This is a genomic window from Methylobacterium brachiatum (assembly GCF_020523825.1).
GTDB lineage: Bacteria > Pseudomonadota > Alphaproteobacteria > Rhizobiales > Beijerinckiaceae > Methylobacterium > Methylobacterium brachiatum.
On record NZ_JAJALK010000009.1, the window covers coordinates 57,672 to 170,742 of the forward strand.

General features: G+C 66.4%; 100 protein-coding genes, 1 other RNA gene and 10 pseudogenes (2 of these 111 only partly in view). 44 read left to right on the forward strand and 67 right to left on the reverse strand.

The features are described 5' to 3' along the window. The 7 genes from LGR69_RS19565 to LGR69_RS19595 form a co-directional block, all read left to right on the forward strand. On the forward strand, positions 1–1,853 hold the 3' portion of the coding sequence (locus LGR69_RS19565; protein WP_230367057.1) for a glycosyltransferase. Its footprint begins 2,074 nt before the window's first position; 1,853 of the gene's 3,927 nt are visible here — the last part of the coding sequence; its start codon lies off the left edge, out of view; the stop codon is at positions 1,851–1,853. Between the two features lie 104 nt (positions 1,854–1,957). Continuing rightward, positions 1,958–2,677 carry a CatB-related O-acetyltransferase gene (locus tag LGR69_RS32075; RefSeq protein WP_007559416.1) on the forward strand — a complete coding sequence of 240 codons (720 nt, stop codon included), beginning with the start codon at positions 1,958–1,960 and terminating at the stop codon, positions 2,675–2,677. Between the two features lie 570 nt (positions 2,678–3,247). Beyond that, positions 3,248–3,637, forward strand: a complete 390-nt coding sequence (locus LGR69_RS19575) for a hypothetical protein (RefSeq protein ID WP_128754930.1) — start codon at positions 3,248–3,250, stop codon at positions 3,635–3,637. 605 nt (positions 3,638–4,242) lie between these two features. Then, complete coding sequence (locus LGR69_RS19580; RefSeq protein WP_230367058.1) at positions 4,243–4,599, forward strand: hypothetical protein; 357 nt, start codon at positions 4,243–4,245, stop codon at positions 4,597–4,599. 153 nt (positions 4,600–4,752) lie between these two features. Next, positions 4,753–5,193, forward strand: coding sequence for a hypothetical protein (locus LGR69_RS19585; protein WP_230367059.1), 441 nt, complete (start codon positions 4,753–4,755; stop codon positions 5,191–5,193). A 613-nt stretch (positions 5,194–5,806) separates the two neighbouring features. After that, entirely contained in the window at positions 5,807–5,962 is a 156-nt protein-coding gene (locus LGR69_RS19590; RefSeq protein ID WP_230367060.1) for a hypothetical protein, read from the forward strand. 1,121 nt (positions 5,963–7,083) lie between these two features. Continuing rightward, the gene (locus LGR69_RS19595) at positions 7,084–8,586 is read left to right on the forward strand and encodes a radical SAM protein (protein WP_230367061.1); all 1,503 of its coding nucleotides are present in this window, start codon (positions 7,084–7,086) and stop codon (positions 8,584–8,586) included. 112 nt (positions 8,587–8,698) lie between these two features. On the opposite strand, the gene LGR69_RS19600 is transcribed toward LGR69_RS19595, so the two are convergent. Further along, positions 8,699–9,757, reverse strand: a complete 1,059-nt coding sequence (locus LGR69_RS19600) for a phytanoyl-CoA dioxygenase family protein (RefSeq protein ID WP_230367062.1) — start codon at positions 9,755–9,757, stop codon at positions 8,699–8,701. Positions 9,758–10,102: 345 nt separating this feature from the next. After that, complete coding sequence (locus LGR69_RS19605; protein ID WP_230367063.1) at positions 10,103–10,327, reverse strand: hypothetical protein; 225 nt, start codon at positions 10,325–10,327, stop codon at positions 10,103–10,105. 59 nt (positions 10,328–10,386) lie between these two features. Between LGR69_RS19605 and LGR69_RS19610 the strand changes: the two genes are divergently transcribed. Beyond that, on the forward strand, positions 10,387–10,782 hold the full coding sequence (locus LGR69_RS19610) for a hypothetical protein (protein ID WP_230367064.1): 396 nt from the start codon (positions 10,387–10,389) through the stop codon (positions 10,780–10,782). A gap of 238 nt (positions 10,783–11,020) precedes the next feature. On the opposite strand, the gene LGR69_RS19615 is transcribed toward LGR69_RS19610, so the two are convergent. The 3 genes from LGR69_RS19615 to LGR69_RS19625 are packed head-to-tail and all read right to left on the reverse strand — an operon-like array spanning position 11,021 to position 11,713. Next, entirely contained in the window at positions 11,021–11,200 is a 180-nt protein-coding gene (locus tag LGR69_RS19615) for a hypothetical protein (RefSeq protein ID WP_230367065.1), read from the reverse strand. Beyond that, positions 11,193–11,450, reverse strand: a complete 258-nt coding sequence (locus tag LGR69_RS19620; RefSeq protein WP_230367066.1) for a helix-turn-helix domain-containing protein — start codon at positions 11,448–11,450, stop codon at positions 11,193–11,195. Before LGR69_RS19620 ends, LGR69_RS19615 begins: the two co-directional genes overlap by 8 nt. Further along, on the reverse strand, positions 11,450–11,713 hold the full coding sequence (locus tag LGR69_RS19625; RefSeq protein ID WP_230367067.1) for a hypothetical protein: 264 nt from the start codon (positions 11,711–11,713) through the stop codon (positions 11,450–11,452). The genes LGR69_RS19620 and LGR69_RS19625 overlap by 1 nt, the downstream gene beginning before the upstream one ends. Before the next feature lie 485 nt (positions 11,714–12,198). On the opposite strand from LGR69_RS19625, the gene LGR69_RS19630 reads away from it, so the two are divergent. Continuing rightward, entirely contained in the window at positions 12,199–12,450 is a 252-nt protein-coding gene (locus LGR69_RS19630; protein WP_230367068.1) for a hypothetical protein, read from the forward strand. A 10-nt stretch (positions 12,451–12,460) separates the two neighbouring features. Then, positions 12,461–12,730, forward strand: a complete 270-nt coding sequence (locus LGR69_RS19635; RefSeq protein ID WP_230367069.1) for a hypothetical protein — start codon at positions 12,461–12,463, stop codon at positions 12,728–12,730. 380 nt (positions 12,731–13,110) lie between these two features. On the opposite strand, the gene LGR69_RS19640 is transcribed toward LGR69_RS19635, so the two are convergent. Continuing rightward, positions 13,111–14,562: a discoidin domain-containing protein gene (locus LGR69_RS19640; protein WP_230367070.1), complete on the reverse strand. Its 1,452-nt coding sequence runs from the start codon at positions 14,560–14,562 to the stop codon at positions 13,111–13,113. Between the two features lie 155 nt (positions 14,563–14,717). On the opposite strand from LGR69_RS19640, the gene LGR69_RS19645 reads away from it, so the two are divergent. Then, the gene (locus tag LGR69_RS19645) at positions 14,718–16,124 is read left to right on the forward strand and encodes a discoidin domain-containing protein (protein WP_230367071.1); all 1,407 of its coding nucleotides are present in this window, start codon (positions 14,718–14,720) and stop codon (positions 16,122–16,124) included. 129 nt (positions 16,125–16,253) lie between these two features. Here the strand turns inward: LGR69_RS19645 and LGR69_RS19650 are convergent, their stop codons facing one another. Both LGR69_RS19650 and LGR69_RS19655 read right to left on the reverse strand, forming a co-directional pair. Beyond that, the gene (locus tag LGR69_RS19650; protein WP_230367072.1) at positions 16,254–16,538 is read right to left on the reverse strand and encodes a Dabb family protein; all 285 of its coding nucleotides are present in this window, start codon (positions 16,536–16,538) and stop codon (positions 16,254–16,256) included. A gap of 299 nt (positions 16,539–16,837) precedes the next feature. Next, on the reverse strand, positions 16,838–17,431 hold the full coding sequence (locus tag LGR69_RS19655) for an acyltransferase (protein WP_007558918.1): 594 nt from the start codon (positions 17,429–17,431) through the stop codon (positions 16,838–16,840). A gap of 841 nt (positions 17,432–18,272) precedes the next feature. Between LGR69_RS19655 and LGR69_RS19660 the strand changes: the two genes are divergently transcribed. The 6 genes from LGR69_RS19660 to LGR69_RS19685 all read left to right on the forward strand — a co-directional run bounded on the left by LGR69_RS19660 (position 18,273) and on the right by LGR69_RS19685 (position 24,106). Then, the gene (locus LGR69_RS19660; RefSeq protein ID WP_230367073.1) at positions 18,273–19,058 is read left to right on the forward strand and encodes a hypothetical protein; all 786 of its coding nucleotides are present in this window, start codon (positions 18,273–18,275) and stop codon (positions 19,056–19,058) included. Positions 19,059–19,472: 414 nt separating this feature from the next. Further along, a complete protein-coding gene (gene rfbF / locus LGR69_RS19665) occupies positions 19,473–20,240 on the forward strand; it encodes a glucose-1-phosphate cytidylyltransferase (RefSeq protein ID WP_230367074.1) in 768 nt (255 codons plus the stop codon). A gap of 13 nt (positions 20,241–20,253) precedes the next feature. Continuing rightward, positions 20,254–21,393, forward strand: coding sequence for a CDP-glucose 4,6-dehydratase (gene rfbG, locus LGR69_RS19670; RefSeq protein WP_230367075.1), 1,140 nt, complete (start codon positions 20,254–20,256; stop codon positions 21,391–21,393). After that, positions 21,390–22,652 (forward strand): class I SAM-dependent methyltransferase, encoded by a 1,263-nt coding sequence (locus LGR69_RS19675; protein WP_007558910.1) that lies wholly within the window; start codon positions 21,390–21,392, stop codon positions 22,650–22,652. Before rfbG ends, LGR69_RS19675 begins: the two co-directional genes overlap by 4 nt. A gap of 6 nt (positions 22,653–22,658) precedes the next feature. Further along, entirely contained in the window at positions 22,659–23,204 is a 546-nt protein-coding gene (locus LGR69_RS19680) for a dTDP-4-dehydrorhamnose 3,5-epimerase family protein (RefSeq protein ID WP_230367076.1), read from the forward strand. Next, a complete protein-coding gene (locus LGR69_RS19685) occupies positions 23,201–24,106 on the forward strand; it encodes an NAD-dependent epimerase/dehydratase family protein (RefSeq protein WP_230367077.1) in 906 nt (301 codons plus the stop codon). The genes LGR69_RS19680 and LGR69_RS19685 overlap by 4 nt, the downstream gene beginning before the upstream one ends. A 121-nt stretch (positions 24,107–24,227) precedes the next feature. Here the strand turns inward: LGR69_RS19685 and LGR69_RS19690 are convergent, their stop codons facing one another. The 16 genes and pseudogenes from LGR69_RS19690 to LGR69_RS19760 form a co-directional block, all read right to left on the reverse strand. Further along, positions 24,228–24,815, reverse strand: coding sequence for a metallophosphoesterase family protein (locus tag LGR69_RS19690; protein WP_230367078.1), 588 nt, complete (start codon positions 24,813–24,815; stop codon positions 24,228–24,230). A 121-nt stretch (positions 24,816–24,936) separates the two neighbouring features. Then, positions 24,937–25,740 carry a 3'-5' exonuclease gene (locus LGR69_RS19695; protein ID WP_230367079.1) on the reverse strand — a complete coding sequence of 268 codons (804 nt, stop codon included), beginning with the start codon at positions 25,738–25,740 and terminating at the stop codon, positions 24,937–24,939. Between the two features lie 108 nt (positions 25,741–25,848). Further along, positions 25,849–26,178 (reverse strand): DUF6634 family protein, encoded by a 330-nt coding sequence (locus LGR69_RS19700; RefSeq protein WP_230367080.1) that lies wholly within the window; start codon positions 26,176–26,178, stop codon positions 25,849–25,851. 66 nt (positions 26,179–26,244) lie between these two features. After that, positions 26,245–28,497 carry an AAA family ATPase gene (locus LGR69_RS32080; protein WP_230367081.1) on the reverse strand — a complete coding sequence of 751 codons (2,253 nt, stop codon included), beginning with the start codon at positions 28,495–28,497 and terminating at the stop codon, positions 26,245–26,247. Further along, positions 28,494–29,366, reverse strand: coding sequence for a metallophosphoesterase (locus tag LGR69_RS19710; RefSeq protein ID WP_230367082.1), 873 nt, complete (start codon positions 29,364–29,366; stop codon positions 28,494–28,496). Before LGR69_RS19710 ends, LGR69_RS32080 begins: the two co-directional genes overlap by 4 nt. 154 nt (positions 29,367–29,520) lie before the next feature. Continuing rightward, a complete protein-coding gene (locus LGR69_RS19715) occupies positions 29,521–30,519 on the reverse strand; it encodes a hypothetical protein (RefSeq protein ID WP_230367083.1) in 999 nt (332 codons plus the stop codon). 91 nt (positions 30,520–30,610) lie between these two features. Then, positions 30,611–30,739, reverse strand: coding sequence for a hypothetical protein (locus tag LGR69_RS31885; RefSeq protein ID WP_268868681.1), 129 nt, complete (start codon positions 30,737–30,739; stop codon positions 30,611–30,613). A 399-nt stretch (positions 30,740–31,138) separates the two neighbouring features. Then, positions 31,139–33,241, reverse strand: a complete 2,103-nt coding sequence (locus LGR69_RS19720) for a rhamnan synthesis F family protein (RefSeq protein WP_230367084.1) — start codon at positions 33,239–33,241, stop codon at positions 31,139–31,141. 665 nt (positions 33,242–33,906) lie between these two features. Further along, positions 33,907–34,884, reverse strand: coding sequence for a class I SAM-dependent methyltransferase (locus LGR69_RS19725; protein WP_230367085.1), 978 nt, complete (start codon positions 34,882–34,884; stop codon positions 33,907–33,909). A gap of 908 nt (positions 34,885–35,792) precedes the next feature. Further along, entirely contained in the window at positions 35,793–36,731 is a 939-nt protein-coding gene (locus LGR69_RS19730; protein ID WP_230367086.1) for a methyltransferase domain-containing protein, read from the reverse strand. 49 nt (positions 36,732–36,780) lie between these two features. After that, positions 36,781–37,824: a glycosyltransferase gene (locus LGR69_RS19735; RefSeq protein WP_230367087.1), complete on the reverse strand. Its 1,044-nt coding sequence runs from the start codon at positions 37,822–37,824 to the stop codon at positions 36,781–36,783. Further along, a complete protein-coding gene (locus tag LGR69_RS19740; protein ID WP_230367088.1) occupies positions 37,814–40,516 on the reverse strand; it encodes a glycosyltransferase in 2,703 nt (900 codons plus the stop codon). The genes LGR69_RS19735 and LGR69_RS19740 overlap by 11 nt, the downstream gene beginning before the upstream one ends. 562 nt (positions 40,517–41,078) lie before the next feature. Next, positions 41,079–42,581, reverse strand: a complete 1,503-nt coding sequence (gene tnpC, locus LGR69_RS19745; protein WP_230367183.1) for an IS66 family transposase — start codon at positions 42,579–42,581, stop codon at positions 41,079–41,081. Positions 42,582–42,683: 102 nt separating this feature from the next. Beyond that, positions 42,684–43,031: an IS66 family insertion sequence element accessory protein TnpB gene (tnpB, locus tag LGR69_RS19750; protein WP_230367089.1), complete on the reverse strand. Its 348-nt coding sequence runs from the start codon at positions 43,029–43,031 to the stop codon at positions 42,684–42,686. Next, positions 43,028–43,423, reverse strand: coding sequence for an IS66-like element accessory protein TnpA (gene tnpA / locus LGR69_RS19755; RefSeq protein ID WP_230367090.1), 396 nt, complete (start codon positions 43,421–43,423; stop codon positions 43,028–43,030). The genes tnpB and tnpA overlap by 4 nt, the downstream gene beginning before the upstream one ends. A 238-nt stretch (positions 43,424–43,661) precedes the next feature. Then, positions 43,662–43,974 (reverse strand): annotated as a pseudogene (locus LGR69_RS19760) (transposase family protein); the annotation flags it as partial. A 268-nt stretch (positions 43,975–44,242) separates the two neighbouring features. Between LGR69_RS19760 and LGR69_RS19765 the strand changes: the two are divergent. The 7 genes and pseudogenes from LGR69_RS19765 to LGR69_RS19795 all read left to right on the forward strand — a co-directional run. Continuing rightward, a pseudogene (locus tag LGR69_RS19765) lies at positions 44,243–45,193 on the forward strand (IS1380 family transposase); the annotation flags it as partial. 57 nt (positions 45,194–45,250) lie between these two features. Then, positions 45,251–45,586 carry an IS3 family transposase gene (locus LGR69_RS19770; protein ID WP_056384685.1) on the forward strand — a complete coding sequence of 112 codons (336 nt, stop codon included), beginning with the start codon at positions 45,251–45,253 and terminating at the stop codon, positions 45,584–45,586. After that, positions 45,583–46,239 (forward strand): IS3 family transposase, encoded by a 657-nt coding sequence (locus LGR69_RS19775; protein WP_230367091.1) that lies wholly within the window; start codon positions 45,583–45,585, stop codon positions 46,237–46,239. Before LGR69_RS19770 ends, LGR69_RS19775 begins: the two co-directional genes overlap by 4 nt. Further along, positions 46,239–47,639 carry an IS30 family transposase gene (locus tag LGR69_RS19780; protein ID WP_230367092.1) on the forward strand — a complete coding sequence of 467 codons (1,401 nt, stop codon included), beginning with the start codon at positions 46,239–46,241 and terminating at the stop codon, positions 47,637–47,639. Before LGR69_RS19775 ends, LGR69_RS19780 begins: the two co-directional genes overlap by 1 nt. Positions 47,640–47,646: 7 nt before the next feature. Continuing rightward, positions 47,647–47,955 (forward strand): annotated as a pseudogene (locus tag LGR69_RS19785) (transposase); the annotation flags it as partial. Continuing rightward, positions 47,864–48,379, forward strand: a pseudogene (locus LGR69_RS19790) (transposase); the annotation flags it as partial. The pseudogenes LGR69_RS19785 and LGR69_RS19790, both read left to right, overlap by 92 nt. Before the next feature lie 193 nt (positions 48,380–48,572). After that, positions 48,573–49,601, forward strand: coding sequence for an IS110 family RNA-guided transposase (locus LGR69_RS19795; protein ID WP_230367093.1), 1,029 nt, complete (start codon positions 48,573–48,575; stop codon positions 49,599–49,601). Positions 49,602–49,855: 254 nt separating this feature from the next. Here LGR69_RS19795 and LGR69_RS19800 read toward each other — a convergent pair. Then, positions 49,856–50,178, reverse strand: a pseudogene (locus LGR69_RS19800) (transposase); the annotation flags it as partial. A 41-nt stretch (positions 50,179–50,219) separates the two neighbouring features. Beyond that, positions 50,220–50,456, reverse strand: a pseudogene (locus tag LGR69_RS19805) (hypothetical protein); the annotation flags it as partial. Between the two features lie 218 nt (positions 50,457–50,674). Between LGR69_RS19805 and LGR69_RS19810 the strand changes: the two are divergent. After that, positions 50,675–51,598: a helix-turn-helix domain-containing protein gene (locus tag LGR69_RS19810; protein ID WP_230367094.1), complete on the forward strand. Its 924-nt coding sequence runs from the start codon at positions 50,675–50,677 to the stop codon at positions 51,596–51,598. 54 nt (positions 51,599–51,652) lie between these two features. On the opposite strand, the gene LGR69_RS19815 is transcribed toward LGR69_RS19810, so the two are convergent. Next, entirely contained in the window at positions 51,653–52,168 is a 516-nt protein-coding gene (locus LGR69_RS19815) for a hypothetical protein (protein WP_230367095.1), read from the reverse strand. A gap of 175 nt (positions 52,169–52,343) precedes the next feature. Here LGR69_RS19815 and LGR69_RS19820 point away from each other — a divergent pair, with 175 nt between their 5' ends. Beyond that, on the forward strand, positions 52,344–54,626 hold the full coding sequence (locus LGR69_RS19820; RefSeq protein ID WP_230367096.1) for a MobA/MobL family protein: 2,283 nt from the start codon (positions 52,344–52,346) through the stop codon (positions 54,624–54,626). Between the two features lie 261 nt (positions 54,627–54,887). On the opposite strand, the gene LGR69_RS19825 is transcribed toward LGR69_RS19820, so the two are convergent. The 5 genes from LGR69_RS19825 to LGR69_RS19845 form a co-directional block, all read right to left on the reverse strand. Further along, positions 54,888–56,951, reverse strand: a complete 2,064-nt coding sequence (locus LGR69_RS19825) for a GSCFA domain-containing protein (protein ID WP_230367097.1) — start codon at positions 56,949–56,951, stop codon at positions 54,888–54,890. A 401-nt stretch (positions 56,952–57,352) separates the two neighbouring features. After that, positions 57,353–58,414 carry an SGNH/GDSL hydrolase family protein gene (locus tag LGR69_RS19830; protein WP_230367098.1) on the reverse strand — a complete coding sequence of 354 codons (1,062 nt, stop codon included), beginning with the start codon at positions 58,412–58,414 and terminating at the stop codon, positions 57,353–57,355. A 43-nt stretch (positions 58,415–58,457) separates the two neighbouring features. Continuing rightward, positions 58,458–59,429: a GDP-L-fucose synthase gene (gene fcl / locus LGR69_RS19835; protein ID WP_230367099.1), complete on the reverse strand. Its 972-nt coding sequence runs from the start codon at positions 59,427–59,429 to the stop codon at positions 58,458–58,460. Between the two features lie 252 nt (positions 59,430–59,681). Next, positions 59,682–60,731: an FkbM family methyltransferase gene (locus tag LGR69_RS19840; RefSeq protein ID WP_230367100.1), complete on the reverse strand. Its 1,050-nt coding sequence runs from the start codon at positions 60,729–60,731 to the stop codon at positions 59,682–59,684. A gap of 630 nt (positions 60,732–61,361) precedes the next feature. Continuing rightward, the gene (locus tag LGR69_RS19845) at positions 61,362–61,961 is read right to left on the reverse strand and encodes an acyltransferase (RefSeq protein ID WP_230367101.1); all 600 of its coding nucleotides are present in this window, start codon (positions 61,959–61,961) and stop codon (positions 61,362–61,364) included. Positions 61,962–62,566: 605 nt separating this feature from the next. Between LGR69_RS19845 and LGR69_RS19850 the strand changes: the two genes are divergently transcribed. After that, positions 62,567–63,604, forward strand: coding sequence for a hypothetical protein (locus tag LGR69_RS19850; protein ID WP_230367102.1), 1,038 nt, complete (start codon positions 62,567–62,569; stop codon positions 63,602–63,604). Between the two features lie 774 nt (positions 63,605–64,378). On the opposite strand, the gene LGR69_RS19855 is transcribed toward LGR69_RS19850, so the two are convergent. The 3 genes from LGR69_RS19855 to LGR69_RS19865 form a co-directional block, all read right to left on the reverse strand. Further along, entirely contained in the window at positions 64,379–65,620 is a 1,242-nt protein-coding gene (locus LGR69_RS19855; RefSeq protein WP_230367103.1) for a capsule biosynthesis protein, read from the reverse strand. Positions 65,621–65,842: 222 nt separating this feature from the next. Then, on the reverse strand, positions 65,843–66,346 hold the full coding sequence (locus LGR69_RS19860) for a hypothetical protein (protein ID WP_230367104.1): 504 nt from the start codon (positions 66,344–66,346) through the stop codon (positions 65,843–65,845). A gap of 134 nt (positions 66,347–66,480) precedes the next feature. Further along, on the reverse strand, positions 66,481–66,864 hold the full coding sequence (locus LGR69_RS19865; protein ID WP_230367105.1) for a hypothetical protein: 384 nt from the start codon (positions 66,862–66,864) through the stop codon (positions 66,481–66,483). Positions 66,865–67,179: 315 nt separating this feature from the next. Between LGR69_RS19865 and LGR69_RS19870 the strand changes: the two genes are divergently transcribed. After that, a complete protein-coding gene (locus tag LGR69_RS19870; RefSeq protein WP_230367106.1) occupies positions 67,180–67,974 on the forward strand; it encodes an ABC transporter permease in 795 nt (264 codons plus the stop codon). A 9-nt stretch (positions 67,975–67,983) separates the two neighbouring features. Here LGR69_RS19870 and LGR69_RS19875 read toward each other — a convergent pair. Next, positions 67,984–68,337 (reverse strand): annotated as a pseudogene (locus LGR69_RS19875) (IS630 family transposase); the annotation flags it as partial. Positions 68,338–69,134: 797 nt separating this feature from the next. Beyond that, complete coding sequence (locus tag LGR69_RS19880; protein WP_230367184.1) at positions 69,135–70,124, reverse strand: hypothetical protein; 990 nt, start codon at positions 70,122–70,124, stop codon at positions 69,135–69,137. A gap of 1,747 nt (positions 70,125–71,871) precedes the next feature. On the opposite strand from LGR69_RS19880, the gene LGR69_RS19885 reads away from it, so the two are divergent. Both LGR69_RS19885 and LGR69_RS19890 read left to right on the forward strand, forming a co-directional pair. After that, positions 71,872–73,194 (forward strand): DegT/DnrJ/EryC1/StrS family aminotransferase, encoded by a 1,323-nt coding sequence (locus tag LGR69_RS19885; protein ID WP_230367107.1) that lies wholly within the window; start codon positions 71,872–71,874, stop codon positions 73,192–73,194. 219 nt (positions 73,195–73,413) lie between these two features. Beyond that, positions 73,414–75,555, forward strand: a complete 2,142-nt coding sequence (locus LGR69_RS19890; protein WP_230367108.1) for a tetratricopeptide repeat protein — start codon at positions 73,414–73,416, stop codon at positions 75,553–75,555. A gap of 317 nt (positions 75,556–75,872) precedes the next feature. On the opposite strand, the gene LGR69_RS19895 is transcribed toward LGR69_RS19890, so the two are convergent. From LGR69_RS19895 to LGR69_RS19915, 5 genes are all read right to left on the reverse strand, one after another. Next, the gene (locus tag LGR69_RS19895) at positions 75,873–76,523 is read right to left on the reverse strand and encodes an LbetaH domain-containing protein (RefSeq protein ID WP_230367109.1); all 651 of its coding nucleotides are present in this window, start codon (positions 76,521–76,523) and stop codon (positions 75,873–75,875) included. Positions 76,524–76,803: 280 nt separating this feature from the next. Next, positions 76,804–77,976: an aromatic ring-hydroxylating oxygenase subunit alpha gene (locus LGR69_RS19900; RefSeq protein WP_230367110.1), complete on the reverse strand. Its 1,173-nt coding sequence runs from the start codon at positions 77,974–77,976 to the stop codon at positions 76,804–76,806. Continuing rightward, entirely contained in the window at positions 77,973–78,734 is a 762-nt protein-coding gene (locus LGR69_RS19905; protein ID WP_230367111.1) for an SDR family NAD(P)-dependent oxidoreductase, read from the reverse strand. Before LGR69_RS19905 ends, LGR69_RS19900 begins: the two co-directional genes overlap by 4 nt. 94 nt (positions 78,735–78,828) lie before the next feature. Then, positions 78,829–79,932 (reverse strand): 3-oxoacyl-ACP synthase III family protein, encoded by a 1,104-nt coding sequence (locus LGR69_RS19910; RefSeq protein ID WP_230367112.1) that lies wholly within the window; start codon positions 79,930–79,932, stop codon positions 78,829–78,831. Position 79,933: 1 nt separating this feature from the next. Beyond that, the gene (locus LGR69_RS19915) at positions 79,934–80,167 is read right to left on the reverse strand and encodes an acyl carrier protein (protein ID WP_230367113.1); all 234 of its coding nucleotides are present in this window, start codon (positions 80,165–80,167) and stop codon (positions 79,934–79,936) included. Positions 80,168–80,669: 502 nt separating this feature from the next. Here LGR69_RS19915 and LGR69_RS19920 point away from each other — a divergent pair. Continuing rightward, positions 80,670–81,850, forward strand: a pseudogene (locus LGR69_RS19920) (IS3 family transposase). A 54-nt stretch (positions 81,851–81,904) separates the two neighbouring features. Next, a complete protein-coding gene (locus tag LGR69_RS19925) occupies positions 81,905–82,909 on the forward strand; it encodes an IS481 family transposase (RefSeq protein ID WP_230367114.1) in 1,005 nt (334 codons plus the stop codon). Positions 82,910–83,023: 114 nt separating this feature from the next. Here the strand turns inward: LGR69_RS19925 and LGR69_RS19930 are convergent, their stop codons facing one another. Continuing rightward, positions 83,024–84,208 (reverse strand): flagellin N-terminal helical domain-containing protein, encoded by a 1,185-nt coding sequence (locus tag LGR69_RS19930; protein WP_230367115.1) that lies wholly within the window; start codon positions 84,206–84,208, stop codon positions 83,024–83,026. A 165-nt stretch (positions 84,209–84,373) separates the two neighbouring features. Here LGR69_RS19930 and LGR69_RS19935 point away from each other — a divergent pair, with 165 nt between their 5' ends. Next, entirely contained in the window at positions 84,374–84,778 is a 405-nt protein-coding gene (locus LGR69_RS19935; protein ID WP_230367116.1) for a flagellar biosynthesis repressor FlbT, read from the forward strand. Positions 84,779–85,269: 491 nt separating this feature from the next. Here LGR69_RS19935 and LGR69_RS19940 read toward each other — a convergent pair. The 3 genes and pseudogenes from LGR69_RS19940 to ssrA all read right to left on the reverse strand — a co-directional run bounded on the left by LGR69_RS19940 (position 85,270) and on the right by ssrA (position 88,123). Beyond that, a pseudogene (locus tag LGR69_RS19940) lies at positions 85,270–86,433 on the reverse strand (IS3 family transposase). Between the two features lie 62 nt (positions 86,434–86,495). Further along, positions 86,496–87,307, reverse strand: a pseudogene (locus LGR69_RS19945) (IS3 family transposase); the annotation flags it as partial. Between the two features lie 646 nt (positions 87,308–87,953). Then, positions 87,954–88,123: a transfer-messenger RNA gene (ssrA, locus tag LGR69_RS32330) on the reverse strand. A gap of 349 nt (positions 88,124–88,472) precedes the next feature. Here ssrA and LGR69_RS19955 point away from each other — a divergent pair. After that, positions 88,473–90,092 carry a methyl-accepting chemotaxis protein gene (locus LGR69_RS19955; protein WP_230367117.1) on the forward strand — a complete coding sequence of 540 codons (1,620 nt, stop codon included), beginning with the start codon at positions 88,473–88,475 and terminating at the stop codon, positions 90,090–90,092. Positions 90,093–90,375: 283 nt separating this feature from the next. Here the strand turns inward: LGR69_RS19955 and LGR69_RS19960 are convergent, their stop codons facing one another. After that, the gene (locus tag LGR69_RS19960; RefSeq protein WP_147957816.1) at positions 90,376–91,209 is read right to left on the reverse strand and encodes an outer membrane protein; all 834 of its coding nucleotides are present in this window, start codon (positions 91,207–91,209) and stop codon (positions 90,376–90,378) included. Positions 91,210–91,631: 422 nt separating this feature from the next. On the opposite strand from LGR69_RS19960, the gene LGR69_RS19965 reads away from it, so the two are divergent. Further along, on the forward strand, positions 91,632–91,796 hold the full coding sequence (locus LGR69_RS19965) for a hypothetical protein (RefSeq protein ID WP_230367118.1): 165 nt from the start codon (positions 91,632–91,634) through the stop codon (positions 91,794–91,796). 399 nt (positions 91,797–92,195) lie between these two features. Further along, positions 92,196–92,483: a hypothetical protein gene (locus tag LGR69_RS19970; RefSeq protein WP_091865615.1), complete on the forward strand. Its 288-nt coding sequence runs from the start codon at positions 92,196–92,198 to the stop codon at positions 92,481–92,483. Between the two features lie 13 nt (positions 92,484–92,496). Here LGR69_RS19970 and LGR69_RS19975 read toward each other — a convergent pair whose 3' ends face one another. Beyond that, positions 92,497–92,940: a DMT family transporter gene (locus LGR69_RS19975; RefSeq protein WP_091865612.1), complete on the reverse strand. Its 444-nt coding sequence runs from the start codon at positions 92,938–92,940 to the stop codon at positions 92,497–92,499. Positions 92,941–93,068: 128 nt separating this feature from the next. Beyond that, complete coding sequence (locus tag LGR69_RS19980; RefSeq protein ID WP_230367119.1) at positions 93,069–93,290, reverse strand: DUF6894 family protein; 222 nt, start codon at positions 93,288–93,290, stop codon at positions 93,069–93,071. Between the two features lie 550 nt (positions 93,291–93,840). Here LGR69_RS19980 and LGR69_RS19985 point away from each other — a divergent pair. Next, positions 93,841–94,098, forward strand: coding sequence for a hypothetical protein (locus tag LGR69_RS19985; protein WP_007558185.1), 258 nt, complete (start codon positions 93,841–93,843; stop codon positions 94,096–94,098). Between the two features lie 36 nt (positions 94,099–94,134). On the opposite strand, the gene LGR69_RS19990 is transcribed toward LGR69_RS19985, so the two are convergent. The 7 genes from LGR69_RS19990 to LGR69_RS20020 all read right to left on the reverse strand — a co-directional run bounded on the left by LGR69_RS19990 (position 94,135) and on the right by LGR69_RS20020 (position 97,259). Then, complete coding sequence (locus tag LGR69_RS19990) at positions 94,135–94,437, reverse strand: hypothetical protein (RefSeq protein WP_230367120.1); 303 nt, start codon at positions 94,435–94,437, stop codon at positions 94,135–94,137. Between the two features lie 103 nt (positions 94,438–94,540). Beyond that, entirely contained in the window at positions 94,541–94,702 is a 162-nt protein-coding gene (locus tag LGR69_RS19995; protein ID WP_230367121.1) for a hypothetical protein, read from the reverse strand. A 20-nt stretch (positions 94,703–94,722) separates the two neighbouring features. Next, complete coding sequence (locus tag LGR69_RS20000; protein ID WP_007558189.1) at positions 94,723–95,166, reverse strand: DMT family transporter; 444 nt, start codon at positions 95,164–95,166, stop codon at positions 94,723–94,725. Positions 95,167–95,355: 189 nt separating this feature from the next. Then, positions 95,356–95,646, reverse strand: a complete 291-nt coding sequence (locus tag LGR69_RS20005; protein WP_230367122.1) for a hypothetical protein — start codon at positions 95,644–95,646, stop codon at positions 95,356–95,358. Positions 95,647–95,874: 228 nt separating this feature from the next. Then, entirely contained in the window at positions 95,875–96,297 is a 423-nt protein-coding gene (locus LGR69_RS20010; RefSeq protein WP_230367123.1) for a hypothetical protein, read from the reverse strand. Then, positions 96,294–96,689 carry a phage holin family protein gene (locus tag LGR69_RS20015; RefSeq protein WP_007558192.1) on the reverse strand — a complete coding sequence of 132 codons (396 nt, stop codon included), beginning with the start codon at positions 96,687–96,689 and terminating at the stop codon, positions 96,294–96,296. The genes LGR69_RS20010 and LGR69_RS20015 overlap by 4 nt, the downstream gene beginning before the upstream one ends. Positions 96,690–96,815: 126 nt before the next feature. Further along, positions 96,816–97,259, reverse strand: a complete 444-nt coding sequence (locus LGR69_RS20020) for a hypothetical protein (protein ID WP_091864396.1) — start codon at positions 97,257–97,259, stop codon at positions 96,816–96,818. A 255-nt stretch (positions 97,260–97,514) separates the two neighbouring features. Between LGR69_RS20020 and LGR69_RS20025 the strand changes: the two genes are divergently transcribed. After that, positions 97,515–98,024, forward strand: coding sequence for a hypothetical protein (locus LGR69_RS20025; RefSeq protein WP_091864395.1), 510 nt, complete (start codon positions 97,515–97,517; stop codon positions 98,022–98,024). Then, positions 98,021–98,461, forward strand: coding sequence for a hypothetical protein (locus LGR69_RS20030; RefSeq protein ID WP_230367124.1), 441 nt, complete (start codon positions 98,021–98,023; stop codon positions 98,459–98,461). The genes LGR69_RS20025 and LGR69_RS20030 overlap by 4 nt, the downstream gene beginning before the upstream one ends. A 13-nt stretch (positions 98,462–98,474) precedes the next feature. Here LGR69_RS20030 and LGR69_RS20035 read toward each other — a convergent pair whose 3' ends face one another. The 3 genes from LGR69_RS20035 to LGR69_RS20045 form a co-directional block, all read right to left on the reverse strand. After that, positions 98,475–98,729 (reverse strand): hypothetical protein, encoded by a 255-nt coding sequence (locus LGR69_RS20035; protein ID WP_230367125.1) that lies wholly within the window; start codon positions 98,727–98,729, stop codon positions 98,475–98,477. A 38-nt stretch (positions 98,730–98,767) separates the two neighbouring features. Beyond that, a complete protein-coding gene (locus LGR69_RS20040; RefSeq protein ID WP_230367126.1) occupies positions 98,768–99,082 on the reverse strand; it encodes a hypothetical protein in 315 nt (104 codons plus the stop codon). 275 nt (positions 99,083–99,357) lie between these two features. Next, positions 99,358–99,672, reverse strand: coding sequence for a GCG_CRPN prefix-to-repeats domain-containing protein (locus tag LGR69_RS20045; protein ID WP_200905711.1), 315 nt, complete (start codon positions 99,670–99,672; stop codon positions 99,358–99,360). Positions 99,673–100,026: 354 nt separating this feature from the next. Between LGR69_RS20045 and LGR69_RS20050 the strand changes: the two genes are divergently transcribed. Continuing rightward, on the forward strand, positions 100,027–100,209 hold the full coding sequence (locus LGR69_RS20050) for a hypothetical protein (RefSeq protein ID WP_122159933.1): 183 nt from the start codon (positions 100,027–100,029) through the stop codon (positions 100,207–100,209). A 14-nt stretch (positions 100,210–100,223) separates the two neighbouring features. Here the strand turns inward: LGR69_RS20050 and LGR69_RS20055 are convergent, their stop codons facing one another. Continuing rightward, the gene (locus LGR69_RS20055; RefSeq protein WP_230367127.1) at positions 100,224–100,889 is read right to left on the reverse strand and encodes a hypothetical protein; all 666 of its coding nucleotides are present in this window, start codon (positions 100,887–100,889) and stop codon (positions 100,224–100,226) included. Between the two features lie 168 nt (positions 100,890–101,057). Between LGR69_RS20055 and LGR69_RS20060 the strand changes: the two genes are divergently transcribed. Next, positions 101,058–101,837 (forward strand): SDR family oxidoreductase, encoded by a 780-nt coding sequence (locus LGR69_RS20060; RefSeq protein ID WP_230367128.1) that lies wholly within the window; start codon positions 101,058–101,060, stop codon positions 101,835–101,837. Between the two features lie 984 nt (positions 101,838–102,821). Beyond that, the gene (locus LGR69_RS20065) at positions 102,822–103,610 is read left to right on the forward strand and encodes a class II aldolase/adducin family protein (RefSeq protein ID WP_230367129.1); all 789 of its coding nucleotides are present in this window, start codon (positions 102,822–102,824) and stop codon (positions 103,608–103,610) included. Between the two features lie 283 nt (positions 103,611–103,893). Here the strand turns inward: LGR69_RS20065 and LGR69_RS20070 are convergent, their stop codons facing one another. Then, positions 103,894–104,793: a LysR family transcriptional regulator gene (locus LGR69_RS20070; RefSeq protein WP_230367130.1), complete on the reverse strand. Its 900-nt coding sequence runs from the start codon at positions 104,791–104,793 to the stop codon at positions 103,894–103,896. Between the two features lie 156 nt (positions 104,794–104,949). Here LGR69_RS20070 and LGR69_RS20075 point away from each other — a divergent pair, with 156 nt between their 5' ends. Then, positions 104,950–107,091, forward strand: a complete 2,142-nt coding sequence (locus LGR69_RS20075; protein WP_230367131.1) for a malate synthase G — start codon at positions 104,950–104,952, stop codon at positions 107,089–107,091. A 70-nt stretch (positions 107,092–107,161) separates the two neighbouring features. On the opposite strand, the gene flhB is transcribed toward LGR69_RS20075, so the two are convergent. The 6 genes from flhB to motA all read right to left on the reverse strand — a co-directional run bounded on the left by flhB (position 107,162) and on the right by motA (position 111,928). Then, on the reverse strand, positions 107,162–108,226 hold the full coding sequence (flhB, locus tag LGR69_RS20080; protein ID WP_230367132.1) for a flagellar biosynthesis protein FlhB: 1,065 nt from the start codon (positions 108,224–108,226) through the stop codon (positions 107,162–107,164). 14 nt (positions 108,227–108,240) lie between these two features. Continuing rightward, positions 108,241–109,266: a flagellar motor switch protein FliG gene (locus tag LGR69_RS20085; RefSeq protein WP_230367133.1), complete on the reverse strand. Its 1,026-nt coding sequence runs from the start codon at positions 109,264–109,266 to the stop codon at positions 108,241–108,243. A 14-nt stretch (positions 109,267–109,280) separates the two neighbouring features. Beyond that, positions 109,281–109,667, reverse strand: coding sequence for a flagellar motor switch protein FliN (gene fliN, locus LGR69_RS20090; protein WP_230367134.1), 387 nt, complete (start codon positions 109,665–109,667; stop codon positions 109,281–109,283). Positions 109,668–109,780: 113 nt separating this feature from the next. Next, complete coding sequence (locus LGR69_RS20095) at positions 109,781–110,116, reverse strand: hypothetical protein (RefSeq protein WP_122159940.1); 336 nt, start codon at positions 110,114–110,116, stop codon at positions 109,781–109,783. Continuing rightward, complete coding sequence (locus tag LGR69_RS20100) at positions 110,100–111,041, reverse strand: flagellar motor switch protein FliM (protein ID WP_122159941.1); 942 nt, start codon at positions 111,039–111,041, stop codon at positions 110,100–110,102. The genes LGR69_RS20095 and LGR69_RS20100 overlap by 17 nt, the downstream gene beginning before the upstream one ends. Further along, positions 111,041–111,928 (reverse strand): flagellar motor stator protein MotA, encoded by an 888-nt coding sequence (motA, locus tag LGR69_RS20105; RefSeq protein ID WP_230367135.1) that lies wholly within the window; start codon positions 111,926–111,928, stop codon positions 111,041–111,043. Before motA ends, LGR69_RS20100 begins: the two co-directional genes overlap by 1 nt. A 173-nt stretch (positions 111,929–112,101) precedes the next feature. On the opposite strand from motA, the gene LGR69_RS20110 reads away from it, so the two are divergent. Continuing rightward, on the forward strand, positions 112,102–113,071 hold the 5' portion of the coding sequence (locus tag LGR69_RS20110) for a DUF1217 domain-containing protein (RefSeq protein ID WP_230367136.1). Its footprint extends 437 nt past the window's final position; 970 of the gene's 1,407 nt are visible here — the first part of the coding sequence; it begins with the start codon at positions 112,102–112,104; its stop codon lies off the right edge, out of view.

A 113,071-nucleotide genomic window follows, 5' to 3' on the forward strand; every position in this document is an offset into this window, starting at 1 on the left:
CCGAGCTGGCCGGCCGCGGCCTGTTCCACCTCGTCGAGAACGAGCGCAATCTCGGCTTCGTCCGCTCGGTCAACCGCGGCCTGTCGATGCGCCAGGGCCGGGCCGTCGTCCTGCTCAACTCCGACGCCGAGGTCTTCGGCGACTGGCTCGACCGCTTGGTCGCCCATGCCGAGACGCGACCGCGGGTCGGAAGCATCACGCCTTTGTCCAGCAACGCCACCATCTGCAGCTACCCGAAGTTCAACGCCAACAACGCCATGGCGCTTGAGATCTCCCGTCCGGAGCTCGATCAGGCGGCGGCGCGGATCAATCGCGGCCACGCCGTGGAGGTCCCCACCGGCGTCGGCTTCTGCATGTACATGACCGCCGCCGCGCTGGACGCGGTCGGCCCCCTCGACGAGGTCGCCTTCGGCAAGGGCTACGGCGAGGAGAACGACTGGTGCATGCGCGCCCGCAAGGCCGGGTTCGCGAACCTGCTGGCCGAGGACGTGTACGCCTACCATGCCGGCCAGATCTCGTTCGGGCTCGACCTGGGCGGCGAGTATGACCAGGGCCAGGCGGCGCTGCTGGCCAAGCATCCGGACTACCCGGCCGTGGTCGGACAGTTCGTGGCCGCCGATCCCGGCCGCCCGGCCCGGGCGCGGCTCGACCTGTACCGGCTGGCGCGGCACTTCAGCGGTCGGGCCGTGCTGTTCGTGACCCACAGCTGGGGCGGGGGCATCCAGCGGCACATCGAGGACGTGATCGCCCGTCTCCAGGGCGAGGGCACCAGCGTGGTGCTGCTCTCGGTCGACCGGGACCGGAACCTGCGGATCAACGTCTCGTACCGGAGCGGCGAGTATCTGTACCTGCCGAACCTGGAGAGCCTGTACCTGCCCCGCGACGCGGCCGAGATCGCCGCCTTCATCGCGCAGCTGGCGCCGCGCCTGATCCACCTGCACTCGCTGGCGGGTCTGCGCTGGTCGGCGGCGCGGGCGATGATGGACCTCGTTACCGGATCGGGACGGCCGTATGCCTGGACGCTGCACGACTTCTCGCCGGTCTGCCACCGCAACCACCTGGTGATGCCGGACGGCAGCTATTGCGGGCTGGCGCCGGTGCCGGTGTGCCGGGACTGCCTGGCTTCGGACGCGGACGGTTACGAGGAGCCGGATCCGGGCGAGCGTCGAGGTGTGTTCGGACGGTTCCTGGCTGGCGCGGCGCGCGTGTTCGCGCCGTCGGCCGACACCGCCGGGCGATTGCGCGAAGTCTATCCCGACCTGGCGATCACGGTACGGCCACACTTCGAGGCCGACCGCCGGATCCGCCCGGCGACCCGCAAGCGCGGGGCGGGGCGGCGTCGGGTGGCTGTGCTCGGCGCCATCAACATGATGAAGGGCGCGCGCTTCCTCCAGGCGCTGGCCACGGACGCGCGCGACCGGGACCTACCGATCGACTTCACGATCATCGGCTTCTCGGACCCGGCGCTTCGGCCGGCCCTGGCAGCCGCCGGCGTCACCGAATCAGGTCGTTACATGAGCGACGACGAGGCCCTCGACCTCACCGCGCGGTCCTTCGCCGATCTCGTGCTGCTGCCGGCGATCTGGCCGGAAACCTACTCCTACGCCCTGACCCTCGCGCTCCGCACCGGCTTGCCGGTGGCGGCCTTCGATCTCGGCGCCCAGGGGGAACGGCTGCGCGCTTATCCGCAGGGGCACGTGCTACCCTACGCCCTCCTGAACGATCCGGCCGCCTTCAACGACCACCTGTTGTCGGTCGACGTCGCGCCGCGCGGCCGGAGCCGTGGACCGATCCAGGCGGCCGAGTACGACGATCTCATGCGCGACTATTACGGATTGGCGCCCGCCCCGTGAGCGGGCAGGGCGCATGACGCCCGCGCTCATCGCCCATCAAACCGGCAAGCCCGCTCCGGACAGGGCCGCGCCGATCCCGCTTTTGCCGCGCGCGAGGACGCCGCATGATCTCCGTCAACGAGGACATGAAGCAGGAGATGCTCCGGCGCGGCATCTCGGTGCTGCACCCGGCCCCGTTCGGCCTGCCGGAGGATTGCACCTTCGAGCCGCCCTGCAGCATCAAGTGGATGGGGATCGATTACTGCCTCACCATGGGGGCGTTCTCCTACGCGGTGAGCGGCTATTATTTCGGCGCCGACATCGCCCGCTACTGCTCGATCGGCGAAAGCGTCCAGGTCGGGCGCGGCAGCCACCCGGTCCATTGCGGCTCGACCTCGCCGCTGTTCTACACGCACCATTCCGCCGTGTTCGACCGCCTCGACCCGCGCGCCGAGGATTACGAGATCTGCGGCCCCTACCTGTGGCCCAAGCGGGTGCGCATCGGCAACGACGTCTATATCGGCCACGGCGCCTTCCTGATGCCCGACATCACCATCGGCGACGGGGCGATCATCGGCGCCATGGCGGTGGTGACCAAGGACGTGCCGCCCTACGCGATCGTGGCCGGCAGCCCGGCCCGGGTCGTGAAGATGCGCTTTCCCGACAAACTGATTGAGCGCTACCTGGCGGTGCGCTGGTGGCGCTACGCCTTCTGGGACCTGCGCCAGTGCTCGATCACCGACCCCGAGAAATTCCTCGACGCGGTGGAAGAGCGGATCGCCGGCGGGATGCAGGAATACCGCCCGGACCTGATCCCGATCCAGTCGCTGATACCGGGCGCCTGAGGATCGGACCGCGCGGGCTCTCACTATCCTGCCGCTCCCGGTCGCCGAACGGTCGGCTGCGCGATGGCGATCGAGCCCGCCCCCCGGCCCGTGAGTCCCAACCCGGTGACGTCGAGGTGATCAGACGGCACCGGCGGCGATGTCCGCGCGGTGCTGGTCCGCCAAGCGCTGGCCGGGCATCGCTGGCGGTATCCGTCGATCGCACGCCGCACCGCTGTCCCCGCCCGTCGCGGTGCCGGGAGGCGGCGAGCGCCGGCACGTCGCAGACCTCACCGCCATGGCGGTCGTCCGGACCGGCGCGCTGCGCCCGCCCGAGGCGTGCTCGCCCGTACCACCGCCGCCAGAGACGCCGGCCTCGGCCCGAGGTCGCCCCGCGCGAGTGCGCCCAAAGCCCACCGACGTCGCGAGGGGCGATCCGGCGCCCCGCGCGGTATCGTATCGCCAAGACCCGACCCACGATCCCCCGCGGTTCGGCCATCCGACACGCGGCGCGACACACGCTTGAGCGCTCCGCCCGCCTCGATCGCGCTGTTGCGGACGCCGATGGCGACGCGGGTTTCCGATTGTGCCATGGCGATCCCGACGGTCGGGCGATCGCAGCCGGCACGCACATGGGGGTCGCACCCCACCGGGGTCGAGGCCGCCGGCCTTGACCTCACCGCGCGAGGGACGGATGTTGAAGGGACGCCGGCGCCGTTACCGGCCGGCTTGGAAGCACGCCATGACCCGTATCGCGATCCCGCCGGTGCAGTCGGTGCAGCGTTGAAACTGGATGATCCGGAACGCGAGGCGGTCGCCGATCGCATCATGACGGAGTTGAGCGGCTTCGCCCGTGAACTCGGCCTCTATGAGGGCATCGCACGCGGCATCATCGAGACGGTGGTGGCCGACATGCCGAATGGCTCCGACGAGCAGATCCTGACCGCAGCCCGCATGCTGATGGTGATGACCTCGGCCTAGAGGCGTCACGGGGGGCGCCGACGTCTCCGTCCCGGCGTGGGGTCCGTCCGCCCAAAGACACATGCATCCGGATCCCGGCGGTTCTGTCGCCCGAACCGACGACGTGCATCCCGATCGTGGAGCGTGCCGGTTCCCGGGCAAGAACGACGTCGGGAGGCCGCTTCGTTTCCGGCAAGCGTCGAGGCGGGCGGATCAGCCGAGGGGGTGGCGTGCGTCGGCTTCGGTGGCGGGCGACCTGTCGCGAGCATCCATCGCCGCCGAGAGCCGACTTGACCGATCCCGGTCCCTCGGGTCGGTCAGCGACTGCGGGTCGTGAGAAAGCGCCACCGAGCCGCCGGTGGTGATCCCGGCCATCGCGCGATGGCGCAGTCGTTCGCTTGGCTCGCGCCGGGCCTCCGGCTCACCGGGCCACTCGCCCCCACATCGATCTGCTGACGGGGCGGCGGAGCGTCCGCTCTCACCGGCGTTTGAGCCCGTCCGCGACGAGGCTCCGGCGACTGGATGGAGCTGAGCGTTCTCCGGGCCGCCCCGCACCGGCGCACCGGGCGATCAGAATTCGTGGTCCGAACCGGGGGTCCGGAAACCGAGGCGATCCCATCGCGATCTTGGATGCCCGTCCCGCGCCATCGGCGGGCCAGGGGCTGCCCTTCCCGACGATGCGTGTCCCGTACTTGGGCCGCTATCGCTACGTCTACGATTTCGAGCGGCATGCGGCGTGTGCCGGCGAAGTCGTGACGGTGTTCGGGAGCGCCGCCTCGATCTCGCCGGCCGTGATCATCCTGCGTCGGTCCACTGTGCTCGACGAGATGCGCGCCTACCCGATCGTCGCGCCGGACAACCCGCTACCGGATCCCGTGCGGGTCGGGCGCTGGCACGTCTCCATCTCGATCGTGTCCCATTGCGCCAATCGCGAATGGGCGGCCCCGGTCGCTCACTTCGATATCGCGGTGGTGGGGTCATGACCGACTGGCTGGCCTGGATCCTGTGCGCGCTCGGCGTCGGCCACCACCGGCCCAGCGCCTACGCGCTGGCTTCCGACCCGATCATGATGTGCTGTTCGTATCCGTCTGGGCCACGACGTCGGTAGCCTGCATGTCGACCGGCGCCACCCTGATGTGGCGGCGCTGGAAGCACATCACGATGACTGCCAACGCCGCTCGGTTTATGGCGCCACGTTCCTGCTGATTGGTTTCGACCTCTCCATGAGCGCTGTGACCCTTGTTCGTCGCGGTCGATCGCCTGAAGGTTGTGATCCTGGGTCTTACGGCGGCTGTCACCGTCACCGTTACCGTGGTGGCCATCGCCCCTATCTCGCGGATCTTCCGGGCTGCCCGGGACGACAGGGGGATCCAGCGTGGATTGGGGAGCCGCTCGTCACGACAGTAGTTTCGGCGTTCACCGGCATCGTCGGGGCCTTCTTCACCGACTTGGCCACCCGACCGAACAACCGAGCCGACGCCCATGCGGTCGAGGCCCAAACGGAACTCACCGGCATCTCGGGCTTCCAGATCCTCGTGCGCGAGCTGCAGGCCGCCGTGTTCAGCTTGTACAGGTGATCGAGAAGCAGGGCGGTCAGATCGAGAAGCAGAGCGCCGAGATCGCAAAGCTCCGCGGCGTGGTTTCTAACTTGCGCGCCGCTCTGGAAGACGCCCTGTCCAAGTGGCGCGGTGGGGAGCCGGCCCCGCCTCCGAAGCAGAGGGGAAACCGCGCAGGGGCGTGCGGAGCAAAGCCGTCCGAGCCCTGACGCCGGCCGTTCCCGTCCTAGTAGCGGGGGGCCAGCCCAGCCACGGCGCGTCAGGAATCCGTTGAGCTGGCCCAGGTGCTCACCGAGTTCCGAGAGCAACGGGCGGAGGACATGGCTCGACTGGGTTCGGGTCAGCCACAGCGGCGCGCAACTCGCCGAGGCGGAGAAGGGACGCGATCGGTGGCAGGCCGACGCGGAGGAGCTCGAACGGCTCTGCATGCAGAACGGTAGCCCGATGCCGACCGCACCCGACGAGGGCGCCTGAAGCCTGGCACTTGATCCGCCGCTCGCGATGCTTCCCGCGCCCCCCTTCAACCCCGCCGGCAACCGCCGGGCGGGGCTTTTTTAGGCGCCAAGCGCTGCTGTCGGAACGACCGAAGGCCAGCCTGGATTGTCCAGCCACGCGCAATCCGAGGATCCATTCGATGCTGAAAGTCACCTACATCGATTTCCACGAGAAGGCTGGAAGCGCCGTTCACAGCGGCTGGTACATCACCGATGGGAACGGCGCGATCGTCGGCGAAGCGCATCGCTATGCCGATCAGGCCAGCGGTCTGCAGGCGCTCATGGCGTTGTGTTGATCTACCGCCCCTGTCGATCAGCAAGCCCGCCCGGCTCAGTGCCGCGGCGGGCTTGCTTTTGCCTATAATCCATCTCGCCGACCATGCGCTTCATAAGGTTGCGAGCGTCCGAGATAGCAGTTCATCGTGCTGCCTCAACGACAGGGAGGCATTAAAATAACCACTATCAAATAAAAATTCACTTCGAAGCGCGAAATCAACCCTAGCTTGAGATTGGAATAGTTTAATTAATTAGCGAGTTTTGTTCGGACGCATCTTACACAATACGACGATTAAATCCAAAATAAAACATCGATCCGTCAACAATATCATATGCTGCCATTTTAATAATCAGTTTATAATAATGGCTTTAGCAGAGAAATGTTTTTAATATCCGCTGGATATTTTCGCTGATCTGGTGGACCGGGCGGTAACTATTGTGCGGTGGGTAACGGCTACTGTGACCCTTCGTACTGTCGTGGCAACTCGTGCACATCCGCGGACGCTCGAAGGCAAACTCAGCTCGCCCGGTTCGCCGGCGCGGGCTTTTCCGTGACCGGCTGCCGGAACACCCCCTTCACCATCTCGGACAGAGGAATGAGCCGTATGAGTGGAGCGCCCGTTCAGGGCCCATGGGTACCCCCGCGCAGACGCCAGAGAACGGCCTAACCTCTAGCGTGGATGCATTGGCCGTACTGCCGGTTCTCGTGTTCGTCGAACGCTGGCGCCTCATCACCGGCGAGCCGCCTGCCATTCTGCTCAGCTCGCGCGCTGAAATGCTAACGTGGCTAGTCCAGAGTTCGCCTGTAGCGCCGCTTGAGCGACCGGTCCCCACCTGGAACTGTCAGCGCTGCCCCAGCAGCCCCGCGCCGTAACCGCTTGGGACCAACGCGCATCACGAATAGCGGTGCGGATGGGTTTAACCGCTCGTGAGATCGGACAATCCCCCAGGCCGTGAGCAGATCGGGGTGGGGCCGAGCCCGGGATCGAGCTGTTTACGCGTTGACAACCTTATGACCACATTTCAGCTTCTGGTTGATGGTCCAAGGTTGGCCGTGCCTTCGAAGTGTCGTCTGCCTGGGCAGGCACGACGATGCGACGAACCAACAAATGGCTCGCCGCCCGATACGAGACGCGCAGAGATGATGAGCACCGAGAGGCCCGCAGACGAGTTCGTGCCAGGCCTAACCCTGACCCAGTTTTTCCGCGCCGAGGCTGACGCTTTATCCACGGTGACGGTGATCTTGGCCACCTGGGGCCGCAAACCAGAGGGCGCGGTAACGCTACGTCTGCGCCGGGTGAAGCGCGACCTCAGGCCCCGCATGCGTTCATGGACTACCCTCTTCGGATCTCGCCGGCGCAGCTACTTCAACGCCCTCGGGGACGATGATGGAGAACTCCTCGTCGCGTTGACGCTGACCGAGGACGACATCGACGACAATATGTACGTCACGCTGCATCTTCCCAAGCCGGATGTCCGCGCGGGTGACCTGCTCGTCCTGACGATTGAAGCTATCGGCTCCCAGCCCGGCGCGGCCGCCACGGCATGGATGTCGAGTGGGACGGAACGCTTGCCTGGACACGTCGCGCTATACAGCCGGCAGTACCACCAACTGGAATATGGCCTACGCGCCCGGACCGCCTACGCCCCTCTGCTGGCCGATACGCCGGTCCCAACGCATCTTATGTGGAGCCCGGTAACGCAGTGCAATCTCAACTGCCCGCACTGCATCTCGCAGGAGACGCGCAAGTCGGTCAAACGCTTGCCCGAGACGATAAGAGATCAGATCCGTTCGTGGGTCGCCGCCGGGCACCTTAAGGAGATCGCCAGCGACTATAGCGGTGACATCCTCTGGGCAGACGCACGCTTCGGCGGCGAGCTCGACTTTCTGATTGATCTCGACGTGTCATTCGTCATCGATACCAACGGCTCGCACCTCACCCCGGAAGTCAGCGAGCGCTTGGCACGCTCAAAGCTGGATCACTTGAGCATCTCCCTGGATGCAGCAACAGAGGAGACGTTCCGGCGCGTTCGCAAGGGGGCCCCCCCGCTGGCCAAGGTGATCGAGAATATCCGCTCCGCCGTGCAGGCGCGAGGCCGTCTCGGCGGTACGCACCGCATCGCCATCAGTTTCACCCTGATGCGCAGCAACCTCGATGAGTTCCCCGACTTCCTGCGCCTCGCGCACTCGTTAGGATTGGAGATTGTCTACGCCCGCCATCTGATGCCATTCACACCAGAGATGGCGGAGGAATCGCTTTGGCACGAGCGCGAACGCTTCAACGCGGTCCGGCTAGAAAGCATCGCGCTGGCAAACGAGTTAGGCATTAGTCACTTGTTCATACCGGAGCCGTTCACGACAAAGAGGGTCGTCGGACGCCTCCCATGCTCCATACCATGGTATGGGGCAGGCGTGCTGGGCAACGGCGACGTGCTCGCCTGCTGCGTGCCCGGCCTGAAGATGGGAAATCTGCATGAGAACACGATGGAGGAGATCTGGAACGGCCCACGCTACCAGGAGCTGCGCTGGTCGGTGAACTCCGCGAATCCACCTGCACCCTGTAAGACGTGCCCGATCATCCGCGATATCAACGATCGCGATAGCTACCTAATTCACGAAGCGAAGGCTCGGCTGGTCGCCTAGCCCTCCCACGCATCAATCGGACATCGCCAGCGCCGATCAGCCTACGCTCACACATCATCGCGTATCCTCGGAGGCAGCAGGCGGTGGGACCAAGCCGGTGATGGGATCGGCGCTACCGCGCAATCTGATTGCGCACCTTGATGTCAGGGCTTGAGGCCCCGCAGGTCGGCAGGCTCTCGACCGGACCGTGCACGGCCGAGGTCGACGCCGACAAGTCGTGGTAGCAGACGCAGCCTTCAGCAAAGTAGTGATGCACCAGGGCCTTACGGGAGCGCTGCATGTCGGCCCGGGCCGATCCGCCGTGCAGCAGGTTCGCATGCCAGAACAGCACGTCGCCCTTGCGCGCCGTGAAATGCGCCGGCTTCGCTCCGTGCTCAGCGATCTCGCTTTTGATCGCAGGCTCATAGTGCTCCGAGTAGGCGCTGTAGCCACGCTCACGGAAGTCGTCCGTCGAGATGCCGACATCGTGGCTGAACAGGTACGGCAGGCGATGGGTACCGGGGTAATAGACCAGTGGTCCCGCATCGGCGTGGATGTCTTCCATGGCGATCCAGCAGGCGGCCAAATACCCGAGCGGGTAGGTGGTCATATGGATCGAGTCCGAATGCTCGGATTGCTGGCTGCCCTTGTGAGACGCGATGGTCTGAAACGGGATCGCCGGTCGACCCAACACCATACTGCTGAAGTTGACCAGCACCGGGTGTTTCAGGAGCTGATCGAGCTCTTCCACCTTCAGGTGCGGGTTCAGGTAGCGGCCCGGGTGAGGATCGTCCTCCGCGGCTTTCTCTGCCCCTAGGGTGACATCGCCGCGAACGATCGCGGCCTCGTAGGCGGCCCAAGCCTCGTCGATCGTGTCGGGATCGATCGCGCCACGCAGGACGTGGTAGCCGTTCGCTTCCCAGTACCGGCAGATTTCCGCCTGTCTGGGTGTGATCTCCCGGCGAGATAGGCGCCGCTCAATGATGTCGCGTGCGTCGGGCTGATCAAGCCACGGGCTCGGTCCGGACTCGGGGAAGCTTTCGGCGCGGAAGAGCTTGATGCAGCCAATGTCGACGGGGATGTCGGCATCGACCTTATGAGATGGGCCCCGGCTCAGCTCCGGCGTGACCGGAAGCGCATCGTCGCGTCCGAGCGCCAAGTTGAGCGCGGCCGTCTTCAGAGTGCGCGCCACGCCTACAGCTCGCGCAAGGCTCGGTGCCATTCCTTCTCTCCAACCCTACTCAGTTCCGTTCTTCGAGAGATCACGGAGGATAATCACGGCACCACGAAGGCAGGACGCCCTCGATCATGTGACGATCCGCCGGCCAAGTGAAGCCGATGTTAGGTGTGATATTCCGCCTTCAAATCGAAAGGGCCAAATCAGCCACGGCAAGCCGGAGGTTACACCTGCGATGAAGGGTGGCATGCCCCCCCGCCAGCCCGTGATCAGATCGGGCGGCGGAGCCAACGAGCCGGTCCAGCCCGCACCAGGCAACTCCAGTCGTAGCTCGGCCGGATGTCAGCGAGCCCCGCCGGATTAGGACTGAGCGATCCGCTTGATCGCAGCGGTGATCTCATCACGCAGCAGGCTCTCATCCAGTTCAGGATCGTCGAGGTCGACACCCTCCGCACGTGCGGCATCCTTCAGGCGTCCAATCTCCTTGGTTACCCATTCATCAAGCCCGCTGTCCCGCTGGGAAGGATCGTTGCGGATGTTCGCGGCGATCCAGTCCCGCATGAAGCTTGATGCCTGTTCGGCCACGGCGGCTCTCCTGTTCGGCGCCACGCATACGCCGACCGAGGGGACCCGCGAACCCATCGTTGAGGCCGCACTCCTACCGCCGGGCCATCTCAGATCTCCTGCCCGCCGTCGCCACCTGGCGCGACAAGCGCGAACGCATCTCCGAGCGCGCATCAACCTGCCGCGACCTCACGCCGATGCAATGGACGAAGCTGCGTGAGTCAGCCCTCGACTTCTGCGACCGGTTCGGCGCCGAAGCTGATCGGCACGGCTGGATCGCTCGGCAGCTGTTCGGCGTCCATCCTCAGCACGGCACGCTGCGCGTCGGCTATTGCGGAGCGCTGATGATCGCTGGCGACCGGGTTCATGGCGTCGGGGCCGACCGCATCGTGATCGAGCGAACTGCAGCACGCCGGGACAAGCAGGGCCAGGAGTGGGGCCCGCCGATTTGGGAGTTTGCGGTGAAGGGCGGTTAGGGTTCCTGCGGCTCGCCCATCCCGATCTGATCCAGCAGATCATTTCCGGCCTGCGTCAAAAACCACCGCGCCTCGCGATGCCCAATCCGCGTCCGCTCCTCGACGAGGCCGAGGTCAGCGAGCGCAAGCTCGACTTACGGTGGGCTGCTGCTCGCATCCCGTTCCCAGCGTGGTGACCGCAGGCGCGGAGGGCAGTGACGTGCTGTCGGTCGGGGCGTTCGGGCGGCATGGGGCCGAGCTACCGCGGGTCAGCCTCGACCAGACCCCGTTTCGCGGCCAGGCGCCACACATCGGCATCGCTCCGGATGAAATCACCGATCCGACGGTGCTTCGGCTCCTCGCCGGTCGGTGCGATCTTGACACCGGAGACCTTCAGGGCTGCAGCTGCCTCGTCAATCGGGGCCGAATCCTCAAACATGCGGCGAGCCAGACGCGACCGTCATCCGGCAGTCTTCGTCGTCCAAACGCTCGGGCATCAGCGCCTTCAGAATACGGCGGGCGTGCCGTCCACCTCCGAGTCCGCGCTCCAATTTGCTGATCGATCCCTGAGGAACGCCGAGCTGATGAGCAAGATCATCCTGAGACAGGCCAAGTTCGCGTCGCTTGTTACGGATAAGCAATCCGATCGGCGGAACGGACCCCTGAGCGATGTCGGTCTCGTCGGTCATCATACCATCACCGGGTGCGCCAGCAGGATTGCGGTGCGCGCCGCATGCTGCTTCTGCCGTCGAGTCGCATGGACGTCGGCGAGAATTAGGGTAGCGAAAGTGCTGGCCTGAATGGCTGCCTTGAGGTCGTGGACGCATCCGTCGGCCAGAGCACGGGGGGCATGCGATACGTTCGCAAGCACCGCGTCGACCGCCGCATTCACCTCCTCGTCGATGGCGTCCTTTGATTTGAAGAGGTCGGGGACATTGGGGTTCCAGGCCATGGCGAACCTCTACCGCGAGAGGGCAGGAGGCGTCGAATCGGTCGCGCACAGTTCAAGAAAGTGTTGAGGGCTGCGGGAATATGAAATCCACGAGCATGCTGATGGATGCAAGCGTGATGTCAGCCCCGAAGCCCACGACCGCACCAAACCCAAACCCAACTGATCTCCGAGAGATTTTGCTTCTCGCCGATCCAACGATCATGAGGGGCAAAATACCCACTGATTCCGTATGAGGTTTCCTGGTCCCACTTCGGCCTAAAGCTTTGATGCGTCAAGCTCGGCGCCCCCGGGATGCCGCCCGCTGTGATCGAGCCGTCCAAGGAGGCGAGCGCGGCCGCCCGACAAGGCGGAGCGGGTGTGGCCGTTGACCTCGGATCGAACATGCGAAGAGGGCGCTTCGTCCTGCGAGGGGTGCGTCCCCGCCTCGGACAAGGGAACCGAGAGGAGCGATAGACACCCCCATCCCGCTGCCTTAGCTCTGCACCATGACTAGGAACCCGACCGTTTTGGCGCCGCGGAACGCCTCTGACGTTACGGGCGGCGGGGTCACCGCGGTGGTCAATGCCGTGCTCACCGAGCTCGCCAAGGAAGCCTACCTGCTGGCGAATGGCTTGCCCCTCGACCGTGCGGCGGCAATGGCGAGCCACAAGGCGTTACAGGACGCCCCGCTCACCGATCGGGACCAGCGCCAGCGCGACATGGTGCGCGCACCGCGGTCTTGCTGTCACACCCGGTGAAGGGATGAGCATGGACGCACCTGAGATCCGAGCAGAGTGGAAACTCGATCTCATCGCTTTCCTGCTGCCCCAACTGAGGGGTAGCGATGCGGAGCGAACGAGCACGATCAACACCGTCATCGTGGCCTTGGACACAGCCCACAGCGAGGGACTGCGCCAAGCGGCTTCGTTCTGCCGGGAGATCGGTCGGGGTTCGAGGCGGGATGAAGAGATCGCGAGGGTGCTCGCCGTCGGCATCGAGAGAATGGCCCAGCAAAACGATACGGCGTCCAGGCGATAGGGGAGCCAGGGGCATTTTGCGCCACGACGCCTCGCGAAACCAAGCCGCCGCTCGACCGCGCAAGCCCCCCATGCGCGCACACGCCCAGCACTCAGGTCCGAACCCGCGACCGCCGTCCAAATCGTCGAGTACGCGCGCTGCGAGGCCGGGAGGCCACCCTGGTTCTGACCCACATCGAGCCACACGGCCCAGGGGGCAGCCAGCTGAACCCGTTGGTGGCGCGATGGCCGCTCGCCCACCGCGGGGGCCCGTGATCGGGGCGCCTTCGCTCACGCCCGATCGGGCACGGGGACGCCAAGTCGAACTCGGGCGCCGAGATCGGAGGCCGGACCGGGGCCCTGCGCATCGCCGCGGGCTCGAATGCGCGGCGCCGGATCGGATCAGATCGTCCCCTCGATACGCAGGCTCGATTCGGGATACTCGACCATCATCCGGCGCTGTTCGGGCGAGTTGTTCCAGCTGCCCGGGCGGATGTAGTCGCCCGCGTCGAACACCTCGACCACGTTCCCCACCGTCGGGATTTCCCGGAAGCCGTGATCGTGGCCGTTCGAGAAGGACACCACGGTCTCGACGGCGTCCGACAGGTAGCAGATCGCCGGGCCCAGCGTCCCGAAGCCGAAGACGAGGTGCCGCCCATTCACCAGGGCGGCGGTATCCTCGACGATGGTCCCGCTCTGCACCGAGAACGGGATTGCGCGCGCCGCGAGGTGAGCTTCCAGCGCGTCGATCACCGGATTCAAGCGGTTTTCATAGACCAACTTGACCCGTGTGATGCGGCCGGCCTGCAGGAAGCGGTCGATGACGAGGGTGTAAAAGGCCAGCGGCGGCTGAATGTAGGCCGCGTTGACCCAGGTGCTGAACACGTCGCCCGAGCGGATGTGGACGATCAATTCGTCCGCGGGCTTAGGCGCGAACACCGGCGGCAACAGATTGTAGAGCGGGTGGATGATCGTCCGCACCGTTTCGCGCCTCTGGCTCGGCGTGAGCAGATCCCGGGCGAAGCGCGCGTGGTGCTCCAATTCCCAGAAGTAGCCCTCTAGGAACCAGCCGCCCGCGGGGAGCGGATGGGTACTCGGCAAGAAGGACAGGCCGCCGAGGTCCACCGGCTCGGTGCGCGCGATGACGCCGCTGGTGTCCCGCGTGGCGAGCTTGAAGTATCGAAGGCGGAACTTGCGCGCGACGGCGATCGCCATCGTGTGCTGCATCAGGCCGTTGCCGAGCGCGCCGTTGAGTACGAGCGACACGCCGATCAACGGGGCGTCGCGGGTGCCCGGCGCGCCGACGAGGGCGTAGCTCATCTGCTCGACCGCTCCAGGCACCTCGGCCAGCAGCGGGACGTCGAGGCCGAGGTCCTCGCGCAGGCCGATCAGCTCGTAGGCCGACCTTTCGACGAAGACCTCGACTTGGCTCAGCACCAGGGGCTGGCGCTCGTCGAGGGACACCTTGACGAAGCGCGCCCAAACCAGGCCGGCGAGGGGGAGCTGCAGAGGGATCGCCTGTCCGCGCGCCCGAAAATGCGTCAACCCGGCATGGATCAGAGTCCAGTTCGACCCGTCTTCCGAGACCTCGACCCGGAGGGACCGGGCGGCCTCCCGGGCGTGCTCGCGCCGATTGTGGACGACGATCGCCGATAGGGGGAAGCGCCGTTCGAGATCGACCTGCCACCACGCCGGCTCGTCCGCGTCGGTGTGGGCATTGTATTCCGGGCCGAAATCGCCGTTTACGAGCCCGTCGGGCTCCAGTGAGCACCATCCAGGCCGTGAACTCTGCGTCGCCGGCTTGCCGAGGGCGACGTTGACGAAGAGATTTGGATCGTCGAAGGGCGCGGTCATCGCAGGCGTCTGAGCAGGTGGCGCGCGCGCGGTCAACCGCCCCGTGCTCCGGCAGTCAATACGGTCCTGCACCCGGGGGCGGCTTGCCTCACCGAGGCTTGGACCGTTAGGCGACCGAAGGCGCGCGTGGCGCGGGCTGGGGACGGGTGCAAGGTATGGCCGCGACAGCCGATCGAAGCGGGGACCTGATCGATCTCGCGATCACCGGGGTGGTCGCCCGCTCGTCAGGTGGGATTACCCCGGCTTTCCCCGAGGGGGAGGGGGAGGCACCGGCGGGCGCCGACCGAACGCTCACACTTCAGGTCGACCTCGGCGCGCGCTTCCCGATCCACGCGGTCTCGGTGAGCCCGGTCGGACCGGGGGAGGGCGATGCACTGCGGCTCGCGGTCTCCTCCGACGGGCGGACTTGGTCGGAGCCGGAGACCACGTCGCAGATCGCCGCGGACGGCGCGATCCGCGCGCGCGTCGGGGCCGGGCCGGCCGGCTGGGCCCGCCACGTCCGCGCCACGCTCCCCTCCGGGGTCGGGTCGAACGACGCGCGCCTGCAGGTCTGGTGCGAGGCGGCGGCGCTCGACCTGATCAGCCTCCGCGCCCGGCTCGGCGTCGCTTTCAACATCCTCCACGAACGTCCGGGCGCGGTGCTGCACACCTCCTACAGCCTCGTGAGCGCCGAGCGCCCGCGATCGAAGGCGCTCGTTGGCATCGCGCTCCTGGAGAACGGCGCCTTCGGTAATTGCCTCGTGCAGTACGCCATCGCCATCTCGGTCGCGCGCGCACTCGGGTTGAGGCTCATCAAGATCCCGAAGGTCGATCGGAGCCAGGCGATTTTCCTGCGCGAACCCCTGACCTGTCGAGAGATCACGTTCATCCCCGCCGACGGGCCGCTGCCGGACGACGGCTATTTCCTGTCGGGGATGTTCTTCGACACGCCGTTCCAGCCCCTCGTCGCGGCGCGCGACCCGCTACCGATGCGCGAGATCGTCCACAGCTACATCCGGCCGGTGTTCAACGGCCTGCCGGCGGTGTTCCCGGCCAAGCCTGAGGATCAGCTCATCATCCATATCCGTTCCGGCGACATCTTCAGCACTTGGATCGACCCGAACTACCCGCAGCCGCCGCTGGCGTTCTACCGGATGGTGATTGAGCGCCTGTGGCGAGAGGGCCGCATCCGATCGGTCAAGCTGGTGTTCGAGAACCGGGCGAACCCGGTGATCCCGGCACTGGAGGCCTATATCGCGGGCGCCGGGCTTGCGCTGACGACGCAGAGCGGCACGCTCGTGGACGACGTCGCGGCCATCGCCGACGGACGCTACCTGGTCTTCGGTTTCGGCTCGTTCGGCCCCGGCGTCTGCCACATATCGGCGCGCGTGGAGCAGGTATTCTACTTCTCGTGCAACTGGCCGCAGGGCTTTCAATCGATCGAGACGGTGGGCCAGGCCATCGAGGTCCGGGACGTCGGGGGCGGGTACATGAAGATCGGTGACTGGGCGAACTCCGAGGCTCAGCGCCGGCTGATGATCGAGTATCCGGCGGAGAATTTGGCCTTCGACGACCGGATCTGAGCGAACAGCTCACGGACCGAGCGAGGCGGCCTGCCCGGACCCGTCCCCGGCCGCCCCGCGAACGGCTGTGATCCCGTGACGCGACACCCCCGCGTTCCCGAACCGGCGCCCACTTCGGCCGCTAGCGCGCTAGTCGGCGACCTGCACGGCCTCCGCGACCTCCGATAGCCGCTCCAGCGCGGCCGTGTAACCCGCCAGGGCCTGGAACGCGTCGCGCGCCTCCTCGCTTCCGAAGACGACGACGAAGGCGTGCGTGAAGTCGTCCCGCGCCCGCGGATCCACATCCGGGCCGTAGGCCAAGGAGGCGACCTCGCCGACCCGGTCGCACAGCGCGATCAGCGACTGGAGCGCGGCATCGCGCTCCGGGGGGGCTGCCCCGGCGCCGAACCGCAGGAGCAAGGTATGGCGGATCATCGGAGGGCCGCGCCGCTGACGCCTGTGGCCGGAGCGGCCGCGGCGCCGGTCCAGACGCCCCCCTCCGATCGGATGATCCCCGTCCGATCCTGTTTGCCCCTCACGCGCCCTCCCTCGTCGCCACGGCCCACCGAAGCGGGCCGTGCCGATCCGCTCCACCAGCCCCCCCCGCGTGAGCGACGACGCGAAGGCCGGCGCGCGCCCGCTCGAATCCCCAGCCCTTAGCCCGGCGATACCCCGAGCGCTACCGGCCCGGCCGAGCATTCGGATCGCCCGGCCCACCCTCGCGGCGGCGCGCGTCAGTGCCGCCAACCGACGCCCGAGCGCAGGAGCCGGGCCGGGTTGCCCACGATCAGGCTGTTGGGCCCGAACCCGGCGGTGACGATCGAACCGGCGCCGACCACGGAATCGTGGCCGATGCTCGCGCCCTTCAGCACCATCGCCCGCGCCCCGACCCAGACGTGTTCGCCGAGGCGGATATCCGCGGCCTGGTTGATGCGCTCGCCCGTGGTGACGTCGAACACCGTGTGATAATCTGAGGTGCTGAACACCGTGTCGCCCGCGATCAGGCAGCGCGCGCCGATGCTGATCTGGCTGCCCTCGTGCGTGCTGAGGCTCACCGCGCCCGCGAAGCCGACCTCGCGCCCGACGTCGATGCGCGCGCCCGCGCCGAACGCGCTCAGGCTCAGCCGGCCGATCACGCAATCCGGGCCGATCGTGATCGAGGCGTGGGAGCCGACGGTGAGCGAGACGTCGCCGCTGGTCACGGGCCCGTCGATCTCGACGCGCGCGCCCTCTCCGGTGAACAGGATGCTGCCGGTGGAGTAGCGCCGGAACTTCTCGGACAACACGATGGTGTTGGCGCTGAGGTTGCCTTGGATCTCGACCGTCATGCCAGCCTGTTCCGGGCGCGCGAGATGCGCCGAGACCCGTTTAGTGCCCCGCCGGCCGACACCGCAATCGTCGGGCGCGGGAGCGGGTATCTCGCTCGCCCGGCTTGGCCGCCCGGGACCGTGCAACCGGCGCCGTCCCCGGGGGCCCTTGACCGGCATCCCGCATACCGGAATGCCCTCACGCCGCCCCGAGCCGCCGCGCAGTCGCGGACGTCTCACGACGGGCTGTGCGGTGATGCGATCCCGCCGATCCCGAGCCGCTGACGGATCGCGCGCCGCCCCCGGCGCTCATGGGCGGCGCGGCGAAGCGATGGGCGGACGGCAGGTGCGGACGGCATGCGCGCCGATGGGCACGCGTCCGCCCGGATCGCCGGATACCGGATGAGCGCCCCAGCCCCGCCGCAGCGGCGGAGCGATCCGGGCTGCTGGCTCCGGGTTCGGGCGGATGCCGTCGGCTGTCCCACCGCGGCCCCCGGGGTCGCAACCGCCCGTTCGCGGCGTCCTCTGCGCGGTCGAGCCGCGGTCGCACCTGTCCCGCCCGGCCTCGATCTCGGACGATGACGCCGCCGTCCGGGCGGTCGATGGCGAGGACAGCCGGGCCCGGTTCCTCGTCGCTCGCATCCGCGAAAGTCCCGGGCTTGCGCATGCATCAAACACGCGGCCCGCATAGACGCCCGTCATCGCTCGGACGGGGACCGGGCCCGGCGCGGCCGTCTGCGACGCGGCCTCACCGATTTGGCCGGCGCCCCCTCGTCATGCCGCTCGGCAAGCTTTATCAGCCTCGCAGTGGCCGCGACCGACGCTGCGCGGCCTCCCCCGTCGTCGGAGCCGCCCGCAGACCATGTCGATCCGGACCGCCGCCGTCATCTACCTCGCCCGCGGCTACGACGCCGACCACGCGGAACGGTTCCGGCGGTTCGTGGCGTCCTATCGGGCGCATCCGGCCGGCCACGCGCACCGGCTCTACGTGATCTTCAAGGGCTTCGCCGACGCGGCGCAGCGGGCGGCCGCGGAGGAGATCTTCGACGGCGTGCCCTTCACGGCGATCGACACCGACGACCTCAGTTTCGACCTCGGCGCCTACGCGGACGCCCTGCGCAGCGTCGGCGAGGATCACGTCTGCTTCCTCAACACCAACGCCGAACTCAACGCGCCGTCCTGGCTCGCCAAGCTGCTGCGCAATCTGGAGATGCCCGGCGTCGGCATGGTCGGCGCCACGGGCTCGTTCGAGAGCCTGCGCTACATCAACCGCCTGTTTCCGGCGTTTCCCAACCCCCATCTGCGCACGAACGCCTTCGCGATGCGGCGCGAGCACGCGGTGGCGCTGCTCGGCGCCTACGCCATCGCGACCAAGCTCGACGCCTTCTTCGCGGAGAGCGGCCCCGACGGCCTGACCCGGCGGGTCCTCGCCCTGGGTCTGACCTGCCTGATCGTCGGCGCCGACGGCCGCGGCTACGCGCCGCCGCTCTGGCCGATCAGCGAGACGTCCCGGCAGGGCGCGCAGGCCAACCTCCTCGTGCACGACAATTACACCCGCGGCTACGAGGCGCTGGGCTCCGGTGCCCGCGCGGAGGTCACCCTCGCATCCTGGGGCCGTGCGATCCCCGCCACGGTGATCGAGGCGTAGCTCCCCGCCGGGCTCGACGGGGTCGGGACCGGCGCGCTGGCGGATGGCGGCGGCGAGCCGGCAGATCTAGGGTGCGATCGACGCCCACGGGCCACCGCGCTCCGTCCGGCCGGGGATCCGCGGCCACCCAGATCGGGATCGCCCCGGGCGGACCGCGTGAGCGCGCCGATGGCGACGGCCGGCCGCGATCGGGCGGGCGCCGCGAGGCCGGCACAGCAGCCCCCGTGATCGGGCCAGGTCGCGGTCCCGATGGCGGGCTGCGCGGGCGGCGGCTTGAACAGCATCGGCCTTCGCGCGTAAGCCGCGCGGTGTCGGTGTGGGAGGTCGGTCGCCGCGTGGCGGTCGAGGCGCCCCCCTCGCTGCCGTCCGGGCTGCCGCCCCGAGGGAAGCGACGGGATGGCCGGGGAGGGATCGATGAAGGCGGTGATCTTGGCGGGCGGGCTCGGGACGCGCCTGTCGGAGGAGACCGGGACGCGCCCGAAACCGATGGTCGAGATCGGCGGCCAGCCGATCCTGTGGCACATCATGAAGGGCTTCGCCGCCCACGGCGTGCGCGAGTTCGTGATCTGCCTCGGCTACCGGGGGTACATGATCAAGGAATTCTTCCTCAACTACCGTCTCCACCTCTCGGATGTGACGGTGGCGACCGGCTCGGGTGACATCGAGTTCCACCGCTCCGGCGCCGAGGACTGGAGCGTGTCGCTGATCGAGACCGGGCCCGAGACCATGACCGGCGGCCGGCTGAAGCGCGTGCGTCCCTATCTCGGGGCCGAGCCGTTCTTCATGACCTACGGCGACGGCGTCTCCGACGTCGACCTCACCGCGCTCGCAGCCTTCCACGCCGCCCACGGACGGATGGCGACGCTGACCGCCGTAGCACCCCCCGGCCGGTTCGGCGCCCTGGAACTGGAGGGCGACGCGATCCGCAGCTTCCGCGAGAAACCCGCGGGCGACGGCGCCGTGATCAACGGCGGCTTCTTCGTGCTCGACCCGCAGGTGCTCGACTACGTGTCGGGCGACGCCACCGTCTGGGAGAACGAGCCGCTGGAGCGGCTGGCCCGCGAGGGACAGCTCCAGGCCTTCCGTCACGCCGGATTCTGGCAGGCGATGGATACCCTGCGCGACAAGAACCAGCTTGAGGCGCTCTGGGCCGCGAAGGCCGCCCCCTGGAAGATGTGGTGATGGGGGGCGTGCGATGACCCTGCGCAACCCGGATCCGGGCTTCTGGGCCGGCCGCCGCGTGTTGGTCACCGGCCATACCGGCTTCAAGGGCGCTTGGCTCAGCCTGTGGCTCGCCCGCCTCGGGGCCCGGGTCACCGGCTACGCGCTGGTGCCGGAGACCGAGCCGAGCCTGTGCGCGCTCGCCGACTTGCCCGCGCGGATCGACAGCCGGATCGGCGACGTGCGCGACCTCGCCGCGCTCACCGCCTGCGTTGCCGAGGCGCGGCCCGAGATCGTCCTGCATCTCGCCGCCCAGGCCCTGGTGCGGCCCTCCTACACCGATCCGGTGGGCACCTATGCCAGCAACGTCATGGGCACGGTCCACCTGCTGGAGGCGGTGCGCGCCTGCCCCACGGTCCAGGCGGTGGTGATCGTCACCAGCGACAAGGCCTACGAGAACCGCGAGTGGGTCTGGGCCTATCGCGAGGATGAGCCTATGGGCGGGCGCGATCCCTATTCCAACTCGAAGGGCTGCGCCGAACTGGTCACCAGCGCCTATCGCGCCTCGTTCTTCGGCGCGAGCGGCCATCCGGCGCGCGTCGCCAGCGCGCGGGCGGGCAACGTCATCGGCGGCGGCGACTGGTCGCTGGATCGCCTGGTCCCGGACGTGGTCCGCGCGTTTGGGCGCGGCGAGCCGGTGGAAATCCGCGCGCCGGGCGCCGTGCGGCCCTGGCAGCACGTGCTGGAGCCGCTCTCGGGCTATCTGCGCCTGGCCGAGGCCCTGTGCGGCGACGACGGGGCTCGCTACGCCGAGGGCTGGAACCTCGGCCCGGCCGACGCGGATTGCCAGCCGGTCTCCGCGGTGGTGGCCGGCCTCGCCCGGGGCTGGGGCGCGGGCGCACATTGGCGGCTCGCCGCCGGCACGCACCCGCACGAGGCCACCTTCCTCAAGGTCGACGCCTCGAAGGCGCGCGCGCATCTCGCCTGGGATCGGCGCCTGCGGCTCGCCGAGGCTCTGGACTGGACCGGGGCGTGGTACCGGGCGCAGGCGCAGGGCGCGGATGCCGCGGCGCTGACCCTCGAACAGATCGGGCGCTACGAGGCGCTGGCGGTGTCCGGGGACCGGGACTCGGCGGACAACGTGGCGGGACATTGGGTGGGAGACTCGGCATGAGCGCGGCGACGGACACCCTCACGGCCCCCGCGCCCCGCGCCTGCTGCCGGTCCTGCGGCGCGCCGCTCGCCCGCACCGTGGCCGATCTCGGCCTGTCGCCGCTCGCCAATTCCTACGTGCCGCCCGAGCGCGCGGGACAGGGCGAGATGGCCTATCCGCTCCACGCCTTCGTGTGCGAGCGCTGCTGGCTGGTGCAGCTCGAAGCGTTCGAGAGCCCGGAGCACATCTTCTCGGACTATGCCTACTTCTCCGGCTTCTCCGCCGGGTGGCTGCGCCACGCGGAGAGCTACGTCGCCGCCATGGCCGAGCGCTTCCGGCTCGGGCCGCACAGCCGGGTCGTGGAGGTGGCCAGCAACGACGGCTACCTGCTGCAGTACTTCGTCGCCCGCGGCGTGCCGGTGCTGGGGGTCGAGCCGGCCGCCAACGTCGCCGCCGTCGCGCGCGCGAAGGGCGTGCCGAGCGAGGTCGCGTTCTTCGGGCGCGCCACCGCGGAGCGGCTGAAGGCGGAGGGCCACGGCGCCGACCTGATGGCGGCCAACAACGTTCTGGCCCACGTGCCCGACATCCTCGACTTCGTCGCCGGCTTCCAGGTGCTGCTGAAGCCCGAGGGGGCCGGCACGTTCGAGTTCCCGCACCTGCTGCGGATGATCGAGCACAAGCAGTTCGACACGATCTATCACGAGCACTTCTCCTACCTGTCGCTCGGCGTGGTCTCCGGAATCCTAGAGCGCTCGGGCCTGCGGGTGTTCGACGTCGAGGAGTTGCCGACCCACGGCGGCTCGCTGCGGGTGTTCTTCTGCCACGCCGACGGCCCGCACGCGTCGACGCCCGCCGTGGCGGCGGTACTCGCCGACGAGCGGGCGGGTGGGCTTTTCTCGGCGGACGGCTACGCGCGGTTCGCCGACGCCGTGGTCGAGATCAAATGCGCCAGCCTGGAGTTCCTGATCGGCGAGCGCCGGGCGGGCCGGCGCGTCTGCGCCTACGGGGCGGCGGCCAAGGGCAACACCTTCCTGAACTATTGCGGCATCGGCCCGGAACTGGTCGCGGCGGTGGCCGACCGCTCGCCGCACAAGCAGGGCACGCTCCTGCCCGGCAGCCGGATCCCGGTGGTCTCGCCCGAGGCGCTGCTCGCCCTGCGCCCGGACACCGTGCTGATCCTGCCGTGGAACCTGAAGGCCGAGATCATGCAGGAGATGGAAGGCATCCGGGCATGGGGCGGGCGCTTCGTCACCTGCATCCCAAGCCTGACGGTGGAGTGAGCCCGCGTGATCTTCGAGGAACTGCCGCTGGCGGGCGCCTACCGGATCGGGCTCAGCCCGCACGCGGACGAGCGCGGCTTCTTCGCCCGGACCGTGTGCGAGGACACCCTCGTGGAACGTGGCCTGGTCGGTCGGTTCAAGCAATCCAGCGTATCGTTCAACCTGCGCCGCGGCACGGTTCGCGGGATGCACTACGCGGTGGCGCCGCACGCCGAGACCAAGCTCGTGCGCTGCACCCGGGGGGCGATCCACGACGTGATCGTCGACCTGCGCCGGGATTCGCCGACCTACCTGCGGGCGGCCGAAATCGCGCTCTCGGCCGAGAACCGGGCGACGCTGTACATCCCGGCTGGGTTCGCGCACGGCTTCCAGACGCTGCGCGACGACACGGAGGTGCTGTACATGATCGACAGGGCTTACGTGGCCGGGGCCGCCCGAGGCCTGCGCTGGGACGACCCCGCCCTCGGCATCGCCTGGCCGGAGCCGGTGAGCGTGATCGCCGAGCGCGACCGCGCCTTCCCGGCCTGGGACGGCGCGGATCCGGGCGCATGAGTTCGGGGGCGCGCCGCGTCCTCGTCACCGGCGCCACCGGCTTCGTCGGCACCCACGCGATCCCGGCGCTCCGGGCCCGCGGGTTCGAGATTCACGCGCTGGGCCGCGCGCGGCCAGAGGCGTCGACGGTCGCGTTCCACCCGGTGGACCTGCTCGACGCGGGGGCGGTCCGGGCGGCGGTTCAGGCAGTCCGGGCGAGCCATCTCTTGCACCTCGCCTGGTACGCCGAACCCGGCCTGTACTGGCGCGCGGCGGCCAACCTCGACTGGGTCGCGGCGAGCCTCGCGCTGGTCCGTGCCTTCCGGGAGGCCGGCGGCGGGCGGGCGGTGGTGGCGGGCACCTGCGCCGAGTACGCCTGGGGGCCCGAGCGCCTCAGCGAGGACGCGCCCTGCGTCCCCGCCACCCTGTACGGGGCGGCCAAGGACGGGACGCGGCGGATCCTCGCGGCCTACGCCGGCGAGACCGGGCTGTCCCTGGCCTGGGGGCGGCTGTTCTTCCTGTACGGGCCGGGGGAGCGGCCGGGCCGGCTGGTCGGCGACGCGATCCGGGCGCTGGCCTCGGGCGCGCGCTTCGCGACGAGCCCGGGCCACCAGCGCCGGGATTTCAGCCACGTGGCGGACGCGGCCGGGGCGTTCGCGGCCCTGGTCGAGTCCGACGTCGCGGGCCCGGTCAATGTCGGTTCGGGCGCGGCGGTGCCGGTCCGGGTGATCCTGGAGCGGATCGGCGCGCTCACCGGCCGCCCCGACCTCATCGACTTCGGCGCCCGCCCGCTCCCGGCGAGCGAACCGGCGGGCATCGAGGCGGCGGTGACGCGGCTGCGCGACGCGGTCGGCTTCCGCCCGCGCTACGATCTCGACGCCGGCCTGCGCCAGACCTTCGCGGCCCTCGGCCCGAAACCGTAGGGCGCCGCGGCGCGGGGCCGCCCGCGCCTGGACGCCCCGGTCACCGAGTTCCGCCCGATCTCCGGGTCGGGCGGGACGGGGGCCGCGAACTTCCAGCTTGAGCGGGGCGCCCGCTCACCGCTCACGATTGCCCATCCGCGTCGGCGTCCGCGCCCGGATGATCCCGGCCCGCGGCGGCGAGCCGGAGTTCGTCCTCCAGGAGCGCGTTCCCGGCCATGCGCGCGAGAGCCTCGGCCAGCGAGACCGGCGCGTAGCCCCAGGCGTCGACCCCGACATCCTCGGCGTGGCGCGTGCCCGGGATGGTCCCGTGCGTATGCCCGTAGAGGTGGACCGCGCCGGCGTGGATCCGGTGCCACGACCGCAGGGCGTAGTGGCACAGCACGACGCGACGCCCCGCCACCGAGATCGCGTGCAGCTGCCGCGGCGGCGACGACCACGGCAGGCGCAGAGTCGCCTTGTGGTCGTGGTTGCCCACGATCAGGTGCTTGCGCCCGTGCAGGCGGGCGAAGACGCGCGCGAGGGCGACCGGGTCGAGGCCGAGGGCGAAGTCGCCGAGATGCCAGACGTCGTCGCCGGGCGCCACCCGGGCGTTCCAGCCCCGGACCAGGGCGGCGTCGTGCTCGGCGATCCCGGGGAAGGGCCGGCCACAGAAGCTCAGGACGTTGGCGTGGCCGAAATGGGTGTCGGCGGTGAACCAGGTATGGGGCATGGGGCTCTCCCGGTCGGGCGCGGCGCGGGCAGGTCGGGGCGTCCGGGACCGCGGCGGGGTCTGGATGGTGGAAGCGGGCGGGGCCGGCCTGGGTCTGAGCGCAGCGGCTTCGCTCCGCGCGTCACCCGGCGCGGCCGGCGGCGGCGTCCGGGGGGCGCCACGCGTCGAGGAACGCGCCGAGATGGGGACGGCCGGCGCGCTCGCCGGCGAGGTAGGCGGACAGGCCTGCGAGGGCCTCGGCGTGGCCTGCCGGCGCCTGGCGCCCGGTGAGCAGGGCGTAGCGGCAGTACAGGCCGAACAGGTTGAGCACGTCGCCCTCGCAATAGGCCCGCACCCGCTCGACCTCGCCCGCCAGGATCATCGCCTCCACGTCGCCGCCGTGGCCGCCGATCTTGCCCGGCAGGTCGAGCGCCCGGGCGGCCTCGTCGAGGGAGAGGCGGGCGCAGGCGCCGTAGGTCGAGAGCGCGTCCATCAGGTCACAGTGCCAGCGCTCGCTGTACCGGTTGGTGTAGCCGTGGCGGCCGCCGTCCCCGTGCCAGCCGCGGGCGGTGAGCCCGTGGACCATCGTGCGCTGCATCAGCACCGGCAGGTCGAAGGCGCGCCCGTTCCAGGTCACGACGCGGCTCGGCTCCCGCGCGAAATATCCCCAGAAGCCGCGCAGGAGGCGCGCCTCGTCCCAGTCCGGCGCCCCGCCGGAGCGGCACCCGGTGACGGCGTAGCGCTCGAAGCCGTCCCCGTCCGCCTCGATCCGGGCCTCGACCACGGAGATCGCGACCACCCGGTGCCAGATCGGCTTGGGGAACTTCGCTCCCCACGCGGCCGGCATCCGGGCGCGGTCGGGGGCGGTCTCGACGTCGAGGCACAGGAGCCGGGTATGCGGGGCGGAGGCAGTGGGCGGGCGTGGGGTCTGGCGGGCGAGGTCCATGGCAGTGTCCTGTCCGATGCCGGAGCCGTGCGGGCTCCGGGCTGGCGCGCGCGGCGGGCGCGGGTTGAGCGTGGGGCGGGCCGGGTCCGCCGGCCCGCGGCGCGGCGGTCACACGAGGGAGCGGCCGAGGCGGTAGAAGCGCGAGACCGTGCGCGCCCAGCCGGCCTCGGCATCCAGCGCGAGCAGCGGCGAGGTGACGACGCTGCGCCGGCCCGGCAGGCGGGGGTGGCCCTCGGCCGTGCCGATCAGCACGCGCTCGACCGTGGGCACCAGGCAGTGGCGCCAGTCGACCAGGCGCGGCGCGCCCGCGAGGTCGCGGGCGGTGGGGGCCGCGCCGACCGTGACCGCGTCGAAGGCGGCCAGCGCCGCCTCCAGGGTCACGGCCTCGTCGACGGACATGTACAACTCAAGGCTGGGGAAGTCGGAAGCGGCGGGCATGGGGGTCGATCCTCTCGATCGCGTTCGCGGGGGAAGGGTGGCGCGGGCGCGCCGCCCCGGGGATTGTCAGGCGGTCGGGGGGAGCCCGGTCCCGGCGGGGCCGGGCGGGACGGGATGCCGCGCCGCCTCGGCCGGATCGGGGGCCGGGCCGGGCGGCCGGGGACGTCGTCCGGCCGGGACGCGGACCCGCGGCGGGTGGGCGGCGGCGATGGCGGCGACCTCGGCGCCGGTCTGCACGGGCTCGGCGAGCAGGGCCTCGGCGAGGGCGCGGATCGCCGCCCGGTCCGCCCAGACCCGCCGGGCGGCTTCCGCCTCCAACCGGCGCAGGTCCGCCTCCACGAGATCCGCGAGCGGGGGGTCCGCGCGCAGCAGCGCCAGCGCCCCGGCCTGCTCGACAAGGGCGCTGAGCCGCCCGCCGAGCCCGAAGCTCGCGTGCACCGCCGCCAGGAGCGCGGTCGCCGCGGACAGGTCGGCGCTCGCCCCGGCATGGGCGCCGGCGCCGAGCCGCACGTCGGCCGCCCGGCCGGCGAGCAGGCCGATCACCCACCGCTCCAGGGCGGCGCGGTCGGGCGTCGGGTCGCGGAACCGGATCACGGTCACCCCCTCGTGCCGCGGGCCGACCCGGAGCGTCACCTCGACCACGTCCTGGCCGAGGCGGTGGGCGACGACCGCGTGCCCGGCCTCGTGCAGGGCGACCGCCCGGCGCTGCTCCGGCGGACGCGGATCCACGGGGGTGAGCTCGGCGAGGAGATCGCCGAGCGCGAGCGCGCGGCCCTCACCTTGCGCCCGCCGCCGCGCGGCCCGGACGTAGCCGGCGAGCACCGCCCCAGTCGCCCCCTCGGACAGGCGAATCGCGGGGGCGAGGTCGGCGTCCCGGAGGTCGTCGCCGAGATGGACGCGCAGGATGGCCAGGCGCGCGTCAGCATCGGGCGGACCGATCTCGAACTGGCGATCGAACCGCCCGGGCCGGAGCAGGGCCGCGTCCACCCGGGACAGGTCGTTGGTCGCCGCGAGCAAAACCACGCCCGCGCGACGCACCTCCTCTACCCTGAGTAGTACAAATGTGATGACCGGCAACCACCAGTCAGCACCACGGTCGTTGAGCCGGCTACGATTCGGCAAGGCGTCGAGCTCGTCGAGAAACCCGACCGCGGTGCCGTTGGCCTTGGCCGCCACGCCCAGCGCGTCGAAGAAGGACGCGGCAGACTTCACCACCCCGTCGAGGTGTCCCGAGGAGCCGGTGAACCACTCCGCCACGCTGGTGGTCACGAACGGCACGCCCGCCTCCGCGGCGAGGGCGCGGGCGAACGTGGTCTTGCCCGTCCCGGGGATCCCGAAGAGCACGGCTCCCTCCAGCAGGCCGGCCCGCATCTCGCCCCGGCGCACCCGGGCGATGTCCGAGACCAGCGCCGTCGCCCAGCCGTGGGCCGGGCCGTAGCCCGCGAGCTCGGCGAGGGGCGGGGCGGCGCCACCCTGTATGGGCCCGAGTCGGGCAAGGCTCGCCCGCCTCAGGCGCGCGGCGCACGCCCCCGGGCTCGACCCGGGGCGCAGGGCCCCGGCGACGTCGAGGAGGTCGAGCCCGGCGAGATCCTCCGGGGCGATCGCCCGGCGCGGCCGGCACCCGCACCAGATCGCGATCGCCCGGGTGACCAGGCGGGCGTCGAGGGGCGGCACGGTGAGGGCGTGGTCGGCGGCCGCCGCGAGGGTCGGGGCGAGCCAGGCCGCGTCGGGGGCGATCGCCACCACCGGCCGCCCCTCGGCGAGGAGGTCGACCGCCTCGCGGTCCGGATCGCGGGCCGCCGACGCCCGGGGCCGGCTGGCCTGAGTGAGGCGCCGGGCTTGGCCGCCGCTCGCCGCGGCGATCACGCCATCGACCGGCGCGACCCAGGCCGGCCCCGGGACCGCGACCGCCACGACGATCGGCTCGCCCGCGCGCAGGGCCCGGCGCAGGCCCGGCGTCAGGAGCGGGTCGAGGGCGAGCTCGGCGAGCAAGCGCAGGGATGACACCAGCCCGTCGGCCCGGCGGATCCCGCGCCAGCCCCGGCGCGTCGCGGTCTCGGCCGCGGGATCCGACCACAGGTCGAGCCCGGTCTCGAAATCCGCATCTCCGGCGTCGATGGCATCGCCGTCGACACCCGGGACGGGCGGGGGATCCGGCAGCAGATCGGACTGGAGATCGGGAAGGTCGTCGGGGCCGGCCGGGGCGGGTCCACCCTCGGCCGCTGCGCGCGCCCGGACGATGCCCTCAGGGGGCGCCCCGTCGCCGCCGATCCCACGAGTCGCCGGATCGCTCCGGCCGCTGCGATCGCGGGGGCTCACGGGCGGTCCTCCCGGCGCGGGGCCAGCGGGACGTCGATGACCCGGGCGGGATCGAACGTCGCCCGGCACTCGTCGCGGTAGCCGTGCGGGTTGGCCACCAGCCGCGTACGACCGACCACCCGGTCCACGGGGTGGTGGGTGTGGCCGAACACCCAGAGGTCCGGCGCGCCGGCCGCGATCAGCTCGCTGAGGTCGCTGGCGAAGGCGGCCGAGAGCGGGTCGCGGCCGTAGCGCGGGGCGATCCCGGCCGGGTGCGGGGCGTGGTGTGAGACCACCACGGTCGGTCCGGGGAAGGGGCGGGCGAGCGCGGCCGCGAGGAAGGCGTGCGAGGCCGCGTGCAGTCCGGCCGCCTCCTCGGGACGGAAGCCCCGCCGGGCGTCGCCCCAGGCGATCGCCCGGTGGTCGCTGAGGCCGCGCCGGGCGACCGCCATCGCGACCGGGCGGTGCCGCTCGCCGAACAGGCGGTAATCGGTCCAGAGGGTGCAGCCTACGAAGCGCACGCCGCCGATCACCGCGGCCTCGTCCTCCAGGAAAGCGATGCCGAAATCCGCGGCGGCGGCGCGGGCGCGGGCGAGCTCGATCGAATGGGTCCCGCCGTAGAACTCGTGATTGCCGGCCACCGCGACGATCGGGGTGGACCCCGGGACGACGCGGCGCAGGTGGGCGAAGCCCTCCACCGTGCCGGCACAGGTGTCGCCGGCGACCACGAGGAGGTCGGCGCCGGGGGCGAGGCGGAGCCTGCCGGTATCGGCGACGTCGACGTGGAGATCGGAGACGACCTGCACGCGCAGGCGGGCGGACGGCTCCGGCGGCCGGGCCGGAGGAACCGGCGGAGGATCGTCGACGGGTCTGGGATCGTGAGCGGACATGGGGGTGCTCCGGCTGACGCGCGCGGGCGCGGCGTCGCGATCGGACGAGGGGCGAGGAGGCGGGAGGGGGGTGACGCGACCGGCAGCGGTCGCGCGGGGCGCGGATCCGGCTCCCGGTCTCGGCGGTCCGGTCGGTCCGGGCCGCCGCGGTGGTTCAGGCCTCGGCCCAGAGGCTGCCGGGCCGGTTCGTGCCGGTGACGACGCGGCAGGCGTTGGTCAGGGAGGGCAGGGCGACGTCGCGCTCGACCCGCAGCAACCCGCCGCGCCCGCTCGGGCGCAGCACGCCCGCCTCCGCCAGCGCCCGGCGCTTGCGCGACAGGCAGAGCTGGATGCCGGGATCGTCTGCGGGGGTCACCCGCGAGCCGGCGCGCAGCACCGTCCACGCGCCCGCTGCTACGGCCTCGGCGCGCACCCCCGCCCAGGCCAGCACGTAGTGCCGGGCGTCGGCGCGGGCGAGGAGCCCCGCGGGCAGGTCGAGGCTGTAGCCCTGGAGCACCGGCTCGGGCACGGGGCGGATCGCCGGATCCGGGGGGAGCACCACCGCCGGGCGCGGCGCCTCAAGGGAGTCGGGAAGCACGGCGACGGAGCGGGGGCGCAGCCGCGCCCCGGGCGGCTCCAACAGGCTGCAGCCGGCGGCGACCAGCATCGGGCGCACAGCCCGGAGCCAGCGCGCGAGCTGCTCGGGGTCGGCACTCTGCAGCCACGAGCGCTGCGGCGGCTTGCCGACGACCCGGCAACGGCCGGCCCTGTGGGCCTGCGCGGTCAGCCCGTGCTGGAGCGCCTGGATGGCGTCGCGGCCGAACGCGTCGTCGTGGCAGGCGATCAGCACGACTTCGTCCGCGGGCAGGCGCGGGTCGCGCCGGTGCTCGGCCGTGCGCACCTCGCCGTCGAGCGTCTCGCCGACGTAGAGCTCGATAGGCCGCTCCGGCGAGGCCGAGGCCATCAGCAAGTAGGCCAGCGGCCGCCGCCGGAACGGCGTCTGGCGCAGGAGATGGCCGACCCGCTCGATCGGCGCGGCGCCGACGACCAGGGCGGTGTCGGGTGAGGTCACGAGGCGCACCTCGGGCGGGCAGCCCTCGGGGCTTCGGACGTTGAGGCGCGGGTGGTCAAGCGGTGCGGCGAAGCCGCCCACGAGGTGGGGCATATCGGGCATGATTTTCCGTTCCGGCTGAACGCATCGACCGGCGCCGGGGGCGAGACCGGGCGGCGTGGTCGGCGGCGTGTGGGAGGGACTCGCGGCGGCGCTAGGCGGTGAGCCTGGCGAAGGCGTCGGCCGTGCGCGCGGGCACGACGGGCGGCGAGAACCGGAACGGGGGAAGGGGGGGCGGGGCTTCCGCGCGGGCGCGGGCCTCGCTATAGGCGAGTGTAGCCATGGTCCTGTACCTTACCTATGGGATCACGGTCAGGCCGGCGAGGGTATGTCCAGTACCCTTGTCGGCCGCCCCTCTCAGGGGAGGGCAGACCATGCGAGTCGAAATCGACTTCGCACATACTATCTAGGTCGGACGGCCGCCTCACGCAATCGCGGACTACAAGCGTAGTTAAAACTTAACCTTATCTTGATGGGTTGAGCGGGCACCGCTGGAGATAGCCGCTGGGCGGAGCCTGTTTCGAGGCTATCGGGCCGCCTCCGCCAGAACGGCCGGCCCGGCGACGCCCCAACGTGAACCTTTCAGGCGATGCGAACCCTGAGACAAGTTCGGGCTCGTTAAGGGCAGGAGCGCTCGCTTAATCGATCGTCGCTCTCCGCGTGTCCTTGTACAGCCCTACCCTCAGAGGATACTTGGATCGAGTGTTTCGTCGGCCCGCCTCGGTTCCAGAAAACCGATGAGCAGTTCCAGTGCCTCCGGCGCATGGGGCCGCCACATCGCGTAGGCCGTCCCGAGGCGATTACCGCGGTGGACGAGATCGAACGCTTGCCACGGCATGCCGGCGGAATTGGCCAACGGCTCGAAACTCAGTTCGCCGGCCGGCCACACACGCCCCAACACGGCGCGTAAGGCTCGCCCGTCCTCGTCCGTCTCTTCAGCGGGAGGTGGTGGGTCGCTTGGCCCAACGTCCGGCCGCTTGCCCAGCCGCAAGAGAATGACGACGTCCGCGCGGGCGCGGGCCAAGGCTTGGCGCGCCGCGCGAAGCGGTAGCAGGGGCGCAACGTTGGTGACGATGGTCGCGCCAGCCAAGCGCCCGAGGACGTGGTGCGTGTCGTCGATCGAGGCGTTGTCGACGATTACCGCGTCGATCGGCGCCTGCCGTTCGAGCACGAGAGCGCGCATCAAGTGCAGGAGCCGCGCCGGCCTTCCGTTGAGGACGGCGAGAACCGAGATTAGCGGGCACGCCCCCGGCGACAGATCGACAGTGTCCCCAGCGGCCAGAAACTCGTGCATCGAGACGAGCGCCGATCGCTCATCGTCGTGCATTGGATTGGAAGAGACGGATGCGTCTCCCGCGGCCTCCCTGGCGAGCCGTTCAAGCGTTAGATCCGCGGGCGCCGTGTCGTAGCCGCGCAACCCCATCTCCGCGCGCCAATCGGCGGTCTCGACGCCCTGGACAAGCGCCCGCGCCGTCCCGACTTTTAAGTAGGGAAAGCCAGCGCGCAGTAGCCTACGCCAATTGTGAAGCGTCGCGTCGAGCCAGTCCGGGGTCGGGAACAGGACCTCGACGCGAAACCCGCGGGCGACCGCATAGCGTGCGAACTGCGTCTCGTACTCGTTCACGACATCGTTCTTGTGGGCGTACGAAACAACGCCGTCGAAGAATGCGCGGCCCGCCTCGGAGCCGAGGAACGGTTGTCTCAAGGCAAGGAAGTAGCTCTGGATGTGCCAGCCGCGGTCGGCATTGTCGGTCAGGCCCACCAGGTCAGCCTCGCTCGCGCGAATCCGAGTGATCACCCGCTCAAGCGCCTCTGAATGGGTCGGCCCGAAGACGCTGTCGTTGACGAGGTACAAAATCTTGGCGTCGTAAAGTTCGGGGTGCAGGCGCAAAACATGGGCCCAGGCAGCGAAATCGAAGCCCGCATTGGCGCGACGGAATATGTGATCGGCCTGGCCAAGGACAACGCCCGTTACCGCGGCATCGACTTTATCGCAGACCACGATCAAGACACAGACGATGCCGCAGAGCCGTAGGCTGGCAATGTGGTGAGCCACATGCGGTTTGATCGCGCCATCGCGCGCGTGCGTCACAAACAGGGCAATTTCGTTAGCAAACACACCGCCCTTGAGGTAGTCAATTCGCGCCGACGTGACCGGCTCAGATTCGAGGACCGCGTGCGCATTTGGGCGGCGGCGATCGATCAGCCCTTCAATGATAAAGTGTTCAAGCGGATCGAGGCCACGCCGAGCGACGTCGGGATTACGCGCGACGTACCAGCCCGGATCAAAGATCGTGCGCCACGCTTCCCTATCCTCTTCGGCCGCGTTAGGTGCCCGACCCTCCAGAAGTCCGATACGGCGAAAATGCTCTAAAGGATCGTGCTGGTATGGGCCAAGATCCGCGTTTCGCGCTCGGTACCAGACCGGATCGAAGCGAGTATTCCACACCGACCGCGGCTCGCGGTCGACATTTGGATACCGGCCTTCGGCGCGTCCATAAAGAAGATAGTGGCGTTCCGGGTCAGCTCCCGTAGCGGCCACGTCAGGATAACGCGCCTGATACCAAACGCCATTAAAGGTCTCGCCAATCGACGCAGATTCGGCCGCTTGGTTGGGAAAGCGGTTTTCTGAGCGTCCGTAGTACCGGTAATGCTCGGACGGCTCTATACCCGCCTCCGCGACGTCCGGGTAGCGCTCCCTGTACCAGTCGGCGTCAAATGAGGAGTCACGTTCGCCTCGATCACCAACCTCCTCGCCGTGGCTGTCTACTTCGGTCGCCGCCATCACTACCAAATCGAAGCCCACCTAATTAAAAATCTAATCCATAAATAGATCCCACATTGCTCAGCAGTAATTACAAAACGAGCATGGTATACTCCCCTCAAATCGACCTGCAAAAAGCTCTTTAGCATCCGTAGAATTTTTTCTTGCAAAAAACTACTACCCCGAAGGCATCTCCAAGCCAATCAAACGGAGTTCGCAAAATGCGATGGTTCCTACGTATTTGTAGCATCCATCTAAGTCAAACACCGCGGGACATCCGAAGAGACGGGGGCACTTCGAATTTCCAACATCGGCAAGAAAGTCTATATAATAATATCACAATTGTCCCATTACCCAATCACCCTTCCTAGATCGATTTGGAAGATAAGAAACGGGCATGAAAGACCTTATGGAACTTCAAATTGAAATGCAGGTAAACCGCGCCGAATATCGACGAGCTTATTTTGAAAAAGCGTAGCGACAATCGTTAAGAACGCACCGTAAATAGCCGAATTATCGTTTATGACCGATTTAATTAATCGCGATCATTAAACCAAATGACTATCATGAAAAACAATTAGAATAAATTCTTGCTGGATAGAAGGCGTTAGACCACGATTTAGTTTTGAACCAATCGACCTCATCCCCTCAATTTTCCCGCTAAACGGTCCTATTTACAAATTTGTTTAACCCATAGACCGATAACGAGTTGCAATAGCAATCGCCGAAGGATCATCCGGAAGTATGTCCAAAAGCATTTGTGCAACTTTCTTCCCGACATCGTGCATCTGGTATCGTTCACACACGTGTAAAATGTAAGCCAACAAATCTTGCTGCCGGGGGTAAGCAGCGAGGGCATCGTTTGCCAATGACATAACGGCGCTAACATCACCTGCACAAACCTGCATCTCAATGCGGGTCATGTAATTCCCGTGCGAGGGTGCACGGACCGCTTCTTCATCGATTTCAGCTAGAACTCTTTGTACGTTCGGATGCGCCATATCAAACTGGTGATTCGAAGGATAATTATTGTCGCCTCGTTCAAAAATTATTATATTTCGATGTATTCTTATGGAGCTCGTTATAAAAGCGAACTTAGTCGAGCTGGGTGACTGTCCGGCTTGTCGCGCCTCTTCAAAGTGCATCGACGCCATTATCTCCCTAGCTATGTCGAAGATAGTTCCACTTCCATCCGGCGATCCGCCGGCATGTTTCCAAAAACATGTCTGGGTATCTTCTACAATATAAATACCTTCCTTTTTCATTAAAGGGAAAATGACGTCAAAAGAAGCAATCATATGGCTTGGATCATGGCTCCCATCGTCTATCACGATGTCAAATGGCCCATACGCGTTGCATATATTGGTAAGAAGTCCTACATCGTCCTGCGACCCCTGAATGACATTTATCCTTGGATGCGGAAAAATTCTTTTTTCTGAGAGGTCAAGCCCAACGATATCCCCAAAAGGAAAATATTCCGCCCACGCGTAAAGACTTGATCCTCCAGCAAGTGGATTGGAGTACCCGCCCACCCCAATCTCAAGGAGGCGAATGGGGCGACCTCGAAGATGTCGAAGAACTTGATCATAAATAGGCGTATATAAATGGGATCCGAATTTATCAGTCCCGTACCGAATTGCGGCTCGTGTGAGATCGTCCATCATCTTAGCTTCCGCTGCCGTTACAATGCCAGTAAAACTTTGTTACAAATCTGCTTCGGCGCAAAGATGCCCTCATAGCCGAAATCTGAATAAAAAAACGCGCTTGCGAATCGGCTGAGCATTTTGAAGAATGATAAATAAATTAATTTTATTTCGCAATCCATCATACAACCTGCTAGTATAATAACCGGAATATTTACACCTCGTGCCGGAATAGAGATGCAATGGCTCGATGTCTCTTACAGCAGGACAGCAGAACAGCATTTCATTCACCCCACTTTAAACTTCATTAGTCCGTCAATCTGTAATCAAGCTGCACGAAGTTTGAACGACACTAAATACTTCTTCATATAACCTGCCAAATCAGTCTAGCTTTACAGGCGTTCCCTTAAGCAAGCGCACGCAACGCAAGCATTAAGCCTAATTTCCGTCGGGTGAGCGGGCGTAGAGCGAGTTCGATCTGGGGGAGGATTAGCATATGTCGACCATCCTATTACCCAACGGTGATGAGCGGGGCCCTTCAGGCGAGCAAATTATTATTTTACCGTGTCAGCGCCATCGCTCTCAGATCAGACGGTAAACATTGAAACTATGGATCAAGCTAGTTTGTAGTGTTGGGGCACCGATTAGCAGCTAGGAAGAGGAATTCAGCATCAATCGACTCCAGCGCTCCACTTTGACAAAGTATTATTCTGCAGGCGTCAATGAGTAGCACCCTCTGAACTTATCTAAGTTATGATAAACGCGGACGAGCCATTGCAATTACTTAACCAATTTTATACCATACAAAATCATTTACCGCATGAGCCGCCAGAAGACATGATTGTAGATTAAAACGGCCTTTAAGTTGCAACAACTGGATTATAAATTAGTTTCAGAATTGAGTTTTATTCAGACAATTGTAATTAGATCTAAGACTCACCCAACCGATCCCGCAATGATTTGAGTTCATTCTCAAGCTCCAAATTTCGTTTGATTAGAAGCCTTTGAGCACTACCATCGATTTGCAAAGCCTGTTCTTCGAGCTCTAAAATAATATTTTCCAAGAGCTGGACCCGTCTTTGATTACTTTCCTCCGGTCCAAGCGAGACTTCACCGATCTCTAGCCATACTAAAAACTCAGTATGCGGCATAATTTCTACCCGTGTAACAACAAGCGAAAGAAAGTTTAATTCACACAACTCATGAATTAGAAGCTGAAAACTTGATGGGGTGAAAATCCATGAGTGAGCGTCAACATAATCTGCGCGCTCGCTCCTTTGAGCGGCAACAAGAGCCTCACTAAGCGCGCGGTCCAGTGACATCGGATGTACGCTCTGCCGAAACCAACCTGGGTGGCCAAGCTTATAGGTAGTATAGGCGTCAGAATCAAAAAAGGTTTTCCATGAATGCCGCGACCTTTTATCAAGATGAGCGCGAATCGCATCGCTAGCAGTGCTTGGATACCTATAAAAATCGAAACAAACTCGCTTATCTGGTATTGCGAGGATTACTCGCCCGTCGCGCTTTATCAATTTTTCGGCAGACTTGAGGAAACCAATAACATCTGTCGAATGTTCAATGACGTGACTGGCTAAAAAAACATCAAATGTTCCTTGATGTATGATTGGCACCGCCGACGTTAACCGCCCGCTTTTCCAAACGAAATCAACATCTTCTATTTTTGAAGTATCAACGTTATGCTGGGAATATTCCAAAACTAGATCTTCTTTTGTTGCATAGTCAACTGAAAAAGTATTCCAGCCCTCACTTTTCGGTGTAAGCGGATTGTAGCTTGGTCCAATTTCGATTATTTTATGCGAAGGGTCGATACCAGCGAGAATCACATCCTTCCTTTGAATGGCGGTCATGTATTACTCCTTAGTTCTTCAGTTAGTGGCTAACATGAGATCAAAAAGTCTAAGCCAGAACGGACCTAAGCATAGATCTAACTGTCTCAGCTGCACACACTGGCGAACGATGCTCGACCACATAATCCTTCGCTTTGACCCAAAAATCGTGACGCAAGTCTTTATTCAGCAAGAGTTTAACAATAGCATTTTCCCAGGCCTCAGTGTTGCTTTCACAGAGAAGAGCTAACTCACCGGAGGATATATGTTTATACGCCGGGTGTTCACTGCAGATGCAGGACGCTCCAAACGCTGTATACTCAAGAAACTTGATATCTGATTTACAGTCTTCGAAAGCGCCGCGACGGAGTGGACAAAGACCGATGTCCCAGAGACGCGATGATGCCATGTAACTAAAAAACTGATTATAATCAGCAACCACGCCGATTTTTTGGACTGGAGCAATCCCATCGAAAAGATGGAGGATCCTATCATCCTCGGATATACCGCAAAGTGAAACACGAGCATCAACATTAGCCTTCTTTACTGCACCGCGAATAGCCTCAACTACCATTAGAAAATCTCTGAGGTGCGTGAATGTGCCGAAATAGCCAATCGTCAAATGCCCCTCGTGTCGGGCCTCGGCGTTCAACGGCATTGAAATTGCGTTCGGGGAGACGGTAATTGGCTTATTGGAAAACCTTAGGCGATCCTTCATTTCCGTCGTAGAAACAACGACATGATCGCATTCATGAAGGAATGTGTTTATTGCAGGCCTAACTGACTCAAAATATGTTTCAATGCGTGGGTTCGGGTGCGTATCTAGAAAATTGTCGTCGACATCCCATACAATTTTGATATTTTTTTTACGCGCTCCATCAATAATCTTTTCAGCAGCTGCTCGATCAATCCCAGGTCTTAGTTGCCTCTGAATAACAATCACATCGACAGCTTCATCTAAGCAGATTTCATTAACAAGACTGATATCGAATTCTTCTTTCAGTGAGCTTTGTGAATATGGAGAAATCATACGCAGGTAGGCACAAGCATCCATATATTCACGCTGCGTTCCGCCATCAGGGTAAACGTGGATAACTGGTCGATCACGACGCATTGAACAACGCCTCCAGCATTCGGACCGCTGCTAACTCCGGAGCAAACTTATGCACATCGCTGACTGCTTGATTCATTAATTTTTTCCGGTGCCCTGGATCGAGAATGAGTTTGTCAATGGATTGCACACAGTCCATCTCCTTTGAGCTGTCGACAATAAGGCCGTTAAATTCGTGCTGCAGAAACTCGGATGCGCCGCCTGCGGACGGGCCAATTACTGCGCATCCGGAGGCCATTGCTTCAAGTAGCGTTAACCCCATCGCTTGATAAGTGGAAAAGTCGAGAAAAATATCCGCTTTACTTAACAGCGTCGCCAAATCCTGTCGGTTTAAGGAACCATGATTTTGCCAGTATGGTCGCTGAAGGCCATGCTGACTTAACTCGTTATCTGAGCTGCCAAATATTTCGATCGAAATTTGACCACCGTATCTTCGCTGAACTTGATCGAGGACCGAGACAGTCATTGCATGACCGCGCCGTGGGGTAGCTGGGCGAACCATTGCAACAATACAAATATTTCTATTTTTCCCCAAAGACTTATTTTCTGACGGCGCGAACATACTGAGATCAACACTAGGACCTATCACGGTCGCGTCCACCAAACCTTGTGAAATGAGCTTTTCACGATTCCAATTTGTTTTAGTAAAGAATGTAATATCCGGACGGATTTTATAAGATAGTTCAGCAAGGTGTTTCTCAGGATCGCCGGGAAGGAAAAAATCTGGCTCAAAATCCTGCACGTAGTAGCCATACTTGGGCCGGCCAGGGGATGAAATTGGCGGCAACCAATACACAGACCGGTATAGCGTTGAAATAATTGCATCATAGCAATGAGATCTAGCAAACAAATATGCTGTTAAGTGCTCGGGATCTTTTACAAATGTGAATCTTGCAGCTTCTTGTTCGGAAGTTTGGGCTAATTTCGACTTGTTTGATTCAAAATTAATCAAAGTCACATCGACGCCAAGTCTTCCGAGCGCTTTAGCTTCTTGCAACACAACGTTGGGTCCTCCCCCAAATTCACCGCAAGGAAGAATTATAGCAACGCGCTTACCTTCCCATTTGGACTTCTGATGATGCAAGATACTGCGGGTCTCTAAGGCTGACCTGATTTTTGCGCGCAGCGCGACAAGGCTTAATCCGTCTTGGCAATATCCAACAAACGGTAGAATATCTACGGCTGGATTATGCTTTTTTGCAAGAGCAATATCTGCGGCTTCAGCAAGTTTTTGACGACGAATGTTGGAATAGCTTTTCGATTGAGCGTGATAGATATATACGTTTGTAGCGACACGTAGATCCCACCCTGCTTTTCTCGTTCTAATTACAAAATCGTTTTCTTCTCCGTATCCTGCGCCAAATGTCGCTTCGTCGAACAACCCAATTTGATCAAGAACCTCTCTCCTGATTAGCATGCAAAAACCGTTAATAAACGGCAAATAAAGCGATCCGTTTGTAGTAGATCGGACCAAATCATCCATTTCCGTGATGGTCATCCAGTCCGGTATCTGGTTTGGGTCCCAGTCTCCATCCGTTATAATATTGGGAACGGACTGCCATGACGCAGTATTCGACACTGGGCCAATGATACCGATTTTAGGACATTCGTGGGCATGCTGCCAAAGACGATCTATCCACCCCTCGGACACTATAGTGTCGCTATTTAACAAAACTATGTAGTCCGCGAATGAGCGTCGAAGGCCTTGATTTGCTGCAAATGTATAACCTAACGCTATATCATTGCGCAGCAAATAGAACCCGTTTGCCCGCGCAACCTCATTCACATAATCGGCTGTTTGTGACTCCGATCCATCGTCAACAATAATTACGCGATATGGCGGAAGGGTGCTTTGCACCACAGACTCAAGGCAAGCTCTAACGTCTTCGTATGCGTTGTGTACACATATAACTATATCTACGGTTTCCCGTCGAGTTGCATCTGTCGGTTCTACTATAGCTTTTTGCCTCCAGCCGGCGCGTCCTTCGGAAAGGCCGTACTTAGCGAAGTGCACAAGCGGGTGAATGCCTGCTTCCTGAACGTCAGGATTGGTAGCGAGATACGCAGCTGGATCGAAATACCTACTTGGCGGCACCTGCTTCGAGTGGGTATTTTTGATATAGTCTACAATATTTCCTGGCTCACCCATAAGACCGCGCCGATTGAATTCTTTTTTGTAGTACAATGGATCAAAAAGTGGATGAGGCGACAAATCTAGTGAGGCACCGACGTGAAGATAGTGTAAGAGAGGAGATTGCTCTCCCAGAATTTGAATTTGGCCGCAGTACCAAATCGGATCAAACAATGGATGAGGGGAGAGCTTGCTTCCTTGTTCCAAATAGTGTTTTAAAGCATTGGCTTGATTTACTCCCGCTACTTGAAGTTGCTGGGTGTACCAATCGAGATCGATTAGGGGATGCGGCGAGCTACCATCATAAATGCCCCGGTCCAAAAAATGCAGTAGTGACAAGCTAGGGTTGTATAGCGGAATGCCATTCTTATGAGCATACCATATATGATCGAAGAGCGGGCCGGGCATTCTACCTTCCGATAACCCGTGATTGATAAAGTGCTCAAATGGCTCTAATTTAGTTTCCAGAACATCAGGGTATTCCCTTAAATACCAAGATGCATCAAATAGGCCGGAGCCTTTAACTAACTCACTTATGCTTGAGTTTATTTTCAATTGGTTCATTTCTCCTCTTTTACCTCTCTTGACTTTGTTTGAGCCGATATTAAATCAGCTACTACAGGATTGAAAGATTTAATGATTTCTATGATAAGAAGCCATCAGTACTAGATCATTCTATCGGGATATTAAATATATCGCGAATTATAAACATATTTGCAGTAAGTTGTCACAGTGCACACCAATATCTTACATGCATTACCACGTCAGGATTATAGATTATCAAAATTTTTGACATGGGCTTACAATCCATTCTTGCCTTTCGCGTAAAGTTATTGCATTTTATTCATTATCTAAGCCTCTTTTCTTCTATAAAATATCGGTCATATGTCCTTCTAATATTATTATTTTGACGTGGATGATAATTGGTACCCGCGTAGTAGGCTGACTCTGAAGGCCTAGCTGCACCATCTTATCCGCTCATAATATTGATTGGCGCGTATCGTCGTGGGACGCATCACGCATTGGATCTAAGTGATAGCGTCTGCTGGCTTCGGGCTCAACCCGCTTTACCATCGGTTTGAAGTACGCCTTCGGTGAAGGCCGCGTTCGTGGTCCCGGCGGGGTTTCAGGCGGCGATTTGCCGGGACTGAGGCTGGGTCCAGTTCCACGGCAGCAGATCGTCGATGCGCCGGGCGGGATGGTCGGGTAGCCGCGCGAGCACGTCGGCGAGCCACGCCTGTGGGTCGATGCCGTTGAGCTTGGCGGTCTCGATCAGCGTGTACAGGGCAGCGGTGCGATGCCCGCCCGCATCCGACCCGGAGAAGGTCCAGTTGCGGCGGCCCACCGCGATGGGCCGGATCGCGCGTTCGGCGGCGTTGTTCGAGAGGCAGATCCGTCCGTCATCGAGGAACCGGGTGAAGGCGGTCCAGCGCTTGAGCAGGTAATCGATCGCCGCTGCCGTGGGCGCCTTGGCCGAGAGTCTGGCGCGGTTCTCCCGCAGCCACGTCTCCAAATCGGCGACGAGAGTAGCCGAGCGGGCGCGGCGGTGCGCGCACCGTTCATCGGGGGCAAGACCATTGGCGGCGCGCTCGATGGCGAAGATCGCATCGATCCGCGTCACCGCCTCGATGGCGATCGGAGCCTTCTTCAGATCGGCCAGCTCGAAGAACTTGCGTCTTGCATGGGCCCAGCAGGCCGCCTCGTGGATCGGACCCGGCTTGCGGCCGGGTTCGTACAGGCGGCCGAACCCCGAGAAGGCATCCGCCTGCACGATGCCGTGGAAGTTGCCGAGCCAGGTCTCGGCATGCGCGCCGGAGCGGTCGGGAGAGTAGAAGTAGGCCGCCGCCGGCGGCTCGGGTCCACCGAAGGGGCGGTCGTCGCGCACCACCGTCCAGAGCCGGCCGGTGCGGGTCTTACCCTTGGCCAGGACCGGCACCGGCGTGTCGTCGAGATGGAGGCGCTCGGCTCCCCGAACATGGGCCTCGATCCGGGAGATCAGAGGCGACAGGGCGGTGGTGACGGCCCCGACCCAGCCGGCCAGAGTCGAGACGTCGATCGGCACGCCCTCATGGGCGAAGCGCTGGCTCTGGCAATGCAGCGGCAGGTGTAGGCCGAACTTGGCCATCATCACCTCGGCTAGGAGGTTTGGGCCGGCTCGGCCCCGCGGGATCGGGTGGAAGGGAGCCGGGGTCTGCGCGATGGTCTCGCAGTCGCGGCAGGAGAAGCGCTCGCGCACGTGCTGGATCACCACCCAGCGCGCCGGGATCCGCTCGAGGGTCTCGGTGACGTCCTCGCCGAGAGGGCGCAGGCGCGCGCCGCTACAGCAGGCGCAGGTCGTCGGGCCGGGATGGAGGATGCGCTCGCGCGGCAGATGCTCGGGCAAGGGCCTACGGGCGGGCTTGCGCCGGGAGGAGGTCGAGGTGGTATGCGGCTCGGGCTCAGCCGTTTGCGCCTCCGTCTCGGCGAGCGTTTCCTCCAGATCCTCCAGCGTCAGTTCGAGCTGGTCGATCCGGGCGCTGCGTTCCGAGGAGGCCCCGAAGCGTTCCCGCCGCAGCCGGGCGACCTCCAGCTTCAGCCGTTCGACTGCGATCTCGGACACGAGCCGCGCCGCCCGCTCGGCCAGGATCATGGCGTGGGCGGCGGCGAGATCGGTGGGAAGCGGCGGGGGCTCGGACGCGTTCGGCACGCCCGAGAGAAGAGCATATTGCTCAGCCTTTGTAACGCGTTATCCTCATCCGACCGCACTCGGACGCCAGCTCTCCTGTGGCATCCGCCAGTCGATGCCCGAGAGCAGGTAGCCGAGCTGCGCCGTCGAGATCGTCACAGCTCCGTCCGCCACGGACGGCCACAGGAAACGGCCCCGGTCGAGCCGCTTGGTGTACAGGCACGCGCCCTGGCCATCGTGCCAGATCACCTTGATCAGGTCGCCGCGCCGGCCGCGGAAGACGAACAGGTGCCCGGAGTGGGGATCGCCCTTCAGCGTCTCCTGGACGATCATCCCCAAGCTGGAAAAGCCCTTGCGCATGTCGGTGTGGCCGGTGGCCAGCCACACCCGCACGTTGGCCGGCAGCGGGATCATCGGCCCTCCAGGGCATCGAGCACCCGACGCAGTGCCGCGGCATCGATATCTCGGCCGACCGTGAGACGCCGACCGCCGCCGAGATCGATCTCGATGACCCCGCTGGGCCGACGGGTCCGGGGTCGCCTCGGTCTCGGTTCGACAGGCGTCGAGGATGGCGCGGAGACGATCGCAACGGGCACGAGCGACGGGACCGGAGCTGGCGGTACGACACGCTCGCAGAGCAGCTTGCGCCAGCGGAACAGCTGGCTGACGTGAAGACCCGCTTCGCGGGCGACCTCCGAGGCCGACACGTCCGGCTCGAACGAGGCGGCCACCAGCCGCTCCTTCTCCGACCGCGTCCAGCGCCGCCGCCGCTCGACTCTCACCAGTTCGATGCCCGTCCGCGTCATGCTCAAAGTCCTAGGATTACTCCTATGACCTCAGCCCGACCCGACCATCACACAATGCGGCCCTCACCGGACGCGTACGGTTTGAAGCGCGAGGATCGACGTGTATCGGGCTTCTCACTGAAACCGTTCCCGATCGCGTTGCAACAGGGAACGGTTCCAAGCCCTTGATGCAGCACGCTCGCTTTCGCCGAACTGTTATCCACTTCAGCGGCGAGCGCTCTAGGAGGCAGACTGACTGACGCTTGATTACGTTGCGCTCCCGGTCAAATACGGGCCAGAAGCACGGCTTCCAGCGCCGGTTGATCGTGGGCGGAGGGTGCGAGCGCGGCTCCGGACGCCTCGATCCGTGGGCGGAGGGCGTCGCAGTCCTTGTCTGTTAGCACGGCGCGGCAAGCGGTCAAACGTTCGAGCAGCAGAGCGCCGGCCTTGGAGTAGGCGACCCGCCCATCGGCCATAAGGAAGGCGAGCGGGCGGCAGGCGCGGTCGGGGAGGCCGTGGATCTTGTTCGTGCGCCCTTTGCGCGAGTAGCCCATGGCCTGTGCCTTCGCCCCCCTTTATGGATGGCCCGCCCCTCACCGGGCTTCACTGCTAGCCCGTCTTATTCATGAGGACGGTGGTTCGAAGTTGGCGAGCGTAGCGTAACGCATTGATCTAGTGCTCTGACGCCAACGAAACGTGCACGAAGCGGTGCGATTTTCGATGCGGTGGCAGCATGTTAGCGAATCGGAACTCCGTGCGTTCGTCGGCGTCAGTGCACTAGCTTAGGGATTGGGTGCTGACGCCAAGACCTCAGACCAGATCGAGCCCGCCACGCCCGCCATGTCCGATCCTACGGTGCTGCCGTTCGCGTTTCCATCTGTTCGGGGCAAGAAGCTCACAGCTGCCTTCGACGGCGGACGACTGACCTCGGATGGTGGCGTCCTGCTGCTCGCGCAGGCTGCTCGGCGGATGCGGATCGCCGAGAAACTCGCAGCTGTGATCCCCGATCGACGTGATCCGAGCCGGATCACGCATCCACTGTCCGAGATCCTGCTGGCGCGCATCCTGGCCATCGCTTGTGGATATGAAGATGCTGACGACCTCGACCACCTGCGCGCCGATCCCGCCTTCAAGCTCGCCTGCGGGCGGCTGCCCGAGACCGGCGCGGACCTGATGAGCCAGCCCACCATCTCGCGGCTGGAGAACACGCCGGGCCTGCGCCACCTGATCCGGCTCGGGCGGGTGCTGGTCGACCTGTACTGCGCCAGCTACGCCACGCCGCCCGATGCCGTTACCCTGGACATCGACGACACCTGCGATGTGGTCCACGGCCAACAGCAGTTGTCGCTGTTCAACGCCCACCACGACGAACGCTGCTTTCTGCCCATCCACGTCTACGACACCGCCACCTCGCGCCCGGTGGCGATGATTCTGCGGCCGGGCAAGACACCTTCGGGCCGCGAGATCCGGGGCCATCTGCGTCGTCTGGTCCGGGCGATCCGCCGGCATTGGCTCAAGACCGCGATCACCATCCGACGCGATGGCCATTACAGGCGACCCGAGGTCATGGACTGGTGTGAAGCCAACGGCGTCGCTTACGTCTTCGGCCTGACCGGCACCAAGGCGCTCGCGGCCAAGGTCGAGCCGACCGCCGATCACATCCGAGTCGTGCGGGCCCTCAGCGATAAGGATGGCGTTCGCGGCTTTGCCGAGACCAAGCATGCCGCCAAGTCCTGGCGCCAGCAACGCCGAGTCGCGGCTCGCATCGAGGCGACCCGGCTTGGCCTCGACTGGGATTGCCCCTGTTTGGTGGATACCGAGAACGCTTCCGCGTGAGGTGTTTGTCCAATGCCGAAGAGCCGTCCGCCTTACCCCATCGAGTTCCGCCGACAGATGGTCGAGTTGGCCCGCGCCGGGCGTGATCCGAACGATCTGGCTCGCGAGTTCGAGCCCTCCGCGCAGGCCATCCGCAATTGGGTTGCCGAAGCCGATCGCAGCGAAGGCCGACGTGAGGCGAAGCCGCCGCCTGCTGATCCGGGCCTGACGGCCGCCGAGCGCGACGAACTCGTCCGGCTTCGGCGTGAGAACCGACAACTCAAGCTGGAGCGCGATATCCTCTCTCGCGCGACGGCCTGGTTCGCTCGGGAGACCGGGGTTCTCCCCTCGGGGTCTTCCGGTTCATGAGCGCCAACCAGACCGATTTCCCCATCGCCGCCATGGCGCGCACGCTCGGCGTATCGAAGGCCGGGTACTATGCCTGGGTCGACCGGCAGCCATCGGCGCGACGGTTGGCAGACACAGCCTTGCTGAAGCGGATCCGCACCGTCCATCTCGGCTCGCACGAGACCTATGGTGCACCGCGCGTCCACGCCGATCTACGCGACCAGGGTGAACGGCATTCCCGCAAACACGGGTCCCATTGCACATGTGCAATGGGACCCGCCATCGCCCGGCTGATGCGCGAAGCCGGTCTCGTCGGAACCAGCCATCGGCGCAGCGGGCCTGTCACGACGCGGCGAGATCGAGAGGCGCGACCGGCCCCCGACCTCGTCGACCGCAACTTTGCGGCCACCGCCCCGAACCGGCTCTGGGTGGCCGACATCACCTACGTGCCCACGGCCGCCGGCTTCCTCTATCTCGCGGTGGTGCTCGACGCCTTCAGCCGCCGGATCGTCGGGTGGGCCATGGCGACTCACCTACGCTCGGAACTCGTCCTGGACGCTCTGGAGATGGCCGTCACCCAGCGCAGGCCCCGCGATGTCATCCACCACTCCGATCAGGGCTCGCAAGGTAGATTCAATCGATCGTCGCAACGGCTTGGCGGAGGGCGGTTGTGATGGCGGGTCGGCGACGTTCAGATCGGTCTCTTCGCGAGAAGCTTCGGTCACTGGGTCGTCCCGGGGTCGGTCTGCGCGAGACGCGGCGGGGGTTCTGGGCGTTCATCGCCCTGCGTCTCTCCAGCGAGGACGCAGCGATGAAGGTCGGGATCTCGCCACCGGTCGGCTCGCGGTGGTTCCGGATGGCAGGCGGGATGGCACCGTCCCACTTGTCATCATCATCCAAGTCGCCTTCTGCGCGCTACATGTCGTTCGCGGAGCGGGAGGAAATCGCGATACTCCAGGCGCAAGGTCACGGGGTCCGAGAAGTCGCTCGACGTCTGGGACGTGCGGCGTCGACCATCTCGCGAGAGTTGCGGCGCAATGCGGCGACCCGCAGTGGCGACCTGGATTATCGCGCCACGACCGCGCAGTGGCACGCTGAACGCGCGGCACGCCGGCCCAAGCCAGCAAAGCTGGCGGGGAACGTGGTGCTGCGGACGTACGTGCAGGACCGGCTCGCCGGTGCTGTCGCAACACCGGGCGGGAGCGCCTTGCCTGGACCGAGCGTTGCCTGGAAGGGACGGCGACACGGGCGACGCCAGAGCCGGCGATGGAGTCGATCCTGGAGCTCGCAACAGATCGCCGAGCGCCTGAGGCTCGACTTTCCGGGCGACACGACGACGCGAATCAGTCACGGGGCGATCTATCAGGCCCTCTACGTCCAGGGCCGGGGCGCGCTGAAGCGTGAGTTGACCGCGTGTCTTCGCACAGGATGGGTGTTGCGGGTGCCGCGGGCCCGCAACCTGGGCCGAGGCAAGTCGTTCGTCACCCCCGACGTGCTCATCAGCGAGCGTCCGCCCGAGGTCGAGGACCGCGCGGTGCCGGGCCACTGGGAAGGAGATCTGATCCTGGGACTGAAGAGTTCGGCGATCGGGACCCTGGTCGAGCGCACGACACGCTTCACGATGCTGTTGCATCTTCCGCCGATGGACGGCCATGGGGTGACACCGCGTGCCAAGAACGGCCCGGCGCTGGCGGGGCACGGGGCCGAGGCGGTCCGCGAGGCGATCACCGGCACGATCGCGGGCTTGCCAGAGCAACTGCGGCGCTCGTTGACCTGGGACCAGGGAGCGGAGATGGCCGAGCATGTGCGTTTACGGATTGACGCGGGTCTGCAGGTCTACTTCTGCGATCCGCGCTCACCCTGGCAGCGGGGGACGAACGAGAACACGAACGGATTACTGCGGCAGTACTTCCCGAAAGGAACGGATCTGAGCGCCCACAGCGCGAACGATCTTGCTGCTGTGGCCGCGGCCCTCAAAAGCCGACCGCACAAGACGCTGAACTGGAAGACGCCGGCAGAGGCGCTCGACGCTGTGCTGGCCGCCGTGCAAGATGGTGTTGCGACGACCGCTTGAACCCAAGCAATACACGTCGCTGGCCTTCGGCAATCGATGCCGGGAGGCTGGCGTACGCCCCTCGATGGGCTCGGTCGGCGATGCCTACGACAACGCCATGGCCGAAAGCTTCTTCTCGACCCTCGAATGTGAGCTGCTCGCCCGCCGCCGCTTCCGCTCGCAGGCCGAGGCTCGGATGGCTTGCTTCAGCTATATCGAGGGCTTCTACAATCCGCTGCGCCGGCACTCGGCGCTCGGCTACCGCTCGCCCGTTGTCTACGAGAATGAAACCCGCTCGGACCCGTTGCCCGAGACCCTGCTTAGCCAAGCCCCCTGAACCGTCCACAGAAACGGGGCAATCCCACGACATCCGCTACGTGGTCACGAACATTACCACCGGCACGCCCGAATGGCTCTACGCCGAGTTCTACTGCGCCCGCGGCCAAGCGGAGAACCTGATCAAGCTGCACAAGGGCCAGCTTGCCTCCGACCGAACTTCCTGCCGGCATCCGGCCGCCAACCAGATGCGCCTCGTGCTGCACACCGCCGCCTATTGGCTGATGCTCGCCGTTCGGGAGGCTATCCCGATCACCCATCGCTTAGCCAAGGCCGAGTTCGCCACGATCCGATTGCGCCTGCTCAAGCTCGGGGCCCGCGTCCGTGAGACCGCTGCCCGCGTCCGTCTCGCCTTCGCCGCCGCCTGTCCGGAGGCGGACCTGCTGCGCCACTTGGCGACCGCGCTTGCCCCGGCACCGGCGTGAGCGATGGGGCAGAGATGCCCCGACGAACCCACGCCCGTCCCTCAAACGCCGACAAAACGATCCGAACCCATACGCGTCAAAACAGACGGGCGATCCCGCTCGCCGTCAACCCAAAACACGTCGAAAGCCAAACCCCGGTGAATAAGACGGGCTAGGTTCGCAGTGTGGCTTACACTAGGGACGGAGCGGACCGATGGCCATTGCGATACTTGGGATCGATCTGGGCAAAAACAGCTGCAACCTTGTCGGGCAGGATGCGACCGGTCGGGTCGTCCTGCGACGCCGGATGCGGCGCGAGACGGTGATGACCTTTGGCGCGACGCTTCCGGCCTGCATCATCGCCATGGAGGCGTGCTGTGGCGCGCATCACATGGGCCGGGCGCTCGCCGCTCAAGGCCACACCATCCGGTTGATGTCGCCGGAATACGTGCGGCTCTACGTCAAGGCACAGAAGAACGACGACCGCGATGCCGAGGCGATCGCAGAGGCTGCGACCCGTCCGACCATGCGGTTCGTCGCGCTGAAGTCGGAAGCGCAGCTCGACATGCAGACCCTGCACCGGGTGCGCAACCAGCTCATCGGCGAGCGCACCGCCCTGATGAACCAGATCCGAGCCGTCCTTCTGGAGCGCGGTCACATCGTCCCACAGGGACGCGCCAAGCTCGCAGCCAGCTTGGAAAGTTTGCTCGATACCGAGGCGGTCTCAGACCTCACGCCACGGATGCGTAGCCTGGTGGCGGACGTGCGTGAACGCTGGCAGTCCCTTGACGTGCGCATCGCAGCACTCGACGCAGAGTTCACCGAACAGGCTCGGACCGACGAGAGCGCTCGCCGGCTCACCACCATCCCGGGCATCGGCGCACTCAACGCGACGGCGCTGGTCGCGGCTATCGGTGACGTGGCCACCTTCGCCCGCGGGCGTGATCTGGCGGCCTGGCTCGGCCTCGTGCCGCGGCAGGTCACGACCGGTGGACGGCCCAAACTCGTCGGCATCACCAAGCGCGGCAGCAAGTACCTGCGCAAGATGCTGATCCAGGGTGCACGGGCGGCGATGCCGACCCTTCGCAAAAGCGATGCGCGGATCGGCCAATGGCTCCGGGGCCTGCTCGCGCGGGCGCACGCCAACACCGCCGTCGTTGCGCTGGCAGCTAAAATGGCCCGGACCGTCTGGGCGCTGCTGCGCCACGAACGCGTCTATGAGCCGGCGGCGGTGGCTGCCTGAACCGAGCTTGGTCGGCGAAGCCTTCGTCGGCCTTCCGATGTCTGCCAGCGGCGAGAGGAAGATGGCCTGACAGTCGATCGGTGTTCTGTAAGCCTCCGGCGGAAAATGGCGCTCGACGCCGACCCCGTTATGAGGACCAGGACGCGCGGATCTCCATCTTGGCCAACGGCATCGCCGGAAGGCCGGATACGTTTATGCAGACTGCTCAGACCAGCGGATCATAAGCCCCTTGCGGACGGGGCGGGCCATACGTTACCTCCGGCGGCGCACCGGTGGGCTTTCACAGCGGTGGAGTTGTTTAGCATCTGGGATGATGGCCCCCCGACATGGGCGAGGGTCTCGAACAGCACAACCCGGACCCGCTGGCCGCCCAGCTTACGAAGCGGTTGTAGAGCGTTTTCTTCGGCCCATAGACGTCGCGCGGCGCGTCCGTCCGACGGACGCCGGATTTAAGCATTTGGACGATACCACTGATCACGCGCCGGTCGTCCACGCGCTCCTTACCCCGCGTGTCGAGGGGCAGGTGCGGTGCGATCCGCGTAAACTGCTCGCCCGTCAGCCAGAACTGATCCGTCAGCCCCTCCCGTGGCACCCGTGAATCACATCTACGCCGTCCGCGCCGTAGAGCAGCAGGGCCACTATCATGCCCGGATGGTAGGGTGGGTACCCACACTCCTCCGCGTAGGTGTCGAGAATGGCCGCGAGGTCGAGCGCCTCTCGTATCGTGTCGCGGACGAAGTGCGCCATGTGCCCGGGCGGCACGAACTCATGCAGCGAGGGCGGCAGCAGCCAGCCCTGATCCACATCCCAGGAGCGACCGTTGTCCGACGTCTCGTAGGCCGCGGAGCCGTCGATCGGCGGCACGCCTGCAGACCCACTCGAACCCGCAGTACATACACCTATCGAAGCCCGGGCCGTTTTTTAGACTAACCGAACCACCTCTTTCAACACCACGACCCGCCCCTGCAAGTCGCACATAAATTGTGAGACCAAGGTCGAACCGAATCGGTTGAACGCTCCGTTAGGGCAGGCGCACTAGATCCGTGTTTGAGGCCGTTTAACAATTTCGAGCTATGCCTGATCTCAATAACGCTTCGCTTAGTCCGCTGATCCGACGCATCATTGCGCTCTGTTCGGCGCGAGGGTGGTCACAATCCCAGCTCGCTCGCATATCAGGTCTTGATCGCCGCGTTATCTCGTCTCTGATGCGCGGGGATCAGGAAAGCGCCAGAGCTGCGACGCTGGATGCGCTGGCCTACGCGCTCAATACCACCGCGGCCTATCTCCGAGGCGAGACGACCGACCAGAGCATTCCTCGCACATCGAGCCTCATTCCAGCCAGGCCGGCAGTGCGGGTGCGAACGGGGATGCCGCTGGACGAAGTGCCCATTCATGTCACAGCAGTGTCTGTCGGCCATGCTCCGATCGAGGAGGATGCGGGGGCGGACGATGCCGAGGAGCGAGCACATTGGGCGGCCGCTCCGCTCGATCCCGTTATAGCATTCTGGCTCACGAGCCCGCACATGCCCACATCTCCGCAGGATCGGTACGGCAACGGTGGCTTCCGTGGCGCGCTGCCGCTTTTCACCTCACAGAACCACCGCTCGCTCGTGGTCACTGCAGGCAGTCAGGCCCCGGAGACGGTTCCGCGGCCGCCTCAATTGTGGGGGATCGCCGGCGCTTACGTCGTCGAAGCCCCAGGCGGTTTGGAGCCACGCTACAGGTCCGGTGAGCGGCTGTTCATCGCTCCGGGAATTCAACTCTCGCCTGGCGACGATGTACTGACGCTGACTCGAATCCGATCATCGAAGCCAAACGGATCGGATACACTTCTCGCCCGGTGTTGCCGCCTTAATACGTTCACAAACCGTGAGGTGAGCGTCTGCGATCTCAGGACCGGCGAAGCATCATCGTTGGACTTGAGCGAGGTCGAATTTCTCCATCGTGTGATCATGACTAGCGTCGCGCATCCTCCCCAACGATCCGACCCACAATAATTTTGGCGCGAAGCGTGTCAGAAGATCTCGAACTCAGTACAACTCTTATGACCGTCATGCCATACGTTCCTCCTCTCGTTTGCGCTTCTGGCGAGGTTTATCGATTTGGCGACAATCGCCGCCGTAGCGTAGAACAAGCTCCTCGACATCTTCCGGCCGTGCTTGCCCAGTGTACATGGCTGCGGGTCGCCAGCGCCCCTGAGCGAAGACCGGCTCCAGGCCCATCTGCTTGAGCTTCTCCACGTCCTCGGCGGAAGGATCGGTCCAGAGTAAGACCACTATATCGATCGGATCACCGGGTTCCGCTTTCTCCTTGAGGATCGAACGGCCGATCGCCTCGCGAAGGCGCACACCGCCCGCATTGGTGATCCTCGAGAGCAACCGGAGATCGCCGGCGGCGAGAGCACCCGAACGAATTTTCAACAGCGGGATCTGTTCGGTCAGATTGACCACCTCTCGGATCATCTGCGGCGTGAGTTCGGTGCGCAACTTCTCCACTTCGTCACGCATCGCATTGAATCTCGCGATCCGCTCGGCGAGCGAGCCACTGTCAGGAATGTCGCGATCCATAAGCCAATCCTTGTTTTAGCCTCGCTGTTTTAAAATCACACCGATCGTCCGAAGTCGTTCCGGATCGAGAACGGATTTACCAACCAAGAACGACGATATAGAATCATTTTGCACTCGACCATGAAACGATATACTTCGGGCGACACGAGCTCGTGTCGCCTATGGACCCCCCGAGATGCCCAGCGGCTTCGCAGCGGCTCGCCCGCTCCATCGTCTGTCGTCGCCCACCGCGCGCCGGGCCGCCTACGCGGCGCGCGAGACCTTAGCGGTCGGTCCCGACAGGATCCTCTACACGCCCGCGCGAAAGAGAGATTGGGTTGCTGGCGGTTTGCTCCTGCCGGAAGCGGCCCGGCCCAATTACTGGACCCGAGAATCACTCTGGAACGCCGTCGACGCGCGCGCGGGGGCGACGCGGGGACGCCCGATCGCAGAGCAACCCGATGCGCAATCCGGTATGGAACTCCTGCTGGTGTTACCCCGGCTCACCGAGCTGACGATCGAGCGGATGTCGGACTGCGTTACCGACTTCTGCGAACGCTTTACCCGCGAGGGACTGGCCGTCCAGTGGGACATCCATGTCCCGATCCGCGCCGACAGGCGCGACCCGGATTCGCCACCGCAGGTCTCGGTCCACGCGCACGTCATCGTCTCCGGTCGACCGATCGTCGGCGACAGCGTCGCGCGCGGCCGGATCAGGATATTCGATCCGGTTTGGCGCGTCGGGTGGCGTCGCTCGATCGGGTGGTCGCGCGAATGGCGCATGCATCAGGAACGCTTCTACGCGGAACACGCGCTGCCGCTCGCCGTCCCGGTCGGCGGCTCGAGCGAACGGCCGCTCGGTCGCGCCCGTTTCATCCCAGCAGTTCGGGACAAGTTGCTCCAATGGCGCAAAGACAGGCGCGACGCATTGCGTGATCCGCGAGCGATCCTCGAGCGCCTCACCGCCGTCAGGTGGCGCTTTGACGAAGCGGATCTCGATGCTCTGCTGACCAGCGTCTTTCCCGATGCGGATGAACGGGCGAGGTTGCGTGCACGGACGCTGGAGGCCGCGATCCTAGTTCCCGAGAGGCCGGGTCTGTTCACGGTCAGATCACGCCTGGGGCAATGTTCGGACGTGTTGGCAAAAACCCAGCGCCTCGCCGTAGCGCCAAGCCGGCCCGTCCCGGCGCAGTCGGACGACGATGATCTGAGCGAAGCCCTCGACGGGCGCCTCTGCGTCCTCGACGCGCGCGATCCCGATGCGGGCCTCGACGAGGCGATAGCGGCCGGCGCCCGCCTGCAAGCGCTTGGTGAAACCGTCGTGATCGTGGCGCCGACGGCCTTGAGCTACGCGCGGGCCCAACGCGCGACGCGAGGGCGTGTCGAGATCCGCGCGGTACAGGCGCTCGACGCGCGACACGCACGGCGCTGGTCGGCGTCCGCCACGGCCCTGATCGTCTCGGAAGCCGAGGCGCTCGCGGACGCCGACCTGGCACGTCTCGTCACCGTGACAGAGGCGGCCAAGGCACGCCTCGTCTTGATCGGACGATGCCGGGATGCCGACTGGACCGGACGCGTCCTGATCGATGACGTGTTGATGCGCTATAGCGCCTTCTCCTTCGTCCTATCCACGGCCGAGGCCGTGTTGCGCGCGGCGCGGAAGACCGGACGGCTCGTCGAAGCTCTCGACGAAGCGCAAATCGTCCGGGACGCCGTCGATGATGGCGGAATCTTGGTGCTCGGAGATCCGGATCGCGCGGGGCGCTTGGGCGAAGCGATGCGTGCGAAGCGGGAGAGGCGGCGCGGTACCGAGACACAGCCAACCGCCACGGTCGCCGGGTTCCGGCTGGCCTCGGGTGACCAATTGTATGTGACCACCGCGTTCGGACAGATCGGGTCTCCGAGCTCGCGTGGACCTTGGCCTGCGGGAACGCATCTCCGTGTGATCGCGGTCGATCCCGCGCTCGACCGCGCGATCGTCGAGGACGATGCGGGAATCCGCGCCGCTCTGGAGCCCCATTGCGCCGCCGGTACGCTGCGCCGGGCGGGCGTTCAGATGCATCACGAGGCGCTGGCGCGACAACCGCCTCGGATGACGCTCATCCTCGACGACAGTCGAACCTTCATTCGAACGGCGCGCTGGTGCGGTGAGCGTAAGATCGAACCGACTTATATCACGATGGAGGCGACGCGGACCTTCGAGCGCTTGATGCGCGCTATCCCGGACGATCGGCAGCCGGATCTGGAGCTTGGTCGCGAGGCGTTGGAGGAGGATCGGGGGATAGTCTGGGACCAAGATGGCGAGATCGACAGCTACGACGTCGAGCACGCGGCGGAGCGGGCGCTCGCCGATAGCGAGAGCCAGTACGCGACAGAAGTCGATCACCCGGACGAACACGACCCGCCGGATGCTCTAGACCAGCCCGAACCAGGCGATCCGGCGATCATCGACGAATCGGACGATTCCCATTCTTGGTGATCGAGGGCAGGGCCGTGCCGGAGGGCTGACCTCTGCGGCACGCGATCGCTCACTGCTGACCGTCCCTCGACCAGGACGGCGACGCTTCTACGCCGAGCCGCCGACATCGAGTGCGTCCGAGTCGCTGGCGAGGTCTGCGCGCGAGCGTTCCCGACGCGGCCTCGCGCGATCAAGTGGCAGCGCCATCTCTGGGACGCCGACAGCGACCGATCCCCGGTGGCCCGGGAGCCGGCGCCGAACGGAGGCCGCCCTGGCGACGGATCAACCCGTCGCGTCCAGCGCCTCTTCATCGCACAGGATCTTCGACGATTGGGCGAATTCCGCCCGCAGCGCGTCGTCCTGACGGGGGTTCGGCTGGGGCGAGGCCGCCATGTAGTGTCGGCCGAACACCCGCATCACGTGCGCCACCCCGCTCTCCGCCACTGAGCGATAATCGCCCTCGAAGTAGGTGCCGGCGCTGTGCCAGCTGGTGATGATCTCGTAGGAGGGGAAGTAGTCAACTCCGACGTGGTCCTGGCAGATCTCCCCCACCGCGGCCCGCAGAACCGACTTGCTGTAGGTCGTGGACACGAGCACATGCCGGCCCTCGTAGGTGGCGACCAAGGGCACGGGCGATACGGTGAGCAGGATCTTGAGATCGGGGTTGCGCTCGCGGATGAACGCGATGAACGCCGTCAGGTCGGCCCGCACCTCCGCCGCCGTCATGTTGGCGAACCGGTACTGCGATGGGTCCGGCGGCTGCGCGACGACCCCGGGGGCGACCGGGAACACCGCGCCGTCGGCCGTCGATTCCCAGATCTCGGTCAGACCGACGGTGAAGATGAACAGGTCGCTCTCCTCGAACATCCGCCGCACGGCGGCGAAGTGCTCCGGCAGCGCCTGCGCCACCTCTGGCTCCGAGCCGTATCCTTCGGGCGTGATCTGTGGCCGGAACGGGTCGACGTAGCGGCCGTCCGGTCGAATCCAGGCGATGTCGCGCGGCTGAAACTGGCCGTAGGCGCGGTGCGCCAACTGCAACAGCTGCCGGGCGCTGTAGATATTCCCGAACCGGGCGCTGAACAGCTCGGCTCCGCCCGGACCGGGCTCGGTGACGTGGTAGTTGAACCCCCGCGCGATCAGCGTCCGCGCGATGTGCTGGGCAAAGCAGCTGCCGGCGGTGGCGATCCGGTCGGAGGGGGTCAGCCGGAACTTCGGCTGGATCACCGGGTCGAGGTCTGCCGACGCCACGCCCGCCATGGCCCGGCTCCAGAACTGATGATCCGGCAGGTTCCGGTAAGGGTTGGAGCTGCGTCGCGCCGGTGAGGTTAAGTTTTCGAGATCGCGATACCGGTCCGCCTGAGCCGTGAGACGGTCGCACTGGATGTCCGACGGGGCTTGGCCCTCGTACGCGGCGAAGGAGCCGGCCACGAAGCCCTCAAGGTCGAGGATGCGAACCGGCGCCCCGCCGGCCTTGAACTCAAAGCTGCCCGCGAGGCCGAGCCGCTCGGCGATCGGCGGGTAGACGGGCCAGATCGGGCCGGCCAGGAGCGGGTCGGCGAGGAACCGCTCGACCCCGCGAACCGAGGGCGCGAGCCCGGCCGCGTCGAGTACACGCTCCGCGATGCGGGCGACCGCCGCGAGGGTGGGATGATTGACGGCGTGGCAGAAGGGAACCTGCCGCTTCAATGAGGCGAGCAGCGCCGCCCCATCGAGCCCGGCCAGATCGAAATCCTCGACGAGGCGCGCGTCCGAACTGGCGGCGTAGGTGAAGTACCCGAGCCGGTCGAACACCCGCTCGCAGTACAGACCGACCGTCTGCTTGACGCTCAGCCCACGCAGCCAGCCGTAGATCGTCAGGGCTGAATTGTAGTCGTGCAGGGGGCTCTTGAGCGCCGTGCCGCCCGCCTGGGCATAGACCAAGTCTGGGTGGAAGCCCGCGTGATAGAAGGTGGGCCAGAGCCTCGCCCGCGGGACCTGTCGATCGGGGATGATGGCGCTGTTGTCCTTGAGCGCGGCGAACTCGGTCTGCAGCAGGATGACGTCGCTCACCGCTACGGCCTCGGTGCTCGACACGCCGAGATGGATCCCGTGGATCTCGGCGTCGGGCAGCATCGTGCGCAGGCAGGCAGCGAGGACGGGGGCTTGGCAATTGCCCATCACGGCGATGCGCGTGACGGCCGCGTCCGGCGGCCCGATGACCTGCACTCGGCCTTCCCGTCGGCCGTGGAGATCGAAGTGCAAGCGCGCCGAGATCCCGGTCGCCTTCACATCGGGGTTTGCCGCGAGATAGCCGTCGGAATTAAAGTTCTCGTCGGTGGCGATCTCGACATTCACGGGTGCGCTCATAGCTGAAACTACCAATCCTTGGACGATGCGCCACCATCTTCCGATCATGAGGACGGAGGACAGCGGCCGGAAACGGGTACATCGACACGGATCCGATCGGGTTCGGCCTCAGGCTCGCAAAGTGTGAATTCTGTTCAAGACATCCCCGATCTTAGCCTGCAGAACGGAGCTGAGACTGGGATGAAGACACCTGCCGGCGCTGGAACCTCGACCGCACCAGCCATCCTATCACAGCGAGCGCATGATCGGTCGTGGGCCCGGGCGCGGAGCAGGCGGTCCGGTCCCGAGCGCGACGCGCCGAAGCCCACATGCCGTCGGCCGGCTCCCTCACGCGCACGGATCCACCGCGGACGCCGGCATCGCGGACGGCCGATCCGCTCCTCATCAACACAGCCGCTGTATCACCCATATGCCGCTGCCGGCGAACCGGTCTCAGCCTCCGCCCGGTCATCGAGCGCGCCTTGAACCTCCACCAGGAGCCGGTCAGCCATCATTTGCCGGCCCTCCGACGTGACGTGGACGATGTCGGTGAACAGGGGACGGCTCTCCGCCTCGAACATCCGGCTCAAGTCCCGAACCGCGAAGTGTGAGCCCGCACCGCCCTGCGGTTTCAGCCGTTCAAGGACGCCCGCGAAGCGCGTATATTGCCGATCGAGATAGGCCAGGAACTCCTCCGAGGCGGCCCGGGCCTCGTCGCCCACGCGTTCGGATTTCCGGACCACCGTGGGCTGGAGCAGGAAGCGGATCTGCGCACCGACACCGGGCGCGAGGCGGGCGAGGCGCTTCAGCGCGAGCTCGAACTGGCGCACCACCTCCCACTCCCAGGGATCCGACTGCCAGTTCGTCAGCGCCCGCAGGTTGTCGAGCCGGCCGAAGATCAGCGCCTGCAGGCTGTCGTAGGACAGATCCTCGGCCTCCGCATTCACCTTCGTCGTGTTGAAGAAGTAGTCGTACAGGGTTTCCTGGGCGAAGTGATTGTACGGATACCCGGCACGCGGATCGAAGCTCCACGGCTGGAAGATGTCCGTGGCGCCGCCCAGCACGAAGATCACGTCCGGCTGAAGGTCCATCAGCCGGGTGGTGATCAGCGCGATCATCTGGTTCAGACAGGCCGAGGTCGCGCCGAAATTGTAGACCCGGGCGCCCTCGCCGTGGAGGCGCTTCAGCCCGGTCTCCAGGCGGCCCGGGATGGTGTCGGCGAAGACCTGGCCGTCGACCAACGTGCTGTCGCCGACGACGAAGACGCGCAGCGTCTCGGAGGCGGGGCGCGCCTCGGGATGGCTGTCGTTCCGGTAGCCGAGCGCGTCGTAGCGCCAGCCCTGGCCCGCCGCCGACGCGAGCGGCTTGCCGGCGAACTGGGTGTAGGGCGCCGGGAAGCGGATGTTCGAATCGAACGTGTGGAAGTCGCGCAGGAACTTGCGCCGTCGCGCCTGCTCGGCTTCGTCAGGGGCCCGCGGGGCCATGCTGGTTCTCCTGCCCGATTGGGATGTCCTGCCGCGGACGTGATCAGCCGCGCAGCGTGGCGTGGTTCTCGAGGAACCAGCCATAGGTCTGGCGCAGCCCCTGCTCCAGGCCGATCTCCGGCTGCCAGCCCATGGCCCGCAGGCGCGACACGTCCATCAGCTTGCGCGGCGTGCCGTCGGGCTTGGTCGCGTCGAACTCGAGCCGGCCCTCGTAGCCGATCACCCGCGCCAGGGCTTCGGCCAGCTCGCGGATGGTGCAATCCGCGCCGGTGCCGACGTTGATGTGCGACAGGTCCGGCCGGGTGTTGGCCGCGTAGACCGCGTCGTCCAGCTCCATCACGAACACGCTGGCACGGGCCATGTCGTCGACATGCAGGAACTCGCGCATCGCCCGACCCGTGCCCCAGACCGTGACGGAGGCGCTTCCCGCCTGCCTCGCCTCGTGCAGGCGCCGCATCAGCGCCGGCAGGACGTGGGCGTTCTGCGGGTGGAAGTTGTCGTTGGGCCCGTACAGGTTGGTCGGCATCACGCTGCGGTAGCGCCGCCCGTATTGGCGGTTGTAGCTCTCGCACATCTTGATCCCGGCGATCTTGGCGATCGCGTAGGGCTCGTTGGTTGGTTCCAGCAGCCCGGTCAGAAGCGCGTCCTCGCGCATCGGCTGCTCCGCGTGCTTCGGGTAGATGCAGGAGGAGCCCAGGAACAGCAGCCGGTCGACGTCGCTCGTGTGTGCGGCGTGGATGAAATTCGACTGGATCAGCAGGTTCTCGTGGATGAACTCGGCCGGGTAGGTGTTGTTGGCGTGGATCCCGCCGACCTTGGCGGCGGCGAGGTAGACCTGGTCGATGCGGTGCGTGGCGAAGAAGGCCCGGACCGCGGCCTGATCGAGCAGGTCCAACGCCTGCCGATCCGCCGTGAGAATCCGCTCGTAGCCCAGCTCGCGCAGCCGGCGCACGATCGCCGACCCCACCATCCCGCGGTGCCCCGCAACGAAGATGGTCCTGTCCCGCCCGTCCATCACGCGTCCATTCCCCGCGGCAAGTCCAGTTGCCGCCATCCCCTCGTTCCAGCCGACCTCGCCGCACAACCGAGCGCTTTTGTGGCATTCGCGATCGGGGGCGGGTCGTCCCGGGACGACCCGTTCATCCCCGGGGCTGGCAAAGCACCCGGGGCGAACGCGCGGAGGATGACGGATAATCCGCCGTCCAGAGGGGATCGGCGCCAAGCCATGACGGAGCGAGATCGACGGCGCCGGTGGAGGTCGATCGGCTCAGAACACCCGCACCTTGTCGAGGTGCAGGAACGCGCGCTCGGCCAGTTGCAGGCGGACGTACCGGGCGCGCTCGCCCGCGAGCCGAACCTGCAGCGGTCGGCCATCGGCGCCGCCGAACGTGCGGCCGCCCTGATCGTGCACGCACCGCCAGGTCTCGCCGTCATCCGACAGGAGCACGCGCAGGGTCCGCGAGCGCTCCCGGGCGCAATCCATGCGGTTGAACACCCGCACCTCGTTGAGCGCGCGCACGGCCTCCAGATCCACCTGCCACCACGGCGCATCCTCGATGTCGGTGTGGAAGCCCGGCCGCCCGGTCAGCGGACCGTCGACGCCGCCCTGCGGGCCGTTGGCGGCGTCGAAGTACGACCATTCGCACAGGCTGCTCTGCGCCGCCGGCCGGCCCTCGCTCACAACCCCGTCGTACTCCGGCATGCTGACCGCGGGCTTCGGCCGACAGTAGAACGCCTCGCCGTGGCCGGCGGCGTCGAGGTTGAGCCAGCGCAGACGCAGGTCGAAGCCGCGCAGGAACCCCGTGACCTCGTCCAACGTGCAGCCACCTTCGTAGAGCGGCGACTCGCTCACCTCGATGTAAACCCCGTCCAGAGCCGGGAGGGTCTGCGTGGCCCCCTGCAGCACCCGCAGATCGGAGCCCTGCGCATCGATCACCAGGAGATTGGGCACCCGGCCCGGGCTGTGCTCGGCGACGATCCGGTCGACGGTGGTCGTCACCATCCGCTGCGCACCGGTATAGACGATGTCAGGATGGTGATCGGCATGTGCGCCCAGCGCGAGCAGGCTGGAGGACTGGCCGCCGTTGCTGGCGACGTTGAACATGACCTCCTCGCCCGTGCGCTCGGCACAGACCGCCCGGATCGCCCGGTGGAACGGCATCCCGGCGAGGTTGGCCTCCAGGATCGCGAACGCTCCGTCCACCGGCTCGACGTACAGGCACGGGCTCGCGCCGTTGGCCGCGTAATCGTGCCGTTCCTGCCCCTCGTTGGCCCCGACGTGGAGGATGCTCTCCACCCAGTGGCCCGCGCGATTCATCTGTTCCAAGGCATCCAGCATAGATCACTCACAGTGGTAGATGGCGACGTCGATCGCGCCCAACGACTCCGACGGCGCCAGCGCCCGGGCGGGGGTGATCGAGCTCGTCGTGACGCGTCCGCGGCACCGCTGGCCGACGCTGGGGGCGCGCTCTCGGCCGCGAGAGGTGTCGCGGCAATGGGGCAAGCGCAAGGCCGGTCCCGGATCGGGCGCCCGAGCGCCGGCATCCCGCCGGTAGGCGCGGATTGAGCGCGGGGGTGACTCCGGGCGTAGGCAAACGCATGCCACGCGCCCGGCCGGGAGCCAGTAGCCCGCCGGTGTCGGCCCTGGGTGCGCCGGCGCTCGACCAGCCGGCTCTCGTCCTCGGCAGCGCGGCGAGGGCCGCTGCGGCCGCACAATACTGGCGCTCCCAGCCGGCCAGGGTTCGGGCCGCAAACCCTCGATCGCACTCGACACCGGCCGTGTACGGACCGCCGCCTTTCGCGGAGGGAGCCTCCGATCCCCGGCGACCCGGTCGGAGGCGGGCACGGACGCTTGGACGCGCGGAAGGCCGGTGATGAACGGCCTCCCGCCCGCGCGAGCCTGCCTTTTACCAGATCCGCAGGTCGCGGCGGGGGGAGGCAAGGGGGGTCAGATCAGGTCGTTGCGCCAGGTCACGTCGGTGCGCAGGACCTTGGCCGGGATGCCCCCCACCAGCACGTTACTCGGGAACGTCCCGCTCACCAGGGAATTGGCCGCGGCGATCGAGCCGTCGCCGATCGTCGTGCCTTTCAGGATCGTCGACATGGTCCCGAGCCAGACCCGGTGACCGATGTGGATCGGCCGGGGCGGGTTGACCCGCTCACCGGTGTTCACGTCGACGATCGAGTGCATGTCGCTCACCGTGAAGCTCACGCCCCCCGCGATCAGGCAATTGTGGCCTATGGTGATGTCGCGGGGCTCGTGCGCGGCGATCGAGGCGTCCCCGACGAAAGCCGTGTGCTCGCCGATGATCAATTTCGAGGTCGCGAGCAGGTAGACCCGGAGGGTCTCTAGACGGACGTGGTCGCCCACGTGGACCGTCCCGTGCGATCGGCACAGGATCGACAGGCCGTTGCAATGCGATCCACGCCCGATCATGACGTGGTTGTGGTGCCCCTCGAAGGTGATCGTCCCGCCATAGGCCTCTAGAAAACCCTCCGGCGCATCGACCTGATTGTTTGCGCCGCGGTCGTCGATCGTGACAGGCATATCTCTGGGGTACCCCGGTCTATAGATCATCTCGGACTGGAGCCGACGCCGCACAGATGCGCGCGGATCGGCGGCGCCCGCAAGCCCCGAGCGGCGCCACGTCTGCTACGCCAGAGGGCGGTTGGAGGCCACCCACGCCGGCCCGCTCAGATGCGTCCGACGCTTGCGCCGTCGCGCGGCCGCAGCGCGACGGGTCCGACCCACCGAGCCGCGCGCCACCGCGCCACGACGGTGTGGACGCCATCCCGCCGACAAGGGTCGGCTCCCCCCGGTCGCGCTCGTCGCGCCACCACACTCGATCCTCACCCTCGCCCCGCCGGCTTCATGCGGCCAGCGCGGCGCAGAGGGCGATGCGCGCCGATCCCCGGCGCTGGACGCTCCGCCATCACCCCCGCCCTGGTCTCGGGCGAGAAGGCGCCCGGTTTGCGCCGCCCCGGATCCGCGCCGGGACCCATTCGGGGCCGGCTCAGTGCGAACCCAGGTCCCGCTCGGACCGGCGGTAACCGGTTGCGACGGGCGAGGCGTATTTCATGCGTGACTCATCCCCGGTTGCGGCTAGAGAAACCGCACCGTTCCCCGCTCGCGCCGCTGAGGATGTCGTGCTCATGGCCTCGATCCCGACCCTTGAGACGCAACGCAACAGATTCAAGCATCACGTCCCCTATTTCGACGCGCGCCTGCGGAGGCCTACCCCGTACGCGCAGTTCACCGGCGAGCCACACTACAAGCTCGACCAGCATTGCATGCCCTACGACGCGTTGGGGTTTCTCAATCCCGTGGCGGCGGGTCCGCGCGAGAACCCGGATGAGGTGCGGATCTTCGTCGTCGGCGACAGCACGATGAACGTGGGCATCCAGTGGCTCGACCTGATCGCCGGCCGGATCGAGGACATCTTCCACCACGCCGGATCAGGGCACGTGAAAGCGTATAATTTTGGCGTCACATCGTCCTGCACCGAGCAGATGACGAGCCTCATCTTCGCGCGTCTTCTGGATCTCGACCCCGACGCGTTGGTGGTCGTCAGCGGCGCCACCGACGCCTTCCAGCCGCTGACATACGATCCTCGGCCGGGCCACCCATACAACAGCTTCGTCACGGAGAGCCTCTACGGCTACTTCTTCGACGCGCACAACGAGGCGGCTTGGCGCGATGGCTTGACCTACGACCAGCTGATCGACCGGGCGTTCGACTATCAAACTCGGCTGAAGCGCGATGTCGATTTCGGAAGCCAAGCGTGGGAGATAGCGATCGCAGATCAGTACAAAGCTTCCATCCGAAAGCTCGCCCGCATCGCGCGCGCCGCAGAGATCCCAGTCCTGTACTTTCTTGAACCAATCGTGGTCCGTAAGGACCGCCCGGGTCAATCTGAGATGAACTTGGCCGCCCCCGAGACGCTGTCCTTGCTGGCCCGACAATATGACCGGTTCGAGGCCCATCTTCACGACCTCGAACAGGACGGTCTGCCCGACAATCTCGAATTGCATGACGCCAGTCGGCTCATCGGCGGTGACGGACCCGGAACCTTCTACGACATCGTCCACTACGATTTCGACGGGCGCGCGACCGTATCGAAGTTCATCGCGCGCCATCTCGAAGGACACGTCGCCCGCCTGAGCGCGAGCCGGAGCGTCAGGCTGCCCTAAGGGGATTCCATCGCTCGCCGATGACGGGACGCGCCGGCGACCACCGGCCCGTTCGATATGGGCACGCAGACCGATAGCGTCCGCCCGCGCCCGCTCGGGTCGCGTGGCGGCGGCCGGGCGGGACCGAGGCGCCGTCTTGAACCGGCGGCAAACCGTGCCGCTGGGCTCAGCACGGGACGCGCGATGCCGCGCGGCATTCGACGCGATGGTCGCCGAAGGCGCCCGTCGCGCTCGGTCGCGAGGGCCCGACGCGGCCTGCAGCCTCCGCGAGCGATCGGTTCCACGGCGACGTCGGGACCGGCGACGGGCGGTTTGATCACGGCACCGAACGGTGTCCCCTCCATCGCACATCGGGGCCGAAGACCCACACAGCAGAGCTGCCGACGGGGCGTCCATGGGCGGGCCCGTCGCCTCCGTCTCCGTCTCGTCTGGCGTTGCGTCCTTCAGATCACCCGGTGACCTACGCGACGCGGTTTCCGGCACTCTCGACGCGGAACCGGTTCCACCCGAGCTCTCGGTGGAGGCGGGCCACGCCGCGCGCGCCATCCCGCTCGGCGCGGGTGCGGCACCTCAGCACCCGGGGCGAGGTGGCGACGGGGATGAACCTTCACCGCGCCCTTCGAACTCGCGTCTCTCCCGGCACAAGCTGGCCGGGCGCGGCGACGTTCAGCCTCCACGGGAAACGTAGCCGAGCGCGTCGGGGTCGGCGATTGCGGTCGTTCCCCGTCTCGGCGCTCGCCCGGGGCGACCCGGTATCCGGTCGCGCGGCACGCTCTAGGCTATCACCTTGCGCGCGAACAATGTCGTGGCGAACAGCGTGGCCGCTCCGGCGGTGATCAGGCTGATCATCAGGATCCGCCGCGGCTCCGTCGAGGACTCGGCCTTCGCCGGCTGCACGATCGCGGCGAACGTCTCCACCTGCTGTGCGGCGACGATGCGGGCCCGCTCGTGGGCTACCCGTACCTGCTCGTAGTACTTCTCCGCGTTCTTACGGCCGTTGTCGAGGGCCTCGAACCGGGTCAGCGCGTCGGAGAGCAAGCGCTTCTGCGCGGGATCACCGCCGGCCAATTGCCGCTCGACCCGGGCGATGTTGTCGTCGAGATCGTTGATACGCTGCTTCAGATCGATGATCTGACGCGATTGCGGACCGAGGTCGCGCTGACCTATCCCGAGCTGGACTGCCAGGTTGATCCGCGAAGATCTCAGATCGCCTATGGTCTTGAGGGCGGCCTCGTTCGACTTCTGGGCGTCGATCACGCCCTCCCGGTTGCGCAGATCGTTCACCGTCCTGCGGGCGTTGATCAGCCGCTGCTCCGCGCCCTGCAATTCGCGGGCGCTCTCGCTCAACGCGTCCTGGCGCGCGGGCGCACTGAGGCCGTTCAGCATCCGCTCGGCCTCACTGAGCACCGCCTCCGCGATGGCGAAGGATTCGGCCGGGTCGAAAGCCTCAACCGATAGGAACATGACACCGGACCCTGATTCGACGTCGATCGTGACCCGACGCTTCCAGTATCGCAGCAACTTCTCGATCGGTTTGTCCGCGTCGAAGCGGGAGAAGTAGTCGATGCTGTCCCGGCTGAACCACGCGCGGATCGGCAGCTTCGCTTCGAGCGCCTCCAGCATCGGGCGGCTGTGGACGTATTCCAGGGTGATCAGGGTATCCTGCGCGATCATCTGGTTCGGCACGCCGGCATTGGTGCCGACCGCGTCCGACGTCGCCTTGTCGGCCGTGCCGATCGTCGGCCGGATCGCGAACCGCGTCTCCGTCACGTAGCGGTCCGAGGCGATGAGCCCGTAGTACACGGCGCCGGCGAGCGTCGGCAGCGCGAAGCACAGCGCGAACAGGATCGGGATCCACGGGTCGGCCTTGACGTGGCTCTGGTAGGACCGAATGCCCGTCCTGTGATCGGCCAGGCCAGGGACCCGCGCGAACTGGCGCAACGCCGAGGCGATCGCCGTCCGCCGCTGAGATGCCGGGACCGGGCTGCCGTCGGTCTCCCGGATGTCGGTCGTCATCAGCAATCCCCCAGTGCTCAGAGCCCGGGAAACGCGCAGTCCGGTTGACCGAACCGCAGCCGCACACGCGTGGCTCCCTCTCGAAGGTCCTCGCATCGGCTAGAGGCGAAAGCGTGTCGGGGGCGAGATCGATCGCATCGCCCGCGGATACCGGTGGCGGATCCGGATCGATCGACCGCGGCGTCGGCGGCCGCCTCGCATGATCTTTCGCGCGGAGCGATCTCAATCCCCCGATTCGCCCGGCTCCTCCGCCCCCGTCTCCTCTCCCGCGTCCTCACTCGCCGCCTCGTCGCGGGGGGAGGGCGCGGCCACGTAGAAGTCGCCCCGGCGCACCGCCTCGCCGCCGGTCACCATCATGCTGAGATACGTGTTCAACGTGTTGGGCGCGACGTCGGGTAGACGTTGCTCGATCTCAGCGTGCGACAAGCCCTGAGGTCCCGTCTCCTCCAACAGCGCTTTCAACCGGCCCTTGGCCGAGTTCGCCCGGGGGCCGCGGCTGCCCCGACCGGCCACCCGCCGGGTGCGGACGGAAACCTCCCCCGCCGGGTCGAGACCGACGGGCCCCGCTTCATCCAGGGCCCCGCCCTCGACGATCGCCGCCAGGGATTTTTCCGCCGTCCGAAGCTTGTTCAGCTCGGTCGTCAGGCGCTCGTAGTCGGCCTGGAGATCGGCTCGCCGTTGCCGCACGTCGGCCAGGGCCTTCGCCAGCGTATCGTCTCCTGCCATCGTCGATTCCCGAACACCACAGCGCGGCAGGGCTTAGGTCATAAGCGGCCCGGGGCGTCAATCGGCTCATGCCCTGCTCAGACGGCCAGCGCGGTCCGGTCTGGAACGATGCGCGCCCGCGCGCCGGGAGGCCGTCAGCGGGAACTGGCACCCGCGGCGCCACCGCTCGATCCGCCCGCGCTCGAACTTGAGAAGGCGTCGTTGCCCGACTGCACGCCGGCCGTGCCGAGTTGAAAGCCGCGGGCGTCGACGCCGTAATTGGGATCGCGCGCCTGCAGTCCCAGCGGGGCCGGGTCGAACGGTTGCACAGTCTCGTATTGCGGTTGACCCCCGGCGAGCGGGCGCGTCACCGCCTCGGCTCGGATCGCGTCCGAGCAGAGCCCCTGGCACACGGGGTGGACGAGATCTGTGGGCTGGCAGATCGGCGTGATCACGCCCCGCACGCAGGCGCAGCGGCACAGCGCCGAGGCGGGGAGGGGGAAGAGCAACAGCGAGCAGGCGAGGAGGAGCGGGCGCATGTCAGGCTGTCCGGGAGATCGTTGCCACGCGCCGACCTGTAGCAAACCTGCGCGCGGACCGCGACTCGGGCTCGACCCCCCGACCGACCGCTCCCTCGTGAGGGCGCTCGCCGGCTCGACTGGTCGGGCGGGGCCCTCGCGACCGTCAGAAAATCGACGGCCGGCGATCGTAGAGGCCGTCGCAGCTCTCGAACGCCCCCGGCAACACCTTCGACGCCTACCTGGCCCGAGGGGACGAAGGGCAGCGTCGGGCCGATCCAACGCACTTTTGCCCAGGTTTACGTCGATGTCTCGCCGACGTCGAGGTTTGGTCCCATGCCCGCATCCATACAGGCTCCTAGCCAACGGAGCCCGCTCGAATCGTATCTGCACGTCCTGCACGCGCTGATCCTGCGCGACATGCGCACCCGTTTCGGCGCCTCGATCTGGGGCTACGGGGTGGTGGTCCTGTGGCCGTGCGTTCACATCTTCATGCTGATCGCGATCTACACGTTTCAGAAAATACCGGCGCCGCTCGGCGACGACCGGGCGTTGTTCTTCGCCACCGGAGCGGTCCCGGTCCTGGTCTTTCAATATGTCTCCCGCGAGGTGATGAAATCGGTGATCATGAACCGACCTTTGACGTACTATCCGCAGGTGAAGCTCTTCGACCTGATCTTCTCCCGCATCCTCGTCGAGATCGTGACCGGATTTCTCGCCCTCTTGGTCGTTAGTTCCGTCCTCCTGATCATAGGGGTCAATCCGATTCCTTCGGCCCCGCTCACGGCGGTGTGCGGCTACGTCGCCGCGATCGGCCTCGGGATCGGCGTCGGCACGATCAACGTCGCCATCATCGGGTTTTTCCCAGGCTGGATGATCGGCTACGCGCTGTTCAGCATCGTCTTGTACATCTCCAGCGGCGTGATGTTCATGCCGAGCTACCTGCCCGAAAAAGTTTATTACTGGATGAAGTTCAATCCCGCCCTGCAAGCCGCGGAGTGGGTCAGGTCGGCCTATTATCCTTACGCGGGACTCCAAATCGACCAGCTTTACGTGATCATGTTCGGGTTCACCGCCACCACCATCGGCTTGTTTCTACTGAAGCACGTGGTCAGCAAGATGCAGGGCTAGTGCATCGACTCAGACGGATGGATTATGGGATCGGCCGACGGCGGCGAGGATGTCGTTGGCCGGTTTGGTCCAGACGAAGGGTCTGGCGCGCCGGTTGTGCTCGGCGATGGCGCGTTCGATTGCCGCCTGCAGGTCGACGACGCCGGTGAACGAGCTGCGTCGCAGCCGACAGCGCGTGAGCGTCGAAAAGAAGCCCGCGACCGCGTTGAGCCAGGGGGCCGAGGTCGTGGTGAAGCGGAAAGTCCAGCGCGGGTGGCGGGCGAGCCAGGCGCGCACCTTCGGGTGCTTGTGGCTGCCGACGTTGCCCAAGATCGCGTGGCTCACCTTGCCGCGTGGAATTGCGGCCTCGGCGACGTGGAGGAACCCGAACCGTCCCGACGCCATGTCCGGGGGGGCACAGCACCCCGCGCCCAAGATGCAACAGGCCGCCCCTGATCCGCCACGGCCCCGTTTTCGAGACATGATCAAGGTTACGAGATCACCGTCCCGTTCACCGGTCCGGGCTCGCCGCCCCTGCAGACGAGATCGGCGCCGGGCGAAGCGCAGGCCGATCCGGGACGCCTCTCACCGGATGACCGCAATCCGGTCGGTGCATCAGCGCGGCCATGAATGCCGCTCAAGCGAAGTCGGGGAAGCCGCGCGGTCAGTGCAGGCCCGTTCGAAGCTGAATCCTCCCACTCTCCGGGGCGATTCCCTGACCTCGCGTGCGGTTGCGCCCGGCCTCGCCCGAGGCCAAGCCGTCAGCGACCAGGTGCGTGACGCGCGTGGAAAACTCTGGCCCGTAACCGCCCATGCTTTGCCGGCGGCGCGTTCGCCCGCGATCTCGACGGTCACGTCCCCGTCACCGCCGCGGCGTCGGCGCGGCACCTTCGCGACAGCGTCCATCCCCGACCACCGCGGCCGTCGCGTCCCGTCGCGCGTCGACGACGTCACCCACCCCGCCCCCTCGCGGGAACAGCCGAGCCCGGCCCTCGCCGCTGGTCAGCCCGTCGGATCGACAGCCCGGGTGTGATCGCGCCATCAGGCGCGGCGCGCGATCACACACCATCCCATGAACGCGAGACAGGCGAAGCCGGTGCGCTCCGAGCGGTACGGGCTCATCCGGATCTACGGCGCGGCACCCGGGGCAGAGTGCGTGATCGGCGACGGGACGGAGAGCCCTACCAGTCGCTCAGCGCGGCTCGCTTCCAGCGATTCGGGGCGATGCAGCGGTACTCGAAGCTCTCGTCCCAAGCGCGCTCGCCCGCAACGCACGGGGCGGAGGACGATGCCGGGATGTGTGGAAGCGTCTCGATCAATCGGCCCACGTAGGCAGCTCCGTCATCAGTGACGCGCAGCATCGGACCGCCGCGCGTCATGTATGTCAGGGTGCTGTCGACGGGGTTGAAACCGAAGAAGCGGCTGAACGTGCCTTCGGCGTTCCCGTCGAGGCCGACCCACTGTCCCGGGGCCAGGAGCACGGCGGCGCCGCTGAACGAACCTCCCGCAAGATCGAGGCCGATGCCGAACGTCGACCCGACATTGGCCGTCGAGAACGCGCGGTCGATGGTTACGCCCGGCCCGGTCGAGACCATGTAGCCGTAAGCCACGTGGCTTCCGGCCTCCCCGCCGGCTCCCGCATGCGCCAGGACCCGTTGCCGATTCGCATCCGGGCCGACCGCGCCGCCGATGTCGAGTTCCACGCCGATGCACGAGGTTGTCGGGTTCGGGATACCGGTCTGATCCACGCAGTTGAAGTTGCCGGCCCAGGTCGTGCCGGTCTCCTCGCCATTGTCCGTGGGCTTCTTCCAGGCCGTGCCGTTCATGGCGACGTTCTGGGCGTTCGCGCTCTTGCGAGCGCGGTTATTCAGCTCAGCCGTGACCACCCACTCGAACCCGGGCGAGACGAAGCTCGTCGTGGTGTTCGCCCAGAAGGCCTTGTAGGTCCACCACGGCTTGCCGCCGCCGGACGTGGTCTCGACGTCGCGATCAACCCGCAGGGTCGCGCGGTCATCGAACTTCGCACCGGAAAAGCTGTTCGCGAGAAAGAGCGGCATTCCTTGAAGCCCCGGCTGGCCGGAATTGGCCACGCTGGCTGTGAAGGGCGGGCTATAGGTCTGCGCCGTGGCCGGACAGGTCAGGCCTGCCAGACCCAGTGCGAGCGAGCCCATCACGGCGGCAGGTCTCCGACGCGGATCGCCCGTTCGCTCACGCCCGCGGACGCGCGCGAACGGAGGAGCAGGGCGAGGCCGAGGATCGCCGTCCAAGCGATGGGGCCCGAGGTCGTCGGGCCGACGGCCCGCCCCTGCCACAGGCCCTCGGTACAGGTGATTGCCGTCTTCACGGTAGGCCATGGCTTACGTCCATCACAGTCGCCCTATGGCCGAAGTTTCGAGCAGGAGAAGCCGTCGAAAGGCAACCTCGTATCGGCCCCCATGGCCCGGCCCCCGATGAGCAACCCTACGCCGGCTGGCGTTGATCGCGCCGCGTGCAAGGCAGCGGACGGGCGCGATCTCGGCCCGACCCGAGCAACCGCTCCCGACGGCGACGGCTTCGGGAAGCCTCTGGGGACCGTTCGCGATCGGGACGTGCGGCGTGTCGGAACGCTCGGCCTGTGGCATCCCGCGCCCGAACGCGTGGACGGCCCGATACGGCGCCAGAGGCAGCACGGGTTCGGACCGAAGTCGCCCTCGCAGCGACCATCGCCGCCACGGCTCCGCGGCGTAACCCGCTGATAGGGCCACCTCACGCCGCGGCAGAACGACGGTCGAGGCGGAAACCGATTCTGGCCGAGCGATGGCTCGCGCGCCTGCGATCGAACCTGCGGCCGGACGAGCGGGCCGAGGAGCGCGTGGATGATCGACCGGGCTCTACGGCATGTTTTGGTGGCGGCCCACGGCGCCGGGCCGACGTCCCGGCGCCGTGGGCCGTCACACCACCTCCGGCTTCGAAGCGCTGGCACGGGGTCTGATACCGACGTCTCCCAAGCGTGGTCACGGGCTCGCCTGAGTGTCCGCGGTTCCGCGCACGGGGATCGCGGATCGGACCGGAAATGGCACGCCCGCACGGACATCACCGGTCGGGAATCGCCCGACGCATTAACCGGCCGTTAGCGTTGATCCGGTCACCTTTCGAACTTGGAAGGGGACGCACAGCATGCTTGAACATTGCAGAGCGTGCATGGATGCGCCCTTTAACGGCAGGAAGAGTGTACGATCAGCACCAGCTCACCGCCGGCTGCCGACCGAGTTCGAGGCGGCGCCGCGCAGCATCCGAGCCTTGCCGGATCCGTCGCCACGACCGGTCGCCGCCGATCGCGGCGTCGTGCGCACCGGCACGGGCTACCCCGATGCTGCCTGAACACGCCCATCGTCGGGCTACGTCGGTCGCTCGCCGCGCCTCAGCCGATACGCGGCTCTGCGGCGTTCGAACCGGCGGTCTCCGCGCGATCCCGGAGCGGCATTCGCGCGGACGAACCGGATGACGGCTACATCTCGCTGGGGGCGCCCCTCGCCCGCCATCAGACCGGAGCTCACGCGCGCGCGCTCACTGTTTGAGCCGAGCCTTATCGTCTTCGCCCCCGAGTGCCGTGACAGGGTCGGTCCCGCGCCGAGGGCGCCCCGGATACCGGAGCTCTGCCACCTAGCGAGGCGCCCCGCCCGGAGGCATCCCTGCCTCGGCTCACGGGCGCGCACGTGGTCGGGTGCGCCCACCTCGACGCCCCACCTGTTCGCGGGCTCGCGAAGCGCCCGGGCCCCATATTCCCGGACCCTGCAGCGATGAGGGGGACGTCTCTCGCGCCGACGGGCGATCCGTCCGGATATGTGCTCCCGGTTTTTCGTAGTGCGTTCGATCTCTCCGTTACGACACACCGGCGGGGCCGACGTGACGCACCCGGCATCTGGACACGGTAGACCGATGGCGTCCAATCGTCTTGACGATCTACCCGTCCCGCCGGCTCAGCCGGTGATATCCGGCGCCCTACACAGTGCCGAGTCGGGACGTGCTCGGCGCCCCCGAAATGCGGCGAGGATCTCTGCCAAGGCCCTCGCGCAAGCCGCACAGCTGGAACGCGACCTCGCACTGGTCCTGGAGACGCCCGGCAAGCCGAGCGAGCGCTTGCCCGGCGATGCTTCAGATGAAGCGGTCTTCGTCACGCGCCCGTTCCTGCCGCCGCTCGAGGAATTCGAGCCGCTGCTGAGGCGGATCTGGCAGACCCGGGTGCTGACGAATGGCGGTCCGTATCACCGCGAACTGGAGGAGCGGCTACGCGACCACCTCGGCGTTCCGGAGATCGCATTGTTCAACAACGCGACCACCGCCCTCATCGTGGCGCTGCGCGCGCTCGGGCTCACGGGAGAGGTTATCACCACGCCCTACTCCTTCGTGGCGACGTCGCACGCACTGTTGTGGAGCGGCCTCACGCCGGTCTTCTCGGACATCGATCCGCACAGTCTCAACCTCGATCCGGCCTCGGTCGAGGCCGCGATCACACCGCGCACGAGTGCGATCCTACCGGTTCATTGCTACGGGCACCCCTGCGACGTCGAGGCGATCGACGACATCGCGCGCAGGCATGGCCTCAAAGTGATCTACGACGCGGCGCACGCCTTCGGCGTGCGCCATCGCGGCGGGAGCGTCCTGAAGCACGGCGACCTGTCCGTCCTCAGTTTTCACGCGACGAAAGTGTTCAACACCTTCGAAGGTGGTGCGATCGTCTGTGCCGACGCAGCGCAGAAGGCGCGGATCGAGAAGCTCAAGAATTTCGGCTTCGACGGTGAGACCTCCGTGATCGAGGTCGGACTCAACGGCAAGATGAGCGAACTCAACGCCGCTCTGGGGCTCGTCCAACTCCGCTACATCGACGCGGCGGTGACTCGCCGAGGCGAGATCGACGCCCTGTACCGAACGGGCCTGCGCGACGTCCGCGGCATTCGCTGCCTTGAACCTGTCCAGAACGAAACGGCCAATTATGCCTACTTTCCGATCCTCGTCGAACCGGATTACCCGGTCACGCGGGACGACCTCGACGCAGCTCTGAAGCGCGAGGGAATCTACCCGCGACGCTACTTCTATCCGTTGATTTCGGATTATCCGATGTATCGGTCACTGCCGAGCGCGGGACGCGACCGCCTGCCGGCGGCGGCGGCGGCGTCCGAGCGCGTCCTCTGCCTTCCGATATTTCCGGATCTCGACGAGGCGGTCGTACGACGCGTGATCCGGCGGATCGCGAACCCGTAAGCGGCACCCAGCTTTGGATCGAGCGGCACGCTTTAGGGATCGTCTCGCACCGAGAGCGCGAAACACCGACGATCGTCGATCTTCCGCGCTCATTCGGTCCTGACATCGATCGTCGCCCGCACGCCGCGCTGCAGCCAGCGTTCCACTGCGGCGCAGCAACCTTCTTCACTGGCTCTTAACCGTGTTGCTGCAACTATCGCGACCTCGGGAGGGCGCGGAATGCTCGATCAATATGGCGGGCGGGCAAGCGGCGCCGCGTCCGGTGGGGCTGCGATGCGCAGCTTGGCCAAGGCACGGGACCATCGGGCCTGCGGACGATTCGACCGGGCCGAATCGACCCTGCGGCGGGTGCTCGGCACCGAGCCCAACCATCCCGAGGCGCATTACGAGCTCGGCCAGATCGCGGCGCGCCACGCCCCCGAGAAGGCCGTGACCCATTTCGTCACGGCCCTGCGGGGCGCGCCCGAACGGCCGAATTACTGGCTCGCCCTGGCCACCGCGCTGCTCGCCGTGGAGCGTTTGCCGGACGCGCGCGCGATCCTGGAGCGCTACAAGGCGCAGAGCTTCGGCCCCGAGGCGCAGCCGCTCAAAGCGGCCTTTCTGGAGAGCACCTTCGCGTCCGCCCAGCTACGCTACGATCGGAGTGAATACCGCTCGGCGGAGGCGCTGCTCGACCTCGTCCTGTTCCTCGACGAGACCCACGCGCACGCCACCTATCTCGCCGGCGTCATCGCGGCTCGGACGAACCGGCCCGAACTGGCCTATGACCTGATCAGCATCGCGCTGTACCGCGAGCCGAAGAACCCTCTGTTCTTCAGCGGCCTCAGCACGGTCCTGACCAATCGCGGCGACTACGACAGCGCCATCTCCGCCCTGGAGAAGGCCCTCGAATTCGATCCCGACCTCGCGATGGCGCATGCCAACATCGCCGGGGTCTATCAGCGCCGGTTCCGGTACGGCGAGGCCCTGCGCCACGCCGAGCGGGCCATCGTGCTGGAGCCAGGCAATGCCGGCGCCCACAGCAACCGCGGCAGCGCGCTGCTGGCCCTCGGGCGCCTGGGCGAGGCCGTGGAGGCGTTCGACCGGGCCCTCGGCCTCGATCCGTCCAAGCTGTTCGTCGCCTCCAACCGCCTGTTCGCCAAGCTCTACGCCGCCGACATCCCGCACGCGGAATACGCCGCCGACGCCCTGGATTACGGCCGCCGCTATGCGGACCCGCTCCTGCGCCGTCGCCCCTTCGCCAATGATCGCGACCCGGAGCGCAAGCTGCGCGTCGGCTTCGTCTCGGGCGATCTCTGCAACCACGCCCTGGTTCGCTTCTTCGAGCCGTATCTGCGTGCCATCGACCGGGACAGCATGTCGGTGCTGGCCTACATGACGCATGCGAGCGAGGACGCGTTCTCGCGGCGGTTGAAGCCGCTGTTCGACGGCTGGCACAATCTCGCGAACCTCGACGACGACGAGGCGGCCGACCGGATCGAGGCCGACGCGATCGACATCCTCGTCGACCTGTCGGGACACAGTGCCGGCAATCGCCTACTGGTGTTCGCGCGCAAGCCCGCCCCCGTCCAAGTCACCTGGATCGGGCATCCCGGCACGACCGGACTGGCCGCGATCGACTATCGTCTCACCGACGCGAACACCGATCCGCTCGGCCTCGCCGAGCCCCTGCATGCCGAGCGTCTATGGCGCCTGCCGCGGGTGAGCGCCACCTATGCCGGCGTCGACAACCTGCCGCCGGTGCGGGAGCGGGCGCCCTTCGAGGATGAAGGCCACATCACCTTCGGCTGCTTCAACCGACTGACCAAGGTCTGCGACGCCGTCCTTACGACCTGGGCGACCATCCTCGAAGCGGTGCCGGAATCCCGGCTGTTCATGGTGGTGGGCGACATCGGGACCCCCGAGGTCCGCGAAGCAGTGGAAACCCGTCTGACCGCGGCCGGGCTGCCGCTCGACCGGGTGATCTTCCAGCCGCGCGTCAACACCGGCTACCACGAGCTCTATCACCGGGTGGATATCGCCCTGGATCCGTACCCGTATAACGGCGGCACGACGAGCTTCGACACCCTGTCGATGGGGGTACCCTTCATCGCCCTCAGCGGAGATCACGCGGCGGCCCGAGTCGCAGCATCGATACTAAGGGTGATCGGCTTGCCGGACCTGGTCGCCGACAGCCAGGACGCCTACGTGGCGATCGCCCGGGATCTGGCGCTCGACCGCGATCGCCTGCGGACAATCCGGGCGGGCTTGCGCGAGCGTCTCCATGCCAGCCCGCTCATGGACCACGCCGGCCTCGCCGCCGATGTCGATGCGGCGTTCCGGGCGATGTGGCGCCAGTGGCTCGCCGCCGAGTGCGCCTAGGCCGGCAAAAGACGGCGATCCAAGCGCGCGATCCGGAGCGCAGCCGCTGCTTCAGCCGCCCCGGTGCGCACATCCGCGCTCGATCACGCGCGGATCTGTAGCTCACGGGCTCGCTCCTCGACGACGGGGGATCCGGTTCGGATGGCCGTAGACCGGCGCGCCGGGCCCCAGGGGATCGCGATCACGCCGACGGCGAAATGGGCAACTAAAGCGGTGAGGCGAATGCGGCTCGGCCGGCACGACGTGCTTTCGCCACGCTGGGTGGCTTGGCTACCGTGACGCGCCGACGGAGTTTTTCCAGGCGACCGCTGAAGCGTTCAATCGCCCCGCGCGCGCAGGGTCTTTGGCGGGAGTACGAACACACTCGCCCCGGGCGCGACCGTACGATACACCACGGCGCGCGCGCCGATCGTCGCGCCATCGCCGACGCTCACCCGCGGCAAGATCGTCGCACCTGAACCGATCATCACGTCCCGCCCTATCGATGCGTGGCCGGTGATGTCGACCAGCGAGCTAATCACTGTGAATTCACCGATCCGGGCGTCGTGGCCGGCGCCGCCGACCGTGTTGAACGTCACGAAGCGCTCGATGACGGTATCCGGACCCGCGGCCGAGTTGGGGCAGAAAATCACACCCTCCCCGAGTTGCGCCGTGCGCACCACGCGCGCGCTCGGATGGATCAGCTCGGTGAACACCCCCCCCCTGGGGGCGAGTTTGCCGTGAACGGCCCGCTTGGCCTTCGGTGTTCCGACTGCCAGCAGAAACCTATCTCCGCGGGCCGGGACGTAGTCCGAGATGGATCCGAGCCAGGGCAAATCGTAATCGAGGCCGGCCAGCGTATCACCGGTGTCGTCGAGGTAGCCGCCGAGCGGCGCGAGGCGTCCGGCCGCGTGCGTCTCGGATGCGCAGAAGTATAGCTCCCGGCAAAAGCCGCCGCCGCCGACCAGGATCACGCGCTCTCTCGACATCGTCGCTCCCACCGGTGGGGCTCCCATCGTCCCCTGGTTAGACTTCTTTCTGACACGGCGGCCGCACGCCCCATCCGGCCGTGGCGCCGACCGCCACCGGTGAGGGGCGTCGGTGATTTGGCGCGCATGACGGCCGGGCTGGAGCCCGGCTGGGTGTGCTACGACCTCGGAGCCCTCGACGCCGAGCGCGGACGGGGCCCGCTTCGTGACATCCGATCGATCGGGCCAGCGTCCGGCCGTCGGCCCCCCGTCCTAGCGGCCTCGGATGCCATCGGGCGCCTCAGCCTCCGTGGCTGGATACCATGCGGTGCCGATAGTGATCGAAGAACGCCGCGATCCGAACCTCGTCTGCCCCGAGCACGCCCGGTTTGCTCGACACCTCCAAGCCGCGCTGCACCGATTCCAGTACGACCTTGTCCTCGGCGATGACGCGACCGGCGATCCCCACTGTTTGCTGATTCAGCATGTCCTGGCGCGCGCGCGCGCCCTCGGAGAGAGCGAGATGGGGCTCGTAGACCCGCGTGCGCAGCACAGTCCGTCGAGCGTCTACCGGAAGCGCTTGCCCGATATAGAAGGTCAGACCTTCCTGCGACGAGACGAAGAGGTTAGGAAAGACGAAGATATGGAAGAACGAATCGTGCGCGTAGGCGCGGTCCGCCAGGTGCGAAAGAATTTTCCGGCGCAGATGCTCACGCCTGATTTCCCTCCGCGGGAAATGACAGCTCGAATGACCATCACTCAAAACCACATCGCGGATTGGGTGATGACCGATCCCGAGGCCGTCGATGAAGCTCTCTGGGTGTACGGCGGCACAATGATAACACTCCAGCACATTCTCGACGAGCAGCTTCCAGTTGCAGTCATGTGGAACGGAGTCGAACTGGATCTCGCCGCCTATGGCATCACCGATCGCCCGTAAGGGGGCTGCGATATCGCCGAGATATTGGTCGAGCGGTGGAGCGGTTCCCGACACGTCGACGAAGACGAAGGCGCCGCAGGTCTCGACCCGGTAGCGGGGCAGACAGAGCCGCTCGCGCGCCTCCGGCGTATCGACGGGAAACTGCTCGCGCTTGGGACGGCCGACCGGGAACCCGGATTGGTCGAAGCTCCACGCATGATAGCCGCACATCAGCGGTCGTCGGCCACGCTCCTGCGTCTGGATCCGATTGAACCGGTGCGTACAGACATTTTGAAAGGCTCGCAGCTCACCCCGAAAGTTCTGCACCACGACGGCGATGCCTGGCAGATCGAGCGTGACGAAGCTGTGATTCTCTGCGAGTTCCGCCGCAGTGCCGACGAACAGCCAACTTTCGGCAAACATCCGCTCCACTTCCCGGCGTAGCACGGCTTCGCAACGGTAGTTCTGCTTGGGCAGAGTCGCGGCCTCGCCCGGTGTGGGTGACCGCTCGTCCGGCGGCACCGTACGGCCGGCCTCGTCGGTCAGCCAGCTCATTTCGCGGTGTATCCGCCGTCGACCGCCAAGCTCTGGCCGGTGATCCAGCGCGATGCGTCACTCATCAGGAAGACCGCGCAATGTCCGATATCCTCCGGCCGCCCGAAGCCGAGCAGGTGGAGATCCCGATAGTTGCCGACCATCTCCTCACTCACGGTCCCCGCGAACGCGTCGTGCATGGCGGTCACTACCGCGCCCGCCGCGATGGCGTTCGCGCGGATGCTGCGCGGCGCCAACTCGATCGCGAGCGCGCGGATCAGGCCACCGATCCCGGCCTTCGCCGCCGAGTAGGCCGCCATGCCGCGACGGCCGCGCGTCGCGGAGACCGAAGACATGAACACCAACGACCCGCCATCGCAGAGCGCCCCCTTGCGCGACGCGGCCCTGGCGACACCAAATGCTCCGAATAAGCCCGCGCCGAACACCTGTTCGAGATGCTGCGCCTTGGTGGTGCGCACCGGTGCGAGCGCGCTCTCGCCCGCGGAATAGAAGACGCCATGAAGCGGGCCGACTGCCGCCACGGTCGTTTTGACCAGAGCGTCGGCGGCATCGACGCTCGATAGGTCGGCGAGAACGATGCGGTGGTTTGTACCGGCCATCGCGGACAGTGTCTCGGCGAGGCGTGCCTCGTTTCGACCGGCGAGCACGACCTCGGCGCCGCACTCGGCCATCTGGATGGCGACCTGGCGTCCGAGGCCCGAAGACGCGCCGGCGACCAGGATGCGGCGATCGGCCAGGCAATCGGGAGCGAAGATCACGGTGTCTGCGCCTTCCGACCGGCCAGAGGCTCGACTGGCGATCGGCTCGACCGGCTACGACCTCGCGCGATCCGCACTCCTGCGCCGAAGAATGTCACAGCGTTACCGTCTCGGCGCACGCCAGCGGGCCCACGGTGAGGGTCGTCGAGGCCCAGGAGTAGCCGACCCCGAACCCGACCAGAGCCAAGCGCATCGCCCGCTCCGATACGGCAGCGGCGAGATCGGTGGTCAAGACCAATGGGATGCTGGCGCTGCTGGTGTTGCCGTAGCGGTCGATGTTGATCGGCAGCCGCCCGGGATCGATCTTCGCCTTCTTGGCGAGATGCTTCAACATGAACGCATTGGCCTGATGCAACACGAAGGCGTCGTAGCCATCGATCGTTTGACCGGCGGCGGCGATCGTGTCGCGGATGAGCGTCGGGATCGCCTTGAGGGTAAAATTAAAGACCTCACCGCCGTCCATGTAGAGGGTATCGGCGGGATAACCGGAGAATTTCGGATGTGTGGAGCAAGACCTGAATGCTCCCCTGGGGACGATCAGATTCTCTGCGCCGCGGCCGTCGGTGCCGAGGATATGGACCGCATCTCCGTCGTCATGGGCCTCTAGCGCCGTCACGGCGCCAGCATCCCCGAACAGCAGCACAGTCGAACGGTCGTCCGGATCGTTCATCACGCTGCTGGTGTCGCCCACGGCGAGAAGGACCCGCTGCGCCGCGCCGGTCTGGATCATCATCATCGCGAGCCACAGGCCGTAGGGATATCCTGAACAGCCGAGCGGCACGTCGAACGCGACGATGCCAGGACGCAAACCCAGTCGGGCCTGCAGGCTGCAGGCGGTGGCAGGCAGGCGGTAGTCGGGCGTCTGAGACACGAACACGAGCGCATCGACGCTGGCTCGATCCCATGCGAGACGGTCGAGTAGCTCGCGCGCGGCCCGCGCGCAGAGGTCAGATGTCGTGACGCCGCCCTCAACCCAGTAGCGGGTGCGCACCCCTGTCATCTTGACCACATCGTCGAGCTTCGAGCCGAACCGAGCAGCGAAATGGCTGTTCTCGATACGCCGCGGCGGCAGACACGAGACGAGGCCGGCGATGCGGGCACGGCTCGTGCGCGCGACCCGACCGCTCGCCGCGGCTGATGTCTCCAGATCCGCCGGGCAGCCTCCGGTCGAGGCCGCCGCTCCGCCAGCGGCGAGCACGCTAAGCCGCCCGAACGGCGCACTCGCGCGCGACGAGGGCGTCGAGGTCCGCGACGGTGGTGCAGGCGGCGAGTGCGTCGGCGCTCACGGTCCTGTCATAGAGGTCATCGATCAGTGCGATCGTCGACACGATCGCCAACGAATCCCAATTGGCGTCTTCGAGTCTGAAGTTCGGTGTCATGTCGGCGACCGCGACCTCGAAGATCTCGGCCAATCCCTCGTGAAAAGCACTCATGCGACCTCTCCGACCCGGCCGGTACCCGGGCGACCGGGACGAGGCCTTTCACACACGCAGTTTCACGAGGAGGCCGCCCGCCGCGACAGGCGGCGCCGACCGGTGATGCACGTGCGCCGCAGCCGTCGGGCCGGTCCGATACTCGTCTCGACTGCAGCGGCGGTCACGCGCCCACCCCGCATGTCCAATACGGTTCGGCTAGGTCAGTTAATTTCGCGTTACCCGCAGCTTCTGCCGATCAGCATCCGCACTGGCGCCGCGACGGCCGATCGCGGAGCTCATGGGTGCTGGAAAGTCGATCAATTGGGCAGCCCGGTCGGGAGGCTCTCGTCGCAACGGACGCTAATCTCATGAAGTCAGCCTTGGCGGTATATTCAGAACCCACAGATCACGCCGCCAACAGCGGTATCTACACGCCCGCCGCGTCCGCGGCCATCGCACTGATCCTCCCCCGCCTTTACGGACACCTCTGATACGTTCCTTGCTGGCGGGAAGGTGTCTGATGTCGAAGGCGAGACGCGAGCTCACCCCGGAGTTCAAACGCGAGGTGGTGGCGCTGCTGGAAAGCGCGGGCGACCATAGATGCAGATCACGGCCGAACTCGGGATCCAACCCTCCATGCTGAGGCAGTGGCGAACGGCCTGATGGGAGGCCCTCCATCGCTGCGCGCAGCCGGATCGCCAGGAACTGCATTCGCGAGCCCGTTGGCTTTCGCCTCTGACTAGGCAGCAGAGATCGCTCGCCTTCGGCGTGAACTCGACCGGACGCGCATGGAGCGCGATGTCCGAGAAAAAGCGATCGGCATCTTCGCGGAGATGCGCAAATGACGTTCGCCTTCATCGAGCAGCATGCGAGCACCTAGCCGGTGCGTCTCATGTGCCGCGTGCTCGGAGTCTCCCCCAGCGGCTACTACCGCTGGCGATCACGTTCCGAGAGCGCCCAAGCGACGTCCAACCGTCAACTCTTCGACGATGTCCGGCGTATCTACACCGGGCATCACAGCCGCTACGACTCGCCTCGGGTGCATGCTGCCCTGCGGGCAGAAGGCCGAACAGTCAGTCGCGGGCGGGTGGAGCGCTTGATGCGCCGTCATGGCATTCGGGCCCTGGCAGGACGTGGATTCCGGCCCTGCATGACCAACAGCCGTCACGACCTGCCGATCGCGGCCAACCTCCTGAAGCAACAGTTCTCGTCGGCGTTGCCCAACACTCTTCGGTCGGCAGATATCACGTACCTGCCGACCGAAGAGTGTTGGCTCTACCTCGCCGCCATCCTCGATCTCGCTACCCGCAAGATCGTCGGCTGGTCGATGCGTGATCACATGCGGACCGAATTTACGTCGGCGGCTCCGATGATGGCCACCCAACAGCAACGACCGGGGCTGGCCTCATCTGCCACTCGGATCGCGGCAGCCAATACGCCGCCGAGGCCTACAGAGCGCAGCTCGTCGGCATGAAGGCGATACCCTCCATGAGCCGGACCGGCTGCTGCTACGATACCCCCCCAATGGAAAGCTTCTTCCATACCCTCAAGGTCGAACTCGTCCACGAGCGACGATGGGCGACCTGGGACGAGGCCCGACGCGACTTGTTCGCCTACATCGAAGGCTACTACAATCGGCAGCGCATCCACTCGACCCTCGGCTACATCACGCCCGAACAAGCCGAACGGAACGCGAGCTAGATGTTTGGTCCCGCTGTGTGGTGGTACGACTGATGCCGCATGGAGGGACGCGCTATGGGACAGGTTCTCCACGGCAGCGCCACGACGCCTGAGACGATCCGTCGGGCAATCCAAGCTCGTCAAGAGAGCGTGAGGGCCGCCGCCAAGCGCTACGGCATCAGCGCCACGACGGTGCAGAAGTGGCGCTCGCGCCAGACCAGTACCGATGCGCGGATGGGACCGAAGGAGCCCCGCTCCAGCGTGCTCAGCGTGGAGGACGAGGCGGTCATCGTCGCCTTCCGGCGGCATACCCTGCTGCCGCTCGACGACTGCCTCTACGCGTTGCAGCCGAGCCTGCCGCACCTGACCCGCTCGTCGCTGCATCGCTGTCTGCAGCGTCACGGCATCAGTCGCCTGCCGGATGTTGACGGCGACACACCCAAGCGCTCGCGCTTCAAGGCCTACCCGATCGGCTACTTCCACATCGACATCGCGCAGGTCAGCACCGAACAGGGCAAGCTACACCTGTTCGTGGCCATCGACCGCACAAGCAAGTTCGCCTTCGTTCAACTGCACGAGAAGGCGACGCAGCGCATCGCGGCAGCCTTTCTACACGATCTGGTCGCCGCCGTGCCGTACACGATCCACACGGTGCTGACGGATAACGGCATCCAGTTCGCCGACAATCGTCCGGTGGACGAGGAGGCCGAGGCCAAAGCGGCGGCCTACTGGGCGACCCAGGATCGGCCGCGCATCTACCGCTGGCATTCGTTCGATTGGGCCTGCGAGCAGACGAAGATCGAGCATCGCCTGACCAAGCCGCGCTGCCCGTGGACGAATGGTCAAGTCGAGCGGATGAACCGAACCATCAAGGACGCCACGGTCCAGCGCTACCATTACGCCAGCCATGACGAGCTCCGGCAGCACCTGCAGCTGTTCGTGGATGCCTACAACTACGGCCGCCGGCTCAAGACCCTACGCGGCCTCACCCCCTACGAGTTCATCTGCCAGACCTGGACGAAAGAGCCCGAACGTTTCAGGCTCGATCCGTCAAACCACATGCCGGGACCGAACATCTAAACCCGCGTCGGTGAAGGCGGGGGAGGATCAAGAGGCGATACACCTGATCGGACAATCCAAACGCGAACGGCCGAGGTGATGCCCCGGCCGCTGCGACGACGATGTAGCTGACGCTTAGCGCAGCAGCTGCAGGATGCCCTGCTGGGCCTGGTTCGCCAGCGACAGGGCCGAGATGCCCAGCGACTGACGGGTGGACAGGGCCTGCGAGTTCGCAGCCTCCTGGTTGAGGTCGGCCGCCGTCAGGTTCGACGAGCCGGTATCGAGCACGTTGATCAGGTTCTTGCTGAAGTCCTGACGGTTCTGCACTACCGACAGGTTCGAACCGAAGGTCGAAGCGTCGGTCCGCAGCTGGCTCGATGCGGTCGTGAGCTTGTTCAGGGTCGTGTTGATGTCGGCGTTGAGCAGGAAGTTGCCCTGGCCGACCGTCGATGTCTTCGCCGAAGTCCCGGTAATCGACGTCAAGCCGAGGCCGGCCGAGGTCTCGTCAGTCGCGGTGACCGTGAGGTTCGAGTTGCCCTTCGGATTGAAGTTGATCGTCAGGTTGTTGTTGTCGCCCTTGCCGTTGATCAGGTTCGTGCCGTTGAAGCTCGAATCGCCGGCGAGCTGATCGATCTGGGTCAGCAGGCTGTTGTACTGCGAGGCGAGCGTCGCGCGGGCCGTGACGCCCGACACGCTCAGGTCCGAGCTCTGACCGACTGCGGTGGTGGTGCCGTAGGTCGGGCCCGACCCCGAACCGGACGCAAAGCCCAATTTCGTTTGGTCGCCCGCAGATGCAAACTCCACGTCCGAGGACGCGTTCATCACAATCTTGGTCCCGTCAGTGCTCTTGGTGAAGCTGCCGGCACCGACAACGGCGTTAAGCTTCGTCAGAGCTCCGTCGAGCGTGTCCGTCGTTGCCAGTGCGACGCTTGTAGCTACACCGTTGACGAACAGGTTAACCGTGCTGGCGGATGCAGCACTGTAGGCGGTCGAGGCGGTGCCGGTGGTGGTGATCTGCGTGGACAGCGCCTGGTTGGCAACCGACTTGGCCTGATCGACCAGCTTCTGGATCGAGGTGATGCCCTGGTTGGCGGCCTGGATCGACTGGATCCCGTTCGAGATACCGTCGAGCAGGTTGCCGAGGTCGCCGGACCGCTGGCTGAGAGCTTGCGAGGTGAAGAAGCTCACCGGGTTGTCGAGCGCCGACGAGACCTTCAGGCCGGTGGAGAGCCGGTTCTGGGTGGTCGCGGTCAGCGAAGCCGTATCCTGCAGCGAGAGCAGGTTCTGGCGGGTAGCGGCAGTGAGGGTGACACCGGACATAGGAGCAGTCCTTTTGGGCGCTTTAAACCGCCGTATTGGCGGCCCCCACGATCTACGCCCCAGGTCGTTGCCGACATCTTAAGTCGATCCACGAAACGATGCAGCCGTTAGAAGATCGTTAATGCTTCATGTTCAAAACCCCCCAAATTAAGAGGACATCGAATAATGGGTCTGCGCCTCACGCTAAAGCCATTCGAGCGGCTGATCATCAACGGCGCAGCAATTCGCAATGGTGACCGTCCCGTATCCTTCCTGATCGAAAACCAATGCAAATTCTTGCGTGAAAGCGAGATCATGCATGAGAGCGGTGCAGATACAGGCTGCAAAAAGCTTTGCGTCACACTGCAGGTTTTGTATCTTGCGGAGGTCCCTGCGGCGGCAATCGAATTATTCTATGCTCAAGCTCGCGACCTGCTGGCTATGGAACCAAGTTATGCTCCATACCTTTCAAAGATACAGAACGAGGTCGAGGCGGAGCAATACTACAAGGCTGTTAAGCTGGGCCGCGAGCTCATCGCATACGAACGTAATTTTCTAGACCCACATTCTTTAAAGGCTCATGCAATCTGATCGGAGATTGCTCTCATTAGCGTTTCATACACATAGACCAGCGCTTAAGCGCAGGGCCCACCGAACAGGTCACCGATCGCCTTTCGCCTGAACGGCGTGGGCCAACGCCAGCGCTAATGCTCTGGTCGGTCGTGGATCGTGTGGCAGCGCTGGTAGAATGACCCTGATCCACCTAACTTGGCGAAGAGCCACTTTTCAGGGGGCAGGCCACTTTGCCGCCTTGGTATGTCGGCCCGAGACGACCGCTTCTGTGTGGACTTCGGTTGGCCCATTCGGTCGGTGGGTGACAGGCCTGCCTCATGCCAGTTTAGGGCGGAAGGGGAGGACCAGACCTTCCGGACGCAAGCTCGTGATGAGGATCCGCGCGAGTTCCGATTGTCCGAACGGCTTGGTCAGTCGCGGGACCGGAACCAACTTGTTCTCAGGCAGCTCGGCATAGCCGCTGGCGAGGATTGACCTGACCGGTATTTTGGACCGAGCCGATTGAGAGGCTACTGCATGGTCGCGGCCATGGGTAGCCGGAAGGCCAGACCCGGGTAGCTGACATTCGCGGGCGGCCGATAGCCCAGCGACGAATGCGGTCGGATGCAGTTGTACGTGGTTTGCCATAGCCCGATGACGATCTGCGCCTCCTTCAGCGAGTAGAAGATCTCCTGGCGTAGGCACTCGTCCCGAAGTTTGCCGTTGAAGCTCTCACAGTACCCGTTCTCCCACGGCGATCCTGGCGCGATGTACTGGATCCGTGGCCCCGTCTTGGCGACCCACTTGCGCAGCGCCTTCGAGATCATCTCAGGGCCATTGTCGCAGCGGATGTGCTCGGGGATGCCGTGCAGGCACATGGCATCGGCCAGCGCCTCGATCACGCCGACGCTGTTGATACGCCGTGCCACCTTCAGCGCCAGGCACGCCCGGCTATGCTCGTCGATCAGCGTCAGGATGCGTAGGCTTCGGCCGTCGTGGGTCTGAGCCTGCACGAAGTCGAAGCTCCACACATGGTTGCGGTGGAGCGGTCGTAGCCGCACGCATGAGCCGTCGTTCAGCCATAGGCGGCTGCGGGGTCTCTGTCGGCTAGGGACTTTGAGCCCCTCGCGACGCCAGATGCCCTCATGGTGAGCCTGTCGAACCATGAACCCGGTCCTTGCCCACTTGCCAGCCGGCTGCCTGCAGCAGCGCGGTGACGCGGCGGTAGCCGTAGCGCCCGTACTCGGACGCCAGGGCGATGATGGCACGGGTCAGCTCATCCTCGTCGGCCGGCACGGTGGGCACATAGCGCTGTGTACCCCGATGCTGGCCGACGATCCGGCAGGCATGACGCTCCGAGAGACCATACTTCTCCCGAATGACGTCGACCGCCTGCCTGCGTCGCTCGGGGGCTACAAGTTTCCCGAGGCGACGTCCGCCAGAACTTGTTTCTCCAAGGACAAGTCGGCTACCAGCCGCCGCAACCGAGCGTTCTCGCGCTCCAGATCCTTCATCTTCCGCGCCTGATCGACTTGTAGGCCGCCATACTCCTTGCGCCAGCGATAGTAGCTCTGCTCGGAGATCTCGGCCTCCTTGCAGGCGAGGGCCAAACTCTTGCCCTGGGCTGTCTGCACCTCAATCTGGCGCAGCTTCAGCACGACCTGCTCCGCACCCGTCTTCTGACCTCGCCGCATGTCCGACTCCTCTGGTCCTGGCTGATCCTCTCAATCAGCCCGGTCCAAAGCCAGCCGGTCAGGTCATCGACCCGCAGGCTTTTCGGTCGACCTCGCAGCCTGACCAAGGCGTCGAGCGCCTCGGTCACCTGGAAGGCGCGGAAGTTGGCTCTCGGCGTGAGTGAGAGCGCCTCTCGCGTATGGCAATCGACGACGGTCAGGATCCGGAACGGACGCCCGTCGAACAGGCGGTCGGACATGAAGTCCATGGCCCAGACCTCGTTGGGTCCACCGATGGCCGGCCGCCCTTGCCGGTAGCGCCAGGCCCGTTTGCGCTTGGGCAGCTTGGGCCGGATAGACAGTCCCTCGTCACGGTAGATCCGGTAGGTGCGCTTGTGGTTCACCTCCCAGCCTTCCCGTCGCAACAGGATGTGCAGCCGCCGGTAGCCGTAGCGCACTCGCGCGGCAGCCAACTCCTTCAGCCGCATGCGCAGCGCTACTTGAGGGTCCGAGCGCTTCCTGTAGCGCTGCGACGAACGACCGAAGCCGGTGGCCTGGCAGGCCCGACGCTCGCTGATGCCGTAGGCCGCCTGCAGGTGGCCGGCGACCTCACGGCGAGCGGCGGGCCTCACCACTTTCGCTTGAGCACATCCTGCAACATGGAGCGGTCCAGCGTCAGGTCGGCCACCAATCGTTTGAGCTTGCTGTTCTCGTCCTCCAGCTGCTTCAGCCGCCGGATCTCCGGCACGCCCATGCCGACGAACTGCTTCTTCCTGCGGTAGAACGTCGGCTCGGACACACCCATCTTCCGGCAGACCTCGTCCACCGTCGCGCCGTTCTCCGCCTGCCGCAAGGCGAAGGCGATCTGTTCGTTCGTGAAGCGTTTGCGAGGCATGGCATCCACCCTCCTTCAGGGTTCAGGATGCCCGAAAAACTTGCGCTCAGCGCGGACCAGTTTGGTGGGTCAGGGTCAATTCGAGACCAGCCGCGTTTGCAGGACCTGCACGACGATGTCGCTCGCGGCAGCAGGAGGGGCAGCCCCTGTCGGCAACCCGCCGGGACGTCGCGTTCACCACGGGGACGAGCGCCATGAAATCTTCCCCGGTACCCGCCCACCGGAGCGTCCGCACCATCGCATGCCGGAGGCTTCTTCGAGAAGCCTCCGGGGCGAACCGGTACTCGTCGCTGAGGACACGGAGGGCATCTCCGTCGCCAGTCGGACGAAGCGGGCTCCCGGCAGCAGATGCAAAGGTGCTTGAACGGAGAAGGCCGACATGAGTCGACCGCCCACGGGATCGCCGCGGACCGTTGTCCAGATTCATATCATCGGAAAAGGTGGGCCCCGGGGCCGAAGCCCCGGGTTCTGTTTCTACGGCTGCCCTGCCGCAAGATGCTTACGCCGCGAGGCGGGCATCCATGACAACGTTATCGTTGGCATTTAGAGTTTTGGTCAGGTGCCCGGAACAGGGGTTGCCTGCGCCGAACCGGTCGAGTCCTTACCGAAAGTCGCATCTTATCCTGCCGAAACAGGGTAGAACTCGCGATCCCTTTACCGTCCAGTCGAACCTAACTTCGCCCCCATCAGAAACACCCTGGCTGCAGACAATAAACACATTATAGTCTGCCAAGACCCCTGCGTTATCAGGGACAGGATGCTTCTGGTGGAGGCGCCGGGTACCGCCCCCGGGTCCTGAAACGTTATTACGAACCGGTCATCAACCTCACACGCATCATACCGCGTGTGAGGCCGAAGGTCCACAGGCCCCTGAAGGTTCGGGAATCCGGGCGATGCGCGGTCGTTGCGGACCGGGGATGACCGCCGTCGCGCTCGCCGTAGCTCCAAATCCCTCTCGAACCCGAGTTGCAACCGCACCCGCGATGCAGGGCCTGCCCGTGCACACCCGACGCAGCGAGGGCGAGAACCCGCGGATCGCCGGGCCGGACCTATTCCATCGGCATACGGCTCGCACCAGCCTGGTTTGGGCGCTATGGGCTTACGCCGCCTTCTGTTGCCGCAGCCGCGCGAGGCCGTGCGCCAGTCGGGTTAGGAAAAGCCGAACATGCCGAACACGTTGGGTCTCAATCGCACCCTCGGGAGCGCCATGGGCGTCATCGCGCTGGTGTCGGTGCTCAGCAGCGGGGCGGTCCTGCTGACCCGCAGCCAATTGCAGGACGCGAACGACGCTCTGAGTCGCTCGAATCAAACGATCCGCAGCCTCGACGCATTCCGCAATGCCATGCTCAACCAAGAAACGGGGCTGCGTGGCTACCTGATATCCGGCCGAGAGGGCAGCCTGGAACCCTACCGCCAGGGACAACCGGCCCTGGACGCAGCGATCGACCGCCTCAGAAACCTGATCGGCACCGATGCCGCCGCGTCGCGCCTGCTGGCCGATGCCGTGACGGCGGCCCGCACTTGGCAGGCCGATATCGGCCAGGCAGTTATCCGAGGCACGGCTGACCCGGCGACCCGACCCGAGGCGGTGCGTATCGAGTCCGAGGGCACCGGCAAGCAGCTGTTCGACACGCTGCGTGACAAGCTTGCCGCCATCGAGAGCCTGGAGGAGGCCCATCGGGCGATGCTGAGCCAGCGGGCGTCCCAGGCCGAACGCAACGAGACCCTGGCTCTGTGGGGTGGCACCCTGCTCACGCTGCTGATCTGCGCCGGGATCGCGGTGGCCATCAACCGCCTGATCGTCCGCCCGCTCGGAGACGTGATGGCGTTCGTCGAGCGGGTCGGTGCGGGGGATCTGTCGGGCCGGCTGCATTCCGGCGGGCGCCACGAGATCGCGCGCCTCGGGCGCACGCTCGACGCGATGGTGGACGGCCTGTCCGATCTCGCCCGGACGAACCGCGCCGCCACCGCCGACCTCAACGCCGCCGCCGCCGAGATCCGCGCCTCGGCGCAGCAGCAGGCGGCCTCGGTGGAGGAGCAATTCGCCGCCGTCCAGGAGACCGCCGCCACGGTGGACGAGATCACCCATTCCGGCGCGCAGATCGGCAAGCGCGCCACCGAGGTGATCGCCACCGCCCAGGCCACCGCCCAGACCTCCCGCCAGGGTTTGCGCGCGGTGTCCGACACCGCCAAGGCCATGGACGCGATCCGCGAGCAGGCGGAGGCCGTGGCCGGCAACATCGTCAGCCTGTCGGAGAAGACCCAGACGATCGGCGACATCATCGAGACGGTCAACGACATCTCGGAGCGCACGCATCTTCTGGCGCTCAACGCCGCCATCGAGGCGGCCGCGGCCGGCGAGAGCGGGCGCAGCTTCGCGGTGGTGGCCTCGGAGATGAAGCTTCTGGCCGACCAGGCCAAGGCGGCCACGGGGCAGGTCCGGGGGATTCTGGGTGAGATCCAGCGGGGCATCAACACCTCGGTGATGCTCACCGAGGAGGCGGTGAAGCGGGCGGCGGCCGGCAAGACGCGCTCGGACACGACCCAGCGGACGATCGAGGAGATCACGGCGCGGGTCGAGGAGAACGTCCAGACCTTCCAGCAGATCGTGGCCTCGACCAACCAGCAGCAGCTCGGGATCGAGCAGGTGATGGGGGCGCTGCAGAACATCCGCCAGGCCAGCCAGCAGACGGCGGCCGGCACCCGCGAGGTCGAGGCGGCCTCGGCCAACCTCACCGAACTCGCCCAGGCCCTCATGGCCCTGGCCGAACGCTACCGGCACTGAGGGGGCTGCGGATCGGGCGATCCGGGCGGTGCGAGGCCCCGGGACAGGCGCTGCCTGCGCGTCGCGGCCGAACATCGCCACGAGCTCCGCGGGGAGCTGTTAGGGGGGCCGCCCGGGATAGGCTGGTTGTGCCACCGGCAAACGAAAAACCCCAGAAGCGCATGCTTCTGGGGTAGGGCGGACCTTGCGATCGGCCTGGTGAGACCGGCCTGTCAGAATGCGCGAGCGCGTTCCTCGCCGTCCCTGACCGGGCCCGGCCCGAAGGCCGGGCGGGTGTTGGGTCTTAGTACGAGCCGAACTTGTAGTTCAGGCCGGCGCGGACGACGGCGAACTCGTCGTCGCGGCGACCGATGGCGCTGTAGGCGACCGGGACGAGGTTGGCGGCGTTGACCACCAGGGCGCCCTGGTTGCGGTTGCCGCGCTCGAGGTTGACGTACAGGCCTTCGATCTTGAACGTCACGGCCGACGAGCGGAAGAAGTTCAGGAACGACTCGGTGGGGAGGGCGAACTCGACGCCGCCGCCGACGGCGTAGCCGGTGCGGAAGCTGTCGTTGCCGGCATAGCCGCCGAAGGAGCGGTCAGCGCTGCCCGAGCCGTAGGCGAAGCCGCCGGTGCCGTACACGAGGGTGCGGTCGAAGGCGTAGCCGAGGCGGCCGCGCACAGTGCCGAAGTAGTCGAGGCTCGACAGGCCGCGCGGGTCGGTGACGTAGTAGCCCGGGGCGACGGCGCCGTTCACGAACGCGTTGTTCCGGCTGCGGCCGAAGTCGAGGTACTGGGCGTCGGCCTCGATGCCGACCACCACGCCCGAGCCCGGGGTGAACTGGACGTTGTAGCCGATCTGGGCGCCGCCGGAGAAACCGTCCTGGCTGCGGTTGCGGAACGTGGCGGTGGTGCCGGGGACGGCAAACGGAGCCGGGACGCCGAAGGTGGAGTTGTTGGAGCGGCTGCTGGCGTCGAAGGCGTAGCCGGCGTTGAAACCGGCGTAGAAGCCGGTCCAGGTGAACACGGGCACCGGGGTGAAGACGGGCGGCGGGGCAGCGCGACGCGGCAGGTCGGCGGCGGCAGCGGCGCCGGTCAGGGCGGTGAAGGCGGCCAGGGAGGCGAGAAGCTTGGTCATGTGTGCGGCAATCCAGGGCGTGAAATCTGACACCATGACTACCAATTCGTCGGCGAGAAAGCTGTAGTTTTACGGACACACCGCCCGGTCACGACGCGGGCCGCCATAGTAAACCTTCGGTAAATATCTGCCCCGCGACGGACATGCCTGGGAGATACTGACCCGAGCGCGACAACTCTGCAGCCGGGCATCGGTTGCGGCGGCGCGTGTGATTGAAGCGCCGGTGTTGCCGAAGGGCGACAGCGCGCGTCATCAGCCAGGTCCTGCTGACCTGTGCGCGGGGCGCGAACCCGGCTCCTCGCCGCGCCCGCCGGCGCCCGATGCGATCGGTAGCGTTCGCATTCCGTACTCACTGTGACCCAGGAGCGGCAGCTGATCGTCGAGGCCTCTGCTAGACAGGCCGACGTCTCTGGATACCGCTTATGTCCAATCGACTGATCCTTCGTCGCGCCGTCCTGGTTCTGGGGCTGATGGGTATCTTGTTGGCCCTAGCGGACGTCGTCGCCCGCCGGGAGCTGACGCGGGCGGCCGACATTTCCTTCGCACGCGGCGGGTCGATCGCGCAGACGGCCGAGGCCCGCGAGTAGCCCGTCCGACCGAGCGCAGGGCGCCCGATCATCGGGCGATCGGTTGAACTGCCGAGACAAAAAAGGCCACCCCCGAGGGGGCGGCCCGAAGTCTTGGGAGGAGACACCCTTGGGAAGGGTGGCGAGACCGCGACGCCGTCGCGATCGCGCGCCACGGACTTCAGAGCGAGGCCTGCGGCGGGCAACCACTCGCAGGATGTCGGCGGGGCATAAGTGTCGCTCTTTTCGCCCTCAGGTGCACTTCCACACCATGGCTTGGCGGTCCGCAGCCGAGCGATCGCCGGTGCAGCCCCCCCCCCCGCAGAACCAAGCCTCCTGCTTGGCCGTTGAGGATTGCGAGCCCGGCTGAGGTGCGGTCGGCCCCGCGCTTGTCCGCTCCAACCCGGTTGCGAGTCTGTCATGAGCCGCCCGCGCCACGTCGGTCTGCCCTGGTACGCCGAGGAGCAGTACGAGGCCCTTCGCGCCAGCCTCCCCGACGGGGCGAAGCTGCCGCCTCGCTACGAGACCTGGCGGATCGCCACGGAGCAGATGGAGCGCGAGGTGCAGCGCAGCGGCGTCGCGGTCGTGCGCGTGCCGATCGAGGTCGCGGCATTCACGGCGTGGTGCGCCCGCACCGGCGCGCCGGGCGACGGTTCCGGACGCGCCCGATACGCGGCCGAAATCCTCGCGGGAACCGACCCGGCGTGAGATCGGCCGGCGATCAGAACAGGGCGACCAAGGCCACGCCAGCGGTCATCAGGACGGCCCCGAGGATCCGCCACAGGCTGGCCGGGTGCACGGCGAAGCCGACCCATCCGTAATTGTCGAGCACGATCGACGCGCCCACGCCCACCGTGACGATGATGCCGAGGAACGACGCGGCGCCGATGGACGGTGACGCGTAGAGCTGGGCGAGGATCAGCAGGACGCTGAGGAAGCCGCCGAGCCAGGCCCACCAGGGCACCTGCACCAATTGTTGCCCGCTCGGCATCTCGAGCTTGCCGAGCGCCAGGCCGCCCACGAGAAGGGCGGCCGTGCTGACGAGCAGAGTCAGCAGCGCGGCCGTGATCGGCAAGCCGAGGGATTTCGACAGCGTCGCGTTCTGGCCGGGCTGGATGGCGTTCGCCAAGCCGGCGAGGATCGTGAGTCCGTAAAGATACCACATGCTCCGCTAGCACCTGAGCAGGCGGCCAAGCTCCCACGGTCGGCCGCGCAGTTTTGACGCGCCCCAGCGGCGGGCAGGCACGGTCCCCGGCGCAGGACGTCCGCTCGGCTCGATCGTTCGGCCGGACCCTATGGCCTGATCGGAAGGCGTCCGACCAGGGAGCCGGACGCATCCCGCACGATCAAGGTCCAGGTTTCGTCGGGATTGGCGGCGGTCAACTCGGCGGCCATCTCCCGGATCACGCTCCGGGCCTCGTCCAGGGCCTGTTCCACGCTGGCTGCCTCGACACCTTCCTCGTCTCGGATCGACGCCTCGCCGTTCTCGATGTCGAAGTAGAAGCGTTCAGCCACCGAGCACGTCTCCCTGATCGGACCCCGCGAGCGGGTCTATGCATTCGGCCACGTCGTGCGGAACAGCACAGCAGCATTCAGAAACAACGATAAACCTTAAAATATCTCAAACCTGAATTGGCTGGCCGAGTTGCAATTATGTCGAGATTTTGGCGATGCGATCCATTAAAGCTACTGGCGATCGCCTTCCGAACCAAGGCCCTAAGGCCCGCTGAGGTGGCGCTCCTTTCTTGGGGCACTTGCCATGTCGACGTGTGATAAGCCGGACTCTGCCAAGAGCTCCGGAGCAATATCCGATAGTAAAGACAAGCTGCGCAACCACATCCGGCGCGTCCTGCTGTGTATCGTGGTGCGACCGACCCAGAAATAACCGGCGCTCCATCGCGTGTATCGTAATCCGTCGGTCGGCAAATGACTTCGGGCGGCTGAGATGGCAGCGGGCCGGTCGGTCTTGCCGCGACGCTTTGCAGCATAACCTGCACGTCAATCATCGACCCGCTGTGGCGCGCCTGCGCTGGCGCGCTGGGCCGCCCGACGGCATCGTCGCGTCATGGTAAAGCCCGGCCCCCCGACCTGCGAAGTCTCCGTCGAGGGGGCCTGGGTGGCCATGACGGCCGACGAGGCGCAGGCCCGCCATCGCGATGCGCTCAAGCGCTGCCCGGCCTGCTTCGGACGCCTGATGATCCAGGGCGGCTACACCGCGGTGCGACGCACATCGCTGTCCCATTTCCGCGTGCACGACGGCTGCCCGCTGATCCCGCGCCACTACAAGGGCGAACCGCGCCGCCACCCGGCGGCGATCGGGTAATCTAATCCGGATCGCCTCCGGTGAAGGCTGAAACGCTCAGCGCTGCACCGCCTCGATATCGTCCTCGAAGATCGAATCGGGTTGGCAGGCGTGCCACTCCTTCTTCTCGTCGCTCTGCCCTTTGCGGCCCCAGCAATAGCCGGCCTGGGCCAAGCGTCCGCTCAGGCGGTCGCGCAGCCGGCACTGCTCCCGGATGATGGCGGGATCGCCCCCGCTCTCGCAGGCCAGGGCGGCCTTCGCCTCCGCGGTCAGCAATTCGGCGACCGTCGGCAGCGATTGCTGCGCGAGCGCCCCACCGGCAGCGACGATGAAGGGGAGGGCGGCGAGGGCGAGGCGCATGGGGGCAGAGGAACCGTAGGGGCGGGCGTGTCGAGGCGGTGGATGCCGCGGGCCGGACCTGCGCGCGATCGGGCGCAGGTCCGAAGCGTCGTTCCGGCGCGCCTCAGCGCCCCCGAAGGAAAAAGAACCAGATCAGGATGAGGACGGGAATCGGCACCCCAATCAGCCACAGCAAACCACCCGTCAGCATCGCGTTCTCCTTGTGCGTCTCAGGAGCAACCCCGCGCCGGGGGGCCTGTTCCGGGGTGTCGGCGTGGCCGATCAACCGGAGGATGCGCTGCCCGCTCAGAACGCGGCGACCAGCGCCACGCCGGCGACCATCAGGAGCCCGCCGAGGATCCGCCAGAGGCTGGCGGCATGCCGATCGAAGCCGACCCAGCCGAAATGGTCGAGCACGATCGAGGTGACCACACCCGAGGTGACCAAGAGGCCGAGGAACGGCGCGGCGCCGATCTGACGCGCCACGATGAACTGCGCCAGGATGATGCAACCGCCGAGGATCCCGCCGAACCACGCCCACCACGGCATCGCCAGCGCCTGGGCCGCCGTCGGCCATGTGAGCTTGCCGGAGAGCAGGCCGACCACGAGGATGCAGGTGGCGGTCCCGGCCGCCACCACCAGGCCGGCGGTCAACGACTCGGCCAGCCCCTTGGAGAGCGCCCCGTTCTGCCCCGCCTGAACGGCGTTGGCGACGCCGGCGAGAAGCACGAAGCCGTAGAGGTACCACATGGCTGGGCTCTCGATCTGTGACACCGGATGGTTGGGCCGGCCGGGACCGGGGCATCCCGTGGATGTCGACGGCGTGCGCGTCTCGCGCCCCGTCTGCGCGACGGGTGGAAGCCCCATCCGCAGGCAGCGCACGGAGGACCTCGTCACCTTGCGCCCGCCCGTCGCACGAGACGGCGCGCGACGCGCCCGTCAGCCCGCGGCGCCGTCCGGCTCCGATCCGACAGCGTTCATCCGCTCGGCCAATTCGTGGACGACTTCCTGGACGAGCGGCGGCCAGGGCACGTTGTTGTCCTGAAGGAGGCGGGCGGCACTCACCAGAGCGGTGAATTGTTCGCCCGAGATCGCGCGCCCCATGATCTGCGAGGCCAGCATCTGCTCCGCCAGAGCGGTTGCGAGGCGCAGGACCTCCGGCATCTTGGCCGCCAGGGGATCGACCTCCGCCGCGGTTTCGGTGTCGCCGTAGAGGTCCAGGTCGGTCATGTCAGGCCCCCTGCGCCGCCCGGATGCGCGCCGCCGAGGTGAATACCGGTCCGGGTGCGGACGTGTTCCCCGATCGTCTGCGATCCCCGCCCGATTTCATGACGATCGGGCGCGGATCGAAAGCTGATCGCGCTGAAGACCCAGCGAAGTCAGGTCGAAGGCCGGCACGCGCTCGGCCGACGACCGAAGGGAGCTCCACGCCCCGGCCGGCCAGGCGGCCGGGCCGCGCTATTTGGTGATCCGCACCGAGACGGGATCGCTGCCCGGAAAACTCTCCTCCAGGCCCTCGTCGAGCCGCGCCTGCATCCGGTCCGGCTGGTTCTCGGCCAGGCCCCGATCGTCCGCCGCCTGAGAGCCCCTGTAAGCGCCGACCGGGGTCAGGGCCGCGCGCAGGCGCGCCGAGCGGAACACGTCGTAGACCAGCAGGCCGACCCCGGCGGCGATCAGGAGCGCCGGCACGGGGTTGACGCGCATGTCGGCGACGAAGCGCTCGACCGCCTCGCCGGCGGCCTGTCCCGACCGTTTGAGGTCGGCGAGATCCCGGGGCACGCCTGGCCCCTGGAACCGGGCCTGCAGATCGCCCAGCGTGCGATCCAGGCGCCCGCGGCTCGCCTCCACATCCTGCTCGAGTTCGTCCGCTGAGTTGTTCATACGTCCCTGCGCTCCGTGAGAATCTGTGCGTCCTGCTTGATCTGCCGTCCCGTCCGGGTCGGCTCAAGACCTGAGAGCGACGCCTTGCTGCGTCCATACAGACCCAGCCCCAGGGCGAGCACCAGGAAGGTGCCGCCCACGATCAGGGCCGCGAGGGCATCCGACTGGACCAGGACGGCGATGCCCTTCACCAGGGCCAGCAGCAGGGTGAAGAGCCCGGTGATGGCCAGGACCGCCGCCGCGATGAGCAGGGTGAGACCGAGCGAGATCCGGTGGACGCCCTGGGCCATCTCGGCCCGGAACAGGGCCAGCTCATCCGCGACGAGGTCGCGCAACTCGCGAACCGCATCGCCGACGAGGGTCGGGATGCTGCGTATGCCGGGCTCGGCCATCCTGTCCTCCTCAAGCGCCCGTCGGCGCCGGGGTGGGCGGCCCGACGACGACAGCGCTTTCCATCATTTTGGGTCGGCGCCTCGCACCCGGATCCGGGGCGTGGCCCAGGGTCGTTGCCGAGCGCTCTAGATGTCCGGCGTCGGCAGGACGTCGACCGGCACCAAGGCCCGCGAGCGCGGCACCGGCCGGATTCCGGGCGCGTTGATGAGCCGGTAGAGCGCGAAGCCGGCCAGCATGGCGGCCGCCGCGGTCAGGGCCGGGCGGCGCCGGGCCGCGGCCTGGACCTCGTCGTACATCTCGCTGAACGAGCGGCGGCCGATGTCCGCGGCCAGCTCGTCGACGCCGAGGGCGGCCTGATCGAAGAAGGCTTTGAGCTGCGGCAGCCCGTCGAAGCTGGCGCCCGTACCCCGGATGGCGTCCCCGACATCCGAGACGACCCGCGCCGCGTCGGCCTTGCGCTTGCCGGTGTAGTCCTGCGCCTGCGCGCGCAGGGCGGCGGTAAACCCGCGCGCCGCGTCCTGGTCCGGACCGGAAGCGGCCGGGCCTCGATCCTGGGCACCGTTCCGCATCAGTTCGTTCCTCCAAGCCGATCCCGTCCTGTGAGGAACAGGAACCGCCCGATACAGTTCCGCCGCCCCGTGCCGGCGGCGGGTATCCCGATGTCGCGGACGGGGCCGGCCGGGCCCGTTCGGGCCGGCCGAATTCCAGCAACCGCGCAGCCCACGTTAACAAACCCCCACCGGGCGAACTTGATTTTCACCATTTGTTAATCAATGCAGACAGTTTAATCGCATCCCAGTCTACCATCAGGGAGAGGGCGCCCCGTGAGCGAGCTGCAGCGGCTTTTGAACGACCCGCGCTTCCGCGCCACCGACAAGCCGAAGCGCGAGCCGAATGCCGGGCCGGAGGCCAATCTCGGCAACGTCCTGCGGGTGGTCTCGTCGCTGAACGAGCAGGCCCCGCTGCCGACGCCGCAATCCGCGCCGCAGGATTGGGATGCGCTGATCCACCGGGTGCAGGCCGCTGCCCGCCAGGCCCGGGAGGTCGAGGCCCAGGCCCGCGAGCGCGAGGAGCGGATCGAGCACGTTCTGGAGAGGGTCCGCGACGACATCACGGCCTCGAACGAACGGGCCCGCATCGCCGAGGTTCAGGCGCGGGACGCGCAGGTCCGCGCGGAGGCGCAGGTCATGGCCGCCGAAGAGCGCGCGAAGGCGGCCGAGGCCCGCGCCCGGGCGGCGGAGGAGCGCGCCCGTCATGCCGAGGAATGGCTGGCCCGCGTCCAGGACGCGATCATGTCCGAGTTCTCCGGCCTGACCGATCAGGCCGCGGCATGAGCAGCCCGGCCCGCGCGACGGCAGCCCATCCGGAGAGCGACCCGGTGGACCGGGTGGTCGCGCTGTTCTCCGGCCCCGAGGCCCCGGCCGCCGAGGACGAGGATTGGTCGGCCTCCCTGCTGGCCGTCCGGGGCGTCGCCGCCCGGGTCCGCGAGATGCAGAAGCGCGCGCGGGACTCGGTCCGGGACGCGCAGCGCTCCGTCCGCGAGGCCGATGCGGCGGCGCGGGCGGCCGAGGACCGGGCCCGCCATGCCGAGGCGACGATGCGCGAGGCGGTCGCCCGCGCGGAGCGGGCCGAGGAGCAGGTCCGCTTGGCGGCCGAGCGCGCCGACCGGGCGGAAGCCCGCGCCACGGAGGCGCATATGTGGCTGCGGCGCATGCACGAATGCATGGTCAGCGAGTTCGGGGCGCTCGCCGTCGAGCCGACCCGGCCCTGACGGGAAGCCGGCCTCACGCGGCAGCGGGCGCCGCCACGACGTCGATCGCGTGCTGCGCCCAGGCATAGGGCTCGCTGTGGCCGTGATACACGGCGATCTCGAGCTGCAGGATGCGGACGCAATCCTCGGACAGGTCGCTCAGGATGTCGTAGCCCTCTTCGTCGACCGCAGAGCGGATCGAGACGAACGGCCGGTGCTCGTCGTACGAGACCAGCACTTCCTGCTCGGCATACGGATCGAGCGGGTTAATACAATAATGGGCCGGCATTCGCCTACGCTCCTGAGATGACGTCACGCCGGATGCCTCTACTTCCGGGTTGTAACAGCCCGATGAAGCGTGCCGAACGGCGCGTTCGATGGCGGCGGGGGCGGGCAGGGAGGCTGACAAGAGGGCTGGCAAGAGGGCTGGCAAGGGGGCGGGAACTCCGCCCGGAGCGCCGAGAGCGCGGCGCGGATCGCCATGCGCACCGAGCGCGGCGCATCCTGGGCCTGGGCGTGCAGCTGGAGCTGCTGCAACCCGTCCCGGAGCACCCGGCGTTCCGGATCACCGGGCAGGCCGTGATCCGCGGTGAGCAGGCTCAACAGCTGCCGGCCGAGCGGATCCGTAAAAAGGGTCGCCATGAAATCATCTCAACGCAGTACAGAGACGGGCAATTAGCGCTCTGTGCTATATCGATCGGTATAAACCGCTGATTGGCAACTCCATAGCCGGAATGATAGGCGTAGATTACTGACCTGCGTACCCCCCACGCAGGCCAGTACCGGCGGGGCGGGAGGGGGAGCCTTGCTCGCCCGCCTCGCCGGTACCCCCGCGCTCCGCAGGCCGGACCTGAAAAAGGCCGCCCCGGATGGGAGCGGCCCGAAGTCTCGGGGACCCGGCGCGGACGCAGCGTCTTCTAGCGGAACCCGCCGCCGGGCAGCCGGCCGTGATACGGCGTGTTGCGGCAATGGCCCCAGGGGCCGCGCCAATAACCGGGCGGGCAGCCGTTCCCGGCCCGGGCCTGATACCAGCCGCCGGGAAGCCGCCCGACATAGGGCGTATTCCGGCAATGGCCCCAGGGCCCCCGCCAGGCCCCGGGACCGCAACCGCCCGCCACCAGCGTGACGGACGGCCCGCCCCCGGGGTCGGCGAGGATCGGCATCGCGTTCGCGCTGGCGAGCGGCACCGCCGCCAGGGCGACGCCGACGAGGATGGCACGCAATCTGTTCATGGCTGCTCGACTCGACATCTCAATACCCGCCAATGGATATTGCAGCTCGACAACTTGGTCGAGGGGCGGAAGCTGCATGAATTCTTGGCCATGAAACCGAAAGGTTCTGGAAATCCCGACACTTTGACGAAAATCCGATCGGGCGTTTGTCGATCCCGTCCCAGGACCCATTTGAGAGGTGGGCTGTCCATCCGGTTGCTTGGCGCGCCCGACTGACGGCACCGAACGCCGTATCGAAGACAGGGACTGTGCGGGCCCTCGTCGCCGGGCCGCGGCCATCCGAGGACGGTTTTATCAGTCCGCCTCAAAACGACCCTTCATCTTAATGCGGCGAAAACACATTCTCGTCCATGAATGCTGCATTCGATCAACTCGAAACTGTCGATCGCGCAGGCCGCCGTGACCCTCAGCCTCGTTCTCAGCATCACCGCGCCGCTCCTGACCGGCGTCGCCGCCCTGCTCTGGGCCGGGTTCGTCGCCCCGTCCCTCGAGGAGCTGCCGGAAACGGCGGCGCCGCGCGACCTGCGCACCTGGTGAGCGCTGCGGGCCCCTCAGGGCATGCGGCGGATGTGGATGATGTTCTCCGGGGAGAGGTCCACCGCGAGGCTCCGGTGCGGTGCGATGGCGGCGGCCCGCACCCGGGCCGGCAATGCCGTGCGGTCGGCCGTGCCCGGGGCCGCCGCGGCCTGCCGGTTCGGCCAATCCTCGAGCCGCAGGGCCCGGGCCGGCTTCTGGTCGCTGCAGCCGTCGCAGACCGAGACCAGCCAGGATTGCCAGAGGCCGTCGGTCCTCTCCTGCGCCGAGCGCGCCCGCTCGCGATGCGCCGAGGCCAGGGGGAGGGTGTCGAGGTCGGATTGCTGCCGGGGCTCGGCCAGGGTCCGGAGCTCGTCGAGCTGGACGTCGCGCTTGGCCGGCGCCGGGCCGGCCTCGGGCAGGGAGCCGGTGCTGCCGGGATCCGGCCGGCAACCGATGCAGATCCGGGTGCTGATCGCGTCGTCCGCGGCCTGACGCGGCGTCCGGCGCTCGATCGGCCTGGTCGAGGCCGGGCTGGCGGCCCGGCTCGGCGGCTTGGTCTGTCCGAGGGCGGTGGTGTTGGGCGCCTTCTCGGCGGAGAGCGGATCGCCGCCCGTTCCGGTGACGGATGGCTGCGCCGCCGCCAGTCCAGCCGTTAGCGTGCACAGGATGAAGCCGAGAACGGGAGACTGGAATACGGTCATCGCCACCTCCATCCTCGGTCAATCAGGCCCATCGCATCGAGTTCAGTACTCCTTCCGGCTTATGACTGAGATCAGCGCCCGATCTTCGCACGTTGCGCGGATCGCGCCCCGGCGCGTTATCACGTGCACGGAGGCCCTTGCGGCGAGGGCCGGTTCTCGGAGGCATCCATGGATCTCGGATTGGGCGGGCGCCGGGCGCTCGTATGCGCGGCCAGCAAGGGGCTCGGCCGGGGCTGCGCCCTGGCGCTCGCCCGGGAGGGCGTCGCGGTGACGATCACGGCCCGCACCCGGGAGACCCTGGAGGCGACCGCCGAGGCCATCCGGCGCGAGACCGGCGCCGCGGTGACCGTGGTGGCCGGCGACATCGCCACCGAGGCCGGCCGGGAGGCCGCGCTCGCCGCCTGCCCGGAGCCCGACATCCTGGTGAACAATGCCGGCGGCCCGCCCCCGGGGGATTTTCGCGACTGGGACCGCGACGCCTGGATCCGGGCGCTCGACGCCAACATGCTGGCGCCGATCGCGCTCATCAAGGCGACGGTCGACGGCATGATCGGTCGGAACTTCGGCCGGATCGTCAACATCACCTCGGCGGCCGTGAAGGCGCCGATCGAGCATCTCGGCCTGTCGAACGGCGCCCGCTCGGGGCTGACCGGCTTCGTGGCCGGCCTCGCCCGCCAGACGGTGCGGCACAACGTGACGATCAACAACCTCCTGCCCGGCCCGTTCGACACCGACCGGATCCGCAGCAACGCCGCCGCCGGCGCCGCCAAGGCCGGCACCAGCGTGGAGGCGTTCCTCGAAGCCCGGGCCCGCGACAACCCCGCCGGCCGCTTCGGCCGCCCGGACGAGTTCGGCGCCGCCTGCGCGTTCCTGTGCAGCCAGCACGCCGGGTTCATCACCGGCCAGAACCTTCTGATGGACGGCGGGGCGTATCCCGGGACGTTCTGAGCGGGGGCGGCCGATCCCACCCGTCCCATCCATCCCCTCATCCTGAGGTGGCGGCGCGAAGCGTCGCCCTCGAAGGAGACCTCCAGCCGGCCGCGCGATCCCTGGAGGGCTCCTTCGAGGCTTCCGCTCCGCGAAAGCGCCTCAGGATGAGGGGGATGGTTTGGAGTTCCGGGGCCTCAAAGGCTTTCGACACGCGTCATCGGCCCCGCGCGGAAAACCGCCGGGCGCATGGCCCAAACACCCAGTCGCAACCGGGGTGACGCGGGACGCCGCGAAGCCCGAACGCAACGTTGCACAAAGAGCCGGCTTCCCGGCGTCCCGCGGATCGAAGGCGCCGCCGCCAAACGGCCGGCCGGGCCACCGCATCCGTCTTTTCGTCCGGTGTCCGTCACGCGGGAGCCCGCCTGCGCTAAGTTCCAGTCCCGAGGTGCTCATCGCCCCTCAGCGCTTCCGAGCGAGCCTTCGTCGCACGCCCCCTCGTAGTAGAGGGCGCCGCAGAACCGCCGCACCGCCCAGGACAGGGTCGCCGTCAGGCCTCTGAACGGCCATTGGCATTTCCTCCGCCGGCCGCCGCCCAGCCCGAGCCGGGGGGTGTCGTGCTCCCGCGCCCGGGCCTGCCGCAGCCGACGGCAGACGCAGGCACCGGCCCACCGCCGCCGACCCGGCGGCTGACCGGACCGGCGCCCCGAGACGTCTCACGACGCGTCGCGGCGGGCGAGAGACCATGAGCACAAAATAGGAACATTGTCAAGATGTGGCCGGGCCGAAGAAGGGGTTCCCAAAGGGCTGAGCCCTTTGGCGGGGTTCGGGGGCGGAGCCCACGATCATCGGGCGAAGCCCGACACCAGGGCTCCGCCCTGGACCCGCACAAGGTCCCGGACCTTGTGAATCCCGGACTCCATCGTCCGGCCCCGATCCATTGCCGCCCGGCGTCCCCTGGTGCACCCTGTCGGCGATCTCGCTCACCGAGCCAGGAGCCGTCGCATGATCGCAGCCGCCCATTCCAGCGCTCCGGACCGCGAGGCCGACCCGGACGCGATCCAGGCGATGCGCGTCGATCTGGCGGCGGCCTACCGGCTGATCCACCGGCTCGGCCTCGACGACAGCATCTACACCCACATCTCGGCGCGGCTGCCGGGGGAGGGCCACCGGTTCCTGATCAACCCCTACGGGATGCGCTTCGAGGAGGTGACGCCTCAGAACCTCGTCACCGTGGATATCGACGGGCGCGTGCTCGAGGATCCGATGGGGCTCGGCATCAACCCGGCCGGCTTCACGATCCACAGCGCCATCCACGCCGCGCGCCACGACGCGATCTGCGTGCTGCACACCCACACGGTCGCGGGGGTGGCGGTCTCGTGCCAGGAGGAGGGGCTGCTCGCCCTGAACCAGTGGTCGATGCAGTTCGCCGGCCGGCTCGCCTATCACGCCTATGAGGGGATCGCCCTCGACCTCGACGAGCGGGCGCGGCTGGTGGCCGATCTCGGCGACAAGCCGGTCATGGTCCTGCGCAACCACGGGCTGCTGACCTGCGGCCGCTCGGTCGGCGAGGCGTTCAAGCTGATGCACAACCTGGAGCGCTCGTGCCGGGCGCAGCTGGCGATCCAGGCCGCCGGCGCGCCGATCACCCGCCCCTCCGCCGCCATCGCCACCAAGACCGCCGGGCAATACGCAGCCGGCTACGATCGCATCGCCGTCCAGGGCGTCCCCGACAACGAGTGGGCGGCGTTCAAGCGGATGCTGGCCCGCACCGATCCCGATTTCGCGCAGTGAGCCGGCTCCAGATGGCGGGTGTTTCCGGCGCGGGGGGCGGGGACGCCGTCGTTCGTGACGGGGGCGGGTTACCTCCCGTGCGGTCTACGAGGTTCACACATCGGCGTGTGCAGGCCGCGTCGCGCCCCCTCTCCCGTTCGGGAGAGGGTTGGGGTGAGGGATGCGCCTTCTCCGGATAAACCTGATCCCTCACCCTGTCCCTCTCCCGCTCGGGAGAGGGGACCCGCGCCACATACGGCCTTGTCCGTATCCCGTAGCCCGCCGGTGAGTGGGGCAGGGCGCCTCACGGCTCCGGCCAGGCGGCGCTCGACCGGTAGGAGCGCTTCAGGAATTCGATGAAGGCCCGGGTCTTGGCCGGGACGAAGGCGCGGCTCGGATAGACCGCGTAGATGCCCGCCTGGGCCGCGGCCGTGTAGGCGGGCAGCACCACCTCCAGCAGGCCGCTGCGCAGCTCCGCGTGCACGTCCCAGGTGGAGCGCAAGGCGATGCCGAGGCCGCCGATCACCGCCTCACGCACCACCTCGTTGGAATGGGTGCGCAGCGGCCCGGCGGCGCTGACCGTGCAGGGCCCGTCCGGCCCGACCAGGCGCCAGGGGTTCTGGTTCTCGGTGGCCAGGCAGACATGGTTGCGCAGGTCGTCGGGGCCGGCGGGGCGCCCGGCCGCGTCGAGATAGCCGGGCCGCGCGCAGAGGACCCGGCGCACCGGGGCGAGGCGCACCGCGGTGAGCCCGGAACTCTCCAGGGTGCCGACCCGGATCGCGAGATCGTAGCCGCGCTCGACGATCGGCTCGAAATCGTCGCTGAGCTCGAGGTTCAGGACGAGGTCGGGATGGAGCGCGAAGAAGGCGCTCAGGTGCGGGACGATGTGCAGCCGGCCGAACGAGCTGGGCGCCGTGACCCGCAGGGTCCCCCGGGCCCGGGAGGCCCGCTGCGAGACCAGGGTCTCGGCCTCCACGATGGCGTCGACGATCGGGGCGATCCGCTGGAAGAATTCCTGGCCGACATCGGTGGGCGCCACCCGCCGCGTGGTCCGGTGCAGCAACCGCACCGCCAGCCGCTCCTCCAGCCGCTTCAGCCGCTTCGAGACCACCGCCACCGACAGGCCGAGCTCGGACCCGGCCTGGGTCAGGCTGCCGGCCCGGACCACCCGGGCGAAGATCTCCAGGTCGCTGTGGTCCTGCATGGGTGGTCGGACTTACATTCTCAACGGAGCGGAAAGAATCAAATCCCTTTTGGCGCCTTTTTCGCGCGAGCCAAGGGTTCTATCGCTGGGTCGTCAAAGATTCTTCACACGCCGCTCAAGTTTTTCTCAAAGCGCGCGCCAGCCCAGGGGATCGCCATGTCGGGCCTCGTCGTCGCCGAAGACCTCCGCCGCTTCCTGTCCGAGGAGGCGCTGCCCGGGACGGGCGTGGACGCGGACGCGTTCTGGTCGGGCTTCGCGGCGATCCTCCGGGATCTCGCGCCGCGCAACCGGGCCCTGCTCGACCGGCGCGACGGGCTCCAGGCCGATATCGATTCCTGGCACCGCGACCGCCGGGGCGCGCCGCACGATCCGGCGGCCTACGCGGCGTTCCTGGCCGAGATCGGCTATCTGCAGCCGGAGCCCGATTCGGTGCGGGTCACCACCGCGGACGTGGACGCGGAGATCGCCGAGATCGCCGGCCCGCAGCTCGTGGTGCCGATCTCGAACGCGCGCTACGCCCTCAACGCCGCCAATGCCCGCTGGGGCAGCCTCTACGACGCGCTCTACGGCACCGACGCGATCCCGCAGGACGGCGATCTCGCCCCCGGCCAGGGCTTCAACCCGGCCCGCGGCGCCGCCGTGGTCGCCCGGACCAAGGCGTTCCTGGACGCGGCCGTGCCCCTGGCCGGCGGGACCTGGGCCGAGGCCACGGGTTTTGCCGTGAATGCGGGCGCGCTGGCCGTCGCGCTCGACGGCGGCCGAAGCGCCGCCCTGCGGGACGGCACCGCGCTCGCGGGTTTCTGCGGCGCCGCGCAGGCGCCCCAGACCCTCCTGCTGCGCCATCACGGCCTGCATATCGAGATCCGGATCGACCGGACCAGCCCGATCGGCCGCACCGACCCAGCCGGCATCGCCGACGTGGTCCTGGAGTCTGCCCTCTCGACCATCATGGACATGGAGGATTCCGTCGCCGCCGTGGACACCGCCGACAAGGTCGCGGTGTACCGGAGCTGGCTCGGCCTGATGCGCGGCGACCTCGTCGCCCGCCTGCCCAAGGGCGGCCGCACCGTCGAGCGCCGGCTCGCCGAGGACCGGACCTACACGGCCCCCGATGGCGGCCGCCTGACCCTGCCGGGCCGGTCGCTGATGCTGGTGCGCCATGTCGGGCACCACATGTATACGGACGCCGTGACGCTGGACGGGGCCGAGATCCCCGAGACGATGCTCGACGCGGCATTCACCGCGCTGATCGCCCTGCACGATCTCAAGGGCGCCCGGCGCAACAGCCGCGCCGGCTCGGTCTACATGGTCAAGCCGAAGCTGCACGGCCCCGACGAGGTGGCGTTCGCGGTGGAGCTGTTCGGCCGGGTCGAGGCGCTGCTCGGGCTGGCGCCGCGGACCCTGAAGATCGGCGTGATGGACGAGGAGCGGCGCACCAGCGCGAACCTCCGGGCTGCGATCGCCGCCGCCGCCGACCGCCTGTTCTTCATCAATACCGGCTTCCTCGACCGGACCGGCGACGAGATCCACACCGCCATGGAGGCCGGCCCGGTGGTCCGCAAGGATGCCATGAAGGCCACCGCCTGGATCCAGGCCTACGAGGACGGCAACGTCGATGCCGGGCTGGCCTGCGGGCTTCCGGGCCACGCGCAGATCGGCAAGGGCATGTGGGCCGCCCCCGACCGGATGGCGGCGATGCTGGACGCCAAGGGCGCCCATCCCGAAGCCGGCGCCAACACCGCCTGGGTCCCGTCCCCGACCGCGGCCACGCTCCACGCGCTCCACTATCACCGGATCGACGTGCGTGCCCGCCAGGCGGAGCTGCGCGACCGGGCGCCCGCGACCCGGGCCGCCATGCTGACCCTGCCGCTCGCCACGGAGCCGTTCGCGCCGGAGGCCGTCCGGGAGGAGCTCGACAACAATTGCCAGGGCATCCTCGGCTACGTGGTCCGCTGGATCGACCAGGGCGTCGGCTGCTCGAAGGTGCCCGACATCCACGATGTCGGGCTGATGGAGGACCGCGCCACCCTGCGCATCTCCAGCCAGCACATCGCCAACTGGCTCCGCCACGGGATCGTCGACCGCACCCAGGTCGCCGAAACCCTGCGCCGGATGGCCGGCATCGTCGATCGCCAGAATGCCGGCGATCCGGCCTACCGGCCGATGGGCCCGGATTTCGACGGGCCGGCCTTCCGGGCCGCCGAGGCGCTGGTCTTCGAGGGCGGGGCCCAGCCGAACGGCTACACCGAGTTCGTGCTGCACCGCTTCCGTCGCGAGGCAAAGCGCGGCCAGGCCTGATCGGCCAGGCGCCAGGCGCTTGATGTGACGCGACCGCGCGCCGACGAGGGGGCCCCTCTCGGCGGCGCGCTCAGCGCTTCTTGCGCGTCATCACGTAGACGAGGAGGTTGGCGACCGCGCGGTAGAATTCCGCCGGGATCGCCTGGTTGATCTCGACATTGTCGTACATCGCCCGGGCCAGGGTCTTGTCGACCACGATCTCGATCCGGTGCTGCTCGGCGATCTCGCGGATGCGCAGGGCCAGCAGGTCCTTCCCCTTGGCCAGCACCATGGGCGCGTCGTTCTCGGCCTGATCGTAGCGCAGCGCGATGGCGTAGTGGGTCGGGTTGGCCAGGATCATCGTGGCCCGGGGGACGGCCGCCATCATCTGCCTGCGCAGCCGGTCCTGCGCGATCGAGCGCATCTTGGCCTTGACGGCCGGATTGCCCTCGGTCTGCTTGTACTCGTCCTTCAGGTCCTGCTTCGACATCCGCAGGTCGCGCTGCCATTTCACGCGGGTCCAGACGAGATCGCCCGCCACCAGGGCGATGGTCGCGACGCTGACGGCGGAGACCAGCCGGACCGACAGGCTCAACAGCAGCTCGGGCAGGCCGATCGGATCCACGAACATGATATTCACGATCTCGTGTCGATCGGCGCGCAGAATCATGAACACGACGCCGACGATGGCCAGGAATTTGAGGACGCTTTTCCCAAATTCGATATATCCCTGAAGGCCGAAAAGTCGATTCCACCCGCTGGCGGGTGAGATGCGGGACCATTGCGGCCGGATGCGCTCGCCCGCGATGCGCGGCACGTTCTGGAACACCGAGGCGGCGAGTCCCGCCGCCATCAGGATCACCAGCATGGGCAGCAGCAGCCGCCACATCGCGAAGGCCAGGGCCACGAGAAGCTGCTCGGCATCCTGACCGTTCTCCAGGGAGAAGCTGCGCGGCTGCTCGAGGAGCAGGGCGATCTGCCGGACGAACGGGGCGCCGTGATCCCGCACCACGAAGACGAGGATGAGGAGCGTCGCCACGATCGAGGCGAAGACCGGCGCCTCCCGGGAGAAGGGGACGTTGCCCTTCTCGAGCGCCTCGCTGATCTTCTTCTCGCTCGCGGCCTCGGTTTTGCTCTCCTTGTCTTCGTCCGACATCCCACCCGATCCGTTCAGCTGAAGAAGGTGTCTTCCGTCTCAGCCTGGTTGAGCTCGATCTCGCCGCGGGAGGCCATCTCCAGGGCCTGGTCGGTGATCGAGCGGCGCGCCTCGAGCACGTCGCGCTGGGAGGCCGGCTCGCCGCCCTCGAGCTCGTGCTCGACGAGGCGCCGGGTCCGGGCCGTCAGCGCGCCGAGCACGACGCTGCGCAACGTGCCGCTGGTGCCCTTGAGTGCCAGAATGATCTTCTCGGGCGAGACCTGATCGAACAGGGCCGTGCGCGCCCGGGGCGTCATGTTGATGATGTCGTCGAAGGTGAAGAGCAGGCTCTTGAGGATCTCCGCCGACTTGGGACGCGATTGCGAGAGGTTGTCGAGGACCTCCTCCATGCTCTGGCGCTCCATCTTGTTGATGATGTCGGCCATGCGCGCATGGGTATCCGCACCGGCGTTGCGCGCCAGGTTGATCATGAAGTCCTCATGCATCGTCTGCTCGATCATCTTCATCGTGCCCTCGACGATCGGCTTGAAGGTCAGCATCCGGCGCATGATGCCGTTCCGCAGGGGGGCCGGAAGCTGGGCCATGACCTTGGCGGCGCAGGCCGGCTTCACCTTCGACAGGATCAGGGCCGAGGTCTGGGGATGCTCCTTCAGCAGGTAGGAGGCCAGGGCGGCCTCGGACCCGTTCGAGATGCGGTCCCAGATCGAGCGCTCACCCGGGCCGAGGACATCGGCCATGATGCTGGCGATCTGCTCAGGGGGCAGGTTGCCCTCCAGCAGCTTCTCCATCTCGCGGGCCGTTCCGATCAGGTTCGCCCCGTCGGAGAAGAAGGCGGCCACCTGCTCGATGATGCCTTCGAGCTGCGCGCGCGAGACCGGTCCGAGCTGCGCGACGGCGCGGGTGATCTGCTTCAGCTCGTTGTTGTCGAAATACTTGACTAGACGACTCGCCGTCGCCTTGTTCATCGCGATGAGGACGGCCGAAACCTCCTCGGCGGGGCTCAGGACTCGCGTGACCTTGGCGAGGGGACCGGCGGCCATGGCGATGCGTCCCGTCAGCCGTTGGAATCGGCCGTCGCGGGACCGACGATCTCGGTCAGCGACACGCCGAAGCGCGAATTATCGTCCTCGACGACGACGACTTCGCCCCGGGCGATGACCCGGCCGTTCACGACGACATCGACCGGCTCGCCGACGCGGTGGTCGAGCGGGACGATCGCTCCGCGCCCGAGCTTCATCAGGTTCGCGACCGGCATCGTCGCCGACCCGAGGACCACCTGCATCAGGACCGGGATGCGGAGGATCGAATCGAGATTCCGGCCGCTGCCGGCCTGCTCGTCCCGCGCGCGCTGCTCCTGGGCCTGGGCCTCGATCTTCGCGAACAGGCTTTCGCTGTGGCCTTTGCCAGCTTCCGAATCCGGAAGGTCTGAGGATGACATCATGGGCTCCTTGAGGAAGTCAGGGCCAGCGCCGTCTCACCGGCGGCCGACGCGGAGCCGGCATCCGGCCGGGGCGGGGCCGTGCCGCAACCGCGCCTGTGCGCCGGCCGGGTGCATCAAACGCTCGACAGGCTGCCGACCGCGGGATCGTGGGTGACGCTCACGGGCTGCATCGCGGATGTCAGCTTGAGCCGCTCGGCCTTCAGCTCGGCCAGGGCCGCCTTCGCGTACTCGATCTCGCTGCTGAGATCCTCCAGGACGGTCCGGCCCTCCTGAGCGAAGGCCTGCACGGCGTTGCTGGCACCGACCATGGCGCAGGCGCTCCAGTCGATCATGTCCCGATACTGGGCATGATACCGGTCCAGGCGCTTCAGCCGCATGTACATCGGCACCAGGCAGCCGGTCGTCGCGACCAGGGCGGCGAAGAGCAGGGCTTCAGCGGGAGAGAACATCGTCGATAAACTCCTGGTCCTGGTCGATGAACCGGTCGACGCGCAGGACGATGTTGCCATCTTGCTGCCCGACGTCGCACCAGAACAACTCGCGATTGTTGCCTTCGAGCTTGACCCGCGTGTTCGGCGTCGCCCGCAACTCGATCACCTGGCCGACCTCAAGGCTGGCGATCTCGCCCAGGGTCAGGGGCTTCTCTTCCAGGATCGCCTTGAGGGTGACCGGCGTCTTCTGCACCTCGCCGGCGATCTGCCGCGTCCAGCGGGAATCGCGGGCGGTGCTCTCGCCGACCAGGATGCGGCCCAGGCTCTGGCGCATGGGATTCAGGACGGATTGCGGGAGGACGATGAACATCTCGCCCCCGCGATTGAGCGCCTGCAGGACGAACTTCGCGGCCACGGCCTGGTTGTTGCGGCGGCCGATCACGGCGAAATCCATCCGCAATTCCGTCCGTTCGAGCTTGAACGGCGTGTCCGCCACGAGCGCGAAGGCGGCCTGCAGGGCCTTGCCGATCTGGTCGAAGATGCGTTGGGCGATCCGCAACTCGATGGCGGAGAAGGAGCGCTCCTCGTCCAGGGGCGGCTCGGAGCCGTCAGCGCCGAGAAGGACCTCCACCATGGTGAAGACGAAGTCGCGATCGAACCCGACCAGGATGTGGCTGTCCCATTCCGGCGCCTGGAAGATGCCCGCGATGGCGTTGGCCTCGTAGGGTTCGAGGATGTCCCCGAAGCGCTGGCTCTCGACGTTGCTCAGCGAGAAATAGACGGGCGAGGCCGCGAAATGGCGCAGATGCTCGGCGCTGAACGTCGCGACCCGGTCCAGGATCACGTGCAGCATCGGCAGCCGGTCGAGCGAGAGGCCCGCGGCATCGAGCAGCCGATCCCGGATGTCGCTGGTCACCTGCTGCTTGTCTTGCGTCTCCGACATCACGCGGCCTCACGCATGCCGGCCTCGCCGCGCGAGGAATTCGTGATCGTGGCGTTCTCGACCTCGTCGATCGTCGGCCGATAGCCGGCCGAGATCGCCTTCCGGCCATGCTCGATGGCGATCTGCGGCAGGGCGCCGTTCATATAGGCGAGCAGGGTCTGCTTCACGATGATGTAGACGCGCCCCTGCGCCTCGCGGGTGATCTTCACCTTGCTGGCGAGGGGGGCGATGACGCTGTAGGACATGAAGATGCCGCTGAAGGTGCCGACCAGGGCGGCGCCGATCAGGTGCCCCAGGAGCGCCGGCGACTGATCGAGGGCCCCCATCGCCTTCACGATGCCGAGGACGGCCGCCACGATGCCCAGGGCCGGCAGCCCGTCGGCGATGCCGCTCAGGGCGCCGTACACTTTCAGCTTGTCGCGCCGATGGGTGACCATCTCCTCCTCCATCAGCGCCTCGATCTCGTAGGAGCGCGCATTGCCGATGAGGATGAGGCGCACGTAGTCGCAGATGAACAGCGTCAGTTCCTTGTCGCGGGTCACCTTCGGGAAGGCCTTGAAGATCTCGGATTCCTCAGGGTTCTCGAGATGCGGTTCGACCTCGTTGCGGGGCTTGGACCGCAATTCCCGGGTCAGCGCGAAGAGCAGGCCCAGCAGCGCGAGGTAATCCTCCTGCTTCGGCACACGCGACAGGACCGCGTCCACGATCGCAACACCGGTATCCTTGACGACCTTCATGGGATTCGCGACCACGAACGCGCCCAGCGCCGCGCCGCCGATGATGACGAACTCGAAGGGCTGCCAGATCACGGCGAGGTGGCCGCCCATGGCCGCGAACCCACCGCCGACGCAGCCGATCGCGATCAGCAAGCCTAAAATAACACCCACGCGCGGCGCCCTGACGTCGTTCCAGTCGATGTCGCCGGACCTAGACTGCCATGCTTGCGTAAGGCTTGAGCAGAGATCGAGCGCATTGCCAGCCCAGGACCGAGAAAAAGCAAGGTTCGGACAAGCCTCGGCGGATAGCCTCCCGTCCAACGGACAGACGAAGGATGCGTCTCATGACCTCGACCTTCACTGAATACCAATTAATATCCAAAAATATATCGAAGGCGCTCGATCGCAAATCCAAAGAGTACGATGTCAAGAAAGAGGTCCAGTATTTCAAGGACAACATCGGCAAGGTCAAAACGGTCGACGAGTTTCTGCGCAACACGCGCCTCTACACCTTCGCCATGAAGGCGTTCGGCCTGGACGATATGATCTACGCGAAGGGCTTCATGAAGAATGTCCTCGTCGGCGAGCCCGATAGCAACGGGCGCGTCCTGGTCGACCGGCTGCAGGATTCCCGATACCGGGATTTCGCGGCGGCCTTCAATTTCAAGGCTTACGGTCAGAAGCCGACCTCGTCCGATCCTGAGCTGCAAGCCATGATCGATGCGTTCACGAAGAAAAACGACCCCTCCGCCAAGCCAAAATACGACTCCAAGACAGAAGATTTGAAGAATTATATTACGAATATCTCCCCTTTCATCAAATCGATGGATGACATCGTCTCGGACAGTACCTTGTCGGACATCATCCGGACCACACTCGGGCTGCCTCCGGCCGCCTCGACGGACGGCGCCGATGAGAACGCCGCCCTGTTTGATGGCAAGATCGATGTTTCGACATTCCAGGATCCGGAGCAACTCCGTGAGTTCATCGATCGTTTCGCGGATGCGCGGTGGGAAGGCCGCAAGGCCCTCGTTGATCCTTATGTCAGGACAACCGGCGAGTACGCCGATTCCGACTCTGAAACCGGAAGGCTGGTGCAATACTTCCGGAACAAGATGAAAAACGTCTACTCCGCTGCGGACATTGCCGAAGATCCGGCATTGTTCGGCGTGGTTCAGACCGCGCTCGGCCTGCCCGCCTCCGCGTCATCGCAGGATCAAGCGGCCCAGACCAAGCTCATCGATAGCAAAATCAATATTTTATCGCTCAGGGATCCGAAAGCGCTCGATCGGTTCCTGGACCGCTTCAAGAATG

Excerpts from the sequence above, each read along its gene's own strand:
- LGR69_RS32075 (WP_007559416.1), top strand. The coding sequence starts at position 1,958 with ATGATCTCCGTCAACGAGGACATGAAGCAGGAGATGCTCCGGCGCGGC.
- LGR69_RS19575 (WP_128754930.1), top strand. The coding sequence starts at position 3,248 with ATGGCGATCCCGACGGTCGGGCGATCGCAGCCGGCACGCACATGGGGG.
- LGR69_RS19590 (WP_230367060.1), top strand. The coding sequence starts at position 5,807 with ATGCTGAAAGTCACCTACATCGATTTCCACGAGAAGGCTGGAAGCGCC.
- LGR69_RS19595 (WP_230367061.1), top strand. The coding sequence starts at position 7,084 with ATGATGAGCACCGAGAGGCCCGCAGACGAGTTCGTGCCAGGCCTAACC.
- LGR69_RS19615 (WP_230367065.1), bottom strand. The coding sequence starts at position 11,200 with ATGTTTGAGGATTCGGCCCCGATTGACGAGGCAGCTGCAGCCCTGAAG.
- LGR69_RS19620 (WP_230367066.1), bottom strand. The coding sequence starts at position 11,450 with ATGACCGACGAGACCGACATCGCTCAGGGGTCCGTTCCGCCGATCGGA.
- LGR69_RS19625 (WP_230367067.1), bottom strand. The coding sequence starts at position 11,713 with ATGGCCTGGAACCCCAATGTCCCCGACCTCTTCAAATCAAAGGACGCC.
- LGR69_RS19630 (WP_230367068.1), top strand. The coding sequence starts at position 12,199 with ATGACTAGGAACCCGACCGTTTTGGCGCCGCGGAACGCCTCTGACGTT.
- LGR69_RS19635 (WP_230367069.1), top strand. The coding sequence starts at position 12,461 with ATGGACGCACCTGAGATCCGAGCAGAGTGGAAACTCGATCTCATCGCT.
- LGR69_RS19640 (WP_230367070.1), bottom strand. The coding sequence starts at position 14,562 with ATGACCGCGCCCTTCGACGATCCAAATCTCTTCGTCAACGTCGCCCTC.
- LGR69_RS19645 (WP_230367071.1), top strand. The coding sequence starts at position 14,718 with ATGGCCGCGACAGCCGATCGAAGCGGGGACCTGATCGATCTCGCGATC.
- LGR69_RS19650 (WP_230367072.1), bottom strand. The coding sequence starts at position 16,538 with ATGATCCGCCATACCTTGCTCCTGCGGTTCGGCGCCGGGGCAGCCCCC.
- LGR69_RS19655 (WP_007558918.1), bottom strand. The coding sequence starts at position 17,431 with ATGACGGTCGAGATCCAAGGCAACCTCAGCGCCAACACCATCGTGTTG.
- LGR69_RS19660 (WP_230367073.1), top strand. The coding sequence starts at position 18,273 with ATGTCGATCCGGACCGCCGCCGTCATCTACCTCGCCCGCGGCTACGAC.
- rfbF (WP_230367074.1), top strand. The coding sequence starts at position 19,473 with ATGAAGGCGGTGATCTTGGCGGGCGGGCTCGGGACGCGCCTGTCGGAG.
- rfbG (WP_230367075.1), top strand. The coding sequence starts at position 20,254 with ATGACCCTGCGCAACCCGGATCCGGGCTTCTGGGCCGGCCGCCGCGTG.
- LGR69_RS19675 (WP_007558910.1), top strand. The coding sequence starts at position 21,390 with ATGAGCGCGGCGACGGACACCCTCACGGCCCCCGCGCCCCGCGCCTGC.
- LGR69_RS19685 (WP_230367077.1), top strand. The coding sequence starts at position 23,201 with ATGAGTTCGGGGGCGCGCCGCGTCCTCGTCACCGGCGCCACCGGCTTC.
- LGR69_RS19690 (WP_230367078.1), bottom strand. The coding sequence starts at position 24,815 with ATGCCCCATACCTGGTTCACCGCCGACACCCATTTCGGCCACGCCAAC.
- LGR69_RS19695 (WP_230367079.1), bottom strand. The coding sequence starts at position 25,740 with ATGGACCTCGCCCGCCAGACCCCACGCCCGCCCACTGCCTCCGCCCCG.
- LGR69_RS19700 (WP_230367080.1), bottom strand. The coding sequence starts at position 26,178 with ATGCCCGCCGCTTCCGACTTCCCCAGCCTTGAGTTGTACATGTCCGTC.
- LGR69_RS19710 (WP_230367082.1), bottom strand. The coding sequence starts at position 29,366 with ATGTCCGCTCACGATCCCAGACCCGTCGACGATCCTCCGCCGGTTCCT.
- LGR69_RS19715 (WP_230367083.1), bottom strand. The coding sequence starts at position 30,519 with ATGCCCGATATGCCCCACCTCGTGGGCGGCTTCGCCGCACCGCTTGAC.
- LGR69_RS31885 (WP_268868681.1), bottom strand. The coding sequence starts at position 30,739 with ATGGCTACACTCGCCTATAGCGAGGCCCGCGCCCGCGCGGAAGCCCCG.
- LGR69_RS19720 (WP_230367084.1), bottom strand. The coding sequence starts at position 33,241 with ATGGCGGCGACCGAAGTAGACAGCCACGGCGAGGAGGTTGGTGATCGA.
- LGR69_RS19725 (WP_230367085.1), bottom strand. The coding sequence starts at position 34,884 with ATGATGGACGATCTCACACGAGCCGCAATTCGGTACGGGACTGATAAA.
- LGR69_RS19730 (WP_230367086.1), bottom strand. The coding sequence starts at position 36,731 with ATGACCGCCATTCAAAGGAAGGATGTGATTCTCGCTGGTATCGACCCT.
- LGR69_RS19735 (WP_230367087.1), bottom strand. The coding sequence starts at position 37,824 with ATGCGTCGTGATCGACCAGTTATCCACGTTTACCCTGATGGCGGAACG.
- LGR69_RS19740 (WP_230367088.1), bottom strand. The coding sequence starts at position 40,516 with ATGAACCAATTGAAAATAAACTCAAGCATAAGTGAGTTAGTTAAAGGC.
- tnpC (WP_230367183.1), bottom strand. The coding sequence starts at position 42,581 with ATGATCCTGGCCGAGCGGGCGGCGCGGCTCGTGTCCGAGATCGCAGTC.
- tnpB (WP_230367089.1), bottom strand. The coding sequence starts at position 43,031 with ATGATCCCGCTGCCGGCCAACGTGCGGGTGTGGCTGGCCACCGGCCAC.
- tnpA (WP_230367090.1), bottom strand. The coding sequence starts at position 43,423 with ATGACGCGGACGGGCATCGAACTGGTGAGAGTCGAGCGGCGGCGGCGC.
- LGR69_RS19770 (WP_056384685.1), top strand. The coding sequence starts at position 45,251 with ATGCCGAAGAGCCGTCCGCCTTACCCCATCGAGTTCCGCCGACAGATG.
- LGR69_RS19775 (WP_230367091.1), top strand. The coding sequence starts at position 45,583 with ATGAGCGCCAACCAGACCGATTTCCCCATCGCCGCCATGGCGCGCACG.
- LGR69_RS19780 (WP_230367092.1), top strand. The coding sequence starts at position 46,239 with ATGGCGGGTCGGCGACGTTCAGATCGGTCTCTTCGCGAGAAGCTTCGG.
- LGR69_RS19795 (WP_230367093.1), top strand. The coding sequence starts at position 48,573 with ATGGCCATTGCGATACTTGGGATCGATCTGGGCAAAAACAGCTGCAAC.
- LGR69_RS19810 (WP_230367094.1), top strand. The coding sequence starts at position 50,675 with ATGCCTGATCTCAATAACGCTTCGCTTAGTCCGCTGATCCGACGCATC.
- LGR69_RS19815 (WP_230367095.1), bottom strand. The coding sequence starts at position 52,168 with ATGGATCGCGACATTCCTGACAGTGGCTCGCTCGCCGAGCGGATCGCG.
- LGR69_RS19820 (WP_230367096.1), top strand. The coding sequence starts at position 52,344 with ATGCCCAGCGGCTTCGCAGCGGCTCGCCCGCTCCATCGTCTGTCGTCG.
- LGR69_RS19825 (WP_230367097.1), bottom strand. The coding sequence starts at position 56,951 with ATGAGCGCACCCGTGAATGTCGAGATCGCCACCGACGAGAACTTTAAT.
- LGR69_RS19830 (WP_230367098.1), bottom strand. The coding sequence starts at position 58,414 with ATGGCCCCGCGGGCCCCTGACGAAGCCGAGCAGGCGCGACGGCGCAAG.
- fcl (WP_230367099.1), bottom strand. The coding sequence starts at position 59,429 with ATGGACGGGCGGGACAGGACCATCTTCGTTGCGGGGCACCGCGGGATG.
- LGR69_RS19840 (WP_230367100.1), bottom strand. The coding sequence starts at position 60,731 with ATGAATCGCGCGGGCCACTGGGTGGAGAGCATCCTCCACGTCGGGGCC.
- LGR69_RS19845 (WP_230367101.1), bottom strand. The coding sequence starts at position 61,961 with ATGCCTGTCACGATCGACGACCGCGGCGCAAACAATCAGGTCGATGCG.
- LGR69_RS19850 (WP_230367102.1), top strand. The coding sequence starts at position 62,567 with ATGGCCTCGATCCCGACCCTTGAGACGCAACGCAACAGATTCAAGCAT.
- LGR69_RS19855 (WP_230367103.1), bottom strand. The coding sequence starts at position 65,620 with ATGACGACCGACATCCGGGAGACCGACGGCAGCCCGGTCCCGGCATCT.
- LGR69_RS19860 (WP_230367104.1), bottom strand. The coding sequence starts at position 66,346 with ATGGCAGGAGACGATACGCTGGCGAAGGCCCTGGCCGACGTGCGGCAA.
- LGR69_RS19865 (WP_230367105.1), bottom strand. The coding sequence starts at position 66,864 with ATGCGCCCGCTCCTCCTCGCCTGCTCGCTGTTGCTCTTCCCCCTCCCC.
- LGR69_RS19870 (WP_230367106.1), top strand. The coding sequence starts at position 67,180 with ATGCCCGCATCCATACAGGCTCCTAGCCAACGGAGCCCGCTCGAATCG.
- LGR69_RS19880 (WP_230367184.1), bottom strand. The coding sequence starts at position 70,124 with ATGGGCTCGCTCGCACTGGGTCTGGCAGGCCTGACCTGTCCGGCCACG.
- LGR69_RS19885 (WP_230367107.1), top strand. The coding sequence starts at position 71,872 with ATGGCGTCCAATCGTCTTGACGATCTACCCGTCCCGCCGGCTCAGCCG.
- LGR69_RS19890 (WP_230367108.1), top strand. The coding sequence starts at position 73,414 with ATGCTCGATCAATATGGCGGGCGGGCAAGCGGCGCCGCGTCCGGTGGG.
- LGR69_RS19895 (WP_230367109.1), bottom strand. The coding sequence starts at position 76,523 with ATGTCGAGAGAGCGCGTGATCCTGGTCGGCGGCGGCGGCTTTTGCCGG.
- LGR69_RS19900 (WP_230367110.1), bottom strand. The coding sequence starts at position 77,976 with ATGAGCTGGCTGACCGACGAGGCCGGCCGTACGGTGCCGCCGGACGAG.
- LGR69_RS19915 (WP_230367113.1), bottom strand. The coding sequence starts at position 80,167 with ATGAGTGCTTTTCACGAGGGATTGGCCGAGATCTTCGAGGTCGCGGTC.
- LGR69_RS19925 (WP_230367114.1), top strand. The coding sequence starts at position 81,905 with ATGGGACAGGTTCTCCACGGCAGCGCCACGACGCCTGAGACGATCCGT.
- LGR69_RS19930 (WP_230367115.1), bottom strand. The coding sequence starts at position 84,208 with ATGTCCGGTGTCACCCTCACTGCCGCTACCCGCCAGAACCTGCTCTCG.
- LGR69_RS19935 (WP_230367116.1), top strand. The coding sequence starts at position 84,374 with ATGGGTCTGCGCCTCACGCTAAAGCCATTCGAGCGGCTGATCATCAAC.
- LGR69_RS19955 (WP_230367117.1), top strand. The coding sequence starts at position 88,473 with ATGCCGAACACGTTGGGTCTCAATCGCACCCTCGGGAGCGCCATGGGC.
- LGR69_RS19960 (WP_147957816.1), bottom strand. The coding sequence starts at position 91,209 with ATGACCAAGCTTCTCGCCTCCCTGGCCGCCTTCACCGCCCTGACCGGC.
- LGR69_RS19965 (WP_230367118.1), top strand. The coding sequence starts at position 91,632 with ATGTCCAATCGACTGATCCTTCGTCGCGCCGTCCTGGTTCTGGGGCTG.
- LGR69_RS19970 (WP_091865615.1), top strand. The coding sequence starts at position 92,196 with ATGAGCCGCCCGCGCCACGTCGGTCTGCCCTGGTACGCCGAGGAGCAG.
- LGR69_RS19975 (WP_091865612.1), bottom strand. The coding sequence starts at position 92,940 with ATGTGGTATCTTTACGGACTCACGATCCTCGCCGGCTTGGCGAACGCC.
- LGR69_RS19985 (WP_007558185.1), top strand. The coding sequence starts at position 93,841 with ATGGTAAAGCCCGGCCCCCCGACCTGCGAAGTCTCCGTCGAGGGGGCC.
- LGR69_RS19990 (WP_230367120.1), bottom strand. The coding sequence starts at position 94,437 with ATGCGCCTCGCCCTCGCCGCCCTCCCCTTCATCGTCGCTGCCGGTGGG.
- LGR69_RS20000 (WP_007558189.1), bottom strand. The coding sequence starts at position 95,166 with ATGTGGTACCTCTACGGCTTCGTGCTTCTCGCCGGCGTCGCCAACGCC.
- LGR69_RS20005 (WP_230367122.1), bottom strand. The coding sequence starts at position 95,646 with ATGACCGACCTGGACCTCTACGGCGACACCGAAACCGCGGCGGAGGTC.
- LGR69_RS20010 (WP_230367123.1), bottom strand. The coding sequence starts at position 96,297 with ATGAACAACTCAGCGGACGAACTCGAGCAGGATGTGGAGGCGAGCCGC.
- LGR69_RS20015 (WP_007558192.1), bottom strand. The coding sequence starts at position 96,689 with ATGGCCGAGCCCGGCATACGCAGCATCCCGACCCTCGTCGGCGATGCG.
- LGR69_RS20020 (WP_091864396.1), bottom strand. The coding sequence starts at position 97,259 with ATGCGGAACGGTGCCCAGGATCGAGGCCCGGCCGCTTCCGGTCCGGAC.
- LGR69_RS20030 (WP_230367124.1), top strand. The coding sequence starts at position 98,021 with ATGAGCAGCCCGGCCCGCGCGACGGCAGCCCATCCGGAGAGCGACCCG.
- LGR69_RS20035 (WP_230367125.1), bottom strand. The coding sequence starts at position 98,729 with ATGCCGGCCCATTATTGTATTAACCCGCTCGATCCGTATGCCGAGCAG.
- LGR69_RS20040 (WP_230367126.1), bottom strand. The coding sequence starts at position 99,082 with ATGGCGACCCTTTTTACGGATCCGCTCGGCCGGCAGCTGTTGAGCCTG.
- LGR69_RS20045 (WP_200905711.1), bottom strand. The coding sequence starts at position 99,672 with ATGAACAGATTGCGTGCCATCCTCGTCGGCGTCGCCCTGGCGGCGGTG.
- LGR69_RS20050 (WP_122159933.1), top strand. The coding sequence starts at position 100,027 with ATGCTGCATTCGATCAACTCGAAACTGTCGATCGCGCAGGCCGCCGTG.
- LGR69_RS20055 (WP_230367127.1), bottom strand. The coding sequence starts at position 100,889 with ATGACCGTATTCCAGTCTCCCGTTCTCGGCTTCATCCTGTGCACGCTA.
- LGR69_RS20060 (WP_230367128.1), top strand. The coding sequence starts at position 101,058 with ATGGATCTCGGATTGGGCGGGCGCCGGGCGCTCGTATGCGCGGCCAGC.
- LGR69_RS20065 (WP_230367129.1), top strand. The coding sequence starts at position 102,822 with ATGATCGCAGCCGCCCATTCCAGCGCTCCGGACCGCGAGGCCGACCCG.
- LGR69_RS20070 (WP_230367130.1), bottom strand. The coding sequence starts at position 104,793 with ATGCAGGACCACAGCGACCTGGAGATCTTCGCCCGGGTGGTCCGGGCC.
- LGR69_RS20075 (WP_230367131.1), top strand. The coding sequence starts at position 104,950 with ATGTCGGGCCTCGTCGTCGCCGAAGACCTCCGCCGCTTCCTGTCCGAG.
- flhB (WP_230367132.1), bottom strand. The coding sequence starts at position 108,226 with ATGTCGGACGAAGACAAGGAGAGCAAAACCGAGGCCGCGAGCGAGAAG.
- LGR69_RS20085 (WP_230367133.1), bottom strand. The coding sequence starts at position 109,266 with ATGGCCGCCGGTCCCCTCGCCAAGGTCACGCGAGTCCTGAGCCCCGCC.
- fliN (WP_230367134.1), bottom strand. The coding sequence starts at position 109,667 with ATGATGTCATCCTCAGACCTTCCGGATTCGGAAGCTGGCAAAGGCCAC.
- LGR69_RS20095 (WP_122159940.1), bottom strand. The coding sequence starts at position 110,116 with ATGTTCTCTCCCGCTGAAGCCCTGCTCTTCGCCGCCCTGGTCGCGACG.
- LGR69_RS20100 (WP_122159941.1), bottom strand. The coding sequence starts at position 111,041 with ATGTCGGAGACGCAAGACAAGCAGCAGGTGACCAGCGACATCCGGGAT.